Source organism: Curtobacterium sp. VKM Ac-2889 (assembly GCF_015350855.1).
Taxonomy (GTDB): Bacteria; Actinomycetota; Actinomycetes; order Actinomycetales; family Microbacteriaceae; genus Curtobacterium; species Curtobacterium poinsettiae.
This window is the reverse complement of the sequence record NZ_JADKSC010000002.1, coordinates 591,703-696,266: the sequence shown is the minus strand read 5'-3', so window position 1 is coordinate 696,266 and position 104,564 is coordinate 591,703. Positions and strand designations below refer to the sequence as shown.

Annotated in this window: 98 protein-coding genes (1 of these 98 running past the window's edge); 46 read left to right on the top strand and 52 right to left on the bottom strand. The window is 72.0% G+C overall.

Going from position 1 to position 104,564, the window contains the following annotated elements; genetic code table 11:
- Positions 1 to 124: 124 nt before the first annotated feature.
- From ITJ50_RS09080 to purS, 4 genes are read right to left on the bottom strand one after another with little or no spacing between them, the layout of a single operon-like run.
- Positions 125 to 1,045 (bottom strand): 2-hydroxyacid dehydrogenase, encoded by a 921-nt coding sequence (locus ITJ50_RS09080; protein WP_017886275.1) that lies wholly within the window; start codon positions 1,043 to 1,045, stop codon positions 125 to 127.
- A 13-nt stretch (positions 1,046 to 1,058) separates the two neighbouring features.
- Complete coding sequence (gene purL, locus ITJ50_RS09075) at positions 1,059 to 3,440, bottom strand: phosphoribosylformylglycinamidine synthase subunit PurL (protein WP_236559540.1); 2,382 nt, start codon at positions 3,438 to 3,440, stop codon at positions 1,059 to 1,061.
- Between the two features lie 17 nt (positions 3,441 to 3,457).
- Positions 3,458 to 4,153 carry a phosphoribosylformylglycinamidine synthase subunit PurQ gene (purQ, locus tag ITJ50_RS09070; protein WP_031259320.1) on the bottom strand — a complete coding sequence of 232 codons (696 nt, stop codon included), beginning with the start codon at positions 4,151 to 4,153 and terminating at the stop codon, positions 3,458 to 3,460.
- Positions 4,154 to 4,158: 5 nt separating this feature from the next.
- A complete protein-coding gene (purS, locus tag ITJ50_RS09065; protein WP_017886272.1) occupies positions 4,159 to 4,410 on the bottom strand; it encodes a phosphoribosylformylglycinamidine synthase subunit PurS in 252 nt (83 codons plus the stop codon).
- 178 nt (positions 4,411 to 4,588) lie between these two features.
- Between purS and ITJ50_RS09060 the strand changes: the two genes are divergently transcribed.
- Together ITJ50_RS09060 and ITJ50_RS09055 are read left to right on the top strand one after the other, a co-directional pair.
- The gene (locus ITJ50_RS09060) at positions 4,589 to 5,197 is read left to right on the top strand and encodes a PadR family transcriptional regulator (protein WP_017886271.1); all 609 of its coding nucleotides are present in this window, start codon (positions 4,589 to 4,591) and stop codon (positions 5,195 to 5,197) included.
- Positions 5,194 to 6,738 carry a DHA2 family efflux MFS transporter permease subunit gene (locus ITJ50_RS09055; RefSeq protein ID WP_194590341.1) on the top strand — a complete coding sequence of 515 codons (1,545 nt, stop codon included), beginning with the start codon at positions 5,194 to 5,196 and terminating at the stop codon, positions 6,736 to 6,738. Before ITJ50_RS09060 ends, ITJ50_RS09055 begins: the two co-directional genes overlap by 4 nt.
- Positions 6,739 to 6,841: 103 nt before the next feature.
- Here ITJ50_RS09055 and ITJ50_RS09050 read toward each other — a convergent pair whose 3' ends face one another.
- Positions 6,842 to 7,663, bottom strand: a complete 822-nt coding sequence (locus ITJ50_RS09050) for a cytochrome c oxidase assembly protein (protein ID WP_017886269.1) — start codon at positions 7,661 to 7,663, stop codon at positions 6,842 to 6,844.
- Positions 7,664 to 7,829: 166 nt separating this feature from the next.
- Complete coding sequence (locus ITJ50_RS09045; protein ID WP_017886268.1) at positions 7,830 to 9,143, bottom strand: acyltransferase family protein; 1,314 nt, start codon at positions 9,141 to 9,143, stop codon at positions 7,830 to 7,832.
- A gap of 169 nt (positions 9,144 to 9,312) precedes the next feature.
- On the opposite strand from ITJ50_RS09045, the gene ITJ50_RS09040 reads away from it, so the two are divergent.
- A complete protein-coding gene (locus ITJ50_RS09040; protein ID WP_017886267.1) occupies positions 9,313 to 9,759 on the top strand; it encodes a Fur family transcriptional regulator in 447 nt (148 codons plus the stop codon).
- Between the two features lie 94 nt (positions 9,760 to 9,853).
- A complete protein-coding gene (locus ITJ50_RS09035) occupies positions 9,854 to 11,371 on the top strand; it encodes a catalase (RefSeq protein ID WP_042539102.1) in 1,518 nt (505 codons plus the stop codon).
- 74 nt (positions 11,372 to 11,445) lie between these two features.
- On the opposite strand, the gene ITJ50_RS09030 is transcribed toward ITJ50_RS09035, so the two are convergent.
- The 3 genes from ITJ50_RS09030 to ITJ50_RS09020 form a co-directional block, all read right to left on the bottom strand.
- Entirely contained in the window at positions 11,446 to 12,012 is a 567-nt protein-coding gene (locus tag ITJ50_RS09030; RefSeq protein ID WP_194590340.1) for a GNAT family N-acetyltransferase, read from the bottom strand.
- Between the two features lie 110 nt (positions 12,013 to 12,122).
- Complete coding sequence (locus ITJ50_RS09025) at positions 12,123 to 12,992, bottom strand: VOC family protein (RefSeq protein ID WP_194590339.1); 870 nt, start codon at positions 12,990 to 12,992, stop codon at positions 12,123 to 12,125.
- A gap of 68 nt (positions 12,993 to 13,060) precedes the next feature.
- Positions 13,061 to 13,846, bottom strand: a complete 786-nt coding sequence (locus tag ITJ50_RS09020) for an SDR family oxidoreductase (protein WP_042539098.1) — start codon at positions 13,844 to 13,846, stop codon at positions 13,061 to 13,063.
- A 127-nt stretch (positions 13,847 to 13,973) separates the two neighbouring features.
- On the opposite strand from ITJ50_RS09020, the gene ITJ50_RS09015 reads away from it, so the two are divergent.
- From ITJ50_RS09015 to ITJ50_RS09000, 4 genes are all read left to right on the top strand, one after another.
- Positions 13,974 to 14,549, top strand: a complete 576-nt coding sequence (locus ITJ50_RS09015) for a hypothetical protein (RefSeq protein ID WP_194590338.1) — start codon at positions 13,974 to 13,976, stop codon at positions 14,547 to 14,549.
- Positions 14,546 to 15,181: a signal peptidase I gene (gene lepB / locus ITJ50_RS09010; protein WP_194590337.1), complete on the top strand. Its 636-nt coding sequence runs from the start codon at positions 14,546 to 14,548 to the stop codon at positions 15,179 to 15,181. Before ITJ50_RS09015 ends, lepB begins: the two co-directional genes overlap by 4 nt.
- Positions 15,178 to 16,005 (top strand): helix-turn-helix transcriptional regulator, encoded by an 828-nt coding sequence (locus tag ITJ50_RS17860; RefSeq protein WP_140448321.1) that lies wholly within the window; start codon positions 15,178 to 15,180, stop codon positions 16,003 to 16,005. The genes lepB and ITJ50_RS17860 overlap by 4 nt, the downstream gene beginning before the upstream one ends.
- Before the next feature lie 252 nt (positions 16,006 to 16,257).
- Positions 16,258 to 17,877 (top strand): MFS transporter, encoded by a 1,620-nt coding sequence (locus ITJ50_RS09000; RefSeq protein ID WP_052481793.1) that lies wholly within the window; start codon positions 16,258 to 16,260, stop codon positions 17,875 to 17,877.
- Positions 17,878 to 17,886: 9 nt separating this feature from the next.
- On the opposite strand, the gene ITJ50_RS08995 is transcribed toward ITJ50_RS09000, so the two are convergent.
- Entirely contained in the window at positions 17,887 to 18,204 is a 318-nt protein-coding gene (locus ITJ50_RS08995; RefSeq protein WP_017886258.1) for a hypothetical protein, read from the bottom strand.
- A gap of 109 nt (positions 18,205 to 18,313) precedes the next feature.
- Between ITJ50_RS08995 and ITJ50_RS08990 the strand changes: the two genes are divergently transcribed.
- Positions 18,314 to 19,528: a PP2C family protein-serine/threonine phosphatase gene (locus ITJ50_RS08990; protein ID WP_194590336.1), complete on the top strand. Its 1,215-nt coding sequence runs from the start codon at positions 18,314 to 18,316 to the stop codon at positions 19,526 to 19,528.
- Between the two features lie 337 nt (positions 19,529 to 19,865).
- On the opposite strand, the gene ITJ50_RS08985 is transcribed toward ITJ50_RS08990, so the two are convergent.
- Positions 19,866 to 20,735 carry a phosphoribosylaminoimidazolesuccinocarboxamide synthase gene (locus tag ITJ50_RS08985; protein WP_017886256.1) on the bottom strand — a complete coding sequence of 290 codons (870 nt, stop codon included), beginning with the start codon at positions 20,733 to 20,735 and terminating at the stop codon, positions 19,866 to 19,868.
- The gene (purD, locus tag ITJ50_RS08980; protein WP_017886255.1) at positions 20,732 to 22,000 is read right to left on the bottom strand and encodes a phosphoribosylamine--glycine ligase; all 1,269 of its coding nucleotides are present in this window, start codon (positions 21,998 to 22,000) and stop codon (positions 20,732 to 20,734) included. Before purD ends, ITJ50_RS08985 begins: the two co-directional genes overlap by 4 nt.
- Before the next feature lie 57 nt (positions 22,001 to 22,057).
- Here purD and ITJ50_RS08975 point away from each other — a divergent pair, with 57 nt between their 5' ends.
- Positions 22,058 to 22,429 (top strand): sterol carrier family protein, encoded by a 372-nt coding sequence (locus tag ITJ50_RS08975; RefSeq protein WP_031259311.1) that lies wholly within the window; start codon positions 22,058 to 22,060, stop codon positions 22,427 to 22,429.
- Positions 22,430 to 22,812: 383 nt separating this feature from the next.
- Here the strand turns inward: ITJ50_RS08975 and ITJ50_RS17855 are convergent, their stop codons facing one another.
- A complete protein-coding gene (locus ITJ50_RS17855) occupies positions 22,813 to 25,401 on the bottom strand; it encodes a helix-turn-helix transcriptional regulator (RefSeq protein WP_194590335.1) in 2,589 nt (862 codons plus the stop codon).
- Positions 25,402 to 25,509: 108 nt separating this feature from the next.
- On the opposite strand from ITJ50_RS17855, the gene ITJ50_RS08965 reads away from it, so the two are divergent.
- Positions 25,510 to 25,911: a hypothetical protein gene (locus ITJ50_RS08965; protein ID WP_017886252.1), complete on the top strand. Its 402-nt coding sequence runs from the start codon at positions 25,510 to 25,512 to the stop codon at positions 25,909 to 25,911.
- Between the two features lie 84 nt (positions 25,912 to 25,995).
- Here ITJ50_RS08965 and purF read toward each other — a convergent pair whose 3' ends face one another.
- Entirely contained in the window at positions 25,996 to 27,453 is a 1,458-nt protein-coding gene (gene purF / locus ITJ50_RS08960) for an amidophosphoribosyltransferase (protein WP_017886251.1), read from the bottom strand.
- 74 nt (positions 27,454 to 27,527) lie between these two features.
- Between purF and purM the strand changes: the two genes are divergently transcribed.
- Positions 27,528 to 28,643 (top strand): phosphoribosylformylglycinamidine cyclo-ligase, encoded by a 1,116-nt coding sequence (gene purM / locus ITJ50_RS08955; protein ID WP_194590334.1) that lies wholly within the window; start codon positions 27,528 to 27,530, stop codon positions 28,641 to 28,643.
- A 294-nt stretch (positions 28,644 to 28,937) separates the two neighbouring features.
- On the opposite strand, the gene ITJ50_RS08950 is transcribed toward purM, so the two are convergent.
- Entirely contained in the window at positions 28,938 to 29,156 is a 219-nt protein-coding gene (locus tag ITJ50_RS08950; protein ID WP_017886249.1) for a DUF3073 domain-containing protein, read from the bottom strand.
- Between the two features lie 158 nt (positions 29,157 to 29,314).
- Between ITJ50_RS08950 and ITJ50_RS08945 the strand changes: the two genes are divergently transcribed.
- Positions 29,315 to 30,442 (top strand): NAD(P)-binding domain-containing protein, encoded by a 1,128-nt coding sequence (locus tag ITJ50_RS08945; RefSeq protein ID WP_083389313.1) that lies wholly within the window; start codon positions 29,315 to 29,317, stop codon positions 30,440 to 30,442.
- Between the two features lie 22 nt (positions 30,443 to 30,464).
- Here ITJ50_RS08945 and ITJ50_RS08940 read toward each other — a convergent pair whose 3' ends face one another.
- The 4 genes from ITJ50_RS08940 to ITJ50_RS08925 all read right to left on the bottom strand — a co-directional run bounded on the left by ITJ50_RS08940 (position 30,465) and on the right by ITJ50_RS08925 (position 34,355).
- Positions 30,465 to 30,905, bottom strand: coding sequence for a DoxX family protein (locus ITJ50_RS08940; RefSeq protein WP_017886247.1), 441 nt, complete (start codon positions 30,903 to 30,905; stop codon positions 30,465 to 30,467).
- A gap of 120 nt (positions 30,906 to 31,025) precedes the next feature.
- Entirely contained in the window at positions 31,026 to 31,301 is a 276-nt protein-coding gene (locus tag ITJ50_RS08935) for a DUF3072 domain-containing protein (RefSeq protein WP_017886246.1), read from the bottom strand.
- A gap of 61 nt (positions 31,302 to 31,362) precedes the next feature.
- On the bottom strand, positions 31,363 to 32,118 hold the full coding sequence (locus ITJ50_RS08930; RefSeq protein ID WP_017886245.1) for a hypothetical protein: 756 nt from the start codon (positions 32,116 to 32,118) through the stop codon (positions 31,363 to 31,365).
- 11 nt (positions 32,119 to 32,129) lie between these two features.
- Positions 32,130 to 34,355: an APC family permease gene (locus ITJ50_RS08925; RefSeq protein ID WP_017886244.1), complete on the bottom strand. Its 2,226-nt coding sequence runs from the start codon at positions 34,353 to 34,355 to the stop codon at positions 32,130 to 32,132.
- 130 nt (positions 34,356 to 34,485) lie between these two features.
- Between ITJ50_RS08925 and ITJ50_RS08920 the strand changes: the two genes are divergently transcribed.
- Entirely contained in the window at positions 34,486 to 34,938 is a 453-nt protein-coding gene (locus ITJ50_RS08920; protein ID WP_194590333.1) for a MerR family transcriptional regulator, read from the top strand.
- Positions 34,939 to 35,021: 83 nt separating this feature from the next.
- Here ITJ50_RS08920 and ITJ50_RS08915 read toward each other — a convergent pair whose 3' ends face one another.
- From ITJ50_RS08915 to ITJ50_RS08905, 3 genes are all read right to left on the bottom strand, one after another.
- Positions 35,022 to 35,603, bottom strand: a complete 582-nt coding sequence (locus ITJ50_RS08915; RefSeq protein WP_017886242.1) for a PadR family transcriptional regulator — start codon at positions 35,601 to 35,603, stop codon at positions 35,022 to 35,024.
- On the bottom strand, positions 35,600 to 36,481 hold the full coding sequence (locus ITJ50_RS08910) for a DUF4097 family beta strand repeat-containing protein (RefSeq protein WP_194590332.1): 882 nt from the start codon (positions 36,479 to 36,481) through the stop codon (positions 35,600 to 35,602). Before ITJ50_RS08910 ends, ITJ50_RS08915 begins: the two co-directional genes overlap by 4 nt.
- Before the next feature lie 134 nt (positions 36,482 to 36,615).
- Positions 36,616 to 37,269, bottom strand: coding sequence for a YczE/YyaS/YitT family protein (locus ITJ50_RS08905; RefSeq protein ID WP_194590331.1), 654 nt, complete (start codon positions 37,267 to 37,269; stop codon positions 36,616 to 36,618).
- A 61-nt stretch (positions 37,270 to 37,330) separates the two neighbouring features.
- Between ITJ50_RS08905 and ITJ50_RS08900 the strand changes: the two genes are divergently transcribed.
- From ITJ50_RS08900 to ITJ50_RS08890, 3 genes are all read left to right on the top strand, one after another.
- Complete coding sequence (locus ITJ50_RS08900; protein WP_323749895.1) at positions 37,331 to 38,782, top strand: PLP-dependent aminotransferase family protein; 1,452 nt, start codon at positions 37,331 to 37,333, stop codon at positions 38,780 to 38,782.
- A gap of 206 nt (positions 38,783 to 38,988) precedes the next feature.
- On the top strand, positions 38,989 to 39,663 hold the full coding sequence (locus ITJ50_RS08895) for a DUF6518 family protein (RefSeq protein ID WP_052481791.1): 675 nt from the start codon (positions 38,989 to 38,991) through the stop codon (positions 39,661 to 39,663).
- An 81-nt stretch (positions 39,664 to 39,744) separates the two neighbouring features.
- Positions 39,745 to 43,233: an efflux RND transporter permease subunit gene (locus ITJ50_RS08890; RefSeq protein ID WP_194590329.1), complete on the top strand. Its 3,489-nt coding sequence runs from the start codon at positions 39,745 to 39,747 to the stop codon at positions 43,231 to 43,233.
- Here the strand turns inward: ITJ50_RS08890 and ITJ50_RS08885 are convergent.
- Both ITJ50_RS08885 and ITJ50_RS08880 read right to left on the bottom strand, forming a co-directional pair.
- On the bottom strand, positions 43,230 to 43,526 hold the full coding sequence (locus ITJ50_RS08885; RefSeq protein ID WP_194590328.1) for a hypothetical protein: 297 nt from the start codon (positions 43,524 to 43,526) through the stop codon (positions 43,230 to 43,232). The genes ITJ50_RS08890 and ITJ50_RS08885 overlap by 4 nt on opposite strands.
- Positions 43,527 to 43,610: 84 nt before the next feature.
- Entirely contained in the window at positions 43,611 to 44,621 is a 1,011-nt protein-coding gene (locus tag ITJ50_RS08880; RefSeq protein ID WP_082046918.1) for an alpha/beta hydrolase, read from the bottom strand.
- 181 nt (positions 44,622 to 44,802) lie between these two features.
- Here ITJ50_RS08880 and ITJ50_RS08875 point away from each other — a divergent pair, with 181 nt between their 5' ends.
- Entirely contained in the window at positions 44,803 to 45,657 is an 855-nt protein-coding gene (locus tag ITJ50_RS08875; protein ID WP_017886234.1) for a PPK2 family polyphosphate kinase, read from the top strand.
- A gap of 9 nt (positions 45,658 to 45,666) precedes the next feature.
- Here the strand turns inward: ITJ50_RS08875 and ITJ50_RS08870 are convergent, their stop codons facing one another.
- Positions 45,667 to 46,827 (bottom strand): mannosyltransferase family protein, encoded by a 1,161-nt coding sequence (locus ITJ50_RS08870; protein ID WP_194590327.1) that lies wholly within the window; start codon positions 46,825 to 46,827, stop codon positions 45,667 to 45,669.
- A gap of 73 nt (positions 46,828 to 46,900) precedes the next feature.
- On the opposite strand from ITJ50_RS08870, the gene ITJ50_RS08865 reads away from it, so the two are divergent.
- From ITJ50_RS08865 to ITJ50_RS17845, 4 genes are all read left to right on the top strand, one after another.
- Entirely contained in the window at positions 46,901 to 47,644 is a 744-nt protein-coding gene (locus tag ITJ50_RS08865; RefSeq protein WP_017886232.1) for a polyprenol monophosphomannose synthase, read from the top strand.
- Between the two features lie 274 nt (positions 47,645 to 47,918).
- The gene (locus ITJ50_RS08860) at positions 47,919 to 50,045 is read left to right on the top strand and encodes a DEAD/DEAH box helicase (protein WP_194590326.1); all 2,127 of its coding nucleotides are present in this window, start codon (positions 47,919 to 47,921) and stop codon (positions 50,043 to 50,045) included.
- Between the two features lie 211 nt (positions 50,046 to 50,256).
- The gene (locus tag ITJ50_RS17850; protein ID WP_017886230.1) at positions 50,257 to 52,290 is read left to right on the top strand and encodes a bifunctional lysylphosphatidylglycerol flippase/synthetase MprF; all 2,034 of its coding nucleotides are present in this window, start codon (positions 50,257 to 50,259) and stop codon (positions 52,288 to 52,290) included.
- Positions 52,287 to 53,567 (top strand): alpha/beta hydrolase, encoded by a 1,281-nt coding sequence (locus tag ITJ50_RS17845; protein ID WP_052481788.1) that lies wholly within the window; start codon positions 52,287 to 52,289, stop codon positions 53,565 to 53,567. Before ITJ50_RS17850 ends, ITJ50_RS17845 begins: the two co-directional genes overlap by 4 nt.
- Before the next feature lie 81 nt (positions 53,568 to 53,648).
- Here ITJ50_RS17845 and ITJ50_RS08845 read toward each other — a convergent pair whose 3' ends face one another.
- Positions 53,649 to 55,121 (bottom strand): PepSY-associated TM helix domain-containing protein, encoded by a 1,473-nt coding sequence (locus ITJ50_RS08845; RefSeq protein ID WP_042539061.1) that lies wholly within the window; start codon positions 55,119 to 55,121, stop codon positions 53,649 to 53,651.
- 13 nt (positions 55,122 to 55,134) lie between these two features.
- A complete protein-coding gene (locus ITJ50_RS08840) occupies positions 55,135 to 55,755 on the bottom strand; it encodes a DUF5134 domain-containing protein (protein WP_017886227.1) in 621 nt (206 codons plus the stop codon).
- 111 nt (positions 55,756 to 55,866) lie between these two features.
- Here ITJ50_RS08840 and ITJ50_RS08835 point away from each other — a divergent pair, with 111 nt between their 5' ends.
- Genes ITJ50_RS08835 through ITJ50_RS08815 form a run of 5 tightly spaced genes read left to right on the top strand, consistent with a single transcriptional unit; the run spans position 55,867 to position 61,683 of the window.
- On the top strand, positions 55,867 to 56,244 hold the full coding sequence (locus ITJ50_RS08835; protein WP_017886226.1) for a BlaI/MecI/CopY family transcriptional regulator: 378 nt from the start codon (positions 55,867 to 55,869) through the stop codon (positions 56,242 to 56,244).
- A 16-nt stretch (positions 56,245 to 56,260) separates the two neighbouring features.
- Entirely contained in the window at positions 56,261 to 57,073 is an 813-nt protein-coding gene (locus ITJ50_RS08830; RefSeq protein ID WP_017886225.1) for a M56 family metallopeptidase, read from the top strand.
- Between the two features lie 41 nt (positions 57,074 to 57,114).
- Positions 57,115 to 57,324, top strand: a complete 210-nt coding sequence (locus ITJ50_RS08825; protein WP_017886224.1) for a heavy-metal-associated domain-containing protein — start codon at positions 57,115 to 57,117, stop codon at positions 57,322 to 57,324.
- Positions 57,317 to 59,431: a cytochrome c oxidase assembly protein gene (locus ITJ50_RS17840; RefSeq protein ID WP_052481787.1), complete on the top strand. Its 2,115-nt coding sequence runs from the start codon at positions 57,317 to 57,319 to the stop codon at positions 59,429 to 59,431. The genes ITJ50_RS08825 and ITJ50_RS17840 overlap by 8 nt, the downstream gene beginning before the upstream one ends.
- Positions 59,428 to 61,683, top strand: coding sequence for a heavy metal translocating P-type ATPase (locus ITJ50_RS08815; RefSeq protein WP_194590325.1), 2,256 nt, complete (start codon positions 59,428 to 59,430; stop codon positions 61,681 to 61,683). The genes ITJ50_RS17840 and ITJ50_RS08815 overlap by 4 nt, the downstream gene beginning before the upstream one ends.
- A 268-nt stretch (positions 61,684 to 61,951) precedes the next feature.
- Here ITJ50_RS08815 and ITJ50_RS08810 read toward each other — a convergent pair whose 3' ends face one another.
- Positions 61,952 to 62,461 (bottom strand): mycothiol transferase, encoded by a 510-nt coding sequence (locus ITJ50_RS08810; protein WP_194590324.1) that lies wholly within the window; start codon positions 62,459 to 62,461, stop codon positions 61,952 to 61,954.
- A 36-nt stretch (positions 62,462 to 62,497) separates the two neighbouring features.
- Positions 62,498 to 63,064, bottom strand: a complete 567-nt coding sequence (locus ITJ50_RS08805; RefSeq protein ID WP_017886213.1) for a MarR family winged helix-turn-helix transcriptional regulator — start codon at positions 63,062 to 63,064, stop codon at positions 62,498 to 62,500.
- A gap of 208 nt (positions 63,065 to 63,272) precedes the next feature.
- On the opposite strand from ITJ50_RS08805, the gene ITJ50_RS08800 reads away from it, so the two are divergent.
- The 4 genes from ITJ50_RS08800 (at position 63,273) to ITJ50_RS08785 (ending at position 69,358) form a co-directional block, all read left to right on the top strand.
- The gene (locus ITJ50_RS08800; protein WP_017886212.1) at positions 63,273 to 63,872 is read left to right on the top strand and encodes a hypothetical protein; all 600 of its coding nucleotides are present in this window, start codon (positions 63,273 to 63,275) and stop codon (positions 63,870 to 63,872) included.
- A gap of 68 nt (positions 63,873 to 63,940) precedes the next feature.
- On the top strand, positions 63,941 to 65,137 hold the full coding sequence (locus ITJ50_RS08795; RefSeq protein WP_194590323.1) for a S24/S26 family peptidase: 1,197 nt from the start codon (positions 63,941 to 63,943) through the stop codon (positions 65,135 to 65,137).
- 61 nt (positions 65,138 to 65,198) lie between these two features.
- Positions 65,199 to 66,362 (top strand): metallophosphoesterase family protein, encoded by a 1,164-nt coding sequence (locus ITJ50_RS08790; protein ID WP_017886210.1) that lies wholly within the window; start codon positions 65,199 to 65,201, stop codon positions 66,360 to 66,362.
- Complete coding sequence (locus tag ITJ50_RS08785; protein WP_194590322.1) at positions 66,362 to 69,358, top strand: AAA family ATPase; 2,997 nt, start codon at positions 66,362 to 66,364, stop codon at positions 69,356 to 69,358. Before ITJ50_RS08790 ends, ITJ50_RS08785 begins: the two co-directional genes overlap by 1 nt.
- A gap of 43 nt (positions 69,359 to 69,401) precedes the next feature.
- Here ITJ50_RS08785 and ITJ50_RS08780 read toward each other — a convergent pair whose 3' ends face one another.
- Positions 69,402 to 69,584: a hypothetical protein gene (locus tag ITJ50_RS08780; RefSeq protein WP_017886209.1), complete on the bottom strand. Its 183-nt coding sequence runs from the start codon at positions 69,582 to 69,584 to the stop codon at positions 69,402 to 69,404.
- The gene (locus ITJ50_RS08775; protein ID WP_017886208.1) at positions 69,581 to 70,297 is read right to left on the bottom strand and encodes a class E sortase; all 717 of its coding nucleotides are present in this window, start codon (positions 70,295 to 70,297) and stop codon (positions 69,581 to 69,583) included. The genes ITJ50_RS08780 and ITJ50_RS08775 overlap by 4 nt, the downstream gene beginning before the upstream one ends.
- A gap of 188 nt (positions 70,298 to 70,485) precedes the next feature.
- Between ITJ50_RS08775 and ITJ50_RS08770 the strand changes: the two genes are divergently transcribed.
- Complete coding sequence (locus ITJ50_RS08770) at positions 70,486 to 70,941, top strand: GNAT family acetyltransferase (protein WP_194590321.1); 456 nt, start codon at positions 70,486 to 70,488, stop codon at positions 70,939 to 70,941.
- A 155-nt stretch (positions 70,942 to 71,096) separates the two neighbouring features.
- Here ITJ50_RS08770 and ITJ50_RS17835 read toward each other — a convergent pair whose 3' ends face one another.
- Positions 71,097 to 72,038: an EamA family transporter gene (locus ITJ50_RS17835; protein ID WP_159557380.1), complete on the bottom strand. Its 942-nt coding sequence runs from the start codon at positions 72,036 to 72,038 to the stop codon at positions 71,097 to 71,099.
- A gap of 36 nt (positions 72,039 to 72,074) precedes the next feature.
- On the opposite strand from ITJ50_RS17835, the gene ITJ50_RS17830 reads away from it, so the two are divergent.
- The 6 genes from ITJ50_RS17830 (at position 72,075) to ITJ50_RS08735 (ending at position 78,269) form a co-directional block, all read left to right on the top strand.
- Positions 72,075 to 73,223 carry a CPBP family intramembrane glutamic endopeptidase gene (locus ITJ50_RS17830; RefSeq protein WP_194590320.1) on the top strand — a complete coding sequence of 383 codons (1,149 nt, stop codon included), beginning with the start codon at positions 72,075 to 72,077 and terminating at the stop codon, positions 73,221 to 73,223.
- A gap of 9 nt (positions 73,224 to 73,232) precedes the next feature.
- Positions 73,233 to 75,101, top strand: coding sequence for a DNA helicase RecQ (gene recQ / locus ITJ50_RS08755; RefSeq protein ID WP_194590319.1), 1,869 nt, complete (start codon positions 73,233 to 73,235; stop codon positions 75,099 to 75,101).
- Positions 75,102 to 75,188: 87 nt separating this feature from the next.
- Positions 75,189 to 75,935 (top strand): lysophospholipid acyltransferase family protein, encoded by a 747-nt coding sequence (locus tag ITJ50_RS08750; RefSeq protein ID WP_017886202.1) that lies wholly within the window; start codon positions 75,189 to 75,191, stop codon positions 75,933 to 75,935.
- 133 nt (positions 75,936 to 76,068) lie between these two features.
- Positions 76,069 to 76,413 (top strand): hypothetical protein, encoded by a 345-nt coding sequence (locus ITJ50_RS08745; protein WP_017886201.1) that lies wholly within the window; start codon positions 76,069 to 76,071, stop codon positions 76,411 to 76,413.
- A gap of 286 nt (positions 76,414 to 76,699) precedes the next feature.
- Positions 76,700 to 77,359 carry a M23 family metallopeptidase gene (locus ITJ50_RS08740; RefSeq protein WP_017886200.1) on the top strand — a complete coding sequence of 220 codons (660 nt, stop codon included), beginning with the start codon at positions 76,700 to 76,702 and terminating at the stop codon, positions 77,357 to 77,359.
- A 61-nt stretch (positions 77,360 to 77,420) separates the two neighbouring features.
- Positions 77,421 to 78,269 carry an NAD(P)-dependent oxidoreductase gene (locus tag ITJ50_RS08735; RefSeq protein ID WP_262160445.1) on the top strand — a complete coding sequence of 283 codons (849 nt, stop codon included), beginning with the start codon at positions 77,421 to 77,423 and terminating at the stop codon, positions 78,267 to 78,269.
- 48 nt (positions 78,270 to 78,317) lie between these two features.
- Here the strand turns inward: ITJ50_RS08735 and ITJ50_RS08730 are convergent, their stop codons facing one another.
- Both ITJ50_RS08730 and ITJ50_RS08725 read right to left on the bottom strand, forming a co-directional pair.
- Positions 78,318 to 78,521, bottom strand: coding sequence for a hypothetical protein (locus ITJ50_RS08730; protein ID WP_194590318.1), 204 nt, complete (start codon positions 78,519 to 78,521; stop codon positions 78,318 to 78,320).
- 10 nt (positions 78,522 to 78,531) lie between these two features.
- Entirely contained in the window at positions 78,532 to 79,050 is a 519-nt protein-coding gene (locus ITJ50_RS08725) for a MarR family winged helix-turn-helix transcriptional regulator (RefSeq protein WP_031259287.1), read from the bottom strand.
- Positions 79,051 to 79,181: 131 nt separating this feature from the next.
- Between ITJ50_RS08725 and ITJ50_RS08720 the strand changes: the two genes are divergently transcribed.
- A complete protein-coding gene (locus ITJ50_RS08720; protein WP_052481681.1) occupies positions 79,182 to 80,075 on the top strand; it encodes an alpha-E domain-containing protein in 894 nt (297 codons plus the stop codon).
- 184 nt (positions 80,076 to 80,259) lie between these two features.
- On the opposite strand, the gene ITJ50_RS08715 is transcribed toward ITJ50_RS08720, so the two are convergent.
- The 5 genes from ITJ50_RS08715 to ITJ50_RS08695 form a co-directional block, all read right to left on the bottom strand.
- A complete protein-coding gene (locus tag ITJ50_RS08715) occupies positions 80,260 to 81,588 on the bottom strand; it encodes an MFS transporter (RefSeq protein WP_323749902.1) in 1,329 nt (442 codons plus the stop codon).
- A gap of 5 nt (positions 81,589 to 81,593) precedes the next feature.
- A complete protein-coding gene (locus tag ITJ50_RS08710; RefSeq protein ID WP_017886194.1) occupies positions 81,594 to 82,004 on the bottom strand; it encodes a MarR family winged helix-turn-helix transcriptional regulator in 411 nt (136 codons plus the stop codon).
- A 200-nt stretch (positions 82,005 to 82,204) separates the two neighbouring features.
- The gene (locus ITJ50_RS08705; protein ID WP_017886193.1) at positions 82,205 to 83,146 is read right to left on the bottom strand and encodes an acetamidase/formamidase family protein; all 942 of its coding nucleotides are present in this window, start codon (positions 83,144 to 83,146) and stop codon (positions 82,205 to 82,207) included.
- 132 nt (positions 83,147 to 83,278) lie between these two features.
- Complete coding sequence (locus ITJ50_RS08700) at positions 83,279 to 83,548, bottom strand: hypothetical protein (RefSeq protein ID WP_194590317.1); 270 nt, start codon at positions 83,546 to 83,548, stop codon at positions 83,279 to 83,281.
- A gap of 11 nt (positions 83,549 to 83,559) precedes the next feature.
- Entirely contained in the window at positions 83,560 to 84,720 is a 1,161-nt protein-coding gene (locus tag ITJ50_RS08695) for an inorganic phosphate transporter (protein WP_194590316.1), read from the bottom strand.
- A gap of 106 nt (positions 84,721 to 84,826) precedes the next feature.
- On the opposite strand from ITJ50_RS08695, the gene ITJ50_RS08690 reads away from it, so the two are divergent.
- The 3 genes from ITJ50_RS08690 to ITJ50_RS08680 all read left to right on the top strand — a co-directional run bounded on the left by ITJ50_RS08690 (position 84,827) and on the right by ITJ50_RS08680 (position 87,400).
- A complete protein-coding gene (locus ITJ50_RS08690) occupies positions 84,827 to 85,696 on the top strand; it encodes an alpha/beta hydrolase (protein WP_052481680.1) in 870 nt (289 codons plus the stop codon).
- Positions 85,697 to 85,760: 64 nt separating this feature from the next.
- A complete protein-coding gene (locus ITJ50_RS08685; RefSeq protein WP_056069263.1) occupies positions 85,761 to 86,219 on the top strand; it encodes a GNAT family N-acetyltransferase in 459 nt (152 codons plus the stop codon).
- A 131-nt stretch (positions 86,220 to 86,350) separates the two neighbouring features.
- On the top strand, positions 86,351 to 87,400 hold the full coding sequence (locus tag ITJ50_RS08680) for a lipoate--protein ligase family protein (RefSeq protein ID WP_042537820.1): 1,050 nt from the start codon (positions 86,351 to 86,353) through the stop codon (positions 87,398 to 87,400).
- Positions 87,401 to 87,403: 3 nt separating this feature from the next.
- Here ITJ50_RS08680 and ITJ50_RS08675 read toward each other — a convergent pair whose 3' ends face one another.
- Positions 87,404 to 88,990 carry an AAA family ATPase gene (locus ITJ50_RS08675; RefSeq protein ID WP_194590315.1) on the bottom strand — a complete coding sequence of 529 codons (1,587 nt, stop codon included), beginning with the start codon at positions 88,988 to 88,990 and terminating at the stop codon, positions 87,404 to 87,406.
- Between the two features lie 176 nt (positions 88,991 to 89,166).
- Between ITJ50_RS08675 and ITJ50_RS08670 the strand changes: the two genes are divergently transcribed.
- Positions 89,167 to 89,496 carry a hypothetical protein gene (locus tag ITJ50_RS08670; RefSeq protein WP_017886186.1) on the top strand — a complete coding sequence of 110 codons (330 nt, stop codon included), beginning with the start codon at positions 89,167 to 89,169 and terminating at the stop codon, positions 89,494 to 89,496.
- Positions 89,497 to 89,520: 24 nt separating this feature from the next.
- On the opposite strand, the gene ITJ50_RS08665 is transcribed toward ITJ50_RS08670, so the two are convergent.
- On the bottom strand, positions 89,521 to 89,811 hold the full coding sequence (locus ITJ50_RS08665) for a GNAT family N-acetyltransferase (protein ID WP_017886185.1): 291 nt from the start codon (positions 89,809 to 89,811) through the stop codon (positions 89,521 to 89,523).
- Positions 89,812 to 89,904: 93 nt separating this feature from the next.
- Between ITJ50_RS08665 and ITJ50_RS08660 the strand changes: the two genes are divergently transcribed.
- Positions 89,905 to 90,795: a DNA-methyltransferase gene (locus ITJ50_RS08660; RefSeq protein ID WP_031259284.1), complete on the top strand. Its 891-nt coding sequence runs from the start codon at positions 89,905 to 89,907 to the stop codon at positions 90,793 to 90,795.
- Positions 90,796 to 90,910: 115 nt separating this feature from the next.
- On the opposite strand, the gene ITJ50_RS08655 is transcribed toward ITJ50_RS08660, so the two are convergent.
- The 11 genes from ITJ50_RS08655 to ITJ50_RS08605 form a co-directional block, all read right to left on the bottom strand.
- Complete coding sequence (locus ITJ50_RS08655; protein ID WP_194590314.1) at positions 90,911 to 93,313, bottom strand: MDR family MFS transporter; 2,403 nt, start codon at positions 93,311 to 93,313, stop codon at positions 90,911 to 90,913.
- A gap of 222 nt (positions 93,314 to 93,535) precedes the next feature.
- On the bottom strand, positions 93,536 to 95,155 hold the full coding sequence (gene pgm / locus ITJ50_RS08650; RefSeq protein WP_071406014.1) for a phosphoglucomutase (alpha-D-glucose-1,6-bisphosphate-dependent): 1,620 nt from the start codon (positions 95,153 to 95,155) through the stop codon (positions 93,536 to 93,538).
- A 147-nt stretch (positions 95,156 to 95,302) separates the two neighbouring features.
- Positions 95,303 to 95,548 carry a hypothetical protein gene (locus tag ITJ50_RS08645; protein WP_194590313.1) on the bottom strand — a complete coding sequence of 82 codons (246 nt, stop codon included), beginning with the start codon at positions 95,546 to 95,548 and terminating at the stop codon, positions 95,303 to 95,305.
- 122 nt (positions 95,549 to 95,670) lie between these two features.
- The gene (locus ITJ50_RS08640) at positions 95,671 to 96,267 is read right to left on the bottom strand and encodes a response regulator transcription factor (protein ID WP_042537815.1); all 597 of its coding nucleotides are present in this window, start codon (positions 96,265 to 96,267) and stop codon (positions 95,671 to 95,673) included.
- Entirely contained in the window at positions 96,264 to 97,439 is a 1,176-nt protein-coding gene (locus ITJ50_RS17825; protein WP_194590312.1) for a sensor histidine kinase, read from the bottom strand. The genes ITJ50_RS08640 and ITJ50_RS17825 overlap by 4 nt, the downstream gene beginning before the upstream one ends.
- The gene (locus tag ITJ50_RS08630) at positions 97,436 to 98,422 is read right to left on the bottom strand and encodes an alpha/beta hydrolase (RefSeq protein WP_194590311.1); all 987 of its coding nucleotides are present in this window, start codon (positions 98,420 to 98,422) and stop codon (positions 97,436 to 97,438) included. Before ITJ50_RS08630 ends, ITJ50_RS17825 begins: the two co-directional genes overlap by 4 nt.
- 101 nt (positions 98,423 to 98,523) lie before the next feature.
- Positions 98,524 to 99,186 (bottom strand): class I SAM-dependent methyltransferase, encoded by a 663-nt coding sequence (locus ITJ50_RS08625; RefSeq protein WP_017886177.1) that lies wholly within the window; start codon positions 99,184 to 99,186, stop codon positions 98,524 to 98,526.
- Positions 99,183 to 99,845, bottom strand: a complete 663-nt coding sequence (locus ITJ50_RS08620) for a TIGR04282 family arsenosugar biosynthesis glycosyltransferase (RefSeq protein WP_194590310.1) — start codon at positions 99,843 to 99,845, stop codon at positions 99,183 to 99,185. The genes ITJ50_RS08625 and ITJ50_RS08620 overlap by 4 nt, the downstream gene beginning before the upstream one ends.
- Positions 99,842 to 100,591, bottom strand: a complete 750-nt coding sequence (locus ITJ50_RS08615) for a glycosyltransferase family 2 protein (protein ID WP_017886175.1) — start codon at positions 100,589 to 100,591, stop codon at positions 99,842 to 99,844. The genes ITJ50_RS08620 and ITJ50_RS08615 overlap by 4 nt, the downstream gene beginning before the upstream one ends.
- A gap of 384 nt (positions 100,592 to 100,975) precedes the next feature.
- Positions 100,976 to 102,046 carry an NAD-dependent epimerase/dehydratase family protein gene (locus tag ITJ50_RS08610; protein ID WP_194590309.1) on the bottom strand — a complete coding sequence of 357 codons (1,071 nt, stop codon included), beginning with the start codon at positions 102,044 to 102,046 and terminating at the stop codon, positions 100,976 to 100,978.
- Positions 102,043 to 102,984 (bottom strand): MTAP family purine nucleoside phosphorylase, encoded by a 942-nt coding sequence (locus ITJ50_RS08605; RefSeq protein ID WP_042537808.1) that lies wholly within the window; start codon positions 102,982 to 102,984, stop codon positions 102,043 to 102,045. Before ITJ50_RS08605 ends, ITJ50_RS08610 begins: the two co-directional genes overlap by 4 nt.
- 106 nt (positions 102,985 to 103,090) lie before the next feature.
- Between ITJ50_RS08605 and ITJ50_RS08600 the strand changes: the two genes are divergently transcribed.
- Positions 103,091 to 104,359: a molybdopterin molybdotransferase MoeA gene (locus tag ITJ50_RS08600; RefSeq protein WP_323749894.1), complete on the top strand. Its 1,269-nt coding sequence runs from the start codon at positions 103,091 to 103,093 to the stop codon at positions 104,357 to 104,359.
- Positions 104,356 to 104,564 carry the 5' portion of a cyclic pyranopterin monophosphate synthase MoaC gene (gene moaC / locus ITJ50_RS08595; RefSeq protein ID WP_194590307.1) on the top strand. 319 nt of this gene lie beyond the right edge of the window, so the window shows 209 of its 528 coding nt (coding positions 1-209); it begins with the start codon at positions 104,356 to 104,358; its stop codon lies beyond the right edge, outside the window. Before ITJ50_RS08600 ends, moaC begins: the two co-directional genes overlap by 4 nt.

Sequence of the window (104,564 nt, the reverse complement as noted above, 5' to 3'; positions counted from 1 at the left end):
CCCCCCCCCGCCACTGCGGCGTCGGAGCGACACGACGGCGTCTGGACAACGCCGCAACGCCGCAATGCCGCAGCGGCACGAGACGAGACGAGACGAGACGCCGGCGTGTTCGGAGCCCCGCGCGCTAGAAGTCGATCAGGTTCTCGAAGGGGCGACCCTCGGCCAGCGCGGCGACCTGCTTGCGCATGAGCTCGATCGACCTCGGCACGCTCAGGTCGGTGTTGCCGCCGACGTGCGGCGTGAGCACGGTGTTCGGCGTCGTCCACAGCGGGTGTCCGTCGGGCAGGGGTTCCGGGTCGGTGACGTCGAGCGCCGCGAACAGCCGCTCCGACCGCAGCTCGGCGACCAGGGCATCGGTGTCGACGACCTTGCCGCGCGCCACGTTCACCACGAGGGCGCCGTCCGGCAGCGCCGCGAGCAGCTCCGCGTCGACCAGCCGTTCGGTCTCGGCGGTGAGCGGGGCGATGAGCACGAGCACGTCCGTCGTCAGGGCCAGGTCGGGCAGCTCGCCGAACGCGTGCACGTGCCGGCCGTCCTGGTCGCGGGCGGTCCGGGCGACCGCGGTCACCTCGGTGCGGAAGGCCTCGAACCGGGTGGCGATCGCGGACCCGATCGCCCCGTAGCCGACGACGGTCACCCGGCGGTCGGCGAGCGATCGGGTCTCGCGGGCGTCCCAGACGCCGTTCGCCCGGTCGACCTGGAACGCCGAGATCTCGCGGAGCGAGGTCAGCGCCAGGCCGACGGCGAGCTCGGCGGTCTCGTCGTCGTGGATGCCGCGACCGTTCGCCAGCTGCGCGTGCCCGGGCACGTGCGGGATCGCGTGCTCGTACCCGGCGCTCGGCAGCTGCAGCAGCTGGAGCTCGGGCAGGTCGTGCACGAACTGCCAGCGGTGCCGCCCCGCGAAGTAGAACGGCAGGAACGTGATCGCGACGTCGTCCGGGCGACCGTACGGCGACTCGACGTCCCAGACGTCCAGCTCGATGCCGTCCGGCACGGGGCCGAACCGGTCGACGAGTTCGGCGAACGGCAGGGTGACGATCGGCATCCGCGGACCGGGCCTAGGCGTCGGTGCGCGGCGAGAAGGCACCGTCGGAGTCGAGCGGCCCGCGGCCGACGTACCCCTCGGTGACGTCCTCGACGATCACGTCGCCGAAGCGGGCCGGCAGCGTCGCGGCGTGGGTGCCGCGCAGCTCGTCGACCGTGGCCTCGAACGCGCCCTGGACCTCGAGCGTGCTCGACGTCGCGTCGGTCACGCCGATGCGCAGCACCGGGAAGCCCCGGCCGGCGCACATGCCCTGGAACCGCACGTCGTCCTCACGCCGGACGGTCACGATGACGCGACCGGTCGACTCGGAGAACAGCGCCGTCGCGGTGTCGATGCCGTCACGGGTCTCGAGCTCGTCGAGGACCACGCGGGCACCGATGCCGAAGCGGAGCACGGACTCGGCGAGCGACTGGCCGAGGCCGCCGTCCGCCAGGTCGTGCGCGCTGGTGAGCAGCTGCTCACCGGACGCCGCGTACAGCAGCTCGGCGAGGGCCTTCTCGCGCTCGAGGTCGACCGCCGGCGGACGCCCGCCCAGGTGGCCGTGCACGGTGCCGGCCCACGCGGAGCCGTCGAGCTCCAGGCTCGTGGTGCCGAGCAGGTAGATGTTGTGGCCGTCGTCCTGCCATCCCGACGGCACGCGCTTGGCGACGTCGTCGATGATGCCGAGCACGCCGACGACGGGCGTCGGGTGGATCGGGGTCGAGCCGGTCTGGTTGTAGAACGACACGTTGCCGCCGGTGACCGGGATGCCGAGCTCCATGCAGCCGTCGGCCAGGCCCTCGACCGCCTCGGAGAACTGCCACATGACCTCGGGGTTCTCGGGGGAGCCGAAGTTCAGGCAGTCGGTGACGGCAGCGGGAACGGCACCGGTGACGGCGACGTTCCGGTACGCCTCGGCGAGGGCCAGACGGGCACCCTGCTTCGGGTCGAGCTGGCAGTAGCGGCCGTTGGCGTCGGTGGCGATCGCGACGCCGAGCCCGGTTTCCTCGTCGACGCGGATCATGCCGCCGTCGTCGGGGAAGGACAGCGCGGTGTTGCCGAGCACGTAGGTGTCGTACTGGTTCGTGACCCAGTTCTTCGACGCCAGGTTCGGCGAACCGAGCAGCTGCAGGAACTGTGCCCTGAGCGCGGGGCCGTCGGCCGGACGGTCGAGCGAGGCGGCCGTGTCGGCCTGCAGCGCGTCGATCCAGGTCGGGTAGGCGACCGGGCGGTCGTAGACCGGGCCGTCGACGGCGACGGTGCGCGGGTCGACGTTCACGATCTCCTGGCCCTGCCAGTCGATGACCAGGCGGCCGGTGCCGGTGACCTCGCCGAGCACGCTGGTCTCGACCTCCCACTTGCCGACGACGCTCAGGAAGTCGTCGAGCTTGTCGGGGCGGACGACCGCCATCATGCGTTCCTGGCTCTCCGACATCAGGATCTCTTCGGCGGTGAGCGTGGGGTCGCGGAGCAGGACGTCGTCGAGCGAGATGTGCATCCCGCCGTCACCGTTGCTCGCGAGCTCCGAGGTGGCGCAGGAGATGCCCGCCGCACCGAGGTCCTGGATGCCCTCGACCAGGTCCTTCTGGAACAGCTCGAGGCAGCACTCGATCAGGACCTTCTCGGCGAAGGGGTCGCCGACCTGCACGGCCGGACGCTTGGTCGGGCCGCCCTCGGTGAAGGTGTCGGACGCCAGGATCGACGCGCCGCCGATGCCGTCGCCGCCGGTGCGGGCCCCGAACAGGACGACCTTGTTGCCGGCACCGGAGGCGTTCGCCAGGTGCAGGTCCTCGTGGCGCAGGACGCCGACGGCCAGGGCGTTGACCAGCGGGTTGCCCTGGTACACCGGGTCGAAGTAGGTCTCGCCGCCGATGTTCGGCAGGCCGAGGCAGTTGCCGTAGAACGAGATGCCGCCGACGACCCCGTGCACGACGCGTGCGGTGTCCTCGTGGTCGATCGCGCCGAAGCGGAGCTGGTCCATCACGGCGACGGGGCGGGCGCCCATCGAGATGATGTCACGGACGATGCCGCCGACACCGGTGGCCGCACCCTGGTAGGGCTCGACGTAGGACGGGTGGTTGTGCGACTCGACCTTGAAGGTCACCGCCCAGCCGTTGCCCACGTCGACGACACCGGCGTTCTCGCCCATGCCGACCATCAGGTTCTTGGTCATCTCCGGCGTGACCTTCTTGCCGAACTGCCGCAGGTAGTTCTTCGAGGACTTGTAGGAGCAGTGCTCGCTCCACATCACCGAGTACATCGCCAGCTCGCCCGAGGTGGGGCGGCGGCCGAGGATCTCCTTGATGCGGGCGTACTCGTCCGGCTTCAGGCCCAGCGCGTCGTACGGCTGCTCCTTGTCGGGGGTTGCTGCCGCGTCCTGCACGGTGTCGGGCTTCGGGCGAACGTGTGTCGTCACGGTGTCGTTGTTCCCTGTCACTTGACGAGCGCGTGCTCGATCACGGAGGTGAAGAAGGTCAGGCCGTCGGTGCCCGAGGCCATCGCGGCGGGGGTGTCCGGGCCGAACCCGGCCTCGGTCGCGTGCTCGGGGTGCGGCATCAGGCCGACGACGTTGCCGCGCTCGTTCGAGACGCCGGCGATGTCGTCGATGGAGCCGTTCGGGTTCACGCCGAGGTAGCGGAACACGACCTGGCCGTTGTCCTCGATGCGCTTGATGGTGTCGGCGTCCGCGACGAAGCGGCCGTCGGCGTTCTTCAGCGGGATGGTGATCTCCTGCTGGGCGCTGAAGCCGGAGGTCCAGGCGGTCGCGGTGGTCTCGACGCGGAGCTTCTGGTCGCGACGGATGAACTGCTGGTGTGCGTTGCGGGTGTGTGCCCCGGGGACCAGACGGGCCTCGGCCAGCATCTGGAACCCGTTGCAGATGCCGAGCACGGGCATGCCCTTGCCGGCTGCGTCGATGACCTCGGCCATGATCGGGGCCTTCGCGGCGATCGCGCCGGCACGGAGGTAGTCGCCGTACGAGAACCCGCCGGGCAGCACGATCGCGTCGACACCCTGCAGGTCGTGGTCGCCGTGCCACAGGGCGACGGGGTCGGCGCCGGCGAGACGGACGGCGCGCTGGGCGTCGCGGTCGTCGAGCGAGCCCGGGAACGTGATGACGCCGATGCGCATCCGGGTCACTGGCCTTCCACGGTCACGGACACGACGTCCTCGATGACCGCGTTGGAGAAGACGTCGGCTGCGATGTCGCGGACCTCGGCGAGCTTGGCGTCGTCGACGGGGCCGTCGACGGTCACCTCGAAGCGCTTGCCGATGCGGACGTTGGTCAGGTCGGCCTTGCCGAGGCGGGCCAAGGCGTTGCCCACGGCCTTCCCCTGGGGGTCGAGGATCTCGGCCTTGGGCATGACCTCGACGACGATCGTTGGCACGTGTTCTCTCCAGCACTTCAGGGGTGGGGGGACGCGACCAGTCTACGGGGCGCACGCGACACGCCGGGACGGCCCCGGGCCTCCAGGCGGGCACTTCCTGTGCGGTTGCTCACGTCTGTTCCAACGCGTATATTCCAAGTCGAATAGTCAACAACGAACAAGCGGACTGGAGGCACGTGTGCCGTCGCTCACGCCACTCGCGTTCGCCGCTCTCGGGCTCCTGGCCGAGGGGCCGACGCATCCCTACGAGATGTTCCAGACGATGACGCACCGCCGGGACGGCCGGAACGTCAAGGTCCGGCCCGGAACCCTGTACCACCAGGTCGGCCGACTGGTGGAGCTCGGCCTCGCCGAGATCGTGGGGACCGACCGGGCGGGCAACCGTCCGGAACGCACCACCTACGCCATCACGGACGACGGGTGGACGGCCCTGCACGACGGGCTCGTCCGGCTGATCGCCGAACCGGCCGAGGAGTACCCCGTCTTCCACCTGGCCGTCGCCGAGATCGAGAACCTGTCGGTCGACGAGGCCGAGTCCGCGCTGCGGGCGCGGGTCACGGCACTCCGGGCCCAGCGCGACGAGGCGGACGAGATCCTCGGGATCGTCCGGGCGAAGGACCTGCCCGAGCGGTACTGGCTCGACGTGTCGTACGTGCGTGCGATGCTCACGACGCAGATCGAGTGGCTCGCCGCCACGGCCGACCGGATCGCCGCCGGCCACATCTCCTGGGACGCCCACGCCGCGTCCGCAGACACCACCACGAACAGCAAGGAAACCACTCGATGACCACCGTCACGCCTCCGCGGACGACCGAGAAGAAGCCGTGGCCTGCCCTGTGGGCACTCGTCGTCGGGTTCTTCATGATCCTCGTCGACTCGACCATCGTGTCGGTCGCCACCCCCACCATCGCCCAGGAGCTCGACGCGGACATCAACTCCGTGATCTGGGTGACGAGCGCCTACCTGCTCGCCTACGCCGTGCCGCTGCTCATCACCGGCCGGCTCGGTGACCGCTTCGGCCCGAAGGTCATGTACCAGATCGGCCTCGTGGTCTTCACGCTCGCCAGCCTGTGGTGCGGCCTGGCCGGCTCGATCGAGGTGCTGATCGTCGCCCGCGTCGTGCAGGGCCTCGGCGCCGCGATGATGAGCCCGCAGACCATGTCGGTCATCACCCGCATCTTCCCGCCGCAGAACCGCGGCGCGGCGATGGGCCTCTGGGGCGCCGTCGCCGGTGTCGCCTCGCTCGTCGGCCCGATCGTGGGCGGCCTGCTCGTCGACGGCTTCGGCTGGGAGTGGATCTTCTTCGTGAACGTCCCCGTCGGTGTCGTCGCGTTCGTGCTCGCGCAGCGCTTCGTGCCGTCGTTCGAGCGGCACGGGCACCGGTTCGACTACCTCGGCATCTTCCTGTCCGCAGCGGGCCTGTTCCTGCTCGTGTTCGGCATCCAGGAAGGCGAGACCTACGACTGGGGTGTCATCGCCGGTCCGATCTCGGTGTGGTCGCTCATCATCGTCGGTCTCGTGGTGCTCGCCGGCTTCGTGGTCTGGCAGGGCGTGCAGAAGGGCGAGCCGCTGCTGCCGCTCGGTCTGTTCAAGGACCGCAACTTCACGCTGGCCAACGTCGCCATCACGGCCGTCGGTGTCGCGATCGCCTCGTTCGCGCTGCCGATCATGCTGTGGGCGCAGGACGTCCTGCGCTTCTCGCCGACCCAGGCCGCACTGCTTCTCGTGCCGCAGGCCGTGCTGTCCGCCGCGCTCGCGCCGGTCGTCGGCAAGAACCTCAACCGCTGGAACCCGCGCTGGGTCGCCGCGTTCGGGCTCGCCTGCTTCTCGGTCGGCCTGTTCTGGTTCGGTGCCCTGCTGACGAGCGGCGCCGAGTGGGGCTGGGTGCTCCTGCCGAGCGCGCTCCTCGGGCTCGCCAACGCCTGCATGTGGGGGCCGCTGTCCGTCTCGGCGACGCGCAACCTGCCGCCGAAGCTGGCCGGTGCCGGCTCGGGCGTCTACAACACCACGCGGCAGATCGGTGCGGTGCTCGGTTCTGCCGGCATCGCCGCCCTGATGGAGGCCCGGATCACCGCGAACTTCCCGGCGTCGTCCGGTGGGGCCACGGCCGGTGGCGCGGAGCAGCAGGTCGGCGGTCTGCCGGGCTTCCTGCTCGAGCCGTTCTCCACGGCCATGGGTGAGTCGCTCTACCTGCCGGCGATCGTGCTCGTCGTGGCCATCGTCGCGGCGCTGTTCCTGGCGAAGCCGAAGCAGACCGTCGCCTGGCAGCAGACCGGTTCGGTCACCACGCAGCCCGACGCCGAGCCCGCGGGGGCCCCGGCGAAGTAGGGCACGAGCGCTTCGGCGCCCAACGAGTGAGCAGAAGAAGTCGAGTCACCTCCGGGTACTCGACTTCTTCTGCTCACTCGTGTCGGGGACGCACCCCCGCCCGTCAGCTGCGGCGCTGCAGGTGCGCCCGGGTGAGCTCGTCCATCTGTTCGTCGGTCAGAGCATCGACGTCCCGGGCCTCGCGGCGGTCGGTCCGCTGCCACCGGATGAACAGCGCGACGAGCACGGGGATGTCCGCCACTTCGGCGATGAACCACAGCAGGTCGCCCGCCAGGTGCTGGTCCTGCAGCGGCGACGGGTACCAGGCCCGCCCGACCACGGGAACGAGGGACCCGTCGAGCACGTGGTTCGTGATCCGCAGCACGATTCCTGGCACCGCGTCGACGACGAGCTCGACGAACGCCAGCAGGAACTCGGCCGTGGCGAACGTCGACGAGACGAGCACACCGACCTCGGACAGCGGGGCGAGCAGGCCGAACCCGAGCGCCGGCACGGTCACGGTGATGACGGCGGCCCAGACGGGGGACTCCCGGATCACGCTCGAGAACGGGGTGAGCAGGACGGCGAACAGCGCCAGCGCGACCAGCGGGGCGACGATCGCGTTGCCGAGCAGACGCACCGGACGTGACCCCATGACGGCGTCGGCGGCCTGCGCCAGGCGAGCCGGGCCTCCGATCCGGAGCAGTGCGACGGGCGCACCGAGCGCGGCGAAGGTGGGGACCGCGAAGAACAGCAGGGCGGCGCGCAGGACGAACGCCCAGCGCAACCGCTCGTCGTCGACGCCGACGATGCCGAACTGCAGGACGCCGAACAGCACGAGCGCCGTGACGAAGGCGAGCGTGCGCCACCACGGCCACCGGGCACCTCGTCGGACCGCTCCGACGACCCAGCGGCCGTAGGCGAGCGCGGCGACGACGAGGAGCACCGCCGCCAGGGGGTCGAACCGCCAGGTGCTCCAGAACTCGGGTGTCGACGGCGTGGGGAGCCTCCTGGGGATCAGGCGGACTCGTCCGTCGTTCCGCCGGAGCCATCCTCCGTCCGCCCGGGGTGCGCCGGGGGTCCGGCGTGCCCCCGGGACGGTGAGAACCGGTTCAGATCCGGGCGACCCCGCGTGCCGGGACGGTCCGCGACAGCAGCCAGACGCCCACCGGAACGGCCACGGCTCCGACGAGCGCGACACCGAACGACAGGTGCAGCTGCATCACGAGGAACGCCGGGCCGATGGTGCAGAGGGCCGCGACGGCGACGACCGGCCAGGCCGGACGGTCCGCCGACGGCAGCAGGCGGGGGAGCGGCCGGTCGAACCAGCGCAGGGCACGTGCCACCCCGAGGGCGACGGCGAGCACCACGACCAGCGCGACGATCCGGGACGCCCACCACGGGCCGGAGCCCGGCGCCGGGAACGGCACCCCGACGAGCAGGGCGATGCCGTTCAGCGCGATGAACAGCGGCAGGTGCCACAGGTAGATCGTCATGCCGTCGCGGCCGAGCACGAACACGGCCCCGAGCGCGGCACGGGTGCGCATCAGCCGGGTGAGCGGCGCGTGCACGAGCTGGACCAGGCACGCCTGCGCGATCGCCAGGAACGCCAGCGGCAGCATCGGCGGGTTCAGGTCCTGCAGCATGTCCGGCGCCCACAGCCCGACCGAGGTCATCGGCACGAGCACGGCGTAGGCGGCGACCGCGATGGCCAGCAGGAGCACCTTCGACCGGCGCGCGAACCACCCGTCGGCCCAGAGGAACCCGAGCTGCTGCGCGAAGAGCCACACCGGTCCCAGGTTGAGCAGCCCGACCTCGGCGACCCCGGTGGCCAGGCGGACGGCGTCGACCACTGCGGCGAGCACGAGCAGCACGGCGAGGGTGGCCCAGGGTGCTCGCTCGTGCAGGCGCATCATCACGGGGACGCAGCACTGGGTGATGCCGTAGGCGGCCAGGAACCAGAGCGGCGACCCGATGCCGAACGCGACCTCGGCCAGCAGCTCCGGCGGCGTGCCCGCGGCCGTCGCGACCCCGAGCCCGAGCGCGAGGAACACGAAGAGCGGCACCGCGGGCCGGAACAGCCGCACCAGGCGGGTGGCCAGGTAGTCGCGGGCGGGGCTCGGCGCACCACGGGCGACGGTGCTGCGCCAGCCGACGGCGCTCGCGAACCCGCCGACCACGAAGAACAGCGGCATCACCTGCCCGACCCAGGTGGCGGCGACGTACCAGGGGAGTTCCTGCAGCGGGCTCGTCACCCGCACCCCCTGGGCATCGGCGGCGACGCCGACCATCGTGACGTGCACGATGACGACGAGGACGACGCAGGCCGTCCGGATGAGGTCGACGACCAGGTCCCGCTTCGCGATGATCCCCCGGACGTCCGCACTGCTGTTCGCCTGTTCAGGCAGACCTTGGCTCGTGGACATGTCCGGACGTTAGCGTGCGGAACGGTCGGTCCAGTGTCGTTCCAGCTGATCGCGACCGGATCGTGACACTTCGTATTCCGGTAGCGGCATGCGTCACCTCGCTGGCCAGCAGCAACAGCTCGTGTACAGTGGACGTGTTGTCTTGATTCCTGCAAAAGAAAGGCTCAGCATGGATGCCGACGCCGATCTGCTCCGCACGTCGGGGCTCCGGGTCACGACCCCGCGCCTCGCCGTGCTCCGCGCGACGGACTCGATGCCGCACGCCACCGCGGATGACATCGTCGTCGCGCTCGCCGCCGAGCTGCCGACCACCAGTCACCAGGCCGTCTACGGGGTGCTGAACGCCCTGACCGGCGTCGGGCTCGTCCGCCGCATCGAACCGGCAGGCAGCCCCGCGCGCTACGAGCGCCGGACCGGTGACAACCACCACCACATCGTCTGCACCCTGTGCGGCGCGATCGAGGACGTCGACTGCGCGGTCGGCCACTCGCCCTGCCTGACACCGTCCGAGACCCACGGCTTCGCGGTCACCACCGCCGAGGTCACCTACTGGGGCATCTGCGACCGCTGCGCAGCGGCAGAGCGCGACGACGCAGACGCCCCCACGCCCGCCTGACGGCGACCGCCCCACCGCACCGGCGCCACGACGCGCCGGACCCCGAGCCACCCGAGCACCCCTGACCGAACCAAGTCCCACCCCAGGAGGAACCGTGTCCGACCAGAACACGCCGACCGGCACCCCGACCACCACGACCAACAGCGGCGCACCCGTCTCGAGCGACGAGCACTCGATGGGCGTCGGGGCCGACGGCCCCCTCGCGCTGCACGACCACTACCTGGTCGAGAAGCTCGCCCAGTTCAACCGTGAGCGCATCCCGGAGCGTGTCGTGCACGCCAAGGGCGGCGGCGCCTTCGGCACCTTCACCGTCACGCAGGACGTCTCGCGCTTCACCCGCGCCGCGTTCCTGCAGCCCGGGCAGACCACCGAGATGCTCGCCCGGTTCTCGAGCGTCGCCGGTGAGCAGGGCTCGCCCGACACCTGGCGCGACCCCCGCGGCTTCGCGCTGAAGTTCTACACGTCCGAGGGCAACTACGACCTCGTCGGCAACAACACCCCGGTGTTCTTCATCCGCGACGGCATCAAGTTCCCGGACTTCATCCGTTCGCAGAAGCGTCTGCCCGGCTCGCACCTGCGCGACCACGACATGCAGTGGGACTTCTGGACCCTGTCACCCGAGTCGGCGCACCAGGTCACGTGGCTGATGGGCGACCGCGGTCTGCCGGCGAGCTGGCGTGAGATGGACGGCTTCGGCTCGCACACCTACCAGTGGATCAACGCCGACGGCGAGCGCTTCTGGGTGAAGTACCACTTCATCACCGAGCAGGGCCACAAGACCCTGACGCAGGAGGACGCCGACCGCATCGCCGGTGAGGACGCGGACTTCCACATCCGCGACCTGCACGCCGCGATCGAGCGTCAGGACTTCCCGCGCTGGACCCTCAAGGTGCAGGTCATGCCCTACGAGGACGCCGCGACCTACCGCTTCAACCCGTTCGACCTGACGAAGGTGTGGCCGCACGCGGACTACCCGCTCATCGAGGTCGGCACGATGGAGCTCAACCGCAACCCGGAGAACTACTTCGCGCAGATCGAGCAGGCGACCTTCGCCCCCTCGAACTTCGTGCCCGGCATCGCGGCGAGCCCCGACAAGATGCTCCTCGCGCGCATCTTCAGCTACGCGGACGCCCACCGCTACCGCGTCGGCACGAACCACGCCCAGCTGCCCGTGAACGCCCCGAAGAACGAGGTCCACTCGTACTCGAAGGACGGCGGCATGCGCTTCGACTTCCAGAAGTCCGAGGTGCCGGTGTACGCGCCGAACTCCCTCGGTGGTGCGCACGCCGACCCGACCGCGACCGACGACGCCCCGGGCTGGGAGTCCGACGGCGCGCTGCAGCGTTCCGCCGCGACCCTGCACCCGGAGGACGACGACTTCGGTCAGGCCGGCACGCTCGTCCGCGAGGTCCTGGACGACGCCGCCCGTGAGCGCCTGGTCGGCAACATCGCCGGTCACGTCTCGAAGGTGACGCGCGACGATCTGCGCGAGCGCGTGTTCGCCTACTGGACGAACGTCGACGCCGACCTGGGTGCGCGCGTGCGCGCCGCGGTCGCGCCGAGCGCGCCCGGCTCGAACGAGAACCCCGAGAAGGTCGCGGTCGAGGCGTAAGCCCAGGCCGCAACGAGCGGACGGGAGGCCCGGTACCAGCTGGTACCGGGCCTCCCGTCCGTCGGTCGTTGCGGCTAGACCTGCTGGCCGTTCAGCCAGATCGGGCCCGTCGGCCAGTCCTCGAGCTGCGCTGCCACCGGCAGCGCCATCCAGCCGCCCTGTTCGGTGTTGCTGACGCCGGCGCCCTCGGCGGTGAACGCCGAGAAGGTGCCGACGGCCTCGGGGAACTCGTGCCAGCCGAGCTTCGCGTAGAAGGGGATCCGGTCCTCGCCGGCCCCGAGGAACCCGTACGGCACCTGCAGCCCGTCGAGGACCGCGTGGGTCCGGGTCATGAGCTCCCGGCCGACGCCGGTGCCCTGCAGCCGGGGTGACACGGCGACCAGGCCGGTGTCGCCGACCAGGACGTCCTGCCCGCCGACGGTGACGAACATGCGGCGGATGCCGACGTGGGCCAGGACGACCCCGTCGGCGTCGTGCGCGAGCACGCGGCGTTCCGGCTGCATGCCGGACCAGCTCCGGCCGCCCACGTACCAGTGCGACCAGTCGGGGAAGGCCTGCCCGAGCAGCGTCGCGATCGCTTCGTGGTCGGGGAGCGACAGCGTGCTCTCCTCGACCACCTCCCACCGGATGTCGTCAGTCACGGGTCCATCCTGCCGGTCCGGCGGCCGGTGTGGGGAGGTTTCGCGCTGGGCGACACCTCGCGGGTCCGGGCGGGCGTGGGGTGTCGGTCAGCGCGGAGTGTCGCGACACATCAGCCGCGACCGGGCGTCGTCACCTCGATGCGGTTCGCCCAGGGGTCGTCGAACGCCACGGTCCGGCCGTCGTCGGCGAGTTCCACGCCGCCGTGCCGCATGCGATCGGTCAGCGCGCCGAGGTCGTCGACGGCGGGGACCTCGATGCGGACGAGTCCCAGCCCGAGGGCCTGCTGTCGTCGCCCGGCGCCGCGGGAGTTCCAGGTGTTCATCGCCATGTGGTGGTGGTAGCCGCCGGCGCTGACGAACAGCGCCTCGCCGAACCCCGCGGTGGTCTCGAAGCCGAGCGTGTCGACGTAGAACGAGCGCGCGATGCCGACGTCGCCGACGGACAGGTGCACGTGGCCGACCTTGCCCGGGCGTGCCGCGGCGGTGTCCAGGGCGTCCTCGGTCAGGTGGGACCGCAGGAACGCGTTCGGGTCGACGTACTTCGTGTCCATGTCGATCACGCCGTGCGTCCACGACCACTCGGTGCGGTCGCGGTCCCAGTACAGCTCGACGCCGTTGCCCTCGGGGTCGGTGAAGTAGAACGCGTTGCTCACCAGGTGGTCGGCGCTGCCGGTGAAGGATGCCGGGTACTGCGTGGCGACCGAGTACAGCGCGGCGGCCAGGTCGGCCCGGGTGTCGAACAGGATCGCCGTGTGGAACAGTCCGGCCTCGCGCGGACCGGCGTGCTGCATCGCGGGGGCGTGCTCGAGGATCACGATCGGCGTCCTGCCGCGACCCAGCACGGCGACGCCGCCGTCGTGGGAGAGCAGCGACAGCCGGACGCCGTCGCGGTAGTACCGGATCATCGCGTCCAGGTCCGCGACGCGGAGTGTGACGGCGCCCATCCCGGTGTCGGCGGCGAGGAGTTCGTGCGTTTGCATGCACCAAGTGTGCGCCCATTTGGTTGACGCGTCAACCAATTCGATGACGCGTCAACCAATCCGGTGCGTCAAGCGCTGTTCGAGATCCCGCCGTCCGACTTCAGCAGCTGGCCGTTCACCCACGCGCCCTGCTCCGAGCAGAGGAACCCGACGAGCGCCGCGGTGTCCGACGGGCGTCCGAGCCGGCCGAGCGGCGTGCCCTCGACGGCCCACCCCTTGACCTCGTCGGACATCCAGCCGGTGTCGTTCGGCCCGGGGTTCACCACGTTGGCGCTGACCCCGAGGCTGCCGAGCTCCTTCGCTGCACCGAACACGATCCGGTCGAGCGCCCCCTTCGACGCCCCGTACGGCAGGTTGTACGCGATGTGGTCGCTCGTCAGTGCGACGATCCGGCGTCGGTCGCGCGGGGCGGCGTCACCGGCGCGCTCGAGCCCGGCCGCGTAGGCCTGCACGAGCAGGAACGGTGCGCGCGCGTTCACGGCGAAGTGGCGGTCCCACGACTCGACGGTCGTGGTGCGGAAGTCGGAGTCGACGGACTCGCAGTGCGACATGACGAGGGCGGAGACGGGGGCGCCGGCTTCCGTCTCGGCGCGGCCGACGAGTGCGGCCGCCTGCTCCGGGTCCTCCAGGTCGACCGGGAGGCGCGTCACCCGTGCTCCCGCCGCCTCGCACTCCTGCACCACCGACTCGACCCCGTCCGGGTCCGCCCCGCCGCTCACGCGGTCGTCGTAGGGCCCCCACCACGAGATGGCGAGGTCCCATCCGTCTGTTGCCAGTCGGGTCGCGAGTGCCGCGCCGATGCCGGCTCTGCGGCCCACGCCGGTCACCAGGGCGAGTGGTCGTGCGGACGTCATCCGTGCCTCCTGTCCGGCGCTCCGTCGCGCCGATCGGCACCCAGTCTGCCGGAACCGGCCACCCGTGTGGCCATCGCATCCGGTGTCCTGTCGGCGGACGGCCGACCGCGGGGGCCAAGATGGACGGATGCCACGCACACGACGGCCCTCGCGACCGGGGCGCGGACCCCGCGGCGGTCGCCCGGACCCCCACGACCTGCCACTCGAGCACGTGCGCGACCGGATGTCGTCCTACATCTACGGCAACATCACGGTGCTCGCCGTCGCGATCGCGGTGAGCCCGGAGCAGATCCACCACGGCGCCGCGGTGGCGACCGTGCTGGCGACCGCGGTGCTGACGTACCTGGCGCACGTGCTCGCGCACCTGGTCGCGCACGGCCTGGGCGACGACGGTGCAGGATCAGCCGCCGAGCGTGCCGCCCGCCGCGAGTCCGTCGCGACGATCGTCCGGAACGCCAACCCGATCGCGACCTCCGGGCTGATCCCGGCGGTCCTCTACGCGGCGGCCTGGATCGGCTGGCTGCCGGCCGAGTGGGCGCAGATCGCGGCGACCGTGATCCTGGTCGTGCGCATCGGTCTGGTGGGGGTGTTCATGCAGCGGTTCAGCGGGAAGCAGCCGACGTTCCTCGGGCTGTGGGGCGGGATCGTGCTCGCCGCGGTGGCGTTCGTGATCGGCCTCGTCAAGGTGGTGTTGACGCATTGAGTGACGCGCACCCCGACGCCGGACCCGCCGCCGAGACCGACCCGAAGCGCGGCGGTCTGCGGTTCCTGCGCGACCTCGTCATCATCGTCGTCGTGGCGCTCCTGGCGTCCTTCCTGGTCAAGGCCTACCTGGTCCGCGCGTTCTCCATCCCCTCCGGCTCGATGCAGAACACGCTGCTCATCGGGGACCGGGTGCTCGTCAACGAGCTCGTGCCCGGGGTCGTCCCGCTGCAGCGCGGTGACGTCGTGGTGTTCCACGACCCGGGCGGCTGGCTCGGCATGGGCCAGGGCGACGACCTGATCAAGCGGGTCATCGGCCTGCCGGGTGACACGGTGTCGTGCTGTGACACCCGGGGCCGCCTGTCGGTGAACGGGCACGCGGTCGACGAGCCCTACGTCGTGCTCGAACGCGGGTCGAACCGCGTCGTCGGCAAGGACTTCGAGGTCACCGTGCCGAAGGGGCGCATCTGGGTGATGGGCGACAACCGGTACGACTCCGCCGACTCGCGGGTGCACGGCACCGTGCCGGTCGACGACGTCGTGGGGCGCGCCTTCGTGACGACGTGGCCGATCTCGCGGTGGTCGGTGCTGTCCCGGTACGGCGACGAGTGGGACCGGGTCCCGTCGCCGTGACCACGGACGACCAGGGATTCGGGTACGAGACCGGCGGCGACGACGACCTGTCGATCCACCGGATCGCGACCCCCGGCAAGCGGTCCGGCACGATCGGTCCGCGCCCCGACCACGTCGTGTTCTGGCTCGCCGACGGCCGGGCCAGCCTGACCGCGGACGACGGCGAGCACTGGGAGGTCGGGGCGGAGCGGCCGATGATGCTCTCGGCATCGTCTGCGTACGGCTTCGAGACCGACGCGACCGCCACGACGCTGCTGCACCTGTCGCCGTCGCTGCTCGGTGACACGGGGGAGCCCTGGGTGTTCCGGCAGCCGGACGCGGCCGACCCCGCGCTCGAACCACTGCGGGCACTGCTGCGCGAGGTCTCCGGGCGCATCCTCGACCCCGCCCTGCCCGCCGACGACCGTGCGGCCCTGAACCGACGGATCGCGACCGTCGTCCTGTCGACCTTCACCCGGTCACGATCGGACGTCGCGGACCGGATGCGGCGGGCGATCGGCTTCGTCCACGACCACGCCGACCAGGTGCTGACCGTGGCGGACGTCGCGGCAGCCTGCGACCTGAGCGAGCGCGGGCTGCAGGACCTGTTCCGCCGTCGGCTCGGCGTCACCCCCATGGAGTACCTGCGCGAGGTCCGACTCGACCGGGTGCACCTGGAGCTGGGGCGCCCGGGTGCCCGCGCGCTGCTCGTCAGCGAGGTCGCGCGGCGGTGGCGGTTCCGTCACCTGGGTCGGTTCGCGGCGTACTACCGGGATCGCTTCGGGGAGCAGCCGCACCAGACCATCGAACGGGGCGCCCTGGGCACGGGTCGACCGACGCGGTGATCCCGGATCGGGGCCGGCTCGGCCCGGTTCGGTCCGGTTCGTCCGTTGACCGAACCCGCGGAGCCTGGCCCTCCCGTACTTTGCGGATTCCGGCTATCCTGCCCGCAGTTGCCGCGCCGGGCGTGACGGCGCCCGGACCGTGCGTCCTGGTCGCCACGGTGCGCGTGTGACGCGACCACGGCCTGGAGGCGCGGTGTGCGCCCGACGCGCACCGCGCCTCCAGACAGTCCCGGTTCCACCCCAGGAGGCGACGTGACCACGGACCGCACCACCGACGCACCCCGCGGCGGCGCCCTGGCGCCGCTCGCGATACCGGTCTTCCGCGCCCTGTGGATCGCGGTGCTGGTGAGCAACATCGGCAGCTGGATGCAGACCGTCGGGGCGCAGTGGCTGCTCGTCGACGAGCACGCCGCACCCGTCGTCGTCGCCCTCGTGCAGACCGCATCGAGCCTGCCGGTGCTGCTCGTCGGGATCCCCGCCGGGGTGATCGGCGAGTTCGTCGACCGGCGACGCCTGCTCATCGGCGTGCAGGCGTTCCAGGTGGTCGTCGGCGTCGTGATGACCGTGCTGACCGCGACCGGCGACATGACCCCGGCGCTCCTGCTCACCGTGACGTTCCTGCTCGGCACGGCCTCGGCGCTCCAGCTGCCCGCGTACCAGGCACTCGTACCCGAGATCGTGCCACGTGCCGCCATCACCGACGCCGCCGCGCTGAGTTCCGTCGGGGTCAACGTCGCCCGTGCGATCGGACCGGCGCTCGCCGGCGTGGTGATCGCGCAGCTCGGCGTGCCGTTCGTGTTCGCCGCCAACGCGCTGTCGTTCGCGCTCTTCCTGGTGGTGCTCGTCGCCTGGCGCGGCTACCAGCGGCCCGAGACCCGGGCCGAACCGTTCATCGACGCGACCCGCGCCGGCCTGCGGTACGTCCTGCACGCGGCGGTCGTCCGCCGGTTGCTGGTGCAGCTCGCGGTCTTCATGGTGCCCGCGAACGCGCTGTGGGCACTCCTGCCGCTCGTCGCCGACGGGTCGCTCGGGCTGTCGTCCGGCGGGTACGGCCTGCTGCTCGCCGCCGTCGGCACCGGTTCGGTCGGTGGGGCGTTCGTGATGCCCGCGGTCCGCGCACGGCTCGGGATCGGCCGCACGGTCGGCACCGCCTCGGTCGTGTTCGGGGTCTGCACCACGGTCGTCGCGCTCGTCCCGGTGCTGGCGGTCGTGCTCGTCGCGCTCCTGGTCGGCGGGGTGGCGTGGATCGCCGTGGTGACGACGCTGAACGGCACGGTGCAGGCGTTCCTGCCCGCGTGGGTGCGGACCCGAGGGCTCGCCGCCTACCAGCTGGTGCTCTTCGGCTGCACGGCGATCGGGGCGGCGCTCGCCGGTGCCGTCGCCACACCCCTCGGGGTGACGGGCGTGCTCGCCGGGGCCGGAGTCCTCACCGCGCTCAGTGCCGCCCTGCTGCTCGTGTCCGGGTTCCCGGTGCTCACCGATCGACAGCGGGCCGTGACGCCGATGCCGTTCGGCGACCAGGTGTTCGTGCCGGACGACCACGGCGCTGCAACGGGGGAGACCCTCGTGCTGCTGCACTGGACGGTCCCGGCGGGCGCGGTCGACGAGTTCCGGGCGCGGGCCGAACGGCTCGGGCGGAGCCGACGCCGGACCGGCGCCCGTGACTGGAACCTGTACCGGGACCGGGCGACCGGGCCGGACGCCTGGGTCGAGGCGTTCCGAGTGGGGTCGTGGCAGGAGCACGTCGACCAGCACGAGGTCCGGCAGACCGGTGACGACGCCCGGACCCTGCGGGCCGTGCACGAGATCGCGGGTGAACCGCGGGTGGAGCACCTGGTGGCGGAGGGGGCCAGTGGGCCGTCGTCGGGGTGACGGGCGGGTTCAGCAGCCCGTCGTCGTCAGGGTGACCGTCGCCACCGTGCCGTTGGAGACCTTGGTCGTCTGGGGGCAGAGGTCGCCGGCGCGGACGGTGACCTGGCCGAGCGGCACACCTGCGAAGTCGGCCGTCCCGCCCGGGAACACCCGCTGGTGCTCGGAGAGCTTGCCGGTCGAGGCGAACACCTTGACCTCGTAGGGGCGGTCGGCGGCGTTCGACGAGACCGTGACCGACACCTGGCCGGTGGAGTCGTGGGCGCCGCAGCCGGCGAGGGCCAGGAGCGCGGCCACGCCGAGGACGGTTGCGGGGACGACTCGGAGCACGACGACCAGCGTACGCCGATGCTCGCTCGCTCCAGTGCGCTCCGCCCACGCTCCTGCGCCCTCCGGACTGGGGCCAGGCGCTGTCCGTTCGGCGCGTTACCGTGGACGCATGCAGCCGGAAACCGCGATGTCCGTGCCCGCGCCGACCGGGGCCGATGCGGTCCGGCGAGCGGCCCTGATCGCGGCGCTCGACGTGGTCGACGGCGGCGTCGAGGAACGGTTCGAACGGATCACCCGGATCGCACGCGAGGCCCTCGGGGTCTCCGGCTCGTTCCTCAACCTGGCCGGCGAGAACACCCTGACGATCAAGTCGCAGCAGAGCGACGCGGTCTTCGGCCCCGTCATCCCGCTGCAGGACACGTTCTGCGGCCGGACCCTGGGCGAGCAGGGCCCCGTGGTCGTCGCCGATGCCCGACTGGACGACCGGTACGCCGACCTGCCGATGGTGCTCGGCGACCCGAACGTCCGGTTCTACGCCGGCGTCGGACTCCGCGCCCCCGACGACGACCTGAAGATCGGCACCCTCTGCCTGATCGACCCCGAGCCGCGCACCCTGGACCCCGACGAGCTCGAACTGCTGCAGGAACTCGGCATCTGGGCGGAGCGTGAACTGCTCGCCGGTGCGGACGAGGACCGACTGCGCACCGTGCTCAACGGTCTGCAGCCGGCCGAGGTGCAGGTCCCCGGGTACCGGATCACGGGGGTGTCGATCCCGCACGGCCTCGTCTCCGGCGACTTCCACGACTGGCACCGCTCCGGCGAGGACTCGATCCACCTCACCGTGTCGGACGTCATGGGCAAGGGGATGTCCGCCGGGCTCCTCGCGGCGAACATCCGCGGTGGGCTGCTCGCCCGCGGCGACCAGGACCCGTGCGTCGCGCTCGCCGAACTCGAGGTGCAGGTCGCGCCCGAACTCAGCCGCGCAGAGTCCTTCGCGACGATGTTCCACGGGCGGCTGACCCCGTCCACCGGGCGACTCGACTTCGCCGATGCCGGGCACGGGCTCGTGCTGCAGCTCCGCGACGACGGTGCCGAGCGGATCCTGCGGTCGTCGGACCTGCCGATCGGGTTGCACCCCACCGGGATGCCCCGCGCGGCCGGGTCGCTCGTGCTCCGGCCGGGTGAGGTGCTCATCGTCGTGACCGACGGCGCGCTCGAGCTCTGGGACTCGACGCTCGCGGCGCTGTCCGAACTCGGGTCGCTGTACCGGGAGTCCGCGGACGTCGAGACGTTCCTGCAGCGGGTGCGAGCCCGCGTCGTCGAGCACGACCCGGGCGACGACCTGACCGTCGTCGTGGTGGCGCGCGACGCCGTGGAGGCCTGAGCGGTCTCGAACCGTCGGTTGGCTCGTCGGCCGGTCGCGCGGCGTGTGGTCGCGACACGTCGCGTGCGTGCCGCCGAGTGGTCGCGAACTGTCGGTTGGCGGGGCGTCGGGCGACGGTTCGTGACCGTTCGCCAGACCTGAGCGGGGTGTCGTGACCGCCGGTCGGCCGGGCGCCAGGCATCAGGCGGCGCGGGGCGGGTGGTCGCGACACGTCGTGTGCGTGCTGCCGAGTGGTCGCGAACTGTCGGCTGGCGGGGCGTCGGGCGACGGTTCGTGACCGTTCGCCGGACGTGAGCGGGGTGTCGTGACCGAACCCGGGCGCCAGCCGGGTGCGACGTCAGGCCCCGAGACGCTCGATCAGCTCGGCGTAGCGCGCAGCCGTGCGCTCGACGATCTCGTCGGGGAGCACCGGCGGCGTGCCCTGGCGGTCCCAGTTGGCGCTGAGCCAGTCCCGCACGATCTGCTTGTCGAACGAATCGGTGCGGTCGGCGGACCTGGCGTCCCAGTAGCGGCTGGAGTCGCTCGTCAGGACCTCGTCCGCGATGCGGATCCGACCGGTGGCGTCCTGCCCGAACTCGAACTTGGTGTCCGCGATGACGACGTCGCGGTCCAGCGCGATGGCCGCGGCCTCGGTGTAGACGTGCAGCGAGAGCTCGCGCAGGGTCGCCGCGGTCTCGGCACCGACCAGGTCGACGGTCTGCTCGTACGAGATGTTCTCGTCGTGCTCGCCCTGGGCCGCCTTGTACGCCGGCGTGTAGATCGGCTCCGGCAGGCGGTCGCCGTTCGACAGCCCGGCGGGGAGCGCGACGCCACAGACGCTGCCGCTCTCCTGGTACTCGGCCCAGCCGCTGCCGACCAGGTACCCGCGCACCACGCACTCGACGGGGAACATCGTGAGCGGCATGACGTGCATCGACCGTGCCTCGACGTCGGCGGGCACCGGCGTGCCACCGGAGGACGGGCCGATGATGTGGTTCGGGACGTCGCTGAGCTGGGTGAACCAGAAGCGCGACAGACGGGTCAGCAGCTCGCCCTTGCCGGGGATCGGCGGCTCGAGCGCGAAGTCGTACGCGCTGACCCGGTCCGAGGCGACGAGCAGCAGCTCGGATGCGCTCGACAGGTCGGCGGTGCCCTCGGGCACGTAGAGCTCGCGGACCTTGCCGGACGAGACGTGCCGCCAGCCGGCGATCGGCGCGGGGGCGGTCACCGGGCGACCTTCGCGGCGATGTCGGTGCGGAACTGCGCGCCGTCGAGCGTGATGTCGCCGAGCCCGGCGTAGGCACGCTCGCGGGCCTGGGCGAAGTCGGACCCCGTCGCGACCACGCTGAGCACCCGGCCCCCTGTGGCGATGAGCGTGTCGTCGAGGACGCCGGTGGCAGCGTGCGCGACGGAGACGCCGTCACGGGCGTTCGCATCGTCGATGCCGGTGATCGGTCGGCCGGTCTGCGGGTTCTCCGGGTAGCCCTCGCTCGCCAGGACGACGGTCACGGCGACGTCGTCCCGGAACACGGGAGCGGGGACGGCGCCGAGCTGCCCGGTGGCTGCGGCGAGCAGGAGTTCGCTGAGCGGGGTCGCCAGGCGGGGGAGCACGACCTGCGTCTCCGGGTCGCCGAACCGTGCGTTGAACTCGATCACGCGGACACCCTGCTCGGTGACGATGAGGCCGCAATACAGGAGCCCGACGAACGGCGTGCCCTCGTGCTCGAGCCGGCGGACCGTCGGCAGGGCCACGAGCTCGGTGACCTCGTCGACGAAGGCCTGCTCGGACGGCCAGCGGTCGGCGAGCCAGGGCAGCGGCGAGTACGCGCCCATGCCGCCGGTGTTCGGGCCGAGGTCGCCGTCGGCCAGGCGCTTGTAGTCCTGCGCGGGGCTGAGCGCACGGACGTCGTGGCCGTCGCTCAGGAAGAACAAGGAGACCTCTTCGCCGTCGAGGAACTCCTCGACCACGACGTGGCCGTGCTGGAGCCAGTAGGTGGCGTGGTCGATCGCGGCCTGGCGGTCGTCGGTGACGAGCACGCCCTTGCCGGCGGCGAGCCCGTCGGCCTTGACCACGTACGGTGCGCCGAGCTCGTCGATGGCGCCGACGGCTTCGTCCACCGTGCCGGCGTAGACCGGACGCCCGGTGGGCACACCGGCCTCGCCCATGATCCGTTTGGCGAACGCCTTGGAGCCCTCGAGCTGGGCCGCGGCCTTGCCCGGGCCGAACACCGGGATGCCGCGGGTGCGCACCGGGTCGGCCACGCCGGCGATGAGCGGGGCCTCGGGGCCCACGACGACGAGCTCGACGTCGTTCTCGATCGCGTACTCGGCGACGAGCGCACCGTTGGTGGGGTCGAGGGAGACGGTCTCGACGTCGGCCGCGATGCCGGCGTTGCCGGGCGCTGCCGTGATGACGTGACCGGCATGCTCAGCGAGCAGGGCCGTGATGATCGCGTGCTCGCGGGCACCGGAACCGAGGACGAGGATTCGCACCCGATCACCCTACCCAGCCCGACTCACCGCCCGCGATGCGGGGGCTAGCCTGTGGAGATGCCACCCAGGAGGATCGAGGACGCCGACGGCCGCGCGGCACTGGCTGCGGTGCGCGGTGGGGAGACGGCTCGACCCGCCGTGGCGACCGCGGTGCGGTGGACCTTGCAGTGCTTGGCGGACGAGGTCCCGGGGAACAGCGTCGAGGTGCGGGTACCGCCGTTCGCTGCGATCCAGGCAGTCCCCGGCCCCCGGCACACCCGTGGCACGCCGCCGAACGTGGTCGAGACCGACGCCACCACGTGGCTGGCACTCGCGTCCGGCGAGCTGACCTGGGCAGAAGCGGTCGCGCAGTCACGCGTCAGCGCATCGGGATCACGCGCCGACCTGACGGCGTTCCTGCCGGTCCGGCTGCCCGCTCCCGGCGCCTGACACCGCTCGGACCCGGCATCGGCGGCGACGCCCGATCCGGCATCGGCGACGGACACCCGACCCGGGCGTCCGTGACGCCGCGCGGAGTCCGGCGCGAATTAGGTAGTGCCTACCGATGCGCCCGCATCGATCGCGTTCCTAAGCTTGAAGTCGCCGGGATTCGGACCCGACCCGAACGGGTCCGAACCCGGCGACAGGGACAAAGGTACGCGATGTTCCGCACGTCGTGTCAATCGCGGCGGCGTGTTGTGCTGCAATCCGCAACGTTCTTGCGTGCGCGACACGTGATGTCGAACGCGAAGCAGCCCCTCGCGGGGCGCCGAGCGCCCCCTGCCAGGTGCTGAATAGCCCGCGCCGGGCGCCGAGCAGCACCGGCCGTCCGCTCAGAGCAGCTCGGTGAGTTCCGACCGCGCGTGCAGGTCCCACTTCGCGAAGACACGGGACAGGTGCGCGTCGATCGTCCGCGTCGAGAGCCCGAGGGACTCCGCGATCCGCCGGTTGCTCAGGCCCTGTGCGGCGAGCTCGGCGACCTCGTACTCGCGCTTCGTCAGCGGTGGCTTGGACCGTCCGGCAGCCACCGACATGCCGTGGACCGCCAGCACGCCCTGCGCCGCGATCACCCGGGTCCGGTCGTCCGCCTGCACCGCGTCCGCGTACTGCACGATCGCGGCGGCGAGCGGCCCGTCGACGCGCGAGGCGGCGTCGCGCATCCGGTCGAGCGTGCCGGGGCTCTCGCGCCCGGTGAGCATGCCGACCGAGTAGTGCAGGGCGTACCCGTACATCACGTGCGTCCAGGACCCGTTCGCGGTGCTGCGTTCGATGATCTCGTCGGCGTGCTGCAGACCGGCGGGGTTGCCGAGCACGGACTCGGTCCAGGCGATGGTCACGGCGACCTGTTCACCGGTGATCCGCATCGCCCGCTGCGGCGTGGTCTTCGCACGTTCGAGCGCCCGGGCTGCGTCCTCCGGGTGCCCGGCATACGCGTGTGACATCGCCAAGCGGGCCCACGGGTACGAGGCGAACCCACCGTGGTCGGCGATGTCGTACCGCTCGCACGCCGCGGTGAAGGCCGCGATCGCGTCGTCCCATCGGCGCTGTCCGATGGCCAGGTTGCCCTGGCCGATGAGCTCGAGGGTGAAGTCGTACTTCAGGTAGGGGCTGGAGCGTCCGGCTGGCACCTCGGTGATCAGGTCGTCGAGGTCGCCGCGCCATACCTGCACCTGGTGCAGGACGGAGGAGTTCTCGCCCACGCTCCACGGGGCTGCCTCGACGTGTGCCGCCGCGGTGGCCAGTGCCCGGCGGCCCAGGGCTGCGGCGTCGTCGAGCCGGCCAGCGGTGGCCAACGCCATCACGGCGCACGGTGCGACGGCCAGGAACGACATCGGCATCGTCGGTGCCTGCACGATGCCGCTGCGCTCGATCTCGGCACGGACCTCGGCGAAGTCGCCGCCCCAGCCCTGGTGCGCCATCCGCAGCAACCGCAGACGCTCGACCGCTTCGTCGGACACCACCAGGTGCACGGCGGCGTCGGTGAGGGCGAGCGCGGCGGCGACGTCGTCGTCGTGGAACTGGCGGATGTTCGCCAGGATCTCGCACGCCTCGGTGACGGCCTCGTCGGTGACGTCGCCGACGTGCCGCTTCGCGATGCCCCACGCCGCTTCGGCGTCGGCACGGCCGGCTTCGCGGCCGTCCGAGTACGAGTGCGCCAGCGAGCGGAGGCAGTGCGCCGTGACCTGCTCGGTCGGGGTGAGGGTCGTGCGGAGTGCTGCCGAGGCCAGGGCGATCCCGCTCTCGTGCTCCTGCAACCGCACGGCGACCTGTGCCGCGTCGAGCAGCTGGTCGACCGACGGCAGGACCCCGCACTCGAGCGACCACAGTGCGGCGCGCAGCCGTGCGGCGGGCGGAGCGCCCTCGGGCCGGTCGGTGCGGAAGGCGTTGGCACGGGCGAAGAGCGCCGTGCGTCGGGCCACCGGCACCAGGGTCCGGATGACCTCGCCGACGAGCGGGTGCGACGGCCGGACGACCGCGGCACCGTCGTCGAGCGAGTCGATCCGGACGAGGCCGAGCGCGACGACCCGGTCGACGTCTCCGCCGGTGACCAGTCCGAGCAGACGGGCGAGCGGGATCGGGTCGGCGAGGGCCACGATGTCGACGACGTCACGCAGGTCCTCCGGCAGCGTCCCGAGCTCCGTGCGGTACATGTCCGCCAGGCTGTCCGACGCGGTCACCCGCCCACGCCAGTACCAGCCGCTCGCGGTGTGGTCGAGCGCACCGGAGGCCCGTGCTGCGCGCACCACCTCGCGCAGGTACAGCGGGTTGCCGGCGGTGGCCCGGTGCACGCGCTCCGCCGAGGCGTTCTCGAGCGGTGAGCCCAGCGCCTCGGCGACGAGCGCGGCGGTCTCGTGCAACGCCAGCGGCTGCAGGTCGATGCGTTCGAGCAGGTCGTCCTGCCACAGCGCGCGGAGCGGTTCGGGGAGCGCCGTGAAGTCGCGGCAGGTCAGGACGAGTCGCGCGCCCTGCCGACGGACCAGCCAGGCGACGTACCGCGCCGAGATCGCGTCCAGGTGGTCGGCGTCGTCGACACGGAGCAGCACGTCACGGTCGACCAGGTCCTCGATCGCCCGGAAGCGCTGCTCGGCACTCGCGTCGTCGGACAGCTCGGAGATCGAGGCGGGGAGTTCGCCGAAGCGCTCGACGACGGCGCCGAAGGGCATCGACCGACTCGCGGCGACCGCGGTGATCGGCACGACCACGGTGCGGCCGGTGCCGTCACGACCGGCGACCCGGTCGGTCACGCGAGCCGCGGCGGTGCTCTTGCCGAGACCGGGGGCCCCGACGATCGCGACGCTCCAGCGGTGCTCGGCCACGACGGCGACTGCGCGGTCCTCCTCGACGCGCTGCGCGACGGGCCAGGCGACGCGAGCGGGCGAGGTGGGTCGGCGACCGCGGGCGGGTGCCGTTGGTTCACGCACGCGACGCACCTCTTCCGCTTGGGATACCGACCAGTAGCGACCATCCTCTCCCGGATCGGTCGCAGCGCACAGGCCGCGGGACGTCCCACAGTGGGGGACAATGGACGGGTGAGCAACACCGATCAACCCGACGAGCAGCCGCTCCCCGCGCCGGCCCCGGCTCCCAGCGCGGTCGCCAGCCCCGACGAGGTCACCATCCGCCGTGCCCCGAAGTTCGGCGTGTTCATCGTCGGCGGTGCCGTGCTCGGCTTCCTCGCGACCCTCGTCGTGGTCGCCCTCACCATGAACCTCGGTGGACAGCGGGACCAGACCAGCTTCGGCAGCCTGGTCGGCTACTTCAGCCTGTGGGGCGTCACGATCGGCGCCTTCGTCGGCGCGGTCGTCGCCGTCGTGTTCGACCGGGTCTACGCCCGGCGGTCGGCCCGCCTGACTGCGGAGCGCGTCGAGGTCGAACTCCCGCCCGAGACGGTCGACGGCGAGCTCGACGACCACGGTGACCAGCGGCCGTAGCCGCCCCCGATCAACGGACAGGCGGCCCGGTGCCAGCTGGCACCGGGCCTCCCGTCTGTCGTCTGGTCGCGTCTCGGACGCGACCTAGCTGAGCTGGTTGGCCTCGACCCAGGACAGGTACTCCGGGCTCACGGTGCCCGTGACGTACTCGCCCGTGAAGCAGCTCATCTCGAGGTCGGTCACGTCGGAGCCCTCGATGATGGCGTCGCGCATGTCCCCGACCTCCTGGTAGATCAGGTGGTCGCTGCCGAGCACGCGGTTGATGTCCGGGATCTTCCGGTCGTGCGCGATGAGCTCGGCGCGCGTCGGCATGTTGATGCCGTAGACGTGCGGGAACCGGACAGGGGGAGCCGCGCTCGTGAACGTGACCTCGTTCGCGCCGGCGGCCCGGGCCATCTCGACGATCTCGCGGCTCGTCGTGCCACGCACGATCGAGTCGTCGACGATCAGGATGTTCTTGCCCTTGAACTCGGACGACATCGCGTTGAGCTTCTGACGCACCGAACGCTTGCGCTCCGCCTGGCCCGGCATGATGAAGGTGCGGCCGACGTAGCGGTTCTTGTAGAAGCCCTCGCGGTACTCGATGCCGAGCTTCCGCGCGACCTGCATGGCAGCCGGACGGCTGGAGTCCGGGATCGGCATGACGACGTCGATGTCACCGGTCGGCGCGTACTGCTCGATGGTGTCGGCCAGGCGGTTGCCGAGGCGCAGACGTGCGTCGTAGACCGAGATGCCGTTCATCACCGAGTCGGGACGGGCCAGGTAGACGTACTCGAACGAGCACGGCACCAGGCGCGGGTTCTTCGCGCACTGGCGGGCGTGCATCTGACCGTTCATCTCGATGAAGACGGCTTCGCCCGGAGCGATGTCGCGCACGATCTCGTAGCCGCCGGACTCGAGCACGAGCGACTCGCTCGCGACGACCCACTCCGGCTGGCCGGTCTCGTCGAGCTTGTGGCCGAGGATCAGCGGGCGGATGCCGAACGGGTCGCGGAAGGCCAGCAGCCCGTGCCCGGCGATGGTCGCGATCGTGGCGTAGGAGCCCTCGACCCGCTCGTGCACGCGCTCGACGGCGTCGAAGACCTGTCCTGGGTCGAGGTTCGCGCCGCGGACCTGGCCCTGCAGCTCGTGGGCCAGCACGTTGACCAGGAGCTCGGTGTCGCTCGTGGTGTTCAGGTGTCGACGGTCGATGTCGAACAGCTCACGCGTGAGTTCCCGCGTGTTGGTGAGGTTGCCGTTGTGCACGAGGACGATGCCGTACGGCGCGTTCACGTAGAACGGCTGGGCTTCTTCTTCGTTCGTCGCGGCGCCCTTGGTGGCGTACCGGACGTGCCCGAGCCCCATGGTGCCGAGGAGGGCACGCATGTCGCGGGTCCGGAACGCCTCGCGCACGTGCCCGCGGGTCTTGTGCATGTGGTGCACGTGACCCTCGACCGTGGCGATGCCCGTCGAGTCCTGCCCGCGGTGCTGCAGGAGGAGCAGTGCGTCGTAGATGGATTGGTTGGCGGGGCCCTGCGCAACAAGGCCGACGATGCCGCACATTCGCGGGTGTGCTCCAGATCAGTAGAATCGGGGGGTACCGCACAAGTCTGCCATGTCACCGCGAAGGACTCCGCATGCCCAACCCGTACGCCGAAGCCGGAGTGGACACCGCTGCCGGTGACCTGGCCGTCGAACTGATGAAGTCCGCGGTCGCGGCCACCCACAACTCCTCGGTCCTCGGGGGCGTCGGTGGGTTCGCCGGGCTCTACGACGTCTCGTTCCTGAAGGACTTCTCACACCCGTTGCTCGCGACCTCGACCGACGGCGTCGGCACCAAGGTCGCCATCGCGCAGGCGATCGACAAGCACGACACCATCGGGCAGGACCTGGTCGGCATGGTCGTCGACGACATCGTCGTGGTCGGCGCGAAGCCGCTGTTCATGACCGACTACATCGCCTGCGGCCGCGTGGTGCCGGGCCGCATCGCCGACATCGTCGCCGGCATCGCCCGCGGGTGCTCGGAGACCGGCACCGCCCTGGTCGGTGGCGAGACCGCGGAGCACCCCGGTCTGCTCGGCCCGGACGACTACGACGTGGCCGGTGCGGCGACGGGCGTCGTCGAGGCCGATGCCCAGCTCGGCGCGCACCTGGTGCAGGACGGCGACGTGGTCCTGGCGATCGAGTCGTCGGGTCTGCACTCGAACGGCTACTCGCTCGTGCGGCACATCCTGTCGACGCGGGGCGTCGGGTTCACGGACCAGCTGCCCGAGCTGAGCGGCGCCGGGTTCGGGGGCGCCGTCTCCGTCGGTGAAGCCCTGCTCGAGCCCACCCGCCTGTACACCGCACCGCTCCTGGCGCTCCTCGAGCAGCACCCGGGCGCGGTGCACTCGCTCTCGCACGTGACCGGTGGTGGCATCGCCGCGAACCTGGCGCGCGTGCTGCCCGTCGGCTCCTGGGTCGAGGTCGACCGCTCCACCTGGCAGCCGCTCCCTGTCTTCCGGGTCCTTGCGGACATGGCCGGCAGCCCGATCGAGGACACCGAGGGCACCTGGAACCTGGGCATCGGCATGTTCGCGGTCGTCTCGGCCGGTGCCGCTGCCGAGGTCATCGCGTCGCTCGGCGCCGCCGGCATGCCGACGTGGCCCGTCGGCACGATCGCCACGTCCGCCCGTGACCTGACCGGCTTCGAGCAGGGTGCCAAGGGCGTCGACGGTGGCGCGGTCCGGCTCGTCGGGAGCTACGCGGGCTGACCTGACCTGACCTGCCGTGCCGTGCGGTGCCGTGCCGGTGGCCGGTTCCGCCGCGCCGTGGTGCGTGCGGCGGGTGGTCACGAACCGTCGCCTGGCGGGCCTGCAACCGACGGTTCTTGACCGCTCGGCATCGTGTGTGCGGGGAGTCGTGACCACTCGAAGCCGGGGCCCGGGCGCGCCGATCGGTGCACGGGCGGACCCGGTGTCCGGGCGCACGGTGTCCGGCCACGCCGTGTCCGGGCACGCAGAAACGCCGCGCTGCCCGAGGGCTGCGCGGCGCGACTACAAGAGATGTCAGGCGGACTTGTTCTGGTCTGCCTGGGTCTCGAACTCGTCTTCGTCTTCCGCCGGTTCCGGACCGTACTGGTCCGCCCAACGGTCGACGTAGTTCTCGTCGGAGTGTTGTCCGGCGGAGAGCTCCTGCTCGAGCGCACCGTAGTTCGTCTGCGGGCTGAAGTACTTCAGCTCACGGGCGACCTTGGTGTGCTTCGCCTTCTGACGGCCGCGCCCCATGCGTGACCCCCTCGTTCGGCTCTGGTCCGGTCCTGGCGAATGACGGAGGATCACTCGGGGAACCAGACGGTTCGTGGTTTGAAATCTGCCGATCACTCTACCATGTACCTCGATCTGGACGTCGCGCGACGGCTGGCCCGCACAGCAGAATCGAAGTGATGACGGAACCCCTCGAGACCCCGGTCGACCAGCACGCCCGCGTGGTGGTGATCGGTGCGGGGCAGGCGGGACTCTCGGTGGGATACCACCTGCGGCGCCTGGGGCTCGTCCCCGGCACCGACCTGGTGATCCTCGACCGCGCGCCGAGCACCGGAGGAGCGTGGCAGTTCCGGTGGGAGGCCCTGCGGCTCGGGGCGGCGCACCGGGTGCACGACCTGCCCGGGATGCGCGCGATGGGCCTGGAGTTCGACGACGCCGACCGGTCACGACCCGCGCGGGACGTCGTCGGCGAGTACTACCGCCGGTTCGAACAGCACTACGACCTGCGGGTGCGGCGGCCCGTGTCGGTGACGTCCGTCTCGCGCATCGGCGCAGTCGGCGAGGTGGACGGTGGGCTGTGCGTCACGACCCGGGGCGCCGACGGTACCGTCACGCGCATCGGCGCCGACGTGGTGGTGAACGCCTCGGGCACGTGGGGCACGCCCTTCGTGCCGTGGTACCCGGGGCGCGACGTGTTCCGCGGCCGCCAGGTGGACACGACCGAGTACCGCAGCGCCACCGACTTCGCCCGGCAGGACGTCGTGGTGGTGGGCGGTGGGACGAGCGCGATCGGGTTCCTGCTCGAGCTCGACGGCGTCGCCCGTTCGACGCGGTGGTTCACGCGGCGCCCGATGGTCTGGGCCGGGACCGCCTCGCTCGACGTCGAGTCCGCGGTGGCCGCCGTCGACGAACAGGACCGCGCCGCCCGCGCCGGCGAGGTCCTGCCGAGCATCGTCAGTGGTACCGGGGTCCCCGTGTCGCGACGGATCCGGGCCGGGATCGACCGTGGCGTGCTGCGCGACGAGCCGATGTTCGCGCGGATGGACGAGAGCGGCGTGGTGACCAGTGACGGTACCCACGTGCACGCCGACGCGGTGATCTGGGCGACGGGGTTCCGGGCTGACCTGCGGCACCTCGCGCCCTTGCACCTGCGGACCACGGCGGGCGGTGTGGTGGTCGAGGACGGTCGGTCGGCGGAGGAGCCGCGGCTGTTCCTGGCCGGGTACGGCCCACAGGCGTCGACCATCGGGGCGAACCGGGCCGGACGCCTGATCGCCCGCCAGGTCATGGACACGCTGGCGGCCTGAAGACGCAACCGGGACGCGCGGCTCAGGCGGGGAGGGGCTCCTCGACGCCACGACGACGTCGCGACGACTTGAGCACCAGGGCGTCGAGCGAGAACCGCCCGGGCCCGGTCAGCGCCACGGCGAGCGAGGCCACCGCGAGCACGAGCACGTACTCGAACCCGCCGTCCTGCGAGTAGAAGCCGGCCGAGCCGTGGGCCAGGACGCCGGCCACCACCATGTCGACGGCCAGCAGCACGCCGACGACGCGGGTCGCGACACCGAGCACGAGCAGGACGCCGCCGACGAGCTCGAGGCCGGCGACGAGGGGTGCCGCGACCTCGGCCAGGGGGACACCCATGCCCGAGAAGCCCTGCACCACGTTCGGGATGCCCTGGGCGAACTTCTGGGCACCGTGGGCGATGAACACCACCCCGAGGACGATGCGGAGCGCGGTCAGGCCGATGGAGGTCGATGTCGTTCGCATGGCCACGAAGGTAGCCGTTGACGCGTCATCGATCATCCTCGGACAGGGCACTGACCGCGCTTCGCCAGAACATGCCCAGAGCATGCACAGACAGCGGTCCGCCGAAGGGCGGACTGCTTCTCAGGAATCGGCGCCGCGGCCCGTCTGCTGCTGGAGGCGGTCGATGTGCTCCGACGCCTGGGCCTTGGTGAGGTCGGCGGGGAGTTCCTCGCCGGCTTCACGGGCCAGGGTGTCGAGGTAGCTGCGCTGCGGTCCGGTCATCGGCTCGTCGCCGGTGACCCACTGCTCGGGGTCCTTGCTCGCGTCGGTGGAGGGGTCGGGTCGGGGGCCACCGAGGGTCTCGCCCTGGATCGGTGCGTCCGGGGTCTGCTGCTGGTCGCGGTCTGCGTCACTCATGTCCGCGAACGTACGCCGCACCCCCGGCACGACACGCAGCAGCGGCGTCCCCCGATCGGCCTCAGACCGCGGTGGCCGCGTACCGCACCAGGTCGGGCCCGACGGCACTCGTGGCGATCGGCACGACGCGGTCGTCGCGCCGGATCCAGATCGTCGCGGCACGTTCGTCGATCCGGTCGACCTCGTGCAGCTCGCCGTCGAGCAGCACCGACGCCGTGACCCGGACCAGGCCGCTCGCCGGACGTGGCGGCAACCCGACCACGTCGTCGCCGTACGCCGGGTGCTCACCGGGCTGCAGGAACGGTGACACCGGCGCGGTGACGACCTCGAGCCCCTCGGCGACGTCGGTCACCGCCACCAGGCGGACGGCCTGGTCGGTCGGTAGCGGCACGTCGACGACGGGCTCGGCGGTGGGCCCGGCCAGCGCGCGGAAGGCGGGCCGACCGTCGGGGGCGAGGTGGGCCTCCAGGCCGTCGATCCGGACGCGACCGCGCCCACGGGAGTCGGCGTAGACGCCGGGCTCGATGCCGGACCGCCGCGCCTCGAGCCGGGTCAGGACCACGCGGTCGGGGCGGTACCAGTCGCGGAGCGCGGCGGGGTCGACCCACCCGACGCTCGGGACCCCGCGGGAGAGCGCGGCGGACTCGTCGGCGGCGCGCTCGTCGACCGCACCGAGCGGGTGCTCGCCGCGCACGGCGACGAGTCCTTCGAGCGGGCTGCCGGCCGGCGGTTCGTGGTCGAGCACCTCGACGCGCTTCGAGACCTTGCCGCCGTGTCCGTCGAACGTGGCGAACGTCCGCAGGTCACTGATGGTCATGGGGCCACATGCTACGACTCGTCGGCTCCCCGTCGCGGCGGCGAGGGGACGAGGGCGTGGATCTCGCCCGTGCAGAGCGCGGGGTCGACGCCCTCGGCGGGGCCGGCCGGACGGGTCGCGCGGCGCGGCTGGATGCTGTTGCGCTCGGCGGACCGGAGCAGGCGGTCCTCGGCTGCGCCCTCGGCCGACGACCCGGGCTGCGCTGGCCGGCGGAGCGGGGGCCGGACGGGCTCGCCGCGGCGCTCCTGGCCGGGCAGCGGGCGGGAGCGGCGGCCGTACAGCAGCTCGGACGAGTCGAGCAGCCACGGCACCAGGGCCACGGTGACGCCGTGCACGAGCAGCAGCTTCTTGCGGATGCGGCGGCCGCGGTGGTTGTGGAGCAGCCCCTCCCACCAATGGCCGACGATGAAGATCGGCGTGTAGACGGTGACGACCTCGGAGCCGTGCTCGGCCCGGTGCGCCTTGATGTACTTGATCAGGGGCATCGAGATGTCGCGGTACGGGCTCGGCACGATCGTCAGCGGCACCTGGATGCCGTACTCCGCCCACTGGTCGCGCAGACGCTGTGACTCGGCGTCGTCGATGGCGACGTGCACGGCTTCGATGCTCGCGTGCTCGGCGGCGACCGCGTAGTCGAGCGCCTTGAGCACGGGCTTCTGCAGCTTGTTCACCAGGACGATGGCGTGGTCGCCGGTGGCGCCGAACTTCGTCTCGACGTCGGCCTCGATCTCGTGCGAGACGTCGCGGTAGTAGCGGTTCACGCCGAGCATGAGCACGTACAGCACCGGCATGATCAGGAACACGAGCCAGGCACCGTGGGTGAACTTCGTGATCGTGACGATGACGAGCACCACGAAGGTGAAGGTGGCACCGATCGCGTTGATGGTGCGGGAGCGGACGACCTGCCCTCGGTTCACGGCAGGGTCACCGTCGGGCACCGTTCCGTCGCGGTCCGCCCGCAGCAGCCGCGTCCAGTGCACGACCATGCCCGTCTGGCCGAGCGTGAACGACACGAAGACACCGATGATGTAGAGCTGGATCAGGCTGGTGACGTTCGCCCGGTAGACCACGAGCAGGGCCGCGGCGACCAGGGCCAGGACGATGACGCCGTTCGAGTAGATGAGGCGGTCGCCGCGGGTCGACAGCGCCTTCGGGGCGTACGAGTCGCGCGCCAGGATCGAGCCGAGCAGCGGGAACCCGTTGAAGGCCGTGTTCGCGGCGAGGAGCAGGACCGCCGCGGTCGTCGCCTGGATCACGAAGAACAGCACCGAGTTGTTGCCGAACGTCGCCGCCGCGATCTGCGCGATCAGGGAGCGCTGCGGCGTGGTCGCGCAGTTCGCGAAGCCCTGCAGGTCGCAGGCGCGCTCGGCGTAGTGCACGTGCGACACGAGCGCCAGGGTGATGAGGCCGATGAACAGGACGATCGCGATGCCGCCCATCGCGACCAGGGTGGCCTGCGCGTTCTTGATCTTCGGGCGACGGAACGCCTGCACGCCGTTCGCGATGGCCTCGACGCCGGTCAGGGCCGAGCAGCCCGAGGCGAAGGCACGCAGGAGCAGCAGGATGAACGCCGCCTGCGTCGTGTGCTCCACGTTCTGCACGGTGTACGCCGCGGACTCGGCGACCGGGGCGTTGCCGGCTGCGACCCGGACGAGCCCGGTGACGACCATCACGAACACGCTCGCCACGAACAGGTAGGTCGGGATCGCGAAGGCCTTGCTCGACTCGCGCACGCCGCGCAGGTTGGCGGCGGCGAGCAGCACGACGAACAGCAGGGCGAGCTCGACGCGGAAGTGGTCGAGCATCGGGAGCGCCGAGATGATGTTGTCGACACCGGAGGCGACCGACACCGCCACCGTCATCACGTAGTCGACGAGCAGTGCGCTGGCGACGACCAGCCCGGCCTTCTCGCCCAGGTTCCGGTGCGCCACCTCGTAGTCGCCACCACCGGACGGGTAGGCCTTGATGAGCTGCCGGTACGAGGCGACGACCACGACGAGCAGCAGCACGACGAGAGCGGCGACCCACGGCGCGAACGTCAGGAAGGCCATGCCACCGAGCAGCAGGATCATCAGGAGTTCCTGCGGCGCGTACGCGACAGAGGACAGCGGGTCACTCGCGAAGATCGGCAGGGCCAGGTGCTTCGGGAGGAGCTGTCCTTCGAGCTTCTCGGAGGGGAGGGGATCCCCGATCAGTCGCGCTTTCAACGACCGGATCTCGTTCGTCACGAGCGGCAAACCTACTCAGTTCCGGGCGCGAGTCAACACGGTTCCCCCGCCGCACATTCCCGGTCGGCCGCGGGCGCTCGGCGGCGGCTGCTCGGTACCCACTGCGGTTGACGCAGCGTCAAGCAGTACAGTCGCGAGCATGAGCGCATCGACAGGCACCGACGAGGCAGCTGCGAAAGCACCCCACGCCATCGCCGAGGTGGCGCGTTCCGCCGGTGTCTCGAGCCGGACCCTGCGGCACTACGAGGCGGTCGGACTGCTGCCGGCCACCGCCGTCGGAGCGGGTGGGCTCCGGCGCTACGACGACCACGCACTGGTCCGGCTGCAGCGGATCCTGCTCCTGCGCGGGCTCGGCTTCGCCCTGCCCGACATCGCGCGACGACTCGACGACGAGGGCGACGACGTCGCGGCACTCACGGTGCACCTGCGATGGCTGGAGCTCGAGCGGGACCGGCTGGCCCGGCAGCTCGCGGCGGTGCGCACCACCGTCGCGCGCGTCTCGCACGGAGAACCCCTGACGGCGTCCGACGCGTTTGCCGGCTTCGCGCCGACGCGGCCGTCGGCCGACGACCCACCGGTTGCGGGGCGGTGAGCTTCCGTGGATGCGTCGGTCGCGACCGCGGGCGGACGACGGCCGGGAGGCCCTGGTCGCCACCGCCTGTCGGCCGCGGGCCGTCAGAGCGACTTGCGCAGGGCCTCCAGGCCGTCACGCAGACGCGTCACGGTGTCCGAACCGAGCGTGCCGCGGGTCGCGCGACGACGCAGGTCCGCGCGCACCTGCTGCCGGAACGACGACAGTGCCATCTCGAGCTCGCGCAGGGCGCGGGCGCTGTCCGACGGGACGGACACGGGCTCCTCGGTGGAACCGGTCGCCGGGCTCTCGGCCGCGGCGGCCAGGTCGGCACGGAGCGAGCGCATGGCCTCGCCCACCGAGGCGCGCACGCCGTCGGCCAACGACTTCACCGAGTCGCTCAGGCCGGACTCGACCGCGGCGATCTCGTCGGCACGCGCCGCGAGTTCGGCGCGACCGGCGTCCGTGATCGCGTAGACGGTCTTGCGGCCGTCGGCGGTCTTGGAGACCAGGCCGTCGTCCTCGAGCTTCGCGAGCCGGGGGTAGACGGTGCCGGCGCTCGGCACGTAGGTGCCGCCGAAGCGGTCGCCGAGTGCCTGGATGAGCTCGTAGCCGTGCATGGGGTGGTCTGCGAGCAGGACGAGCAGGTAGAGACGCAGGTGGCCGTGGGCGAAGACGGGACTCATTCGGGCACCTCGCTGTCGTTCGTCGGGGTGGTCGGAGCCGTCGGCGTGCTCGGCGGCGTCGGCGCGGCCGGCGTGTCGGCGACCGGCGGGGCGTGCAGCACCGCGATGTCGCCGGACACGGAGTTCACCCGCAGGTCGAGCCACTGGCCGGACAGCTCGCCGCCCTGCTTGACGTACGAGCCGCGCACGCCGCGGATCTCGGCGTCGTCGAACTGCAGCTTGCCGGTCGCGGTGTTGACCGTGCAGTTGTACGCGACGCCGTCCTCGAGCCGGACGCTCACCGCGCCGGACACCGTGTTGATGCGGGCGGACTCGGGGATCCCGTGCAGGTCCAGCACGACGTCGGCGGAGACGCCATCGGCCTGGAACCGGGGGATCTCACCGGTGGCCACGACGTCGCCGGAGACGGTGTGCACCGTGAGGGCGCCGTCGAGGTCGCGGATCGTGGTGGCGCCCGAGACGGCGTTGACCGTGACGTCACCCGCGACGCCGTCGACCACCAGGTCGCCGGACACCGTGTTGAGGGTCGCGCCGCGGTTCGTGCCGGAGAGCAGCGCACCGGCCGAGACGACACCGAGCGTGATGCCGGCGTCGCGGGGGACCAGGATGCTGACGTCGGCGTGGGCCTTGCCGCGGAAGGACTTCAGGAACCCGATGGGGTCGTCCCACCGGACCTGGGGGTGGTCGACGGTGAGCGTGTCGCCGTCGACCTCGACGAGCATCTGCTTGCCGGACACGCTGTGGATCTCGACCCGTGCGGTCGGCTCGTCGTGCGCGACGACGTCCACCTGTCCGCCGACGAGACCGACGCGCACGGTGCGCACGATGCCGGTGTCGATGACCTTGGGCTCGTCGACGAGCCACTTCTCCTGCGCCATGGTGCCTCCTGGAACTCGCGATGTATCGCGTCTGTGGAGGTCACGCTATATCGCGACTCGGCGCTCCGCAAGGGTGCCGGGCGGATGGTGAGCAGAAGTGGTCGGGTGGGGCCGCGCGACCCGACCGTTCCTGCTCACGAAGCGTGCGTGACGGGGGTGGGGCGCGCCTCCTGGACGATCCGGCGCTCCGGGCTCCACGGGAACCGGCGGAAGTGCGGCATGAGCGGCTGGACCATCGGGCCGATCGCGAACGCCGCGATGACGGTGCCCGCACCGACGTCCCCGCCGAGCACCCACCCGACGATCACCACGGTCACCTCGACCAGGGTCCGCGCGAGCCAGATCGGCCAGCCGAGCCGCTGGTGCAGGCCGACCATCAGGCCGTCCCGCGCCCCGGTGCCGAACCCCGCACCGATGTAGAACGCCGTCGCGATCGCGAGCAGCACGAGCCCCGCCGCGAACAGCCCGATCCGGGCGACGATCCCCGACGGCTCCGGCACGAGCCAGAGCACCAGGTCGGCACTCGGTCCGATCGCCAGGGCGTTCAGCAGCGTCCCGATGCCCGGCTTCTGGCGGAGCGGGATCCAGAGCAGGAGGATGACCCCGCTCGACACGACCGTGATGACGCCGAACGACCACGGGACGACGTTCTCGAGCCCCTGGGTCAGCACGGTCCACGAGCTCACACCGACCACCGCGCGGACCTGCAGTGCAGTCGAGGCGCCGTAGAGGAACAGCCCGACGAAGAGCTGGACGAAGCGCAGGGTGAGGGCGGTGCGGCGGGGCATGGTCCCATCGTCGCGATGGATTGGCCTGCTGGTCGAGAGCCAATCGCGCTACCGTGGACCCGTGCCCCCGGTTCTCATCAGTGCTCGCGCCGCCGCCCACCTGCTGACCGACTGGCGCGCCGGCACCACCGCCCCCGCCTACGAGGCGCTCGCCGACGCCCTCCGGGTCCTGATCATCGACGGTCGCGTCGCCCAGGGGGTCCGGCTGCCGGCCGAGCGCGGACTGGCCGCAGCCCTCGGCGTCTCGCGCACCACCGTGGCGAACGCCTACGCCCGACTGCGCTCGGACGGGTTCCTGGTGTCCGTCCGTGGCTCCGGCAGCGTGGTCCACCTGCCCCGGGACCTGGTCGGCCGGCCCGACCCCGAACGCCTCGGCGGGGTCGTCGAGGGGGACGTGCTCGACCTCCGCAAGGCTGCCCTGCGCGCGGCCCCCGGCATCGACGAGGCCGTCGAGCGAGCGGTCCGACACGTGCCGGCGGCGCTCGCCGGCATCGGCTACGACACCGTCGGCGACCCCGGCCTGCGGGCCGCGATCGCCGCCCGCTACACCGAGCGCGGGCTGCCCACCGATCCCGCCCAGGTCATCGTGACGATCGGCGCGCAGCACGCCATCGCGCTGCTCGCACGCGTGCTCGTCCGCCGCGGCGACGCCGTGCTCGTCGAGTCGCCGACCTACCCGCACGCGCACGAGGCCTTCCGCGAGGCCGGCGGCCGCCTGGTCGGCGTCCCCGTCGACGCGCGGACCGGGTGGGACGCCGCCGCGCTCGAGACGACGCTCCGCCGGACCGCGCCCTCGGTCGCGTACGTCATGCCCGAGCTCCACAACCCGACCGGTGCGACCATGTCCGCATCGACCCGCCAGCTCCTGCTGTCGACCGCGGCCTCGGTCGGCACGACCGTCATCGCCGACGAGACGATGGGGGAGCTCCGGATCGACGGTTCGCCGTCGCCGCCGTTGGCAGCGGCGGACCCGACGGGGGTGTCGGTCGTGACGATCGGTTCCGCCGCCAAGGTCTTCTGGGGTGGGCTGCGGATCGGCTGGATCCGCGCCGACCCGGCGCTCCTGCAGCGGCTGCTGCTCGCCCGCCCGACGGGCGACCTCGGCACCCCCGTGCTCGACCAGCTGGTCGTGCGCGAGCTGGTCCCGCGCACGGCTGCCGTCCTGGAGGCGCGGCGTGCGTCCCTGCGCGAAGGTCGCGACGCCGTCGTGGGCGCGCTCCGGGCCCGGCTGCCGGAGTGGGACGTCCCGGCACCGGCGGGCGGGTTGACGACGTGGGTGGGGCTCGGCAGACCCGTGTCGAGCGCGCTCGTGCTCGCCGCGCGGACCGAGGGCGTGGTGCTCGCCTCCGGCGGGGTGTTCGGGCCGGACGGCGGGTTCGAGCGGTTCCTGCGGGTGCCGTTCACGATGGCCCCGGCCGACCGGGGGCGCCTGGTCGACGTGCTGTCACGCGCGTGGGAGCGGGTGGGCGGCGAGTCGACCGGGGTGCGGGGGTCGTTGGCGGCGGTGGTCTGAGAGGTGCGTCGTCCAGGGCTCGGTGTCTTGCGGGGCTCGGGGTCGTCCGCTGGGGCTCGGGATCGTCCGCCGGGGCTCGATGTCGTCCGCCGGGGCTCGGCGTCGTCCGCCGGGGCTCGGCGTCATCCTCTGGGGTGAGGTCGGGCCGGGGGTTCTCGCTCCCCGGGGTGATGCGGCTTCAGCAGGGTCCGGCGAGGCTGGGTGCCATGAACGCGACCCTGTCCGCCGGAACCCGCTCCGCTGTGCCGACGTCGGTCGAGCCGCCCGCGGCGGTCCCCGCCGTGGTGCGGGTCACCATCGCGCTGAGCGGGGCGTTCCTGGCGGGGGTCCTGACCTCGTTCGGGCAGGCCGTGCCCGCGCTCGCCTCGGTGTCGAACTCCGCCGGCCCCTGGTTCGTGGTGGCCGCGCTGCTGTGCCTGGTGGCCGGAGCCCGAGCGGGCCGGATCGCCCTGCCGCTGGCGACGGTGCTCGGCGTCGTGCTCCTCGAACTCATGCACGTCGGGTACTGGGCCACGACGGTCCTGCGCGGGTTCCCGGACGTGTTGTCGATCACGAACCCGTGGGTGCTGCTCGGGGTCCCGGCCGGGCTGCTGGCCGGAGCGGTCGCCGTGGCCGTGCGCTCCGATGACGCCCGGTGGCGGGCGGGGGCGTTCGGTGTGACCGCCGCGGTGCTCCTGGGCGAAGGCGTCCGCGGACTCCTGCAGGTCGCGGCGACGACCGGGCACGGCACGTGGATCGTCGAGATCGTGGTCGGGGTGGTGCTCCTCGGCATCGGGGTCGTCGGCGCGCGGTCGCCGGTCGGGCGCGTGGTGGCGCTGGGGGCCGGGGTGGTCGGCACCGTCGCGGTGCTCGGGGCGTACCTGTTGCTCGGCGGGTCCTGATCGCCCGGCGGGTCCCGATCCGTCGGCGGGTCCTGGCCCGGAACTGAACGTTCGTCGGTCGCTCCTGCGAGGATCGATGTCGTGCACCTCCTCTCGGTCTTCAGCCTGCGCAACCGGGCCCTCATCGCGCTCGTCACGATCGTCGTCGCGGTCTTCGGCGGCATCGCGCTCTCCAGCCTCAAGCAGGAGCTGATCCCGAGCGTCGAGTTCCCGCAGGTCGCGATCGTCAGCGCCTACCCCGGCGCCACGCCAGAGGTCGTGTCGAACGACGTCTCGACCAAGATCGAGCAGGCGATCCAGGTCGTCCCGGACCTCGAGTCCACCAGCGCGACCTCGTCCACGGGGCAGAGCGTGGTGTCGGCGTCGTTCCAGTACGGCTCGAACCTGGCCAGCGCCGAGGACAAGATCCAGACCGCGGTGAACGCCCTGTCGCTGCCGGACTCGGTGCAGACGCAGATCGTCACCGGGTCCTTCGACGACCTGCCGGTGCTGCAGGTCGCGGTCTCGGCGTCCGGCAACCAGGAACAGCTCGTCGACCGGCTGCAGGCCTCGGCGATCCCCGACCTCGAGAAGCTCGACGGCGTGCGACAGGCGGACGTCTTCGGCAACCCCGGCCGTCGTGTCGTCATCACGCCCGACCAGGACGAGCTCGCCGCGCGCGGCCTCAGCCAGACGGCCATCTCGGACGCGCTCGACGACAACGGCACCCTGATCCCCGGCGGAACCATCACCGAGGACGGCTCGACGCTGTCGGTGCAGACGGGCGAGCGGATCGCCTCGCTCAAGGACATCCGGGCCCTGCCACTGACCAGCTCGTCGGGTTCTTCGGGTTCTTCGGGTTCTTCCGGTTCTTCGGGTTCTTCCGGTTCGGACGCGGCCGGGGCAGGGGCCGCAGGTGCCGACGGCGCGGCGTCGTCCGGTGACGGCACGGCCGCGGGGGCGACCGGCACGGGGACGACGGGGACCGGCACGGGTGCGACCGGTGCCGCGACGACGGGATCGGCGGCGACGGACACGTCGACGACCGCGGCCACCCCGACCGACACCACGTTGGGCGACGTCGCGAAGGTCGCCATCACGCAGTCCCCGCGCACCTCGATCAGTCGTGTGGACGGCCAGCAGGCCCTGACGATCTCGATCACGAAGACGCAGGAAGCCAACACCGTCGACGTCTCGAACACCGTGCGTGCGGCCCTGCCCGGCATCGAGGACAAGATCGAGGGCGACCCCCGCTTCACCGTCGTCTTCGACCAGGCGCCCTACATCCAACAGTCCATCGACTCCCTGGCCGAGGAAGGCCTGCTCGGCCTGGCCTTCGCGGTGCTCGTCATCCTGGTGTTCCTGCTGTCCTGGCGCTCCACGCTTGTCACCGCGATCTCGATCCCGACGTCGGTGCTCCTCGCCGCGATCGGCATGCGCGCGGCCGGGTACACGCTCAACATCATCACGCTCGCCGCGCTCACGATCGCGATCGGCCGCGTGGTCGACGACTCCATCGTCGTCATCGAGAACATCAAGCGGCACATGCTCCCCGGCGTCGACCGCGGCCAGGCCGTGCGCGACGCCGTGCGCGAGGTCGCCGGTGCGGTCACCGCCTCGACCCTGACGACCGTCGCGGTGTTCCTGCCGGTGGCCTTCGTCGCCGAACTCGTCGGGGAGCTGTTCCGGCCGTTCGCCGTGACGGTCACCCTGGCACTCGTCGCCTCGCTGTTCGTCTCGCTCACGATCGTCCCGGTGCTCGCGTACTGGTGGCTCCGCCCGCCGAAGGCGAAGCCGGGCGACGCGACGACGGCCGCAGACGCAGACGCAGACACAGCAGCGGCAGCAGCACCGTCGGCGGTTGATGCCGATCGTGACCGCGACCGCGACCGTTCGGAAGGCGCGCTCGCCTCCGCCGCGGACCTGCACGACGCCGGCCGGGTCGACCGCCTGCGCCGCGTCTACCTGCCGGTGCTCCGGTGGGTCGTCCGGAAGCCGGTCGTCGTCATCCTGCTCGCCGTGATCGTCCTCGGTGGCACGGCCGCCACGCTGCCGTTCGTCACCACGAACTACCTCGGCGACTCGGGCCAGAACACGTTCACGGTCACGCAGGACCTGAAGGCCGGTTCCAGCCTCGCCGTCCAGTCCGAGTCCGCGCGCAAGGTCGAGCGGGCGCTGCAGGACGTCGACGGCGTCGAGACCGTGCAGACCACCATCGGCACGAGCGGCCAGTCGATCCAGGCCGCGTTCGGCGGTGGCGGCAGCGCCTCGGTGCAGTACGCCGTGACGACCGACGCCGAGGCCGACCAGCCGACGATCCAGGCTGACGCCCGCAAGGCGATCGGGTCGATCAAGGACGTCGGCGAGGTCACCATCGCGTCCTCCGGCGGCGGGTTCGGCGGCAGCAGCGACATCGAGGTCGACGTCACCGCGCCGACCCAGTCGCAGCTCGAGACGGCATCGCGCCAGGTGCTGAAGACCATGCAGTCGGTGCCGGACACCACGGCCGCCACCAGCAACCTTTCCGCCGCGGAACCGTTCCTCGCCGTCCGGGTCGACCGTGCCAAGGCCGCGTCGCTCGGCCTCACCGAGACCCAGGTGGGCGGCCTCGTCGCCGCCGCGGTCTCACCGCGGGACACCGGCAGCATCGAGATCGACGACGCGACGCTCGACGTCTACATCGCCGACCCGGAGCCGCCGACCACCATCGCCGCGCTCCGTGCCCTCGACGTCCCGACGAGCACCGGCACCGTCCCGCTGTCCGACGTCGCCACGGTCGAGGAGTCCGAGGGCCCCACCACCGTCACCACGACGAACGCCGCCCGCACCGCCACGATCACCGTGACGCCGGACGCCACCAACCTGGGTGCGGCCGTGCAGTCCGTCACGACCGCGGTCGACGAACTCGACCTGCCGAAGGGTGCGACCGCCTCCATCGGTGGCGTCGCCGCCAGCCAGTCGTCGGCGTTCTCGCAGCTCGGGCTCGCGGTCCTGGTCGCCGTGCTGATCGTCTACGTGATCATGGTCGCGACGTTCCGGAGCCTGCTCCAGCCGCTGCTGCTGCTCGTGTCGGTGCCGTTCGCTGCGACGGGCGCGATCCTGCTGCAGATCGCATCCGGTGTCCCGATCGGCGTCGCGTCGCTCATCGGTCTGCTCATGCTCGTCGGCATCGTCGTGACGAACGCCATCGTGCTCATCGACCTCGTCAACCAGTACCGACGACGCGGGCTGCGGGTGCGTGAGGCCCTGATCGAGGGCGCGACACGACGCCTCCGTCCGATCCTCATGACGGCGATGGCGACGATCTTCGCGCTGCTGCCGATGGCGATCGGACTGACCGGCAAGTCCGGCTTCATCTCGCAGCCGCTGGCGCTGGTCGTGATCGGTGGTCTGGTGTCCTCGACACTGCTGACGCTCGTGGTGCTGCCGGCGCTGTACTTCGTGGTAGAGCGGGCCCGCGAACGCAACACGGACCGGATCGCCGCGGGAAAGACCCGGAAGCAGGCGCGTGCCGAGCGACGCCAGGAACGTGCGGAGCGTCGGGCGGAACGACAGCGGCGGCGAGCGGAGCGTTCCGGCAGCGCTGCCTAGCGGCGGTACTCGGCGTCGACCACGGCGAGGGGCGAGACGACGACCGGCTCGGCTCGTTCCTCGCGCTCGACGCCCCGGAACCACGACACCAGCACCAGGGTCAGCGTCACGAGGAACACCACGGCGGCGCCCTGCGACACGACGGCCAGCTGCCCGGTGACCGAGGCGTAGCCGCCGAAGGCCACCGCGGTGACGAACGACAGCCCGAGCAGCAGCTCCGCGAACGTCTGCAGCGCAGGGCGGTCCCAGCGGGTCGCAGCGGCGCGGGCAGGGCGGGTCGAGGTGTCGGTCACCACCGAAGTCTGCGGCCACGGGCTCCGCAGCGGCAGTCCCGACTCCGGGTGCCACCCACCCGGGGCACGCGGTCGGTCGTCCGGTCAGCCGAGCTGGGTCCGCAGGAAGGTGACCACCCGGCGGCTCATCGCCTCGTCGAGCTGCGCGATCGAGTGCGCCGTGCCCTCGACCGCCACGAACGTCACCGGGACGTCGTGGGATCGGAGTGTCGCGGCGAACTCCTGCGACTCCCACAACGGGATGAACTCGTCGGTGGAGTGCCCGATGAAGAACGGCGCCGTGTCCGAGGTGACGTGGAACTCCGGCGACGCCCGGGTGGCCGCCGGGCACCTGGCGTAGGACCGGCACCCCAGGTAGAGCAGCTGCTTGCGCTGGAAGGCCGCGGACACCCCGTCGGGCTCGGTGGACCGGGTGGTCAGGTTCGTCGGCCCGCTCAGGTCGACCACGGCGCGGATCCGGTCGCCGTCGGCGTACGCGGCGGAGTCGTGGTCGGTGACGGCGAGCATCGCGGCGAGGTTGCCGCCGGCGCTCCCACCGAACACGCCCACGCGCTGGGAGTCGACGTCGTAGGTCTCGAGCGTCGCCGGGCGGAACACGTAGTCGAGCGCACGTCGGACGTCGTCGAGCCCGGCAGGGAACGGATCCGTCGGCGCCAGCCGGTAGTCGACGTTGAACGTCACGAAGCCCTCGGACGCCAGGTACTTGCACACGGACCGGTACGCGGCCGTCGCCTTGTCGCCGTGCGACCAGCTGCCGCCGTGGATCATCAGGACCGCGGGGCGTCCGGTCGTGGCCTCGACCGCCTCCGGGTCGGCGGTGGCCGAGGCGGACGGTGTCGCGGTGGGGGTCGCCGTCGTCGCGGGCTCGCTGTCGGCCGGCAGACACACGTCGAGGCGCTGCAGCGGGTCAGTGCCGTAGGGCACGTCGGCCACCACATCGATGCCGTGGTACCGGAGCGACAGCGGGTAGATGACGCTGTCCGCGGTGACGGTGGCGTTCTCGTCGCCGACCGGATCCGTGCTGCAGGACGCCATCGCGCCGAGCGCCACCACCGCGGCGACGAGCGCGAGCACTGAGCGGCGGCCGGACTTCATCACGTCCACGCTAGCCGCACCGGCGACCGCCCACGTCACCCCAACGGAGGAACCCGAGCGGACGACCCCCGAGCGGGCGACCCCCGGACTGCGCTCCCGGTGCAGACCGGCCGCACCGGCGTCACCCGGCAGTGCGAGGATGAGCACGGCAGTCGCCGACCGGAGCACCGCAGGAGGACCCGTGAGCAGTCGCAAGGCCTGGAACGCCGATCCCGAACCGCTGCTGCGTGTCGAACCCGGGTTCCGCCTCGACCAGGTCGACCCCGACGGCACGCCGGGCTTCCCCGGTCGCAAGATCGACGGCCTCGAAGCGCTCGCCGCGGGCGCCTCGCGGCTCGCCGCCCTGCAGGAGCGCCTGTACGCGGCGTCGACCGCGGGGGACGAGCGCCGGGTGCTGCTCGTGTTGCAGGCGATGGACACCGCGGGCAAGGGCGGCATCGTCTCGCACGTCGTCGGCGCGGTCGACCCGAACGGCGTGCACTACGCCGGCTTCAAGGCCCCGACGGCCGAGGAACGCGAGCACGACTTCCTGTGGCGCATCGAGAAGCAGCTGCCGGCAGCCGGACAGCTCGGCGTGTTCGACCGCTCCCACTACGAGGACGTGCTCGCCCAGCGCGTCCGCGGCATCGCCGCGCCGGACGAGATCGAGCGGCGGTACGGCGCGATCACCGCCTTCGAGGACGGCCTCGCCGCCGCTGGCACGACCATCGTCAAGGTGATGCTGCACATCTCGAAGGACGAGCAGCGCGAGCGTCTCGGTGACCGGCTCGACCGTCCGGACAAGCACTGGAAGTTCAACCCGAGCGACATCGACGACCGTCTGCTCTGGGACCGCTACCAGCAGGCGTACCAGATCGCCCTCGACCGCACGTCGACCCCGCAGGCGCCCTGGTACGTCGTGCCGGCGAACCGGAAGTGGTACGCACGCCTCGCCGTGCAGCAGCTCCTGCTCCGGGCGCTGGAGGACATGCACCTGTCGTGGCCGAAGGCCGACTTCGACGTCGCCGAGCAGCGTCGTCGGCTCGCCGAGTCCTGACCCACCGGCTCAGGGATTGTGGGTGAGGAACAGCACCCACACCGCCGCGGGCTGCGCGAGCACGCAGCCACCGAGCACGATGCCCCGTCGCAGCGCGGTGCGGTGCAGGAGCGGCGCACCGAGCAGCGGGGCCGCCGGCAGCAGCAGCCGCGGCAAGCTCTGTTGGGGCAAGAACGTCGCGAACAGGGAGAGCAGGTACGAGGCCGAGCCGAGCAGCGGCACCGAGCCGATCCGGCGCGTCGAGCGCGACGACAGCCACCATCCCGTCGCGCCGACCGCGACGAGCACAGCGACCACGCCGAGCGTGCCCGCGAACCGGTCGGCCTGCAGGAACCACGGTGTCAGTGGCGCGAAGTGGTGCACGTCGAGGTGGAGCCGCCACCACGCGAGTTCGGTCTGCAAGTAGGCGTCGGGAACCCCGGTGACGAGCGCCGCCATGACCGGCCACGCCAGGCCCGCCGCTGCCGTGACCAGGCCGGTGACGACGATCGCGACACGCTCCCGCACGGGCACCGCGTCGCGCTGCACGAGCCGGAGCACGGCGTGCAGCGCGAGCGCCAACGGGATCGCGAGCGCCCCGGGCCGGGTGAACGCGAGAACCGTGACGATCGGCAGGACCGTCCAGTAGTGCCGGCGCTGCATCGCGATGAGTGCGGCGAACGTGAGCAGCAGGCCGAGCGACTCGGCGTAGGCGATCTGCAAGACGAACGACACCGGCCCGAACGCGAAGAACACGCCCGACCACAGCGCGGTGGTCCGGCCGACGTGGGGACGGAGCAGGGCCACGAGTGCGACGGACGCCGCGCCGCCGAACGCCGTCGCCAGCAGCACCGCGACGACCGCGGGGTCGGCGCCGGTCGTGCTGACCGCCCGCACGAGCGCCGGGAACACCGGGAGGAACGCCCACGCGTTCTGCTGGACGGCGCCGGTGTCGTCGACGGGCAGTGTGCTCGGGTAGCCCTGCCGCGCGATCTCGAGGAAGTACTGGCCGTCCCAGGCGGTCGAGCGTTCGAAGAACCCATTCGGGTCGGCCGTGTCGCCGAACCCGACCGGATCGGTGAACGCGAAGCCGACGGTGAGCGTGGCGGTCGTCACCACCCGCGCGAGTGCGTAGAGCGCGAGGGTGATGAGGCAGTCGGGCAGTGTGCGGGTCACCGTGCGCGCTCGCATGCTGGCCTCCGTCTGGTGTTGCGTATACGTTGTGCTGATATCCAAGCCAACTCAGACACCAACGGGGTAATCCTTGACATTTCGCAGTGCCCGAGGAGGGACGCTCGTCGTCATCCCCACGTACGACGAGCGCGAGAACATCGAGTCGGTCGTCGCCCGCGTCCTCGCGGCACGTCCCGAGGTCGCCGTCCTGGTCGTCGACGACGGCAGCCCCGACGGCACCGGCGCGATCGCGGACGCCCTCGCCCGGGACGACGAGCGTGTGCACGTCCTGCACCGCACCGAGAAGGCCGGCCTCGGTGCCGCCTACCTGGCGGGGTTCGCCTGGGGGCTCGAGCGCCACCACGACGTCCTGGTCGAGATGGACGCCGACGGCTCGCACCGGCCCGAAGAACTCGGCAGGCTGCTCGAACGCTGTGCGGCGGGTGCCGACCTGGTCATCGGCTCGCGCTGGGTGCGCGGTGGCTCGGTCGTGAACTGGCCGTGGCACCGGATCGCCCTGTCGCGCGGCGGCTCCTTCTACAGTCGGATCGCGCTCGGTGTCCGGGTCCGCGACCTCACCGGGGGCTACCGCGCGATCCGCGCGGACCTCCTCCGTTCGCTCGTCGCCGAGGACATCGCCTCGGCCGGCTACTGCTTCCAGGTCGACCTCGCCCGACGTGCGGTCCGGGCCGGTGCCGTCGTCGCCGAGGTCCCCATCACCTTCGTGGAGCGCGAGCGGGGCGAGTCGAAGATGAGCGGTGGGATCGTGGTCGAGGCGCTCGTCCGCGTCACCGGGTGGGGGCTGCAGCGGCTGTTCCGGCTGGGCTCGCCGTGACGCGTCGTGTCCGGTGCGGCCAGGAGGCACGGATCACCCCGCCCGACCGGCCTGCGTTCGCATCGGGGCTGGCGTCAGGGCAGCGGCTCGCGTAGACTCGATCGGTCGGCCTTCGACGTCGTGACATTGTGATCACGGAAATTCTGCTGGGTGTGTGTTGCTCGAGGGCTGGAATCACGTCGACTCGCGACGGGATGAACCCCCTCTCCGCAAGCAGCCCCCGCCGATGTCGCTGTCGGGCGCTGCGGTACGTTGCGCACCCGAGAAAGTAGCCATGGCCCCGTACAACAAGGGCGGCGCGGACAACCGCGCCTCCGACCGCGTCCGCCACCCGAACGGCACCCCCGCCGCCCGCAGCAGCAAGCACCGGGGGTTCCGCGCCGCCGACTCGTCGCAGCCGCGTCAGAAGCAGCGCTGGGACGCCGAGGAGCGTCGCGGTCGCGCGTCGCAGGGCGAGCGTCCGGCCCGTCCGAACTGGGAGCCGCGAGACAGCGGCGGCCATCGGCGCCCCGATCGCGACGACCGTGGTGGTCGCGGCTACAACCGTGATGCTCCCTACTCGCACGGCCGTCCCGACGCTCCGCAAGCTCCGCGTCGCGCCGGAACCGGCTCGCAGGGGCCCAGTGCCCCGCGGCGCTTCGATCGTGACGACCGCACGCCCCGTCGCGACAACGACGACCGCCCGCGTCGCTCGTTCGACCGTGACGACCGTGCACCGCGCAGCTTCAACCGTGACGACCGCGCGCCCCGTCGCGACAACGACGACCGCCCGCGTCGTTCGTTCGAGCGTGATGACCGCGCCCCGCGTCGCGACAACGACGACCGCCCGCGTCGCTTCGACCGTGACGAGCGTGCCCCGCGTCGTTTCGACCGTGACGATCGCGCCCCGCGTCGCGACAACGACGACCGTCCCCGTCGCTTCGACCGTGACGAGCGTGCCCCGCGTCGTTTCGACCGTGACGATCGCGCCCCGCGTCGTGACAACGACGACCGCCCGCGTCGTTCGTTCGACCGTGACGAGCGTGCCCCGCGCAGCTTCAACCGCGATGACCGTGCGCCCCGTCGTGACAACGACGACCGTCCGCGTCGTTCGTTCGACCGCGACGACCGCACCCCGCGCCGCTCGTTCGACGAGCCCGAGCGCGGCAAGTTCGTGCCGGCCGACGACGTCAAGCTCGAGAAGCTCCAGGCCGAGGCCACCATCGCGTCCGACGTCGAGGGCGTGACCTTCGGCGACCTCGGCATCGGCGGCAACATCTCCCGCGCCCTGCAGGAGCTCGGCGCCTCGAGCCCGTTCCCGATCCAGGCGGCGACGATCCCCGACGTGCTCGCCGGCAAGGACGTCCTCGGCCGAGGCCGGACCGGTTCCGGCAAGACCATCGCCTTCGGTGCGCCCCTGGTCGAGAAGCTCATGGAGCACGGCGGCGGCACGAAGCGCAAGATGGGCCGCGCCCCGCGTGCGCTCATCCTCGCGCCGACCCGTGAGCTCGCCCTGCAGATCGACCGCACGGTGCAGCCGATCGCCCGCTCGGTCGGCCTGTTCACGACGCAGATCTACGGCGGCGTCCCCTACGGCCGCCAGGAGGGCGCGCTCGAGCGCGGCGTCGACATCATCGTCGGCACCCCCGGCCGTGTGCAGGACCTCATGAACAAGGGGAAGCTCGACCTCAGCGAGGTCATCATCTCCGTGCTCGACGAGGCCGACCACATGTGCGACCTCGGGTTCCTCGAGCCGGTGCAGGAGATCCTCGCCGCTACGGCCGAGGTCACCCCGCAGGGCAACCGCGCGCAGAAGCTGCTGTTCAGCGCGACGCTCGACACCCAGGTCGCGGCGCTCGTCGAGCAGTTCCTGCACGAGCCGAGCGTGCACGAGGTCGCGGGTGAGGACCAGGCGTCCTCGACCATCGACCACCGTGTCCTCGTGGTCGAGCAGCGCGAGAAGGACCGTCTGCTCGAGGAACTGGTCGCCGGCGACGGCAAGACCATCGTCTTCGCCCGGACGCGTGCCTACGCCGAGCGTCTGGCCGACCAGTTCGAGGACGCCGGCATCCGCGCGACCTCGCTCCACGGAGACCTGAACCAGTCGCGCCGCACGCGCAACCTGCAGCTGCTCACCAGCGGCCGCGTCAACGTGCTCGTCGCCACCGACGTCGCCGCCCGCGGCATCCACGTCGACGACGTCTCGCTCGTCGTGCAGGCGGACGCCCCGGACGACTACAAGGCGTACATGCACCGTTCCGGCCGCACGGGTCGTGCCGGCAAGGAGGGCACGGTCGTCACGATCGTCCCGCGTGGCCGCATCCGCAAGATCGAGGGCATCCTCGAGCGCGCCGAGATCGAGGCGGACCTGGTGCAGGCCGCACCCGGTGACGGCATCGTGTCGGAGCTCGCCGCGCGCTAGTCGCGACCACACGACGGACGGGAGGCCCGGTACCAGCTGGTACCGGGCCTCCCGTCCGTTACGCGGTGCGACCGACGACCCCGCCGGGTCCGGTCCGCGGCTCGGCCGCGACGTCAGCTGGCGCACGGGTCATCCTCTCGGAGGACAGGGAGCCGCCGCGCTCATGCCGCCGACTGATGACACGGGCGAGCAGGACCGATGCAATGATCACGTGACACCCGCAGCGCTCGTCGGACGACTCCGCCGATTCCCCGTCTCCGTCTCCGTGGCCGCAGCGACGGCCGTGCTCCTGGTGAGCGCGCGGATCGCTCACGCCGAACCCGACTTCCCGCACCACCCGCCCGTGGCGTGCCTCGCCGTGGTCCTCGTGGTGTTGACGACGGTGCTCGCCGAACGGTCCCTCGGATCCATCCGCACGGTGGTGATCGGCGTGGTGGCGCCGGCGCTCGGCGTCCTCGGAACCCTGCTCACCGTCAGCATCGGGTCAGCGCTCGGCGAGGCGCACGCCGAACTCGCGGTCGGACAGCCGCTCTTCGCCCCGTCGATCGTCGCCGCCGCGTTGCTCGGTGCCGCGTCGGCAGCGATGCCCGCGCAGCACCGGTGGCGCACGCGAGCCGCGCTCTGGACGGTCGTCCTCACGCTCGTGCTCTTCGCCGGCCACGGGTCGGACCTCGCCCGCGCCCTGGCGACCCTGCTCGGCACCGCAGCCGGTTCGTTCGTGGTGCGCCGGGCCTCCGGTCCGGACGCGCCGACCGCGCGTGACACGGTCAGCGCACGCACCTGCGTGGTCGCGACGCTCATCGCGCTCGGCGCGGGCACCCTGGTGACCCCTGTCGTGCCGGACCCGGACGGTGTGCTCTCGGTGTTCGCCGACGCCATGAGCGACCGTGCGGTCGTCATCGTCGGGCTGCTCCTGCTGGTGTCCGCCTGGCTCGTGCAGCGTGGCCGGCGCACGGGCATCGTGCTCGCCGTCGGCGTGCTCGTGACGCTGACCGCCGTCCTCGCCGACGTGTTCCTCATCGAACCGATGACCGACGACGCCGTGCAGTGGCGCGGACTCGGGCTGGACGCGATCGAGTGGCAGGTCACGCTGCTCGGCGCGTGGCTCGTGCCGGCGATGGTGCTGCTGACGGTCCTGGCGCTCCGCGGCCGTCTCGTCCGCTCGCGGTTCCGTGCAGCCACCAACGGCCGCGGTGCCCTGGTCGACATGCTGCGCGTCGGCGATGCCGGATCCCTCGGCCACATGGGCACCTGGCGCGGCAACGCCACCTGGACGCACCCGGACGGACGCGGGGCCGTGGCGTACCGGGTCCGCGGGGACGTGGCGCTCACCGTGTCGGACCCGGCGTGCAGCGCGGCGGACCGCGCTGAGGTCGTGTCCGCGTTCACCGCCTTCTGCGACCGGAACGGCTGGGTGCCCGCGTTCACGAGCGTGCACGAACCGGTGCGGCAGATCCTCGCCGCCGAGGGGTGGACCGCGCTGCCCGTGGGGGTCGAGTCGGTGCTCGACGTCGCCACGTTCGACCTGCGCGGCAAGAAGCGGCAGGACCTCCGGACGGCCTCGAACCGGGCCGACCGTGAGGGGGTCCGCGACGAGTGGACGACCTTCGACGCGCTCGCCGACGCACAACGTGCCGAGGTCGAGGCGATCTGCACGCGGTGGGCGACCGACCGGAGGCTGCCGGAGATGGGGTTCACCCTCGGCGGCTTCCACGAGCTCGACGACCCCGACGTCCGACTCATGCTGGCTGTGACGGCCGACGGACACGTCACCGCGGTCACGAGCTGGCTGCCCGTGTACGAGCACGGCGGACTGGCCGGCTACACGCTCGACGTCATGCGCCGTGGCGAGGACGGCATGCCGGGGGTCATGGAGTTCCTCATCGCCCGGACCGCGATCCGGGCACGCGACGCGGGCCTGCGGATGATCAGCCTCTCCGGCACCCCGCTCGCACCCCACGACGGCGCACGGTCCCTCGTGTCCCTCGGATCGGTCCTCGTCGCCCGACTCCTCGAGCCGGTGTACGGGTTCCGGTCGCTCCAGCGCTTCAAGGAGAAGTTCGGCGCTCGGCACGAGGCGCTCTGGATCGTGGTCCCGACGCCGCTGCACGTGCCGCGGGTCGCACGTGCCCTGGCCGGCGCCTACGTCCCAGGCCTCCGGCCGAAGCACCTCTGGGCACTGCGCCAGGCACACCGCTCGACCGTCCGCGAGCCCGCTCCCGCGCGGGCGGTGTCGAAGCGGTGAGCCCGGCCGACCGGTTGCTCGCCACCCAGCTGCAGGCTCCGACGCTGCTCGTCCCGCTGGACGTGGCGTTCGCACTGCTCGGCGTCGTCGTCCTGCTCCCCGCGGTCGGCGGCTGGCGATCCCGTGTCGCGTGGCGTCGGGCCGGAGTCCGGGCGGGCGTCGCCGCGGCCGCGGCCGTCGTGGTGCTCATCGTCTGCTGGGTCCTCAGCGACCTGGTGAACCTGTTCGGGGTCGCGATGAGTCCCGTGACGCGGCTGTGGTTCGTCGTGGCCGCCGCTGCGCTGGCCTCGGTCGTCGTCGGCCTGGTGCAGGGCGGCCGCTGGCGTCGGGCCCTCGCCGTCCTGCTGCTCCCGACCGCACTGCTGTCGTCCGCCCTCGGCGTGAACGTCGAGTTCGCGATGTACCCGACGCTCCGCACCGTCGTGCAGACGGACCCCTTCCCGGAGCTCGACCTCGCCGCTGCCCCAGCCGCCACGATGCCCACGACCGGCGAGGTCCGCACCGTCGAGATCCCCGGGGAGCGATCGGGGTTCCCCGCTCGACCCGCCGTCGTCTACCTCCCGCCCGCCGCCCTGGTCAGGGATCCGTCGCCCCTGCCCGTCGTCCTCGCCTTCTCCGGCCAACCGGGCGCTCCGAGCGACCTGTTCACCGCAGGCCGGATGGGCAGCGCACTCGACGGCTACGCCGCAGCGCACCACGGCCGCGCGCCGATCGTCGTCTCCGTCGACCAGCTCTCCTCGCCCGGCCTGAACACGATGTGCGTCGACTCGGACCTCGGGAACGCAGCGACCTACGTCACCGAGGACGTGCCGCGCTGGCTGACGGCGCACCTCCCGGTGACCCCGGACCGCCGTGCGTGGGGCCTCACCGGGTTCTCGCAGGGGGCGACGTGCGCGATGCAGTTCGCCACCGCGCACCCCGACCGGTTCGGGGCCGTGCTCGCGGTCTCCAGCGAGTTGCAGCCCATCGACCGGAACCCGCAGCACAGCGCCGACCGGGCGTTCGGCGGGTCGGTCAGCGCGTGGAAGGCCGCCGGTCCGATCGCGCAGATGCGGGCGGACGACCTGCACGGGCGCGCGTTCTGGTTCACCGCGGGGTCGGCGGACGGGGCGTTCAGCCGCAACGCCCGCGTCCTCGCCGACGCTGCACGGGCAGCGGGCGCGGACACCAGCGTCGGGTTCGCCCCGGGGAGCGGGCACGACTGGAACACCGTGCAGTGGTCGTTCCGGACGGACCTGCCCCACCTGGCAGACGTGCTCTCCACAGCGCTCCACTGACGTCGGCACGGGATCCGTGCCGGGTGACGGTCGTGCCCGGACCCGGTACCGGGCAGGTGCGACCGCTCTGCACGAGCGGTCCTACTCGCCGGGTGCCGCAGGGGTGGGCGGGGCCGAGCGGTTGGTGATGAGGACGTCGATGACGACGAACGCGAGCAGGGTGACACCGAGCGCGGGCAGGAACGCGCCGATGACGATCGCGCCGACCGCGACGAGCCCGGACCCCCACCACGGCGCCCGGTTCAGGGCACCCGCGGCCGGGGCGTTCCCGACGCGCTTCCCGATGGGGCGGCGCTGCCACCACATCACGTAGCCGAAGACGACCATCGCGGCGATCCCGAGCGCCGTGACGAACAGCAGGATCTGATTCGGCAACCCCCACATCGTGCCCATGTGCGTGTCGATGCCCCACCGGGTGAGTTTGGCGGGGAGGGAGAAGGTGTCGAAGTTCGTCTCGGACACCACGCTCATGTCCCGCGGGTCGATCGCGACGGAGTTCACCGCGGTGGGGTAGGACCGCTTGATCTCCGCGACCGTCCACGCCTGATCCGCCGTCGCCGGCGGGGTGATCTGCAGTTCGGACGCGTGGATGTTCGCAGCCTTCGCAGCGGCCAGGACTCGATCGAACAGCACCGGGGTGACGGCTGCCGGTCCCGCATCGGTCGATGCGGCGGAGCCGCCGTGGTGGGAGGCGTGCTCACCGCCACCAGCCGCCGTGCCGGTGTCGGAGAGGGAGGTGGTCAGTGCGGGTGTGCCCCAGCTGAGAGCGGAGCGGAGCTGGTCGACGTTGCCACCGCCGTACTGGGACCAGGTGATGCCCGTCGCCGACAGGAACAACGCGCCCAGGAGCAGCCACACCCCGGTGGAGGCATGCCAGGAGAAGACCCGCCGGTAGCCGCGGACACCACGTGCGGGGCGGACCAGGTCGCGCTTGGCGCGCGTCTTCCGGATCCGGATCACCCACAGGCCGAGACCGGCGAGGGCGACGACGCCGAGCCACGACGCCGCGGTCTCGCTGTAGAGGCGGCCGACGTCGCCGAGGAACAGCGACCGGTGGAACGTGTCCACCCAGGTGCGGAACGGCAACGCCCCGGAGGTGCCGTACACCAGGAGGTCACCGCGGACCTCGGCGGTGCCGGGATCGACGAACACCGCACGGTTCTGCGAGTCCATCAGCCCAGCCTCGGCGTACATCACCCGCGTCGTGGCACCCGGCGCAGGTGCCGGGCGGACGGCGGCGAGGGTGTCTTCGGGGTGGTGCCGTTGGATGTAGGCCTGCGCGGCGTCGATCTGGTCTGCCAGCGGCTTCGCGGCAGCGGTCGAGGGTGCGGTGAGCTCGTGTCGGTAGATGCCCTGCTCGATCGTCGGACCGAGCGCGTACACGGCGCCGGAGAGCGCGGCGATGAGGATGAACGGTCCGACGAACAGCCCGGCAGAGAAGTGCAGGCGCAGCAACAACGGTCCGAACCAGCCCCGCTGTGGGTTCCGGCGCGGCTGCGCCGTCGACGGCGCGGACGCGGGCGCAGTGGTGTCCCGATCGGCGGTTGCGGTCATGGTGCGGTGTTCCTCAGCTCGTGGGGATGGACGCGAGTGCCATCCCGGCACTCATCAGCAGCAAGAGCACGCCATCGAGGCGTGCGAGGGGGTGTTGGCGGACACACGCTGACGCGATCAGCCGCACCAGCATCCAGACGGTCGCGATTGCGAACACGACGACGAGGACCCACGAGACCGGTGTCCATCCCGACCAGGAGGTGTGCATGCTGTGGCCGCTGCCGGTCATGTCCATCTCCGGCATCGACATCGGAGCCCCGCCGGCCATGGGCAGCATCATCACGCCCATGAGGGTCATCGCCGCCATCATCACCACGTGGTAGCCCAGCACCAGTCGCCCGGAGCCGCCGGGTCCGTGGTGCTCGTGGCTGCCGTACCGGCTGCTGCCGAGCGTGAGGACGAGGTAGAACGACGTCGCGAGGCCGAACACGAGGATCTGCAGCGTCGGCGGCGCGAGGGTCATCCCCCAGGCCCACGGCATCGCCAGCATCGCGACGCTCATCAGCACGTGGAAGACGTCACTGACCCGTGCGACACCGCTGCTGCCGGGGCGGAAGGCGAAGCCGAGGTACCCGACTGCCGTCACGGCGAACAGCACCGTGAGGAGGACGGACAGCGGCAGGCTGTGTGACACGAGGGGTGGACCTTTCATCGCGGCGGGTGGCGGCGCCACTCTACAAGTTGTAGAAGCCAGTTTCTACTGTATGTAGAATCGGCGCATGGTCGATGAGTTCGGGGCGCGCGGATGAGTCCGCGTCGTGCGCACGGGTCCCTCGAGGCGGGTGTGCTGCAGCTGCTCTGGGCGCAGGATGCGGCGCACACCGGCCGGCAGGTGCACGATGCGCTCGCAGCAGAGGTCGGCCCGCTGGCCTCCACGACGGTGTTGACCGTCCTCGCCAGGCTGGAGCGGAAGGGGCTCGTCGAGCGGGACCCGGCATCGAAGGCCTACCGGGCGACGAAGGCGGACCCTGCCGAGGCCGCTGATTCGATGACGGAGGTGCTCGGTCGGTCGACTGATCGCACCGCGGTCCTGCAGCGCTTCACCGGTTCGCTCGGCGCGGATGACCTGGACGTGCTGCGTGCCGCCCTCGGCGGAGCCGGCATCGACCGCACGGGCGCGTGACGGGAGGATCGGTGCTGTGATCGCCGTCCTCGGCCTCGTGGCCCTCGCGGTTGTCGTCACCGTGCTGGCTCCGAGCATCCTCACTCGTGGCACCTGGTGGCTGCACCGTCCGCAGGTCGCGCTCCACCTCTGGCTCGGAGCGTTGACGGTCGCCGCGAGCTCGCTGCTGCTGAGCGTGGGGATCGCGTCGGTCGTCGTCGCAACGAATGCGCACGCGCACGGGATCGGCGCTCCCGCCGCCGGCCTCTTCGCCTGGTGCGGGCTCGGCGTCGCCGGTGGTGTCGCCGCGCTCCTCGCCGCGAACGCAGAACCGATCTCGGCCGCGAAGCGCCGCACCGACGTCGCGGTGACGCTGCTCGTCGCCCGTTCCACCGTGCGGACCGAGCACATCGGCGGGCACGAGATCGCGTACCTGCACACGTCGGATCCGATCGCCTGCTCCACCGCTGACGGGCGCGTGCTGATCTCGACCGGAGTCGAGAACGCGATGCCCCCTGCCTGTGTCCGCGCCGTCGTCGAGCACGAACGTGCGCACGTGCTCGGCCGGCATGACCTCATCGGCCGCGTCGCTGCGCTGAACGCTGCCGCGTTCCCACGACTCCGGACTGCCCGGGAGTTCCGTCGAACGGTCGCGCTGCTGATCGAACTCGTCGCAGACGACACCGCCGCCCGCATCTGCGGACCTGCGACCGTCTGCAATGCACTGACGCTGATGAACCGGATCGACCCGAGCCCGGGCCTCGAGCTCCGCGCCGCACGTCTCGCCGCTTCGCCGGTGAAGAGCTGGCCGCACCGCCGCCACCCGGCCCCGGTCCTGCAGTCCCGCTGACCTCGACTCGCATCCCGTTCTACGTTTTGTAGAATGGGCGCATGGAGCGTTTCGAGTACCACGTCGTCGGGATGACCTGCGAGCACTGCGAACGCCGCGTCACCGGCGAACTCGAAGCGATCGCCGGCGTCGAGCTCGTCACTGCGGACGCCGCGACCGGTCTCGTCGTCGTCACCGCACCGGCCCGGCCGGATGCGGCAGCGATCGCCGAAGCCGTCGACGAGGCAGGCTACGAGCTCGCCGGTGCCTGACACCCAGGCCGCTGCCACCCCGGCCACGCGCAACCGGCCGACGACCGTGCCCGCCGTGGGGCGGTCGGGTGTGCTCAGGCGCGCATCGCCGTGGGTGGGCGCCGTCATCGCGGTCGTCATCGTCGTGGTCGCGGTCGCGATGCTCGGTCCTTCCTCGTACGACCGGCTGAGCCGCGGCTACCCGGGCATGCTCACCTCGATGCTCAGCGCCGTGCTCCGCCTCACCGCCGACGTCACCGGCGGCCTCACGACCGGCGGCCTCGCCGCTGCCGTGTTCCTCACGCCGCGCCGGTCACGCACGGTCATCGACAACCACCGCGACCTCGCGATCGTCCGCACCGCCGCCACCGTCTGGCTGGTCGCCGCGGTGCTGCTGGTCCCCGTCGACGCCGCAGACGCGAGCGGGCAGCCGGTGACGAAGCTCCTGACACCGGGCGCGATCGGCTACCTCGTGCAGGCCAGCTACCTCCCCGGCGCGTGGATCGTCGTCGCCTGCATCGCGGTCGCGATCCTCATCGCTGCGTACCTCGTCCGCAGCTGGGTCAGCACCCTGCTCCTGACCGGCATCGGCGTCATCGGGCTCCTCGCCCCCGTGCTGGTGACGCAGGTGCTCGTCGGCCCGAACCACGACTTCGGTGGGGACGCCGCCATGTTCGCCGCCCCCGCGCTCGGCATCTGGATCGGCGCCACGGCTGCCGGTGCCCGCCGGTGGCGAGTGAGCCGTCCCGGCACCGCCACCATCCGCAGGCACCGCATCCTCGCCCTCACCGGCTGGATCACCTGGACGGTCGGGTCGATCATCATCGCCGCCGTCGAACTCGCCGGCACGCCGCCGTGGGAAGCGCCCACCGGCGTGCTCTTCGCCGCCCAGCTGCTCCTCGTCGCCGCGGTGGCCGGACCGATCCTCCTCCGCAGGAGCTGGTTCGCCACCCCGACCGCCCCGGCCGTGCTCCTGGCGGTGCTCCTGGTCGCGGCCGCGATCGGCGTCGTCATGACGCGGATCCCACCGCCGGTGTACTTCGTCCCCACCGACGGACAGCAGCTCTTCCTCGGGTACCAGGTCCACACACCCCTCACCCCGATCACCCTGTGGACCGCAGGCCGGGTGAACATCCTCTTCCTCGTCATCGCGATCGCCGGGATCGCCACGTACGCGGCCGCCGTCATCCGACTCCGGAAGCGCGGAGACCACTGGTCGAACGGCCGGACCAGCGCCTGGATGCTCGGCTGGGCATCCGTCATCATCACCACCTCGTCCGGGGTCGGCCCGTACTCGTCGGCGTCGTTCGCCGTGCACATGGGCCTGCACATGAGCTTGAACATGCTCGGCCCGCTGCTGCTCGTCCTCGGCGGACCCATCACCCTGTTCCTCCGCGCCACGACCGCGCACCGTCGCGATGCCTTCGCCGGCCCCCACGAGTGGCTCGTCGCGGTGACCCACTCGAAGCTGCTGCGGGTCACGTACAACCCCGTGTACGTCCTGGCGGTGTTCGTGGGCTCGTACTACTGCATCTACCTCACCCCGTTCTTCGACTGGGCGATGCGGTACCACTGGGCGCACCAGGCGATGACCCTGCACTACCTCGCCATCGGGTACGTCTTCTACGCCCTCATCATCGGCGTCGACGCACCGCCCCGTCCGTTGCCGCACATCGGCAAGCTCGGCCTCGTCCTCGCAGCGATGCCCTTCCACGCGTTCTTCGGCGTCGTCGTGATGACCAGCGACACCCTGCTCGCAGGCACGTACTTCCAGTACCTCGACATCCCGTGGATCGGCAGTCTCGCCCACGACCAGTACGTCGCCGGTGGCGTCGCCTGGGCCGCCGGTGAGCTGCCGCTGATCGTCGTGGTGATCGCCCTCGTCACCCAGTGGGCCAAGCAGGACGCTCGACAGGCCAAGCGCATCGACCGGCACGCCGACCGGGGCCTCGACGACGACCACGAGCAGTACAACGCCATGCTCAGCAAGCTCACCACCCGCGACACCACCGCACCTGCACAGCGGGCAGATCCGACACGGTCCACCGGGCCCGGCTCGACGAACGAGCACGAGCGCGCCGACGACCGTCCGGCGCTGACCGTCACCGACCACCGGGAGCAGCCGTGACCACCACCACCCCGTCCCGAACCGACCAGCGAGCCGAGCAGCGGCTCGAACTCGACATCGGCGGGATGACCTGCTCCGCCTGCGCCAACGCGGTCGAACGCAAGCTCGGCAAGCTCGACGGCGTCACTGCGTCCGTGAACTTCGCCACCGAACGCGCCACGGTCGCCGGTCTGGGGATCGCCGATGCCGCGACCGCGATCGCGCAGGTCGAGCGCGCCGGCTACACCGCCGCCGTCCACACCCCGGGCGATGACGCCTGGTCCGCCCGCGCCGCGGAGACCCGCACCACGACGCTCCGCCGCCGCCTCGCCGTCGCGGCACTGCTGGCGATCCCGCTGTGCGACATCACGATCATCCTGGCGCTCGTCCCTGCGTGGCGGTTCCCCGGCTGGCAGGCGCTCTGCGTCCTCCTCGCCGTCCCGATCGTCACCTGGGCTGCGTGGCCGTTCCACAGGGCCACCCTCCGGGGACTGCGGCACCGCAGCACCAGCATGGACACCCTCGTCTCGCTCGGCGTCGTCGTGTCCTTCGGATGGGCGCTCTGGACGCTCCTCGTCGACCCCGCCACCACTCCCGGGTACTGGCTCGGATTCGGGAGGACTCCCGCCGGCGCGGACTCGATCTACCTCGACGTCGCCGCCGGCATGGTCACGTTCCAGCTCGCCGGCCGCTACTTCGAGAGCCGCAGCCGCCGACGCGCCGCCGATGTCCTCGAAGGCATCGGTGACCTCGGCGTCACCGAGGCGCAGCTCGTCACCGACGGCACCGAGCGCACTGTTCCGCTGAGTGCCGTGCGGGTCGGGAACCTCGTCGTCGTCCGCCCCGGCGGCCGCATCCCCGTCGACGGCACCGTCACCGACGGCGCCGCGACGCTCGAAGTGTCCGCGATGACCGGCGAGTCCGTCCCGGTCGAGGCAACGGCCGGGAGCACGGTCATCGGCGGCACCCTCGTCCAGGGTGGTCGGCTCGTCATCCGCGCCGACGCCGTCGGCACCCGCACCCGCCTGGCCCAGATGGCCGCCGTCGCCGACGACGCCCAACGCCGCAAGGCCGCCGTGCAGCGCACCGTCGACCGGGTCACCAGCGTGTTCGTACCCGTCGTGATCGGCATCGCGATCCTCGTCGCCGCCGGCTGGCTCGTCAGCGGCGCGGCTCCTGGCACCGCGATCGCGAACGGTGTCGCCGTCCTCATCATCGCCTGCCCCTGCGCGCTCGGCCTGGCGACGCCGACCGCGCTCATGGTCGGCGTCGGACGCGGGGGCCAGCTCGGCATCCTCATCAAGGGCCCCAGCGCCCTCGAGGCGAGCGGTCGCATCGACACCGTCGTCTTCGACAAGACCGGCACCCTCACCACCGGCCGGATGACCCTCACCGCGGTCGACACCTTCACCACCGACGCCGACACGGCCCTCGCCCTCGCCGGCGCCCTCGAAGCAGCGTCAGAGCACCCCATCGGGGCGGCGATCACCGCCGCAGCCAGCAGCCGGTTCGGCACCCTGGAGCCGGTCGCGGACTTCACCGCGCACGCCGGACTGGGAGCAGCTGGGACCGTCGGTGACCGCGCCTGCGTCATCGGCCGGTCCGAGCTGCTCGGAGCCGCGGGGGTGCGGGTCGGCGACCGGGTCGCCGCGGTCGTCGCGGACCGCGAAGCGTCCGGCGCCACCGTGGTGCTCGTCGCCGTCGACGGCGACGTGGCCGCAGTGCTCACCGTCCGGGACGCGCTCCGTCCCGGCGCGATCGAGGCCGTCGCGCAGCTGCGCGCCCTCGGCCTCCGCACCGTCCTCCTGTCCGGGGACTCCGAGACGACGGCGTCCGCTGTCGGTGGTGAGGTCGGCATCGACGAGGTCATCGCCCGCGTCCTGCCCGACGAGAAAGCCGAACGCATCGCCCAGCTGCAGGCGGCCGGGCACCACGTCGCCATGGTGGGCGACGGCGTCAACGACTCCGCAGCCCTCGCCACCGCAACCCTCGGCGTCGCCGTCGTCGAGGGCACGGACATCGCCCTGAAGGCCGCCGACGTCATCATCGTCCGCGAGGATCTCCGCGCCGTCGTCGACGCAGTGCAGCTCTCCCGCGCGACCCTCCGGACCATCCGCATCAACCTCGTGTGGGCGTTCGGTTACAACATCGCCGCGATCCCGCTCGCCGCGGCTGGCCTGCTCAACCCGCTCATCGCCGCCGCCGCGATGGCGCTGTCCTCGACGCTCGTCGTCTCGAACAGTCTCCGGCTGCGCTCGTACGGGAGGTCGTAGTCCGCCCTCGGCGGAAGTGGTGGGGCCGGCGGGTTTCGCTCCGTGCGCCACCACCGCGTTGCGGACCACGATGCCCACGGCGTCGCTCGCGACACGACCGCCTGACGGACTGGAGGCCCGTCACCGGCTGGTGACGGGCCTCCAGTCCGTCGTCGAGTGAGTACAAGACGTCGGGTCGCCGCGGCAGACTCGTCGTCTCCTGCGCACTGGATGCGCGCGACCGCGCACTGGACGCGCGCGACCGCACTGGATGCGCGCGACCGCGCGCTCAGCGGTTGAAGAACAGCAGCCCGCGCACGAAGCCGGCCTGGCCGGCGTGCTGTGTGCAGTCGTCGAGGATGCTCACGAGCCGCGCGCCGGCCGTCACGGGCGGGTCCCACGCGTCGTCGACGACCGGGTCGAGGTCGTCCGGGCCGAGCGTGCCGAGGTACGCGACGGTGCGCTCGTGCACCGCTCGCAGGTACCCGGTGAGCAATGTGACAGAGGCTCGCACCCGGCCGACGTCGTCGCGGGACATGCCGTACCCGAGCGCCTCGGCCGGGAACGGCAGGCCGAACCGGTCGTACCAGCCGTCCGCCGTCCAGACCTGCTCGGAGGCGGCGAGGTCGGCGATCTGCGCGTCTTGGCCGCGGGCGATGTGCCACACGAGCCAGGCCAGGGTGTTCGCCCCGGCTGCCGGTCGTGCTGCGAGCTGGTCTTCGGAGAGCCCGTCGACGGCCCGCTCGACGGTCTCGGGGATGCGGGAGAACGCTTCGGTGAGGAGTTCGGAGGGGGTCATGGCGCTCACGCTACGCGCGGGCCGTGACACCCGCGCTCACTCGGTGGACGACCGGTGGTGGCGTTCCAGGGCCGCGGCGAACCCCTCGAAGGCAGCGGCGACGACGGCGCGGTCGGACGGTGCGACGACCTGCTGGAACGCCTGCGAGTAGACGGCGCCGACCTCGCGGGCGACCGCGGTGCCCGACGGCGTGAGGTGCAGGAGTACGCTCCGGCGGTCCTCCGGGTTCGGGCGGCGCTCGAGGTGCCCGTGCTTCTCGAGCCGGTCGATGAGCGACGTCATCGCCCCGGTGGTGAGCTCGAGGTACTCGCCGGCCTGCTTCGGGGTCACGCCGTGGCCGCCCGCTGCGTTGAGGAAGAACACGAAGCGGGTGTCCGTGGCGTTCAGTCCGCGGCTCGTGCTCTCGTGGTGCAGGACGCGCGCGTGCTGCATCTGGAGCACGCGGAACGCGGTGAGCAGCCGTGGGAGGTCGGCGTCGGTGCCTGCCGGGTCGGCCGCGGTGACGTCGGGCGACACCGGTGCCGGGGGCGTGCGCGGCGCGATCCTGGCCGCGGGGACGGCGGGTGCGCGCTGGGGGAGGACGACCTGGTCGGTGTCCGTCATGGGGGCTCTTCTCGGGTGCAGGGGTGGAACTTCAGTCAACAAGTAACTCACTCGTCAAGATACCCCCATCAATGGGGGCATCCCGGGTATTGAGAGCTGCTCGACGGCGAAGTAGCTTGATCGTCGTACCACCTCGGCACGTAGCGCGACCAACCACCGCGGGCCCGTCCGAACCACCGATCAGACCTCATCCTCACGGAGTCCAACCATGTCTCGTGTCACGCCTCGTGCTGCCCGCCTCGCCGCCTGGATCGCCATCCCCGCCGCGCTCGTCGCCTCGGGGGTCGTCGTCTCGACGGCCTCGTACGCGGCCTTCTCCTCGACCACCGTCAACCCGACGAACAACTGGACGGCGGGCAGTGTCGCCCTGTCCGACGACGACAACAACACCGCGCTGTTCACGGCGAGCAACCTGAAGCCCGGCTCGACCGGTGCGAACTGCATCACGGTGACCTCGACCGGTTCGCTGCCCTCGGCCGTGAAGCTGTACGGCACGAACGTCACGACCACGAAGGACCTGGCAGCGAACGTCAACCTGACCGTCGAGCAGGGCACCGGCGGTGGCTTCGGCTCCTGCTCCGGCTTCACCCCGGCCGCCACCGGCAGCTCGCTCTACAGCGGCACCGTCGCGGGCTTCGGCGCCGCCTCGACCAACTACGCGACCGGCGTCGGCAGCTGGACCCCGACCGGCACCGCGTCCGAGACGCGCGTCTACCGCGTCACCTACACGGTCTCGAGCACCGCGCCGAACACCGTGCAGGGCGGCACCGCAGCCCTCGGCTTCACCTGGGAGGCCCAGAACAGCTGAGTCGGGGCCGGGGCCGAACCCGCCCCGTCCGTTCCCTCCCCGCAACGCGCCCCCGGTCGAAGGCAGTCATGAGCAGCATCGCAGTGCACGGTGGTCCCGCACCGCACGCAGCGGTCCGTGACGCCGTCGAGTGGGGGCGCGTCGTCGTCGCCTCCCTTGCCCGCGGCGTCGTCGCGACGCTGCTCGGCCTCGCGCTCTGGGCGGCTGCGCCGGCGCTCATCGGCTGGCAGCCCACCACCGTGATGACCGGCTCGATGGAGCCGCGGATCGTCCCCGGTGACGTGGTCGTCTCACGGCCGGTCGGCTCGGGCGAGATCGCCATGGGCAAGGTCCTGCTCGCCGACGACCCGGACCAGGCGGACCACATGCGCATGCACCGGTACGTGCAGGACGGCTCCCGCGGCACCATGGTCACGAAGGGTGACGCCAACCCGCAGCAGGACTCGACGCCGATCGAGCGCTCCGCGGTGCACGGCATCGCCTTCCTGCGCATCCCGTTCATCGGCGCACCGATCCGGTGGATCAGCGCCGGCGAGTGGGGCCTGGTCGCGATGCTCGCACTCGGCCTGACCGCGGTGCTCGCGCTCTGCACCATCGACGGGTCGCTCCGGCGGCTCGTCGACGCAGACGACGCCGACGACGCGGCCGACGGCCCCGACGACGCGGCCGGTCCGGACGGCGCGACCGGGCCGGCAGACGGTACCGACGGCGGCCTGGAGGCGCCCGACGGCGCCGCCACGGGCCTCCCGTCCGCTGCGTCCACCGTCCTCACCCGTCGCGCCCTGCGTCGACGGGTCCGTCGCAGGCGGCGGCTGCGCCGCCTCGGCGGGGGCGCAGCGGTGCTCGTGCTCGCCGCGGCGGCCGGCGTGCTGCTGCCCGGGACGGCGGACGCGGCCCCGTGGTCGCGGACCACCGTCGCACCGACCGCGAACTTCACGGCGGGCACGGCGACCGGTGTGCCCACCCTGACCTGCGTGCCGGCCGGGTCGAACACGGTGACGATCGCCTGGACCTACGACAACGGTGCGACCGTGCCGGTGTCGTTCGACCTGATGAACGGCACGACGCTGGTGGCCAGCACGACGCTCGCCGGGGCCCGTTCGATGGTCTACGGGGGCGCCGGACTCCTGAACCTCGGCACGACGTACACGCTCAACCTCCGCACGAACCTCGGCAACAACTGGACGGCGACGAGCACGCCGACCGTCAAGGTGAAGGTCGTCGCGGTCCTGGGCATGGCATCCGCGAGCTGTGTGACCACCTGAGCCGTCCACAGGGCACCGCGGCGTGCCCCTGGATGTCCCCGGACGGCGTTACCGTGGCCGCATGCGCATCCTGCACACCGGCGACTGGCACCTCGGCCGCACACTGCTGGGTGCGGACCTGCTCGAGCACCAGGCCGCGTTCACCGACTGGCTCGTCGACCTCGCCCGCGAGCGCGCCGTCGACCTCGTCGTCATCGCCGGTGACGTCTACGACCGTGCGATCCCGCCCGTCGACGCCGTCCGCATGCTCTCGCGCGTGCTCGAGCGGCTCGCCGAGACCACCACGGTGGTGCTCACCCCGGGCAACCACGACTCCGCTGCTCGGCTCGGCTTCGGCGCCGGGGTGATGGGGCAGCGCGTGCGCATCCTCGCCGAGCCCGCGCACGTGGCCGACCCCGTGCTCGTGGCCGACGACGACGGCCCGGTGGCCGTGTACGGCATCCCGTACCTGCACCCCGACCTCACCCGGTACGCCCTGGCCGCGGTCCCCGACGAACCCCTCGCCCGCTCGCACCACGCCGTCGTCCACGCCGCCACCGAACGGATCCGCACCGACCTCGCGACCCGTGCCGGTACCCGCAGCGTGGTCGTCGCCCACGCGTTCGTCGGGGGTGCCGACCCGAGCGACAGCGAGCAGGACATCCGCGTCGGCGGGGTCGACCGCGTGGCCGAGTCCGTGTTCGACGGCTTCGACTACGTCGCCCTCGGGCACCTGCACGGCCCGCAGCGCGTCGGCGACGACGGCCGGATCCGGTACGCCGGGTCGCCGCTGGCGTTCTCGTTCGGCGAGCGGCACCAGCGGAAGTCCGTGACCATCGCCGAGCTCGACGGGGCCGGTGCCGTCACCGTCGAACTCGTCCCGACACCGGTCCCGCGGCGACTGGTCGACGTCCGGGGCAGCATCGACGCCATCGAGTCCGGGGCCTTCCGGGCCGACGCCGACGCCTGGGTCCGCGTCGCGGTGACCGACACCGTGCACCCCGAGCGCATGTACGCCCGGGTGAAGGACCACTTCCCGCACGCCCTGGCGATCACCCACGAACCGGCGGACCGACCGGCCGCCACCGCCGCACGGGCCGTGACCGCGACGTCCGACCCGGTCGAGGTCGCCGGCGACTTCGTGGCCTTCGCCACCGGCGGGGCACCCGACGACGACGAACGGGCCGTGCTGACCGAGGCGTACGAGGCCGCGGCGCTCGCCCTGCAGCGCGAGGGGGACCGCTGATGTACCTGCACCGACTCGAACTCCGCGCCATCGGCCCGTACCCCGACCTCGTGACCATCGACTTCGCGGCGCTCGCCGCCTCCGGTGTGTTCCTGCTTGAAGGGCCGACCGGCTCCGGCAAGTCGACGATCATCGACGCGGTCGTGTTCGCCCTGTACGGCGGCCTCGCCGGGTCCGACGCCAGCTCCGACCGGCTGCACAGCCAGCACGCCGACCCCGCGGTCGAGCCGTTCGTCGAGCTCGTGTTCGAGACCGGCGCCGGCACCTACCGGGTGCGACGCACGCCGCAGTACGACCGTCCGAAGCAGCGGGGGACCGGCACGGTGAAGCAGCAGGCGTCCGTGCAGCTGTTCCGGCTCGCAGCGCCGGACGACGTCGTCGGTGAACCGATGTCGTCCCGCATCCCCGAGGCCGCGGTCGAGATCGCCCGGATCGTCGGGCTCGACCGCGCGCAGTTCCTGCAGACCGTGGTGCTGCCGCAGGGCGAGTTCGCCCGGTTCCTCCGATCCCCGGGGGAAGACCGCCGGAAGCTCCTGCAGTCACTGTTCGGCACCCAGGTCTACGACCGCACCGCCGACGAACTCGCCGCCCGCCGCCGGGCCGTGCAGGCCGAGGTCGACGGGGCCGACGACCGTGTCCGCGACGCCCTGGCCCGGTTCGCCCAGGCGGCCGGTCTCGACGACGCCGACGAGACCGTCGTCCCCGGCACGGTTGTGTCCCTGCGTGCCACGGCCGACGCAGCCGGGGCAGCACGGACGGCTGTCGCTGCCGCCGCGACGGCGGCGACCGAGCACGAACGGTCGGTGACGGCGCGTGCGGCCGCCCTCGAGCGCCGATCGGCACTGCTGCGGCGACAGGCGCTCCTGGACGACGACGCTCCCGCGATCCAACGTGCACGGACCGCGGTGGCGACGGCGGAGCGCGCCGCCCGGGTCGCGGCGGTGGCCGACGGTCTCGACGCCGCGATCGCGCGTGCCGACGACACCGCAGCGGCAGCCTCCCGCCTGCGTGACGAGCACGAGCTCGACACCGTCGACGCTGAGCAGGTCGTCCGGCGCCGCGACACGCTGACCGACGCGCTGTCCGGCGTCCGGCACCTCGTCGCGGTCGAGGCCGAGGCGGACGCCCGGCGCACCGCGATCGCCGATGCCACCGCGACCGCAGCACGGCTCACCGACGACCTCGCCGCCCTCGACACCGCGCTCGAAGCCCGGCCGGCGGAACGCGCACGGATCGTCGAGGCCGCCCGGTCCGCGTCGACGACCGCTGCCGACGCGGACGCCGCGGCGCACGAGGTCGCTCGCGTGCAGTCGCTCCGCGCCGACCTGGCCGCCCGCGACCGCGCCGAGCACCGCGTGGCCCAGGCCGAGCGGGTCGTGGCCGGTGCCCGACGCCGCGCGACCGATGCGCTCGACGCTGAACGCACCCTGCGCGAGCGCCGGATCGCGGGGCTCGCCGGTGAGCTCGGCGCCGCACTCACCCCCGGTGATCCGTGTCCGGTCTGCGGATCGACCGCGCACCCGTCGGTGGCCGCGCCGCAGGACGACCACCCGACCATCGGCGCGGTGGAGTCCGCGGGCGACGCCACACGGCTGGCCGACCAGCAGCTCGCCGACGCCGCAGCCGAGCTGGCGGTCGAGCGTGCGGAGCACCTGCGGCTGACCGAGGTGGTCGGCGCCGTCGACACCGTCGCCCTCGACGCCATGTCGGTCGCCGCCGACGAGCGGGTCCGTGCGGCGCACGACGCAGCGGCACTCGTGCTCGAGCACGAGCGCGAGCGGACGGCGCACGACTCCGCGACCCGGGCGCTCGAGCGTGAGCGGAACGACCTCGACGCTCGGCGCACCGTGCTCGCATCGACCACGGCCTCGGACGCCGAGCGGCTCGAGGCCGACCTGCGATCGGTGCAGGAAGCGATCGAGCGGCTCGGTGCACTGCTCGACGGTGACAGTGACAGCGCTGGCTCGTCGGGCTCGCTCCGCGTCGTCGTCGACGAGCTCGACGCTCGGCTGACGGTGCTCCGCGCCCTCGCCGATGCCGACGACCGCGCAGCGGCTGCCGCCCGTGCCCGTGACGAGCGGAACACCGAGGTCGCCCGGGTTTTGGACGAGCAGGAGTTCCCCGACGTCGCTGCAGCACGAGCGGGCCGGCTCGACCCCCACACCGTGGCACGCTTCCGCAGCAGCATCAGTGCCGCCGACGCCGAACGCGCCGTCGTCCGTGCGGGGCTCGAGGACCCCGCGGTGGTCGCGGCCGCCGACGACGACCCGGAGCAGCTCGACCTGCAGGCGGCGCAGGCCGAGCGGGTCCGGGTGACGGCCGACCTCGACGAGGCCACCCGGCTCGCGGTCACCGCGGCCCACCGTGCCGAGGCCGTCGAGCAGTGTGCGTCCGAGGTCGACCGGACCGTCCGGGCACGACAGGAGACCTCGGCCCGCAGCCGCGCGGTCGTCCGGCTCGCCGACGTCGCCAACGGTGTGGCATCGGTGAACCCGACCGGCATCACGCTCGGCACCTACGTGCTCATGCGTCGCTTCGAGGACGTCGTGGCCGCGGCGAACGACCGGTTGCGCGGCATGCTCGCCGGACGCTTCACGCTCGAGACCTCCGACGAGCGGGAGTCCGGGTCCCGCGCGCGACGGACGGGGCTCGCCCTCGCCGTGCACGACCACACGACCGACACCGTCCGTGATCCCCGCAGCCTGTCCGGCGGCGAGACGTTCACCGTGTCACTGTGCCTGGCGCTCGGGCTCGCCGACGTCGTGCAGGCCGAGGCCGGCGGGGTCTCGCTCGGCACCCTGTTCGTCGACGAGGGGTTCGGCACGCTCGACCCGGAGACTCTCGACGACGTCATCGGGCAGTTGTCCCGGTTGACCGCTGGCGGGCGACAGGTCGGGATCGTCAGCCACGTCGAGGAGCTCAAGCAGCGGATACCCGAGCGGATCGCCGTGCGACGCACCCCGACCGGTGGGTCGAGGGTGACGACCACCGTCTGACAGTTCGCGGCCCGGGGTCGGGTCCCGTCTGGTCCGACGCGGTCTACGGGGTCGGCGTCGGCGTCGACTCCACCGTGCCGTCCGGCGGCGGCAGGATGTCGGCCGCGATCCAGGGGAACACCCACTGGAACAGCACGAAGACGATGGCGACGAGGAGCACGAGCAGCTCGAGCACCTTCAGGGCGGTGGGGCCGGGCAGCAGCCGCCAGACCAGGGGGAAGATCACTTGACGGTCTCCGAGAGTTCCTTCGGGGTGCCCTCGGAAGCGGGCATCCAGTAGTCGAGCTTCGCGTGCGTCACGAACCGTTCGGCCGCGGACCACATCGGGTGGCAGGCGGTCAGCGTGAGCCAGCGGTCCTGGGCGGTCGGTTCCACACCCGGCTTGTTCGGCACCGGCGCGATCGTCTCGATCTTGTCGGGCGTGACGATCTGGCTGTCGGTGACCTTGTAGACGTACCAGACGTCGAACTTCTTCTTCGCGTCGGTGACCCGGACCACGACCGAGTCGCCCTTCTTGAGCTCCGCGATCTGGTTCAGGGGCTTGCCGTAGGTGACACGGTGTCCGGCGACGGCGAAGTTGCCGGGAGCGCCGGGCATCGCGGTGTCCTGGTAGTGCCCGAGTCCGATGGTGTTGAGGACCTTCTCACGATCGGTGCCCTCGCCGATCGGCCGGTTGTAGTCCTTGCCGAACCGGGGGATCTGCATCGTCCCGAACACGTCCGACAACGCCGGGGGTTCGGCGAGCACGGGAGCGGTGCCGCGGTGCTCGGTGCCCTCGACCTTGGGGGTCTTGACCTGGTCGAGGCCCTGCACGAGCTTCGTCTGCTCGTTCACGGCGACCACGTCGGTCCACCAGGCCGTCCACACGACGTACAGGCCGGTGCCGGCGCCCGCGATGATGAGCAACTCGGCGATGAGCGACACGATCGCGCCGCCCACCGTCTGCCGTCTGCGGGGGGATCGCCGGGACCGCGAACCGGCTGCGTCGTCCCGTGCGCTGCGGCGCGTCGGGAGGGTGTCGTTTGCGGTCACGGGGCTCCTGATCGGCTGGGTGGTCGGACAGGTCTATCAGATCACGGCGACAGGTCGGTGACGACCTTCTCCCCACCCCCGTTAACGTGGGGCCCATGGAGTACCGGATCCGCCCCTTCCGCACCGAGGACACCGACGCGGTCGTCGCCCTGTGGGAATCGTGCGGGCTCGTCCGACCCTGGAACGACCCACGCCGCGACATCGCCCGCAAGCTGACCGTCCAGCCCGAGCTCTTCCTGGTCGCCGAGCCCGAGCCCGAGCCCGAGCGCGGCACCGACACCGACGCCGGTGTCGTCGCTGCGGGCATGGCCGGCTTCGACGGGCACCGCGGCTGGGTGAACTACCTCGCCGTGCGCCCGGACCTGCAGGGCTCCGGCCTCGGTCGCACCCTGATGGCCGAGTTCGAGCGGCTCCTGACCGACCTCGGCTGCCCGAAGCTGAACCTGCAGGTGCGTGCCGGCAACGAGCAGGTGCTCGGGTTCTACGCGTCCCTCGGCTACACGGACGACCGCACGGTCTCGCTCGGCAAGCGCCTGATCCCCGACGTCTGACCGCTCACGCCCGTCGCACCGTGCGGGTTCGCTCATCCGGTGCGGCGTTGGCGGCTCGGTGCGGTGCTGCAAGTCCGCACCGGGCGGTCAACCTCGCACGGTTCGAACGACTCGGCACCGTGCCCGGCCCGCCCGGCCCCGCCGCGACCCGCGCGCTACGCCAGCGCCAGCGCCACCGACGCGACGAACGCCAGCACGATGCCGATCCACTGCTGCGCGGTCAACCGCTCCCGCAGTACGACCCCGGCCAGCACCACCGTGCCGATCGGGTAGAGCGCGTTCAGCACGCTCACGACGGGCAGGGTCGCCGGGTCGTCGCTGCTGTGCAGCCCGGCTTGGATGAACACGTTCGCCATCGCGTCGAAGACGCCGCAGGCGGCCACGGTGACGAGCAGCCGTGGACCCCATGCGCGACCCGGTCTACGCCCGGGGGCCGCGGCAGCCCCGTCGGGGCGGGCCGACGTCGGAGCGGGCACCGGGCCTCCCGGCGGCGGCACGACGACCGTCCGGAGCACGACGATGATCGCCGCCGCACCCAGCAGCACTGCCTGCAGCACCCGCGCGACCACGAGGGGTGCGACGCCCGAGTCGGACGGCGTCATGTCGTAGGCCAGCACGATCCCGCCGAAGCCGCACCCGGCGACGGCGGCGGCGACCACCCCGCGGGCGGTCAGCCGCGCGCCCGAGGCGTCCCGCACCACCGCGACCAGGACCACCGCGACGACCGCGACCACGAGCGCGCCGGTGGCCACGGGCGCCAGCACCGTGCCGCGCAGCACCGCGACGAGCACCGGCACGACGGCCGCGAAGACGGCGGTGACGGGGGAGAGCACGCTCATCGGCCCGATCGCGAGTGCCGCGTACAGCAGGAGCACGCCGACGCCGCCGGAGAGCCCCGCGACCGCACCCCAGGCCACGGCCGGCCACGAGAACACGCCTCCGACGACGACCAGCCCGACGAGCAGCGGGAGGATCCCGATCGCGGCGGCCACCGCCGTGACGACGACCGGGCGGACCCGGCGCGAGGCGAGTCCGCCCAGGAAGTCGGCGAACCCGTAGACGACCGCGCCGGACAGGCCGAACAGGACAGTGAGCACGGTTCCCATCCTGCCTGGCCCGGTAGCCTGCGGGACGTGAGTGTTCCCTACCAGCGCCTGCCCCGGATCGACGGACGGTGGAGGTGGTGGCGGCCACTCGTCGCCCTTGCGTTCCTGGTGGGGTGGTACGTCGTGTCGCAGATCGTCATCGCGGTCGCGTACTTCGTCCCGATCGGCGCGACGCAGGGGCCGCAGGCCCTGATCGACCTGCAGGACGACCTGGCCGGTGGCACGCTCGACCCCACCGACCCGCTGATCCTGTCCCTGTCGCTCGTCTCGCTCGTGGTCCTGCTGCCGGGCATCCTGCTCGCGGTGAAGATCGCGCGGATCGGACCGGCCGGCATCCTGTCGTCGACCCGGTTCCGGGTCCGGTGGGCCTGGACGGCATGGTGCCTGCTGCCGACGCTCGTCATCGCCGCGGCGATGTTCGTCCTGCAGACCGGTCTGTTCTGGGACGGCGGGATGATCACGACCGACGGCGGCTTCGCCTGGAACCACGACGCCATCGGGCAGTCGACGGTCTCGCTCGGCACCCTCACCCTGACGATTGTGCTCGTCGTTCTGCTCGTCCCGTTCCAGGGCGCCGCCGAGGAGTACATCTTCCGCGGCTTCCTCATGCAGACGATCGCGTCGTGGATCCCGCGTCGTGTCGGCACGGTCATCGCCGTGGCGGTCTCGACGGTCGTGTTCGCGCTGCTGCACATCCCGAACGGCTACAACGTCTGGGGCATCCTCGACGTCGGCTCGTTCGGCCTGATCGCGGCGATCATCGTCCTGCGGACCGGCGGGCTCGAGGCCACGGTCCTGCAGCACGCGTTCAACAACATCATGATCTTCGTGCTGCAGGCGCCCGGCTGGTCGGCGATCGACCTGACCTCGTCCGACGCGAACGGCACCTGGCAGGGCACGCTCACCACCCTCGTCACGTCGCTCGCCTTCTGGGGCATGGTCGAGTTCCTGGCGTGGTGGCGGGGGCTGGACCGCCGGTTCGCCGGGCACGAGGCGCCCCGGTTCCGCGGTGTGACCCCGGCCTGGGCGGGCGGCGTCCGCTGGACCCGGCCTGGAGGCACGGGCTGGGCGACCACGCCGGCCCGCGCCGACGACGTGGCCGGTACCGACCACCGTGGCGAGTCCGGCACGGACGGTGCTGTGGACAGTGCGGTGGCTGTCGCCGGTCGCCCGTAGGCTCGTGGCATGAGCACCACGCCCGCGCCCGCTGCCGTGCCTGCTCCCGCTGCCGGTTCCGCACCCCGTGCCGCCGCGCTCGAGGTGCTGCACCGCGTGTGGGGCTACGACGACTTCCGCGGCGAGCAGGCCGCCATCATCGACCAGGTGGTGACCGGTGGTGACGCCCTCGTGCTCATGCCGACCGGTGGTGGCAAGTCCCTCTGCTACCAGGTGCCATCGCTCGTCCGCGACGGCGTCGGGGTCGTGGTGTCGCCGCTGATCGCCCTGATGCAGGACCAGGTCGACGCCCTGGCAGCCAACGGCGTCCGGGCCGCGTTCCTCAACTCCACGCAGGGCCCCGACGAACGGTCCCGGGTCGAGCGTGCCGTGGTGCAGGGCGAGGTCGACATGCTCTACCTGGCGCCCGAGCGGCTCCGGCTCGAGTCCACCCGTGCGCTCCTCGACCGGGCGCGCGTCTCGCTGTTCGCCATCGACGAAGCACACTGCGTCGCGCAGTGGGGGCACGACTTCCGCCCGGACTACCTCGAGCTGAGCGTCCTGCACGAGCGGTGGCCGACGGTGCCGCGCATCGCCCTGACCGCCACCGCGACACCGCAGACCCACCGCGAGATCTCCGCACGGCTCGGCCTCGACGACGCGGCACACTTCGTCGCCGACTTCGACCGGCCGAACATCCAGTACCGCATCGAACCGAAGACCGGCGCGCTGCAGCAGCTGCTCACCTTCATCCGCACGGAGTACAGCGGCGACGCCGGCATCGTGTACTGCCTGTCCCGCAACTCGGTGGAGCGCACCGCGACCGCCCTGGCCGAGCAGGGTATCAACGCCCTGCCCTACCACGCGGGCCTCGACGCCCGGGTGCGCGCCCGCAACCAGTCGACGTTCCTGCGCGAGGACGGCGTCGTCATGGTGGCGACGATCGCGTTCGGCATGGGCATCGACAAGCCCGACGTCCGGTTCGTGGCGCACCTCGACCTGCCGAAGTCGGTCGAGGGCTACTACCAGGAGACCGGCCGTGCGGGTCGTGACGGGCTGCCGGCCACCGCGTGGCTCGCGTACGGCCTGAACGACGTCGTGCAGCAGCGGCGGATGATCGACCAGTCCGAGGGCGACGCCGCACACCGCCGGCAGCTCAGCGCCCACCTCGACGCCATGCTCAGCCTGTGCGAGACGATCGAGTGCCGCCGGGTGCGGCTGCTCGCGTACTTCGGGCAGGAGAGCACGGCGTGCGGCAACTGCGACACGTGCATCGCGCCGCCGGAGTCGTGGGACGGCACCGTCCCCGCGCAGAAGCTGCTGTCCACCGTGGTGCGGCTCGAGCGTGAGCGCCGCCAGCGGTACGGCGTCTCGCACCTCGTCGACATCCTGATCGGCAAGCGGTCGCCCCGCGTGCAGGAACTCCAACACGACACGCTGGCGACCTTCGGCATCGGTGCCGACCTGTCCGAGGGCGAGTGGCGTGCCGTCGCACGGCAGGTGCTGGCCCAGGGCTACGCCGCGGTGTCGGGCGACGGCTTCGGCACGGTCGTCCTCAGCCCCACCAGCGCCGACGTCCTGACCGGCAAGGTGCAGGTGCGCATGCGTCGCGACCCGGTCAAGGCGCCGCGGGCCGGCCGCAGCAGCCGACGGACGGTCGTCACCGACATGCCGCAGGAAGCCGTCGGCCTGTTCGAGGCCCTGCGTGCCTGGCGCGCAGCCCAGGCCCGCGAGCAGGGCGTCCCAGCGTACGTGGTGTTCAACGACGCGACGCTCCGGGGCATCTCCGCCGTTCGTCCGGCCGACATCGATCAGCTCGGCGAGATCTCCGGGGTCGGTGCGGCGAAGCTCGAACGGTACGGGCGCGCGGTCCTCGACGTCGTCGCCGCGGCCGACTGAGCCCCTTCCGCCACTGCATGCCGTTCCGGGCATGTGCCTGCCGTGCGCCTCATTACACTCGGTAGCTCGTCACCACGAGGAGGTCCGGTGTCCGGTTCGACGAAGTTCGCCACCGTGCTCAGCCGTGCGGTCGTGACCCCGCTCGCCCGGATGCTGTGGCGCCCGAAGATCATCGGTCGTCGGAACGTCCCGAAGCGCGGTGCGGTGATCCTGGCGAGCAACCACCGCTCCTTCATCGATTCGCCGGCGATCACGTTGATGGCGCCGCGCAAGGTGTCGTTCCTGGCGAAGCAGGAGTACTTCACGGGGACCGGCCTCAAGGGAGCGGTGTCCCGGGCGTTCTTCGGCGGCATCGGCGCCATCGGGGTGGAGCGCGGTGCGGGCGCGGCGGCCCAGCAGGCTCTCGACCTCGGCCTCGCACGGCTGCAGGAGGGCGAGGCGTTCGCGATCTACCCCGAGGGCACGCGGTCGCTCGACGGCCGGATCTACAAGGGCCGCACGGGGGTCGCGTGGCTGGCGTTGACGAGCGGTGCCCCTGTGGTGCCGGTCGCGCTGCGTGGCACCGAGGACGTGCAGCCGGTCGGGTCACGGTTGCCGAAGCTCGCCCGGGTGACGATCGAGTTCGGCCGACCGATCGACCTGTCGTCCTTCGGCGAGGCATCGTCCGGTCGTGCCCGGCGTCATGCGACCGATGCGGTGATGGCGGCGATCCAGGAGCTCAGTGGCCAGGAACCGGCGAACGCCTACAACAACCCGCCCGCGACGATCGTCGAGCGGGTCCGACGAGCACTCCAGCCCGACGACCCGACCGCGGCCGCCGTCGATCCCGACTGAGCGCTTCGACTGTCCGGTCACTATTGCACATCTGAAATATCGATGGTTGAATGGGGGCGTGCCGCTCGGCACGTCCCCATCGCCGGTCGCCCGAGAACGACCAGCCACGAGAACAGATCGGACCGTCCGCAGCATGTCCTCCACCCCGCTCTTCGACTCCATCGCCCAGCGTCGCGATCAGGCCGACGTTCCGTCCACCACTCCTGTACCGGCGCGCGCCGTCGTGACCCCGGTGCCGACCTCGCCGTTGTCCGCGCCCGTCCGTCCGGGTGACTCCACCCTGGTCCCGGCGGCACTCGTCGCCGCGATCGACGAGATCCCGGTGCGGGTGGCGTCGGCCCTGGTGACCGAGGTCACGATCCGCCCTGAGCACCTCGTCCTGGTCGAGACCGTCGCCGACGCGATCACCCGTGCGGTCGTCGACGCCGTCGTGTGCGAGCTGGACCGCATCGCCCGCGACGGCGTCGTCCGCGTCTGACCGGGTCGGCCCCCGCGCGATGACGACCCTCGACGACGGCCTGCCCGGTCGTCCCCGCGGTGCCGAGCGTCGCGCCGCAGCCCGACCGACGGTGTCCCCACGGCGCCGTGCACGACACGGTGCCCACCGGGGCACCCTCCGAGCCGCCGGGGTGGCGGTGTCCCCTCCCGTCACCCCGGCTTCCACCCGAAGAACCCAGAACACCCGAAGAACCCAGAACACCCGAAGAACCCAGAACACCCAGCCCGCCCCGACCGCTGCTCCTGCCCGTCGTCTTCGCGGCCTCGTGTCCATCCGGGTCCGCGCCCGACGGACCCTGCCCGCCGGGGCGGTGACCGCCGTCACGTGCTTGTTCGTGGCGGTCGGCTCGCCGCAGATCGCCGTCGCCGCTCCGGCCCCGTCGGCAGCGACGTCGGCGGTGGTCGGCATGCAGCACTTCGTCGCCGACGGCGCCCCTGGTCCGGCGGCCGACCGCGACGACTTCTCGGTCGGCCGTGCTGCCGCGGCGCTCCGGGTGCCGGGTGGACCGGACCCCACCGGGGGTGCCGTCCGTCCCACGATCGGTTCGGTCCCGGACGCGGGCGGCTTCGGCCGCCGCTGGGTCGCCGGTTGCGCGGCCTGCTCGTCGAACCACCAGGGTGTCGACTTCGCCGCGCCCATCGGCACCCCGGTCGTCGCCGCACTGCCCGGCCGGGTCGTCTCCGCGGGAGCCCTCGGCGGCTACGGCAACCAGGTCCTCCTGCAGCACGCCGACGGCACGGCGACCCGGTACGGGCACCTGTCGGCGATCGACGTCCGACGCGGCCAGGTCCTCGGCGCGGGGGACCGCCTCGGGGCCGTCGGCAACACGGGTGTCTCGACCGGCGCCCACCTGCACTTCGAGGTCATCGTGGCCGGCATCCCCATCGACCCCGCCGCCTGGCTGCAGGCTCGCGGGCTCCTCTGACGGCGTCGGGCGTAGCGTCGGGACGGTCGCGGCACGGTGTCGCGCCAGGACGGAGACGCGCGTGCGAGTGACGGTGTTGGGGACGGGTGCGATGGGTGCCGGCGTGGCGGGATCGCTGCTGCGCGAGGGCCACGAGGTCACGGTCTGGAACCGGAGCGCCGACAAGGCCGCACCCCTCGGTGCCCACGGCGCGACGGTGGCGACCGACCCGGGCAGTGCCGTCGAGCACGCCGAGGTCGTCCTGCTCACCCTGTTCGACACCGACGCGGTCGTCGACGTCCTCGAGCAGGCCGCCGGTGAGGCCCCGACCGACGCCGTGTGGGTGCAGGCCTCGACGATCGGGGTCGACGGCACCGCGACGGTCGTGCAGCTGGGGGAGAAGTACGGCATCACCCTGGTCGAGGCGATGATGCTCGGCACGAAGGCCCCCGCCGAGCAGGGCAAGCTGACGATGCTCGCGGCCGGCCCGGCGGACCTGCTCGACCGTGTCGACCCCGTGCTCGACGCGATCGGTGCAAAGACCGTCCGCGCTGGCGACCACGTGGGCGACGGCACCGCGCTCAAGCTCGCTGCGAACGCCTGGATCGCCTCGATCACCGCGGCGACCGGGCAGTCCCTGGCCCTGGCGGCTGCCCTGGGCCTCGACCCTGCGCTCTTCCTGCAGGCCATCGAGGGCAGCGCGAGCGACTCCGCCTACGCCCACACCAAGGGCGCCGCGATGATCGCTCGGGAGTTCCCCGCGCAGTTCGCTCTCGACGGGCTGCGGAAGGACATCGGACTCATCACCGACGCCGCCCGGACCGCAGGGGTGTCGACGACGCTGCTCGAGGCGCTCGGGCGCGTGTACGCCGACGCCAGTGCGGCCGGGCACGGGGGTGACGACATCGCCGCGGTCGGCACCGCGTTCTGAGGCACAGACGCGCGCAGGTGGAACGACCGATCGGTCAGCCGGCGAGGATCAACCCCGCCGGAACAACTGCCGCACACGTTTCGTGATCCGCCCCACGGCCTCGTCGTTCATGGTGTTGGCGAGGTCGAAGGCTTCGCGTGCCGGATCGGAGCCGGCCTGGATCCGCCGGAGTGCGGCGTCGGCACGGGCGCGCAAGTCGAGCTCGGCGAACGGCATGTCGTCCTCGGGGTGGTGCTCGCCACGAGGGTCCATGCGGGCCAGGCTACGCGCGACGGGAGTGGTCGGGCGTGACGTCGAGTTCGTCCACGACCCGGACCATCTCGTCCAGGAAGTCCACGACGACGGCCATCTCGTTGCTCGGCAGGTGCTCGGTGACCTCGAGCGCGCGGGCGTCGAGCTCCTCGATGACGCGCAGCGCGTGCCGCATCGAGGTGCCGGTGGCGGTGAGGATCACGCCACGGCGGTCGTTCGGGTCGGCGTGCCGTTCGACGTGACCGCTGCGGACGAGCCGGTCGACGAGCGCTGACGTCGACGCCGCGGTGATCTCGAGCCGCTCGGCGAGGTCCTTCGCGTTGACCGTGCGGCCGTCGTGCTCGGCGTCGATCAGGAACCGGATCGCCAGCAGTGCGTTCTCGCCGATCCCGAGTGCTTCACGCGCACGGCGCTGCGCTGCGCTCTCGGCCGTCCGGTACCGCCGCAGGGCGTTGAGGACGTCCACGGCGGAGACCGCGGAGTCCTCGTACCAGTACCCCGCGGTGCTGGTCATCACCTCGGACGTCATGCACCAATGCTAGACGCTCTAGTTAGATTGTCTAGCGAGCGCGGAGAGGGGACACCTGCAACACCCGTGACGCGGTTCCGTAACACCCCGGCAACGCCGGCTCGTTAGGTTCTCGACATGCAGGAGCAGCCGTGCTGAGCCGCCTCGCGGGGAACGTCTTCCACGTGGGGAGCGCGGTGGAGCGCACCGACGTCGTCGCACGGTTGCTCGACGTCTACGTCGCCCGCCGGGAACCAGGCACCCTCGACGACGACCGGCTCGTGTCCACCGAGCTCCGCAGCATCATCGGCACCACGGGCCCCGCGAACGACCCGGACCGCGCCGCCACCGTCGACGCCCTGGCACTCGACCGGCACGAACCCGCGTCCATCGCCGCCGCCGTCGCCGTCGCCCGCGACCACGCACGCCGTGCCCGCGAGGTCGTCTCGAGCGAGCTCTGGGACTGCCTCGACGTCACGCGGTCGCGGATGCCCCGGAAGATCGCCCCCGACCGCGCGCACGAGTTCCTGGGCTGGGTGCGGGAGCGCAGTGCCCTGGCCATCGGGGTCGTCGAGGGGGATGCCAGCCGGGATGAGGTGTGGGAGTTCTTCACCCTCGGTCGGTCGCTGACCCGCTGCGCCTCCACGGCGCGGCTCCTGGCGTCCCGGCTGCTCGAACCGGACTCGGTCACCTCGTGGACGGCGGCGCTCCGGGCGTGCGGTGCGGGCGAAGCGTTCCTGCGCGGCCGTGACCACGCGCCGGTGCCGTCCGACGCCGCAGCCTTCCTGCTCCTCGACGTGCACAGCCCGCGGTCGTTGCGCTTCACGGTGCACCGCGCGGCCGAGTGCCTGGCCGACGTCGCCCCGTCCTGCGTCGCGGACGAGGTCGCCGCGTTCGACGAGGTCCGCGCGCTGCTCGACGCGATCCCCGAGGAGTCCGCGCTCGCCGTGGCGGGGGACGTCGGGGAACGCCTGGCGGCGGCGGCCGACCGCGTCGCCGCGGCACTCGACGAGCGCGTGTTCGCGTCGTCCGCGCCCGTGCTCTGACCCGACCGGGCGCGCGCGCGACGGAACGGGGCCAGTCAGTGCGTCGCGACCGCGACCGCGACCGCGGCCGTGGACGTGGGACGTGTCGGACGGGAGGCCCGTGGCGGCGCCGGCACGGGCCTCCCGTCCGACGGTCGGTGGCGTCGCGGATCGCTGGCCGACGCGCAGGTCGTCAGCCGGTCCGTCAGACGGCGCTGGAGCGGTCGGCGAGCGTCTCGTCGCGTTCCAGCTCGCGGCGGAGCGCCGCGCGCGAGCCGACCACCGGCACGGCGTGCGTGATCGCGAGGTGCAGCCGCGAGTCGGCGTCGTAGCGCAACCGGACCCGCTGGTACCGGACGAGCCACACGACTGCGATCGCGAGCGCCACGAAGCCCGATGCCGCGCCCACCACGATCGCCCAGCGGGGCCCGAAGGCGTCGGCGACGGCACCGACGAGCGGGGCGCCGATGGGGGTGCCGCCCGCGAAGATCGCCATGTACAGGGCCATCACGCGGCCGCGCATCGCGGGCTTCGTCGTGGTCTGCACCAGGGCGTTCGCGGTCGTCATGAAGGTCAGCGACGCGAGCCCGACGAACATCAGCACGATCGCGAAGGTCCAGTACGTCGGTGCGAGGGCGGCGGCGGTGCACGCGAGCCCGAACCCGCCGGCGGCGAGCACGAGGGTGCGCATCCGCGGCTTGTCCCGGCGTGCGGACAGCAGCGCGCCGAGCACCGAGCCGATCGCCATCACCGAGTTGAGCAGCCCGAACTCGCCGGCACCCTGGTGGAACTCGACCCGCGCCATGGTCGAGGTGAAGATCGGGAAGTTCACGCCGAACGTGCCGACGACGAAGATCATGCAGAGCACCACGACGATGTCCGGCCGGGTGCGGACGTACCGGAAGCCGGCGACGATCTGTCCCTTCCCACGGCCGGCTCGGACCCGTTCGGCGAGCTGTGCGGGATCGACGAAGCGGAGCGCGACGAGGACGGCCAGGAACGACCCGGCGTTGATGACGAACACCCAGCCGGAGCCGATCGCCGCGATGAGCACACCGGCGACCGCGGGGCCGATCAGGCGTGCGGCGTTGAACGACGCCGAGTTCAGGGCGACGGCGTTCGAGACGTCCTCGCCCTGCACGACGTCGGAGACGAAGGCCTGCCGGATCGGGGCGTCGAACGCGGCGACGATGCCGAGCGCCAGCGCGAAGCCGTACAGCGCGAGCAGGGTGGCGGTGTGCGTGAGGACCATGACGCCGAGCCCCAGCCCGAGCAGCCCCATCAGGCCCTGGGTGAGCATGAGCATCTTCCGGCGGTCGAACCGGTCGGCGGCGAGGCCGGTGAGGGGCAGGAGCAGCAGCTGCGGGCCGAACTGCAGGGCCATCGTGATGCCCACCGCGACGGCGTTGTTGTCGGAGAGCTGGGTCAGCACGATCCAGTCCTGGGCGGTGCGTTGCATCCAGGTGCCGACGTTCGACACCAGGGCCCCGGCGAACCAGATGCGGTAGTTGCGTCCGGCGAGGGAACGGAACATGGCGGTCACTGCTGGGCCAGCCTCCTCATGATCTCGGTGGCGTCGGCGAGGGTGGTCCGCTCGTCGGCGGTGAGTGCTGCGAGTCGCGGGGTGAGCCAGCCGTCGCGACGACGTCGGGTCTCCTCGACGAAGGCGGCTCCGGCGGGCGTCGCACCGAGCAGCACCTTGCGGCGGTCGTCGCCGTGCCCGTCCTTCGACACCAGCCCCCGGTCGACCAGCACCGCGATGGTCTTGGTCATCGACGGTGGGGTCACGCCGTCCTGCCGGCTCAGGTCGGCCAGGGTCATGGCGCCGTCGCGGTGCAGGCGGGCGAGGGCGGAGAACTGCGCGTCGGTGACGCTCGAGTCGGCCTTCTGGGCACGGAGGGTGCGGGACAGCCGGTTCACCGCGATGCGGAGGTCGGTGGCGTCGGTCATCGGTCGTTAGCCTAGCTCATTAGTTCAGCGAACGAACTGGTTCTCGGGTGTACCTGGTCGAAACGGGCGTCCATGGTCGGTTCTCCCGGCCAGGGACGCCCGTTCCCGCTTCCCAGCGCGGGTACGATGGGAAGGAACGTCGGACGGGAGGCCCACCCAGCGTGCGCCGGTCGGCTCGCGCTGGGCGGGCCTCCCGGCCTTCAGCGCCGTGCGTCCGTCAGGATCGCGTCGTGCGGGAGCAGCGCGTGCACGCCCCAGGTGCGGTTCGCGACCTGCGTGATGCGCATGCTCACCGCGACGCTCGCCATCGCGAGCGCCTGGGCGCGGCCGATCCCGTGCAGCCCGGCGATCCAGCCGACCATGTGGTCGAGCGCCGTGGCGGTGGCGACGTTCAGGTCGGCGTCGAAGCCGAAGGTGATGCGTCCCGCGGGGGTGTCGGCGTGCACGCCCTCGACCGGGGCAACATCGAGGAGCGTCAGGGTCATCGTCGTCGTCATGCCGCACTCGACCGCCGTTCCGGAGACCTCGCCGTCGCCCTGGGCCGCGTGCCCGTCGCCGACCTGGAGCAGAGCGTCCGGCACCGTGACGGGCAGGTACAGGGTCGAGCCGGCGATCAGCTCACGGCAGTCGACGTTGCCGCCGCCGACCGTGCGGGGCGGGATCGTCGAGTGCTCGCCGGTGGCCTCGGGCGGGACCCCGACGACGCCGAGGAACGGTGCCGTCCGAACCCCGAGGCCGAGCTGGTTCACGGCGACGCCAGCGGCGGCATCGATGTCCCAGAGCAGCGGGCCGCGCGACGCCGGGTCGGTCAGGCCGAGCGCGCGGTTGACGGGGGAGTCGACCCCGCCCGAGGCCGTGTACCCCCAGTCGTCGGGGACCAGCTCGTCGAAGCGCACGGCCAGGACCATCCCCGGACGTGCTCCTGCGACGGCGATCGGCCCGACCAGGCAGTGCCCCCGGCGCGGGTCGATCAGGGTCGGGGCGTCGAGGCCCGGGCCCGGCTGGCGTCCCGTGTAGCCCGCGGCGCTGAGGGTACGGACGGTCACCGTGTCGCCCGGTTCCACGGTCAGGACCGGCTGGCGTTCGGCGGTGAAGACGTCGACGGCGGAGTCGACCGTGGCGTCGAGGCGGTGGCTGGTCACCGCTCGATCATCCCAGGTGGGGCTGGCGCGGGGCGGGGCGTCCCTGGTCGGATCGGGCGTACCTGGTCGGGAGTTCTGACCAGGTACGCCCGGTGCCACCGGTCATCGCGGGTGTTCTGGGAAGGAACGTCCTCAGTGGAACTGGGGGATCGTGAGCCAGATGCCCGCCACCACGGCGGCGATGCACAGCGCGAAGCACAGCACGGCACCGGCCAGTGCCGCCGGCGGGGTGTGCCCGGAGCGGGGGCTCTCGTCGGAGTACTGCGTGCGCTCGCCGCCGGCGTCGTCCGGCTGCCCGGTGCCGAGCAGCCGCAGGCCGAGCGTGTACACGAGCACCAGGCCCACAGCGGCCACGAAGCCGACGCCGGCGACCGTGCCGATCGCGGTGAAGTCGATGTCCATCGTCGTTCCCCTCAGTTCGCTGCGCCGGTGGGCTGCGGCTCGGGCTGCTCGGTCGGCCCGGCTGCGTCGGCGGTGATGTCCTCGTGCGAGACCGGCTTGCGCTTCGCCAGCACGTAGAAGGTGAGCCCAGCAGCCAGGGCGAGGACCGCGACGAGCACCAGCCCGAACGCCGAGGTCGACGCGAGCCAGGTCGCGAGGGCTCCGACCACCGCGGCGGCGGGCAGCGTGATGACCCAGGCCGCGACGATGCGTCCGACGACCGACCAGTGCACGTCGGCGAGCTTCTTGCCGAGACCCGACCCGACGACCGCGCCGCTCGTCACGTGGGTCGTCGAGAGCGCGAAGCCCAGGTGCGAGGAGATGAGGATCGTCGCGGCGGAACTCGTCTCGGCGGCGAAGCCCTGCGGCGACTGCACGTCGGAGATCTTCTTGCCGACGGTCTTCATGATGCGCCAGCCGCCCATGTAGGTTCCGAGACCGATCGCGAGTCCGCAGGCCAGGATCACCCAGAGCGCCGGACCGGTGCCCGCGGCCTGGTAGTTCGCGGCGATGAGCGTCAGCGTGATGACGCCCATCGTCTTCTGCGCGTCGTTCGTGCCGTGCGCGAGCGACACCAGCGACGCCGAGATCGTCTGCCCGTGCCGGAAGCCGGTCGCCGCACCGTGGGTCGTCGCGTTCTTCGTGAGCACGTAGGCCAGGTAGGTCGCGACCAGGGCGATCACCGCGGCGATGAGCGGCGAGAGGAGCGCCGGCAGCACGACCTTCGACACCACCGTCGCCCAGCTGATCGAGTTGAGCCCGGCGCCGATGATCGAGGCACCGATGAGGCCGCCGAACAGCGCGTGCGTGGAGGACGACGGCAGCCCGACGTACCAGGTCGCCAGGTTCCAGAGCACCGCGCCGACCAGCCCCGCGAAGATCATCGTGGGGGAGATGTGGATGCCGTCCTGCCCCTCGCGGATGATCCCCTGCGAGACGGTCTTGGCGACCTCGGTGGACAGGAACGCGCCGACCACGTTGAGCACGGCGGAGATGATCACCGCCGTCCGGGGCTTGAGCGCGCCCGTGGCGACCGAGGTGGCCATGGCGTTCGCGGTGTCGTGGAACCCGTTCGTGAAGTCGAACACGAGGGCCACGACGATCACGAGCGTGACGATGACGATGACGTCCATGCGCAGGACGCTAGGCCACACCTCGAACCCCCTGCGTGAACGCCGGGTGAACAGGTCCGGGACGCAGCGCGTCTGCGAGGATGGCAGTGTCTGAAAGGATGCGAGTGTGCCCACCTTCTCCGCCGCTCGCGGCGACGCCTCGTTCACCGACGCGCACGGCGTCGAGATCGTCTACTCGACCTGGCGTGCGGCGCGGCCGAAGGGGATCGTGCAGATCGCCCACGGCGTCGGCGAGCACGGGCTCCGCTACGAGCCGCTCGCGCAGGACCTGGTGCGCGCCGGCTACACCGTGCACGCGAACGACCACCGCGGGCACGGTCGCACGGGCCTTGCCCAGTGGGACGGCGACCACGCCAAGCTCGGTCGGCTCGGCCCCGGCGGGCTGCGCGCGGCGATCGCCGCAGTGGAGCAGATGAGCGCGGTCGCGCGGGCCGACGAACCCGGGCTGCCGCTCGTGCTGCTCGGGCACTCGTGGGGGTCGCTGATGGCCCAGCGGATCGTGAACACCTCGTCGGACCGCTACGACGGCGTCGTCCTGTCCGCGAGCGCCTACCGGCTGCCCGGCTGGATGAACAGCGGCGACCTCAACGCCCGGCACGCGGGGTCCGGGCCCACCAAGTACGAGTGGCTCACCCGCGACCGGAAGATCATCGACGCGATGGCGGTCGACCCCCTGGCGGTCGAGGCCGACGTCATCGGGCTGTTCGGGCTCGCCGACACCCTCCGGCTGCTCGGCGTGCCGCGGCGGGGGATCCCGCACGACCTCCCGATGCTGTTGCAGGTCGGCTCCGACGACACCCTCGGGGGTCCGCGCTCGATCGAGCGTCTGGCGCAGGCGTACCGCCGACGCGGCCGACTGTCCGACGTGACCGTGCAGGTGTACGAGGGCGCGCGCCACGAGGTGTACAACGAGACGAACCGCGCCGAGGTCATCGGCGACCTGGTCGCATGGCTCGACCGGGTGACCGCGCGCTGACGCAGCCGAGGAATGCGCCTGACGTCGAGCAGGCAGGGGCATCGAGTCCAGAAGAGAAGGTCTCATGAGCGAAGTCGTTGTCAGACGCCTTGACGAGGCGTCGCTCGCTTCGATCGAAGCCCGCGAACCGCCGACCCGGAACTACGTCCGGAGCGCTTACACCGAACAGGTGCGGGGCGCGCTGTCGGTGCTCGTCGCCTGGGTCGACGGGGTTCCGGTCGGCTCTGGCGAGGTGACAGCGGGACCCCGACCCGAGCTCCGCAACCTGCGAGTCGATGCTCGGTACCGGGGTCAGGGTGTCGGGACAGCGATCATCGCGGCAAGCGAGGCCGCAGCGGAGGACCGAGGAGTACTCCGCATCGGAGTCGCCGTCGACAACCCCTCTGCCCGCCGGCTCTACGAGCGCTTGGGGTACGTCGCGACCGGAGAGGTCGAGGAGTACGAGTACACCTACGTTGATGATGACGATCGCGAGGTGTCCGAACGCGAATCGTCGGAGTACCTCGAGAAGCTGCTGCGCTGACGGCGCTCGCCGGGTCCTGCGACGCGGCCGGCGACGGACTGGAGGCCCGTGGCGGCGCCGCCACGCGCCTCCAGGCCGTCACCAGGCAGGCCCACTGCCGGGCCGTCGGCCGTCCGGAATAGGGTTGCGGCATGCACGGTGAGTACAAGGTCCCCGGAGGCAAGCTGGTCGTCGTCGACCTCGAGGCCGTCGACGGCACGATCCAGCAGTTCCGCCTGGCGGGTGACTTCTTCCTGGAACCCGACGACGCGCTGCCGCTCATCGACGCGGCCGTGAACGGGCTCCCCGTCACCACCGACGCCGCGGGCATCGCCGCAGCCGTGCGGGCGGCCCTGCCGACCGATGCGGTGCTGCTCGGCTTCACGCCCGAGTCCGTCGGTGTCGCGGTGCGCCGTGCGCTCTCGCGGGCCTCGACCTGGCGCGACCACGACTGGCAGATCGTGCACGAGGGGCCGATCAGCCCGAACGAGCACCTCGCGCTCGACCAGGTGCTCACGGAAGAGGTCGGCGCCGGACGCCGTGGCCCGACCCTGCGCATCTGGGAGTGGGACCAGCCGGCCGTCGTGATCGGCTCGTTCCAGTCGCTGAAGAACGAGGTCGACCCGGCCGGCGCCGAGAAGTACGGCGTGCAGGTGGTCCGACGCATCTCCGGCGGCGGCGCGATGTTCATGGACGCCGGTGCGGTCATCTCGTACTCGCTCTACGTGCCGTCCGACCTGGTGCAGGGCATGACCTTCGCCGACTCGTACGCGTTCCTCGACGAATGGGTGATCGAGGCGCTCAAGTCGCTCGGCATCGAGGCGTACTACCAGCCCCTCAACGACATCACCTCGACCAAGGGCAAGATCGGCGGGGCCGCTCAGAAGCGTCTCGGCACCGGGTCGCTGCTGCACCACGCCACCATGAGCTACGACATGGACGGCGAGAAGATGGTGCAGGTGCTGCGGATCGGGCGCGAGAAGATGAGCGACAAGGGCACCACCAGTGCCGCCAAGCGCGTCGACCCGCTGCGGTCACAGACCGGGCTGTCCCGCGCCGAGATCATCGAACGGTTGATCGGCACCTTCACCCGGCTGTACGGGGCGACCGAGGGACACGTGACCGAGGCCGAGCGCGAGCGGGCGCAGGAACTGGTGCGGACGAAGTTCGCGACGAAGGAGTGGCTCGAGCGGGTGCCGTGAGCCTCAGCGCTCGTCGTCCTCGTCGTCCTCGTCGGACCGCAGTGTGAGGTCGACTCGGCCGTCGCCTGGTCCCGGGCGGAAACTGTGGCGCGCGAGCGGGGCGTAGGCCACCCATCGGCCGGCGCCGGCGGAGCCTGCGTCGTCGTCTTCGTCCGGATCGCCAGCCTCGTCGTCATCCGCTTCGTCGTCCGCCTCGTCGTCGTCCGCGTCGTGGTCGTCCGCTTCGCCTCGGACGCCGAGCAGCTTCCGGGTGAGTGCCGACCGTTCGGTCAGGAGCGAGTCGAGCGCGGCGACCAGGTCGCCGTCCTCCGGTTCGGCTCCGCGCAGGGCCGCGCCGAGGACGCTCCGACGCATGAGCTCCTTCGCGAACGAGCCGGTCGTCCCCTCGGCGCGCTCGGCGGCACCGGCCAGGGCCTCGTCCGAGAACGGCAGCGCGCCGGCGTACCGACGGAACAGCCGCCGGCGCTCGGGCAGACCCGGCAGGGGGATCTCCACGGCGAGGTCGACACGTCCGGGCCGGTCGGCCAGGGCACGTTCGAGGACGGACACGCGGTTGGTGGTCATGACGAAGGCGACGTCGGCATCCCCGTCCAGACCGTCGAGCGCGTCGAGCACCTCGAACAAGAGCGGTTGCGGCGACGCGTGCCGTTCCATCGCGACGAGGTCGATGTCCTCGAGCACGACGATCGACGGTTGGAAGGTCCGCGCGATCTCCGCCGCCGCCCCGATCGCCGCGATGCTCGAACCGGTGAGCAGGACCGCCGTCACGCCCTCGGTCCGGGTGAGCAGGTGTCGGATCGTCAGGGTCTTGCCGGTACCGGGCGGGCCGTACAGCAGGACACCACGCTTGAGGTGCTGCCCGGCAGCGAGGAGCGCCTCGCGCTGGTCGCCGATCCCGACGACGTGGTCGACCACCTCGTCCAGGACGCCGTCGGCCAGCACGACGTCGTCGGCGGCGATGTCGGGGCGCCGCAGGAACGTCGCGCCGGCGTCGGCGCCGTACTCGGAGCGCACGAACGACAGGACCTGGCCGCGGAGGACACTGCGCTCGATCATGAGTGCGCGGAGGCGCCGCAGGAACGCCGCGGCGGCGTCCTGGTCGGCCGCGATGACCTCGAGCGTCGCACGTGCCCGGCCGTACTCCGGGTTGGCCGCACGCTGGACGACCGCCACGGGTGATCCGTCGAAGACGAGCATGCGGAGGCCCAGGGACACCACTCGGCGCGTGGTGTCCTGACCGGTGGCGCGGTCGGTGTAGCTGACCGGCCCCGGTGCCCACTGCATGTGCTGGTTCGCGAGGAACTCGCTCACGGAGCTGTGGAACCGGGAGTCGTCGCCCGCGATGCCGATCAGCGCATCCGGGCGCGCGCCGGTGAGGGCTTCGAGCGCGATGTCCGCGTCGACCAGGCGGTGGTCGGGGAGTTCCTCGGTGACCACCGGGATCGACTGCGGATCGACACCCAGGTGGTCGCGGACCCGTTCGCCGATCGGCGTCAGGACCGCACGTTGCTCAGTCCCCGCGAGTTCGTTCGCGTGGTCGATGTAACGGGCGAACGCCCGCATGAGGTCCCGGTCTGCGTCGTCGAGCACGGCGTCATCATGGCACGCCGATGTGTCCGGTGACGCGGCGGCCGGAGCTGAGGGGGGACGTCCCGGCCGCCGCTGCCTCGAGTGTGCGCCTCGATCTCATGAACCAGACGTGTGGATGATGGGAATCCCCCGCGCGGCTGATCCGCTCGTCGCCCGGCCCACGTAGCGTCGCTGCCGTGAACTGGTTGATCTTCATGGGGGCGGTGGCCGCTGTGGCCGTCGTGGTGTGGATCGCCGATCGCTTGGGGTGGATCGACCTGTCGAACAAATCTCAGCGGAGCGGCGGATCCGGAGGCATGGTCGGGATGCTGGACGAGGTGTTCGCACCGACCCGGCACGAGACGCAAGCCGAGTACGAACGGCAGGCGCGCCTGCCGAAACAGGCACCGTCACCGGCGGACGACGACCACGACCTGCTCAGCGGCAACGTGCTCATCCGGGTGCCGACGGTGCGGAGCGCCGGGCGACACGAGGCACGCGCGGGGACGCACGACCGGTCGTACTGAGCTTCTGCGCGTCGTGCTGCTCGCTCAGCGAGTGGTGAGCTCCTGGTAGTCCGGGTGCCGCTCGATCCACGCGTGCACGTAGCTGCACTGCGCGACGACACGTCGCGACGACCCGGAACGCACGTCGTCGAGCGCGTGCTGCACCAGGATCGACGCGTGCCCGCCGCCGCGGTGCTCGGGATCGACCTCGGTGTGCACGAAGCGGATCTCGTCCCCGTCGATCTCGTACGCGGCGAAGCCGATGACCTCGCCGTCCTCGACCAGGGAGTACTGCTGCTTGTCGGTGTCGTTGCGGACCTCGGGTGCTGCTGCCATGCAATCGACCGTACGACGCGGCCTGGGCGTGCGCTCTGTGCTCGAGGCCTGCGCCGCGCGCCGCGTGCCTGCTCGGTGCGCGACAATGGGTCCGTGCGCAGGGGAGACGACCGAGGCCCGGACCGCGTCGTCCTCGGCGACGCCCTCGATGTGGTCCCCGCGTACCCGGACGGCTCCTTCACGCTGGTGTACCTCGACCCGCCGTTCAACACCGGCCGGTACCAGCGCCGGCACGCGACGTCCGCCGTGCCGAAGGCCGACGGCCCCGTGATGGGGTTCCACGGCCGGACCTACGAACGGGTGCGCGGCGACCTGATGCGCTTCGACGACCGGTTCGAGGACTACTGGTCGTTCCTCGAACCCCGCCTCATCGAGGCCTGGCGCCTGCTCGCCGCCGACGGCACGCTGTACCTGCACCTCGACTACCGCGAGTCGCATTACGCCAAGGTGCTGCTCGACGCGCTCTTCGGCCGCGAATCGTTCCTGAACGAGATCGTCTGGGCCTACGACTTCGGCGCCAAGTCCAAGACCCGGTGGCCCACGAAGCACGACACGATCCTGGTCTACGTGAAGGACCCGGCACGGTACTGGTTCGACTCCGAGGCCGTCGACCGCGAGCCGTACATGGCACCGGGGCTCGTCACCCCTGAGAAGCGCGAGCGCGGCAAGCTGCCCACCGACGTGTGGTGGCACACGATCGTCTCGCCGACCGGCCGTGAGAAGACCGGCTACCCGACGCAGAAGCCCGAGGGGGTGCTGCGGCGGATCGTGCAGGCGTCCTCACGCGAGGGCGACTGGGTCCTCGACTTCTTCGCAGGCAGCGGGACCACGGGTGCGGTGGCACAGGCGCTCGGGCGGCGGTACGTGCTGGTGGACGACAACCCGTCGGCGATCGACGTGATGCGGAAGCGGTTGCCGGGGGCCTCGTTCGAGGTTGCCGGAGCACCGGCGGCAGCGGCGGGGGACGCGGCGCCGGCGGTCTGAGGCGACGGAGTCGCTCTCGCGGCCGCGACGGGTGCATCCGCGCAGATGCGACGAGGTCGCTGTCGTGCGACAGCGACCTCGTCGTTCGGCATCAGCGGGCGGGCGCCCGCGCCGACTACTCGGCCGAGCGCCGCCCGTGTGCGTGCACGTCGTCAGCGTCCGGCCGGGAGGCCCGGCTCGCCTCCGCCGCATCGGCTGCGGCCCCGGGGGCGTCCGGCTCCACGGCCGTCGCCGCGTGCGCAGCCCGGGTCCGGATGGCACCGGTCGTCGTCGGGGGCTCGTCCACCGGCGCAGCCGCTGAGTGCGCACCGTGCGTCGTGGCGTTCGGCAGCGGCGCGCGGGTGTCGTCCGCACCGTCCGGTGCTCCGGGCGCCCGAGCGGACCGGGGCTGCGGCGTCACGTCCGGTGAGGTCGGCACGTCGCGCGAGGACGCACCCGGCACCGTCGGCTCCGGCCCGGCGCCCGGAGCAGCAGCCGCGGCGTCGGCGGTCCGTGCCGCGTCGGCCTGCTCCTGCAACGCCGAGGTCTTGCGGAGCGGCGGCACCCGGAAGAACCACGTCAGCACGAACGCGAGCAGGATCACCGCGAGTCCGAAGTAGTACACGCGGACGGCCGAGTCGCTGAACCCGACCAGGAACGGACGGCTGAGACGGGGGTCGGCCCCGTTCAGGAACGACGTGTCGCTCGTCGCCGAGTCGGTGGAGGAGTTCGCGGCCGAGTCGCCGCTCTTGAGCTGCTTGACGAGCGTCGGCGCGACCTGGTCGACGACGTTCTCCCGCTGCGCCCGGTCGGAGTAGTCGATCTGCAGCTTCCCGTCGACGACCGAGGCGTTCGCCTTCGTGGCGGCGGTCTCGAGCGCCTGCTGCTCGGCGGCGGGCTTCGCGTCGTCGACCTGCTGGGCGATGATCGTGTCCGCTGCGGCGGCGGGGACCGTGCCCGCGGCGACCTGCCGCTGCACGGCTGCGGTCACCTGCTTCGTCACGGCGGCGTCGGCAGCCTGCTTCGCCTGGGCGGTGCCCTGGTCGAGACCGTCCTGCACGTTCTTCTGCACCGGGTCGACGATCTTCGTCCAGATCTCGTCCATCACGCCCTGGTTCTTGGACGCGTTCGCGACCGAGGGCGTCATCGCGGCGTTGAGCGCGCTCTTCAGGTCGGACTCGTTCTGCATTGCGGCGCTGATGTTCGTCGGCATCAGGGTGAACAGCACGGAGAGCAGGACGGCGGTACCCATGGTGCCGCCGATCTGACGGAAGAACGTCGCCGCGCTCGTCGCGACACCGATGTCCCGCGGCGAGACCGAGTTCTGCGCGGCCAGGGTCAGCGTCTGCATGAGCTGCCCGAGTCCGAGCCCGATGCCGAACATGCCGAGCATCAGGAACCACAGGGGTCGGTCGGCGGTCAGGAACGTCAGGACCGTGAAGCCGATCGCCGTGAACGCCGTTCCGGTGATCGGGAAGACCTGGTAGTTGCCGGTCTTCGAGATGATCTGGCCGGAGGCGATCGACGAGATCATCAGGCCGAGCACCATCGGCAGCATGGCGAACCCGGACTCGGTCGGGGTCACGCCCTTGACGATCTGCAGGTACAGCGGGATCGTCAGCATCGCGCCGAACATGCCGAAGCCCACGAGCACGGACAGGATCGCGGACATCGAGAACACCCGTGACCCGAACAGCTTCATCGGCAGGATCGCGTCATCGCCCATGGCTCGCTCGACGATGATGAACGCGATCAGGCCGAGGGCACCGATGGCGTAGCAGGCGAAGGCGGCGGGGGAGTCCCAGCCCCACTCGCGGCCCTGCTCGGCGATGAGCAGCAGCGGCACGAGCGTGACGATGACGAGCGTCGCGCCCCACCAGTCGATGCGGGGCTTGCCGCGGTCGCCGAACTTCGGCAGGTGCAGGAACGTCAGCACCATGAACAGGGCGATGATGCCGATCGGCACGTTGATCAGGAACACCCAGCGCCAGCCGGCGATGAACAGCAGCTGGTCCGCGCCGGCGAAGACGCCACCGACGAGCGGGCCGATGACGGACGAGATGCCGAAGACCGCCAGGAAGTAGCCCTGGTACTTCGCCCGCTCGCGTGGGGCGAGCATGTCGCCCATGATCGCCAGCGGCAGGGACATCAGACCACCGGCACCCAGGCCCTGCAGCGCGCGGAACCCGGCGAGCATGAGCATCGAGTCCGAGAACGACGCGGCGAACGAGCCGACGATGAAGATGCCGATCGCGGTGATGAAGAGCGGCCGGCGACCGAAGATGTCGGAGAGCTTGCCGTAGATCGGGGTCGTCACCGTCGAGGCGATGAGGTACCCGGTGGTGACCCAGGCCTGCTGGTCGAGGCCGTGCAGGTCGTCGCCGATGGTGCGGATCGCGGTGCCGACGATGGTCTGGTCGAGGGCGCCGAGGAACATGCCGGCCATCAGGCCGTAGATCACCAACAGGATCTGTCGGTGCGTCATCACGACGTTGGACGCCGTGGTGGGGGCCGCGGGTGCGGTCGCCGTCTGGGTCATGAGCAGGGTCTCCCGGGTACCGATGCGCTGGCAGAACGATTTTTGCGCTGCCTGCAAAGTTACAACTGCCGCAAGTGCTCGGTCACACCGAGACCGCTTCCTGAGTGGATCGGCAGTCACGGTATGCCCGGTTCACCCCTGCGGCACACGGCCTGGAGGCCCGGCTCGGCTCCGGCGGACGGGCTGCGGTTGTCCGAGACCCGCAGCCCGTCCGAGGGGGCGCTACGCGCCCAGTGCTGCGTCGACGATCTCCTTGGCCTCGCGCTGCACCTGCTCGAGGTGCTCCTGCCCGACGAAGCTCTCCGCGTAGATCTTGTAGACGTCCTCGGTGCCCGACGGCCGCGCGGCGAACCACGCCTTGTCGGTGACGACCTTCACGCCGCCGACGGCTGCGTCGTTGCCCGGGGCCTTCGACAGCTTCGCGGTGATCGGGTCACCGGCCAGGGTGTCCGCGGTGATGGCGTCGCCGTCGAGCTTGCCGAGGCGGGCCTTCTGCTCCTTCGAGGCCGCGGCGTCGACGCGCTGGTAGACCGGCGCACCGAAACGCTCGGTCAGCTCGGCGTAGAGCTGCGAGGGGGTCTTGCCGGTGACGGCGACGATCTCGGACGCCAGGAGCGCCAGGATGATGCCGTCCTTGTCGGTGGTCCACGCGGTGCCGTCGGTGCGCAGGAACGACGCACCCGCGGACTCTTCGCCGCCGAAGGCCACCGAGCCGTCGATCAGGCCGGGGACGAACCACTTGAAGCCGACCGGGACCTCCCACAGGCGACGGCCCAGGGACTCGGCGACGCGGTCGATGATGCTCGACGACACCAGGGTCTTGCCGATCGCGGCGTCGTCGCGCCACTCGGGCCGGTGCGCGTAGAGGTACTCGATCGCGACCGCGAGGTAGTGGTTCGGGTTCATCAGCCCGCCGTCGGGCGTGACGATCCCGTGCCGGTCGGAGTCGGCGTCGTTGCCGGTGAGGACGTCGAAGTCGTCCTTGCGGGCGAGCACCGAGGCCATCGCCGAGGGGCTCGACGGGTCCATCCGGATCTTGCCGTCCCAGTCGAGCGTCATGAACGCCCACGTGGGGTCGACCTCGGGGTTCACGACGGTCAGGTCGAGGCCGTAGTGGTCGCGGATGGCGTTCCAGTACGGCAGCGAGGCGCCACCGAGCGGGTCCGCGCCGATCTTCACGCCGGCACGCTTGATCGCCGCGATGTCGATGATGTTCTCGAGGTCGGCGACGTACGTGTTCAGGAAGTCGTAGCGCTCGGGCTCGGCGTCCTCGGTGCGCTGCACCTCGGCATTGCCGCCCTCGATGATCGCGTTCGCCCGGTTCGCGATCCAGCTCGTGGCGTCGCTGTCGGCGGGACCACCGTGCGGCGGGTTGTACTTGAAGCCGCCGTCGCGGGGCGGGTTGTGGCTCGGCGTGATGACGATGCCGTCGGCCGTGTCCGGGTTGCCGGCGCGGTTGTAACGGATGATCGCGTGGCTCAGTGCGGGCGTCGGCACGAAGCCGTCCTCGCTGTCGGCGAGCACGCGCACGCCGTTGGCGGCGAGGACCTGCAGCGCGGTCTGCTCGGCGGGGGCCGAGAGGGCGTGGGTGTCGCGGCCGATGAAGAGCGGCCCGTCGGTGCCCTGGTCGCGGCGGTACTCCACGATCGCCTGCGTGATGGCGGCGATGTGGGTGTCGTTGAAGGCGGTGTCGAGCGACGACCCGCGGTGCCCGGACGTGCCGAACACGACCTTCTGCTCGGGGACCGAGACGTCGGGCACTCGGTCGTGGTAGGCGGCGAGGAGCTCGTCCAGGTCGACGAGGTCGTCTGCGGTCGCTGGGGTGCCGGCGCGGTCGTTCATGCGTCCATCCTGGCATCGGCGGCCCTGACGCGTTCGGGGGAAGTGCGCTGGACTCCGGCGAGGACGCGAGCGAGCGGCCGCCCCACCCGGGTTGAGGGGGGGACCCCCGGGGTGGGCGACCGCTCGCAGTCTGTGGAGGCAGGTGCCTCAGGCGGTGCGGAACGAACCCGTCGCCGTGCGGAACGAGCCGGTCACGGTGCGCGTCGAGGACGTCGCCGTACCAGGGCGGCGGAACTGCGCGTCGACGAAGCGGCCGAGTGCGCGGCCTGTGCCGGTGCCGGTGTAGCTGCCGACGGGGCTGCGGGTCGCGTCGCCGGTGAAGGCGCCGAGCTCGGCGCGGGACTCGAGGCCGGTCACGTAGGCGCCGCCCAGGGGGTTCTGACGGTTCTGCATGGGTGCTCCTCGTCGTCGTGCCGAGGTCCGCGGGTCACCGAGCCGGCGACCGCGACGCCGTCGGCTGGATGACCACCACTCTACCCACTTGTCTTGCATGATGCAAAAGAAGCACGGGTCGGTCAGATCCACCCTCGGTCCCAGGCCGCGGCTGCCGCTGCGACGCGGTTGTCGACGTGCAGCTTCGCGATCGCCGACGACAGGTGGTTGCGGACCGTGCCGTGCGCGAGCGAGAGCTCCCGGGCGATCTGCTTCGTCGCGAGTCCGTCGTGGGTGCAGCGCAGGACGTCGGCCTCGCGCGGGGTGAGCGGGCTCTCGTCCTCGCTGAGCGCAGCCGCCGCGAGACCGGCGTCGATGTACCGCTCGCCCGCCGCCACGTCGCGGATGATCTCGGCCAGCCGGGCGGCCGGCGTGGACTTCGGGACGAAGCCGCGGACCCCGGCGGACAGGGCACGTCGGAGGGTTCCCGGCCGCGCGTGGCGGGTGACGATCACCGTGGGCATCGTGTCCGACAGCGCACGAGCGGCCTCGATGCCGTCGAGGACGGGCATCTCGAGGTCGAGCAGGACGACGTCCGGCAGGTGTCTCCGGGCTGCGGCCACCGCTGCGGCACCGTCGGGGACGTCGGCGACGACCTCGAGGTCGGGTTCCAGGCCGAGCAGGGCGACGAGTGCGCCGCGGATGAGCTCCTCGTCATCGGCGATCACGATCCTGATCACGTGGACACCACCGCTCGTGCGGGGGCCGGGATGCGGACCACCAGGGTGAAGCGGTCCGCACGCCGGTCGACGTGGACCGTCCCACCGTGTGGCGTGACGCGCTGCCGGAGCCCGTCGATGCCCGTCCCGGTCCCGGTCCCCGTGCCCGGCCGTTCGGACGACCGCGGCGCGTCGTTCGCCACCGTGAGGGCCCAGGCGTCGCCGTCGCGCAGCAGCTCGATCGACGCGGTGCTGGCGTGGCTGTGCCGGATGGTGTTCGTCGCGGCCTCGCGGATCGCGACGGCGAACAGGGCGCCGATCGCGTCGGGCATGCCGGCGGTCTCGAGCCGCACGCGGCAGTCGACCCCCGCTGACCGCAGGACAGCTGCGGCGTTCCGGGCCTCGACCGCCACCGTCGCGGTGCGGTAACCGCCGACGAGCGCCCGGGTGTCCTCGAGCGCTTCCCGCGCCACGGTCCGGATGTCGGACAGCTCACCCCGGGCACGCTCGGGGTCGGCGTCGAGCAGCCGTTCGGCGAGCTCGCTCTTCAGCGCGATGACCTGCAGGTGGTGGCCCTGGATGTCGTGCAGGTCGGTGGCGAAGCGGAGTCGTTCCTCGGCGACGGCGAGGTCGGAGGCGGTGCGACGTGCGGCTTCGAGCCGGAGCACGACACGGTGGATCCAGACGACGCTGAGCGGCATCAGGGCGAAGAGCGCGAGGGTCCCGACCAGGACGAGTTCGGCGGGCTCGGCGCGGGCGTCGGCTGCCCCGACCAGCAGGACGACGGTGCCGGCGAGCACGGTGACCCGGGCCCACCCCCGCAGCAGGCAGCCGACCGTGCCGCCCGCGATCGCCAGGGTGAACGACCACGCGGAGCCGGTCGCCGACGGGACGAGCGAGACCACCCACGTGGCGACCGCGAGCACCAGCAGGGCGAGCACGGCCGGGTGGCGCGCCGACGCCGCACCGGCGGGACGGAGCAGCAGCGGGATCGATGCGAGCGCCGCCACCGTCGCGGCGACGGTGAGCACGACGAGCACGGGGGTCCGCGCTGTCGGCGGACTGTCTGTGCCGATCAGGACCTGCGCGCCGCCGCCCACCAGCACCACGAGCCACAGCGACGCGACCGAGGACCAGCGGACGACCCGGACGTCGGCTTCGGCGCGGGGCCGCTCCTGCCCGGGTTGCGTCACGCGCCCAGGGTAGCGAGGGTCGCGTCGGTGTCCCTGGCGATCCGTTCCGACAGTGTGTGGTGCAGGTAGTGGTCGCCGACCAGTCCGATGACCCGGCCGTGTTCCACGCTCGCGGCCTGACGTTCGTGCAGCAGGACCCAGTTCGGCACGTCGTCGTCGTTGGTCCGCACGAACAACAGCACCGGCAGGTCGGTGGGGAACCGCGAGTCCTCGACGGACCGGAAGTTCTCCGGCGCGTGCCGCATCTCGTCGATGATCGTCGGGGCGGCACCGTTCTTCGCCGAGAGCAGCTGCATCTGGCGCTTCGTCCCGTCGTCGTAGGCGTCGCCGTACGTGTCCGACGACGCTCCGCCGAGTGCGCGCAGCAGGCCGAGCCGAGCGAGGGCGACGATCGTGCCGGTCGGGATCGGCTCGTCCCAGCTCGACTGCCGCGGCACACTGCTGTCGATGCCGACGAAGGCGGTCACCTCGTCGCGGTACCGCTCCGTGTAGGGCAGGGCGTAGATGCCCGCGACCGAGTGGCCCATCAGCACGTACCGGTCGACGTGCAGGTGCTGCAGGGCCTCGTGGACCTCGCGGGTGATGTTCGCCGCGGTCCGCGGGACGTCGGTCTGGTCGCTCAGCCCGGTGCCGAAGGGTTCGACGGCGACGACCCGGTGCGAGCGGGCGAGCTGGTCGATGAGCGGCCCGAAGTCGAGCCCGGGGGCGGCGGTGCCGAGCCCCGGCAGGAGCACGATCGTCCCCGTGTCGGACGTGGTGCCGGCGCCGCGGACGACGACGTTCATCTGCTTGCCGTCGACGGGCACGCGCTCGCCGTAGTCGTCGATCTCGGATGCCTCGACGTGGGTCGCGACGACGTTGACGACCGTCGTCGTCGCCAGGGCGAGGACCGGGACCGCCACCAGTGCGCCGAGGGTGATCAGGGTGATGCGCAGGGACTTCCGCACGGAGCTCGTCTCGATCGGGCCGCGCGGGGTCAGCACGGCGGGTCCGATCAGTCAAACGGCGCGGGGCGCGGAGCGGATGTGCCCCGGTGTCACGATCGACCGTGACGGATGTCACGGTCGATCGTGACACGGTCCGGTCAGGCGAGCAGCTCGCAGAAGTTCCGGCCCTCGGCCGTCCAGCTCTGCCGCGCGACCAGTCCGGCTTCGGCTGCGTGGCGGTGCAGGGCGTCGAGCCCGACCTCGGCCCACGGGAACCCGGCGCTCTCGTTGCCGTCGGCGTCGACCACCCGGGCGGTGTACACACGGTCGGCCGTGACCTCGGGGTTCGTCTCGACGATGACCCGGCCGCCGGTGCGCACGATCGCACGGCAACGGGCGAGCAGGGCCGTGGGGTCGCCGCCGATGCCGATGTTGCCGTCGATCACGAGCGCGGTGTCCCAGTGGCCCTCGTCGGGTACGGCATCGAACACGGAGCCCTGCAGGGCGGTGCCGCCGGAGCGCTGCGCGATGGCGACGGCCTCGGCGGAGACGTCCACGCCGAGCGCTGGGATGCCCCGGGACCGTGCTGCGACGAGCATCCGGCCCGGCCCGCAGCCGATGTCGATGACCCCGCCGTCGACGTCGTCGAGCAGCGAGCGGTCGACGCGGTCGGCGGCGGCGCTCCAGCGGCCGACGTCCATCGTGGTGACGGCGTCGGGACGGTCGGCGTCGGTGAGGCGCAGGTGGCCGTCGGTGCGCAGGGCACGGGCGTACGGCTCGCCGCCGCCGGCACCGAACGAGACGGGTGCGTGCATGGTCATCGGGTGCTCCCCACGGTCTCGGCACGGAGTGCCCGGGTGAAGTCGGAGTCGGGTGCGAGGTCGGCGACCCGCTCGGCGTCCGGCATGGTGTCGACGTCGAGCAGCTCGCCGAGCACGCCCACGTCGAGGCCGGCGTCGGTCAGTCGTGCCAGCTGCACGGCTCCGGTGTCGTCGCGCGACATCGGCACGCCGCGCAGCAGGTCGCCGGTGGGCTGTCGCAGGTACAGCGACCAGAAGCCGCCGTCCTCGGCCGGGCCGAACCAGGCATCGCGGGCAGCATCGTCGAACACGGGCGCGAGGTCCGCGGTGGACACCTGCGGGGTGTCCATGCCGACGAGCAGCAGCGGGCCGTCGACGGCGTCGAACAGGAACCCGAGACGCTCGTCCAGACCGCCACCGGGCTGGTGCAGCACCTCGAAGCCGTCGGCCGACGCCGGCACGACGTCGCCGTCGAAGAACAGGACACGACGCGCCGCGGGCAGGGCCCGGACGGTCGCCAGCGTGTCGCCGAGGCTCGCGGACGCGACACGTGCGGCGCCCTCGGGGGAGAGGGCCGGGGTCAGCCGGGTCTTCACCTTGCCGGGCAGGCACTCCTTCGCCACGACGGCGACGGTCACGTCGGCGCGCGCAGCGTCGGTGCCGTGGGCGGCGGCGGTCACGAGCGGGCCTCCTCGGCCACGGGGGCGGACTCGGCCGCCTGACGGAGCGGTCCCGGTGCGACGACCCGGACACGGGCCTCCCGGCGGTACGCACGGAGCAGGCGGGACATGTCCCGTACCGCGTTGACGGTGCCGCGGAGCGTGCCGGTCACCTTGCTGTCGCCGATGCGCTGCGCGTACCCGATGTCGGACTCGTCGACGCGCCAGCCGGCCGCGTGGGCGGCCAGGACCATCTCGAGCGGGTAGCCGCTGCGGCGGTCGCGCAGGTCGAGGGAGACGAGGTCCTCGCGGCGCATCACGCGCATCGGGCCGAGGTCGCGCAGGCGGTAACCGGTCGCGCGGTGCATGAGGACGGCGAGGACGCGGTTCGCGAAGCGTGCGTGCGGAGCCCACGCGCCTCGCCCGGTCGGGACGCGGCGGCCGAGTGCCAGGTCGACGCGGCCGCTGGCCACGCGGTCGACCAGGGGAGGGAGCTCGGCGGGGTCCATCGAGGCGTCGGCGTCGCAGAACGCGACGAAGTCGGCGGTCGCCGCGGCGACCCCGGCGGCGCACGCCGAGCCGAAGCCCTTGACGGGTTCGGTCACGACGAGGGCGCCGTGGGCGCGGGCGACGTCGGCCGATCCGTCGGTCGATCCGTTGTCGACGACGATGGCCCGGTAGCCCGTGGGGAGTCGTGCGATGACCTTCGGCAGGGCGTCCGCCTCGTCGAGGCACGGCAGGATCACGTCGACAGTCATGTCCGTCATTCGGTGCGGTCGGTCGGATCGACGGGTCTGTCCTGGCATGTCCTCGACACAACACGACGATGCGCCGCGGGGTACAGGAAACTGCCGGGTCCTGGTCGTTCCGCGCGTTCGGTGCCGGCCGGGTCCCCAGTACGGGGGACAGGGTGCGTTCGTGTCGCGGGTGCGGGTGCCAGAAGACGCCGTCGTGTCGTCGAGACGCCGCCGAATGCGGCGGCGTCTCGCGCGCCAGGGGGCGTGTTGCCGACACGACGGCGTCCTGCGTGGCCGTGGTGGTGGGGACTGCGGACGGGAGGCGCGGGGCGGGGCCGCCACGGGCCTCCCGTCCGACGGCTGGTCGCGCTCTCAGGCGCCGCTCGCGGCGCGCGACCCGCTCGCGTGTTCCGGCTAGCGGACGGCGCTGCGGAGCGGAGCCGTCGCGAAGTCGCGCATGCCTGCTTCGAAGTCCACCTCGGCGTGCCAGCCGAGCTCGGCGGCGATGCGTGCCGAACTCGCCGTGACGTGGCGGACGTCGCCCAGTCGGTACTCGCCGGTGACGACCGGCTGCGGGCCGTCGGGTCCGGCGATCGCCGCGGCCATGTCGCCGATGGTGTGCACGGTGCCCGAGCCGACGTTGTACGCGCGGAAGGTGTCCGACGGCAGGTCGGCGGTCGCCGCGATCGAGGCGGCGTTCGCGCCGGCGACGTCGTCGACGTGCACGAAGTCGCGTCGCTGGGCGCCGTCCTCGAAGACACGGGGCGCCTCGCCGCGGGCCAGCGCCGAGCGGAACAGGGACGCGACACCGGCGTAGGGGGTGTTCGCCGGCATGCCCGGTCCGTAGACGTTGTGGTACCGGAGCGCGATTGCTCGGCCGCCCGTGGCACGCGCCCAGCTCGAGGCCAGGTGCTCCTGCGCGACCTTCGTCTGCGCGTACACGTTGCGGGGGTCGAGCGCGGCGGACTCGTCGATCAGGCCGGGCAGCAGGGGCTGAGCGTCGGGCCCGATCGGGTCGAAGCGGCCGGCGTCGAGGTCCTCGCGGCGGCGGGCCGGCGGACGGGTGGGTTCGCCGGACGCGGTGGTGTACGCACCCTCGCCGTAGACGACCATCGAGCTGGCGACGACGAGCCGGCCGATGTCGTGCCGGTCCATGCCGGCGAGGACGTGGGCGGTGCCGGCGTCGTTCGACGAGACGTAGTCGGGGGCGTCCTGGAAGTCCACGCCGAGGCCGACCTTGGCGGCCTGGTGGCACACGACGTCGATGCCGTCGAGCGCAGCGTCGAGGGCGACCCGGTCGCGGACGTCGCCGTGCACGAACACGATGCCCTGCTGCTGGTGGGCGCGGATGACCTCGGCGGGGTCGCCGTGCACGTCGTCGCGCAGGGAGTCGAGGACGCGGACCTCGTGGCCGTCGGCCAGGGCACGACGGACGATCGCGGAGCCGATGAAGCCGGCGCCGCCGGTGACGAGGAGGCGGCTCATGCGGTCGCGCCCGTGGTGGCGGTGGCGGCGGGCTGGGCCTGCGTGGGTGTCGCACCCGTGGGCTGGGTCTGCATGATGCTGGCGCTCGCGCTGGTCGGGACGAGTTCACGCGGGGTGAAGTCGTCGGGGATCGCGGCGACGATCTGACCGATGGCGCGGACGATGACCTCGTTGGCGCGAGCGAGGCGTTCCATGACGAGGGCGTGGGTGACGACGGCGCCGGCGTCGTCGACGTCGGGGCCGCTGGCTGCGGCTGCCGCGTCGGCTGCGGCTTCGTCCTCGGTCGGGGCCAGGCCGGCGTCCGCGTCGGTCACGAACGACAGGTTCACGGTCGCGATGCCGAGTTCCGCGGCGAGCGGCACCTCGGGCGTCATCGTCATGTTGATGGTGTGGCCGCCGGCCTGGCGGAGCCAGACGGACTCGGCGCGGGTGGAGAACCGGGGGCCCTGGATCACGACGCAGGTGCCGGTCGGGCGGAACGGCACGTCGAGTCCGGCGACGGCGTCGATCGCCGCACGGCGGAGCGTCGGGTCGAACGGGTCCGCGAAGGACAGGTGCTGCACGTCGTCCTCGAAGAACGTGTCGGCGCGGCCCCAGGTGCGGTCGATGAGCTGGTCGGTCACGACGAAGGTGCCCGGGGCGTAGTCGGGGTGCAGGCCGCCGACCGCGCTCGAGGACACGATCGCGCGGACGCCGAGCGAGCGGAGCGCCCAGACGTTCGCACGGTGGTTGATGCGGTGCGGGGCGACGGAGTGCTCTCGGCCGTGGCGGGTCAGGAACGCGACCCGTCGTCCGGACATCGTGCCGATGCTGATCGGGCTCGAGGTCGGGCCGAACGGGGTCGGGACGTCGAGCTCGTCGGCGGTGCCCTCCTCGAACAGCTGGTAGAGGCCGGAGCCTCCGATGACACCGATCGTCACGGCTTCGTCGTTCTCCACAGGTCCTCCGGTTGGTCGTCGGCGCGGGCTGCGCGCTGGATACGCTACTGACGGCGCCACCGGGCGAACCGGGAGCGGCGCCACCAACCCCTGTTCGGAGGCACCTGTGCGAACGATCGGTCAGCACCGCGACGACCTGGCGGCGTTGCTCGCGCCGGTGGTGGCGGGCCTCGGAGCAGAAGAACTGCCGCTCGACGAACTCGTCGGCGCGGGCGAGGGCGCCGGTGCGGGTGCTGGGTTCGCACACCGCGTGCTCGCGGCGTCCGTCCAGTCGCCCGTTCCGCTGCCGCCGTTCGACAACAGTCAGATGGACGGGTTCGCCGTGCGGGTCGCCGAGGTCGGGCAGCAGGTCCGGGTCGTCGCCCCGATCCCGGCCGGCGTCGTGCCCGAGCCGCTCGAACCCGGCACGGCCGCGCCGATCATGACCGGAGCGCGGATCCCGATCGGTGCCGACGCGGTGTTCCCGGTCGAGGCGACCGAGCCGGGCGCGTTCCCGGCGGCGCTCGAGCTGCCCCGGGTGACGGTGCCCGCCGACCTGACCGCCGGCACCTTCGTGCGGGGCACCGGCAGCGACCTGCCCACCGGTGCCGAGCTCGCTCCGGCCGGTTCCGCGGTGACGCCGGCGCTGCTCGGGGCACTGGCCTCGGCCGGGGTGACGACCGTCTCGGTTCGCCGAGCGCTGCGGGTCCTCGTCGTGTCGACCGGGTCCGAGCTGCAGGGAGCCGATGCCGACGCGGCGACCATCGGTGACGCGAACGGCATCGCGCTGCGGGCCGCCCTGGCCCAGGTCGGAGCGGACTCCCGGGCCGTCCGGGTGCCCGACCACGTCGCTGCCTTCGACCAGGCACTCGATGCGGCCGTGGGGGACTGGGCCGACCTCGTGCTGACCACCGGGGGCATCAGCGCCGGGGCGTACGAGGTCGTGCGACAGGCGCTCGAACCCCGCGGGCTCGCGGTGACGCCGGTCGCGATGCAGCCCGGTGGGCCGCAGGCGTTCGGCAGCGTCGTGTTCGGTGCGGGCGGGGGCGTCGACGCTCTTGCTGGTCGTGCCGTTCCGGTCGTGTCCTTCCCCGGCAACCCGGTGTCGGCGCTCGTCTCGTTCGAGGTGTTCCTGCGCCCCCTGCTCGCCGCGGCCGTCGGGCTCACGGCGGACCGGCCCACGCAGGTCCTGCCCGCAGCGTCCGCTGCCGGGTCACCCGCAGGCAAGCACCAGGTCCGTCGCGGCCGGGTGCAGGACGGGGCCGTGCACTTCGTCGGTGGGCCGAGTTCGCACCTGCTCGTGCACTACGCCGCCGCCACCCACCTGGTGCACGTCCCCGTCGGCGTCGACACCGTCGAGGTCGGCGACCCCCTGACCGTCTGGAGCCTCCGATGACCGAGCAGTCCCTGTCCGACCCCGGCTCGTCCCGAGCCCAGGCCGACGCCGAGTCCGACGACCTGTCGCACGTCCGCGCCGACGGCAGTGCGCACATGGTCGACGTCTCCGCGAAGGACGTCACCGACCGATCGGCCACCGCCACCGCCACCGTCGTCACCCGCCCAGACGTCGTCGCACGCATCCTCGACGGCTCGCTGCCCAA

Bases quoted from the DNA above. Each gene is read 5' to 3' on its own strand.
- ITJ50_RS09080 (WP_017886275.1), bottom strand. From the start codon at position 1,045: ATGCCGATCGTCACCCTGCCGTTCGCCGAACTCGTCGACCGGTTCGGC.
- purQ (WP_031259320.1), bottom strand. From the start codon at position 4,153: ATGCGCATCGGCGTCATCACGTTCCCGGGCTCGCTCGACGACCGCGAC.
- ITJ50_RS09055 (WP_194590341.1), top strand. From the start codon at position 5,194: ATGACCACCGTCACGCCTCCGCGGACGACCGAGAAGAAGCCGTGGCCT.
- ITJ50_RS09045 (WP_017886268.1), bottom strand. From the start codon at position 9,143: ATGTCCACGAGCCAAGGTCTGCCTGAACAGGCGAACAGCAGTGCGGAC.
- ITJ50_RS09040 (WP_017886267.1), top strand. From the start codon at position 9,313: ATGGATGCCGACGCCGATCTGCTCCGCACGTCGGGGCTCCGGGTCACG.
- ITJ50_RS09025 (WP_194590339.1), bottom strand. From the start codon at position 12,992: ATGCAAACGCACGAACTCCTCGCCGCCGACACCGGGATGGGCGCCGTC.
- ITJ50_RS09020 (WP_042539098.1), bottom strand. From the start codon at position 13,846: ATGACGTCCGCACGACCACTCGCCCTGGTGACCGGCGTGGGCCGCAGA.
- ITJ50_RS09015 (WP_194590338.1), top strand. From the start codon at position 13,974: ATGCCACGCACACGACGGCCCTCGCGACCGGGGCGCGGACCCCGCGGC.
- ITJ50_RS08990 (WP_194590336.1), top strand. From the start codon at position 18,314: ATGCAGCCGGAAACCGCGATGTCCGTGCCCGCGCCGACCGGGGCCGAT.
- ITJ50_RS08975 (WP_031259311.1), top strand. From the start codon at position 22,058: ATGCCACCCAGGAGGATCGAGGACGCCGACGGCCGCGCGGCACTGGCT.
- purF (WP_017886251.1), bottom strand. From the start codon at position 27,453: ATGTGCGGCATCGTCGGCCTTGTTGCGCAGGGCCCCGCCAACCAATCC.
- purM (WP_194590334.1), top strand. From the start codon at position 27,528: ATGCCCAACCCGTACGCCGAAGCCGGAGTGGACACCGCTGCCGGTGAC.
- ITJ50_RS08950 (WP_017886249.1), bottom strand. From the start codon at position 29,156: ATGGGGCGCGGCCGTCAGAAGGCGAAGCACACCAAGGTCGCCCGTGAG.
- ITJ50_RS08945 (WP_083389313.1), top strand. From the start codon at position 29,315: ATGACGGAACCCCTCGAGACCCCGGTCGACCAGCACGCCCGCGTGGTG.
- ITJ50_RS08940 (WP_017886247.1), bottom strand. From the start codon at position 30,905: ATGCGAACGACATCGACCTCCATCGGCCTGACCGCGCTCCGCATCGTC.
- ITJ50_RS08935 (WP_017886246.1), bottom strand. From the start codon at position 31,301: ATGAGTGACGCAGACCGCGACCAGCAGCAGACCCCGGACGCACCGATC.
- ITJ50_RS08930 (WP_017886245.1), bottom strand. From the start codon at position 32,118: ATGACCATCAGTGACCTGCGGACGTTCGCCACGTTCGACGGACACGGC.
- ITJ50_RS08920 (WP_194590333.1), top strand. From the start codon at position 34,486: ATGAGCGCATCGACAGGCACCGACGAGGCAGCTGCGAAAGCACCCCAC.
- ITJ50_RS08915 (WP_017886242.1), bottom strand. From the start codon at position 35,603: ATGAGTCCCGTCTTCGCCCACGGCCACCTGCGTCTCTACCTGCTCGTC.
- ITJ50_RS08910 (WP_194590332.1), bottom strand. From the start codon at position 36,481: ATGGCGCAGGAGAAGTGGCTCGTCGACGAGCCCAAGGTCATCGACACC.
- ITJ50_RS08905 (WP_194590331.1), bottom strand. From the start codon at position 37,269: ATGCCCCGCCGCACCGCCCTCACCCTGCGCTTCGTCCAGCTCTTCGTC.
- ITJ50_RS08895 (WP_052481791.1), top strand. From the start codon at position 38,989: ATGAACGCGACCCTGTCCGCCGGAACCCGCTCCGCTGTGCCGACGTCG.
- ITJ50_RS08880 (WP_082046918.1), bottom strand. From the start codon at position 44,621: ATGAAGTCCGGCCGCCGCTCAGTGCTCGCGCTCGTCGCCGCGGTGGTG.
- ITJ50_RS08870 (WP_194590327.1), bottom strand. From the start codon at position 46,827: ATGCGAGCGCGCACGGTGACCCGCACACTGCCCGACTGCCTCATCACC.
- ITJ50_RS08860 (WP_194590326.1), top strand. From the start codon at position 47,919: ATGGCCCCGTACAACAAGGGCGGCGCGGACAACCGCGCCTCCGACCGC.
- ITJ50_RS08845 (WP_042539061.1), bottom strand. From the start codon at position 55,121: ATGACCGCAACCGCCGATCGGGACACCACTGCGCCCGCGTCCGCGCCG.
- ITJ50_RS08835 (WP_017886226.1), top strand. From the start codon at position 55,867: ATGAGTCCGCGTCGTGCGCACGGGTCCCTCGAGGCGGGTGTGCTGCAG.
- ITJ50_RS08825 (WP_017886224.1), top strand. From the start codon at position 57,115: ATGGAGCGTTTCGAGTACCACGTCGTCGGGATGACCTGCGAGCACTGC.
- ITJ50_RS08810 (WP_194590324.1), bottom strand. From the start codon at position 62,461: ATGACCCCCTCCGAACTCCTCACCGAAGCGTTCTCCCGCATCCCCGAG.
- ITJ50_RS08805 (WP_017886213.1), bottom strand. From the start codon at position 63,064: ATGACGGACACCGACCAGGTCGTCCTCCCCCAGCGCGCACCCGCCGTC.
- ITJ50_RS08800 (WP_017886212.1), top strand. From the start codon at position 63,273: ATGTCTCGTGTCACGCCTCGTGCTGCCCGCCTCGCCGCCTGGATCGCC.
- ITJ50_RS08795 (WP_194590323.1), top strand. From the start codon at position 63,941: ATGAGCAGCATCGCAGTGCACGGTGGTCCCGCACCGCACGCAGCGGTC.
- ITJ50_RS08790 (WP_017886210.1), top strand. From the start codon at position 65,199: ATGCGCATCCTGCACACCGGCGACTGGCACCTCGGCCGCACACTGCTG.
- ITJ50_RS08785 (WP_194590322.1), top strand. From the start codon at position 66,362: ATGTACCTGCACCGACTCGAACTCCGCGCCATCGGCCCGTACCCCGAC.
- ITJ50_RS08770 (WP_194590321.1), top strand. From the start codon at position 70,486: ATGGAGTACCGGATCCGCCCCTTCCGCACCGAGGACACCGACGCGGTC.
- recQ (WP_194590319.1), top strand. From the start codon at position 73,233: ATGAGCACCACGCCCGCGCCCGCTGCCGTGCCTGCTCCCGCTGCCGGT.
- ITJ50_RS08745 (WP_017886201.1), top strand. From the start codon at position 76,069: ATGTCCTCCACCCCGCTCTTCGACTCCATCGCCCAGCGTCGCGATCAG.
- ITJ50_RS08730 (WP_194590318.1), bottom strand. From the start codon at position 78,521: ATGGACCCTCGTGGCGAGCACCACCCCGAGGACGACATGCCGTTCGCC.
- ITJ50_RS08725 (WP_031259287.1), bottom strand. From the start codon at position 79,050: ATGACGTCCGAGGTGATGACCAGCACCGCGGGGTACTGGTACGAGGAC.
- ITJ50_RS08715 (WP_323749902.1), bottom strand. From the start codon at position 81,588: ATGTTCCGTTCCCTCGCCGGACGCAACTACCGCATCTGGTTCGCCGGG.
- ITJ50_RS08710 (WP_017886194.1), bottom strand. From the start codon at position 82,004: ATGACCGACGCCACCGACCTCCGCATCGCGGTGAACCGGCTGTCCCGC.
- ITJ50_RS08700 (WP_194590317.1), bottom strand. From the start codon at position 83,548: ATGGACATCGACTTCACCGCGATCGGCACGGTCGCCGGCGTCGGCTTC.
- ITJ50_RS08695 (WP_194590316.1), bottom strand. From the start codon at position 84,720: ATGGACGTCATCGTCATCGTCACGCTCGTGATCGTCGTGGCCCTCGTG.
- ITJ50_RS08685 (WP_056069263.1), top strand. From the start codon at position 85,761: ATGAGCGAAGTCGTTGTCAGACGCCTTGACGAGGCGTCGCTCGCTTCG.
- ITJ50_RS08680 (WP_042537820.1), top strand. From the start codon at position 86,351: ATGCACGGTGAGTACAAGGTCCCCGGAGGCAAGCTGGTCGTCGTCGAC.
- ITJ50_RS08665 (WP_017886185.1), bottom strand. From the start codon at position 89,811: ATGGCAGCAGCACCCGAGGTCCGCAACGACACCGACAAGCAGCAGTAC.
- ITJ50_RS08655 (WP_194590314.1), bottom strand. From the start codon at position 93,313: ATGACCCAGACGGCGACCGCACCCGCGGCCCCCACCACGGCGTCCAAC.
- pgm (WP_071406014.1), bottom strand. From the start codon at position 95,155: ATGAACGACCGCGCCGGCACCCCAGCGACCGCAGACGACCTCGTCGAC.
- ITJ50_RS08645 (WP_194590313.1), bottom strand. From the start codon at position 95,548: ATGCAGAACCGTCAGAACCCCCTGGGCGGCGCCTACGTGACCGGCCTC.
- ITJ50_RS08625 (WP_017886177.1), bottom strand. From the start codon at position 99,186: ATGACCATGCACGCACCCGTCTCGTTCGGTGCCGGCGGCGGCGAGCCG.
- ITJ50_RS08615 (WP_017886175.1), bottom strand. From the start codon at position 100,591: ATGACGGACATGACTGTCGACGTGATCCTGCCGTGCCTCGACGAGGCG.
- ITJ50_RS08610 (WP_194590309.1), bottom strand. From the start codon at position 102,046: ATGAGCCGCCTCCTCGTCACCGGCGGCGCCGGCTTCATCGGCTCCGCG.